The sequence below is a fragment of the uncultured Desulfobulbus sp. genome (assembly GCF_963662935.2).
In the GTDB taxonomy this organism is placed as follows: Bacteria; Desulfobacterota; Desulfobulbia; order Desulfobulbales; family Desulfobulbaceae; genus Desulfobulbus.
On record NZ_CAXXTL010000001.1, the window covers coordinates 922744 to 1036240 of the forward strand.

115 protein-coding genes and 1 pseudogene (2 of these 116 running past the window's edge) are annotated in these 113497 nt (G+C 52.8%); 53 read left to right on the forward strand and 63 right to left on the reverse strand.

The window, feature by feature from the left end:
- From ACHZCX_RS03960 to ACHZCX_RS03980, 5 genes are all read right to left on the reverse strand, one after another.
- On the reverse strand, window positions 1–716 hold the 5' portion of the coding sequence (locus tag ACHZCX_RS03960) for a tetratricopeptide repeat protein (RefSeq protein ID WP_319585927.1). Its footprint begins 616 nt before the window's first position; the window shows 716 of its 1332 coding nt (coding positions 1–716); it begins with the start codon at window positions 714–716; the stop codon falls past the left edge of the window.
- A gap of 272 nt (window positions 717–988) precedes the next feature.
- A complete protein-coding gene (locus tag ACHZCX_RS03965) occupies window positions 989–2869 on the reverse strand; it encodes a GNAT family N-acetyltransferase (protein WP_319585928.1) in 1881 nt (626 codons plus the stop codon).
- A 44-nt stretch (window positions 2870–2913) separates the two neighbouring features.
- Window positions 2914–5019, reverse strand: coding sequence for an acetate--CoA ligase family protein (locus ACHZCX_RS03970; RefSeq protein WP_319585929.1), 2106 nt, complete (start codon window positions 5017–5019; stop codon window positions 2914–2916).
- Window positions 5020–5030: 11 nt separating this feature from the next.
- On the reverse strand, window positions 5031–5687 hold the full coding sequence (locus tag ACHZCX_RS03975) for a CBS domain-containing protein (RefSeq protein ID WP_319585930.1): 657 nt from the start codon (window positions 5685–5687) through the stop codon (window positions 5031–5033).
- A 40-nt stretch (window positions 5688–5727) separates the two neighbouring features.
- Window positions 5728–6693, reverse strand: a complete 966-nt coding sequence (locus tag ACHZCX_RS03980) for a histone deacetylase (RefSeq protein ID WP_319585931.1) — start codon at window positions 6691–6693, stop codon at window positions 5728–5730.
- Window positions 6694–7041: 348 nt separating this feature from the next.
- On the opposite strand from ACHZCX_RS03980, the gene ACHZCX_RS03985 reads away from it, so the two are divergent.
- The 5 genes from ACHZCX_RS03985 (at window position 7042) to ACHZCX_RS04005 (ending at window position 14084) form a co-directional block, all read left to right on the forward strand.
- Window positions 7042–8838, forward strand: a complete 1797-nt coding sequence (locus tag ACHZCX_RS03985; protein WP_319585932.1) for an ATP-binding cassette domain-containing protein — start codon at window positions 7042–7044, stop codon at window positions 8836–8838.
- Window positions 8835–9959 carry an ABC transporter permease gene (locus ACHZCX_RS03990; protein ID WP_319585933.1) on the forward strand — a complete coding sequence of 375 codons (1125 nt, stop codon included), beginning with the start codon at window positions 8835–8837 and terminating at the stop codon, window positions 9957–9959. Before ACHZCX_RS03985 ends, ACHZCX_RS03990 begins: the two co-directional genes overlap by 4 nt.
- A gap of 9 nt (window positions 9960–9968) precedes the next feature.
- On the forward strand, window positions 9969–11075 hold the full coding sequence (locus tag ACHZCX_RS03995) for an ABC transporter permease (protein WP_319585934.1): 1107 nt from the start codon (window positions 9969–9971) through the stop codon (window positions 11073–11075).
- Window positions 11076–11138: 63 nt separating this feature from the next.
- On the forward strand, window positions 11139–12710 hold the full coding sequence (locus ACHZCX_RS04000; protein ID WP_319585935.1) for an ATP-binding protein: 1572 nt from the start codon (window positions 11139–11141) through the stop codon (window positions 12708–12710).
- Window positions 12711–12722: 12 nt separating this feature from the next.
- Window positions 12723–14084, forward strand: a complete 1362-nt coding sequence (locus tag ACHZCX_RS04005; protein WP_319585936.1) for a sigma-54 dependent transcriptional regulator — start codon at window positions 12723–12725, stop codon at window positions 14082–14084.
- A gap of 57 nt (window positions 14085–14141) precedes the next feature.
- Here the strand turns inward: ACHZCX_RS04005 and lon are convergent, their stop codons facing one another.
- Complete coding sequence (gene lon / locus ACHZCX_RS04010; protein ID WP_319585937.1) at window positions 14142–16190, reverse strand: endopeptidase La; 2049 nt, start codon at window positions 16188–16190, stop codon at window positions 14142–14144.
- A gap of 682 nt (window positions 16191–16872) precedes the next feature.
- On the opposite strand from lon, the gene ACHZCX_RS04015 reads away from it, so the two are divergent.
- The 4 genes from ACHZCX_RS04015 to ACHZCX_RS04030 all read left to right on the forward strand — a co-directional run bounded on the left by ACHZCX_RS04015 (window position 16873) and on the right by ACHZCX_RS04030 (window position 20042).
- Window positions 16873–17601, forward strand: a complete 729-nt coding sequence (locus ACHZCX_RS04015; RefSeq protein WP_319585938.1) for a hypothetical protein — start codon at window positions 16873–16875, stop codon at window positions 17599–17601.
- An 88-nt stretch (window positions 17602–17689) separates the two neighbouring features.
- Window positions 17690–18748 carry a sulfite exporter TauE/SafE family protein gene (locus ACHZCX_RS04020; protein WP_319585939.1) on the forward strand — a complete coding sequence of 353 codons (1059 nt, stop codon included), beginning with the start codon at window positions 17690–17692 and terminating at the stop codon, window positions 18746–18748.
- Window positions 18749–18772: 24 nt separating this feature from the next.
- Window positions 18773–19633, forward strand: coding sequence for a universal stress protein (locus tag ACHZCX_RS04025; protein WP_319585940.1), 861 nt, complete (start codon window positions 18773–18775; stop codon window positions 19631–19633).
- A gap of 112 nt (window positions 19634–19745) precedes the next feature.
- Complete coding sequence (locus tag ACHZCX_RS04030; protein WP_319585941.1) at window positions 19746–20042, forward strand: hypothetical protein; 297 nt, start codon at window positions 19746–19748, stop codon at window positions 20040–20042.
- Window positions 20043–20312: 270 nt separating this feature from the next.
- On the opposite strand, the gene ACHZCX_RS04035 is transcribed toward ACHZCX_RS04030, so the two are convergent.
- The 3 genes from ACHZCX_RS04035 to ACHZCX_RS04045 all read right to left on the reverse strand — a co-directional run bounded on the left by ACHZCX_RS04035 (window position 20313) and on the right by ACHZCX_RS04045 (window position 23116).
- A complete protein-coding gene (locus ACHZCX_RS04035) occupies window positions 20313–21551 on the reverse strand; it encodes a DEAD/DEAH box helicase (RefSeq protein ID WP_319585942.1) in 1239 nt (412 codons plus the stop codon).
- A gap of 237 nt (window positions 21552–21788) precedes the next feature.
- Entirely contained in the window at window positions 21789–22283 is a 495-nt protein-coding gene (locus tag ACHZCX_RS04040) for a dCMP deaminase family protein (RefSeq protein WP_319585943.1), read from the reverse strand.
- Window positions 22280–23116 carry an alpha/beta hydrolase gene (locus ACHZCX_RS04045; RefSeq protein ID WP_319585944.1) on the reverse strand — a complete coding sequence of 279 codons (837 nt, stop codon included), beginning with the start codon at window positions 23114–23116 and terminating at the stop codon, window positions 22280–22282. Before ACHZCX_RS04045 ends, ACHZCX_RS04040 begins: the two co-directional genes overlap by 4 nt.
- A 622-nt stretch (window positions 23117–23738) precedes the next feature.
- Here ACHZCX_RS04045 and ACHZCX_RS04050 point away from each other — a divergent pair.
- Window positions 23739–24908 (forward strand): hypothetical protein, encoded by a 1170-nt coding sequence (locus tag ACHZCX_RS04050; protein ID WP_319585945.1) that lies wholly within the window; start codon window positions 23739–23741, stop codon window positions 24906–24908.
- Window positions 24909–24989: 81 nt separating this feature from the next.
- On the opposite strand, the gene ACHZCX_RS04055 is transcribed toward ACHZCX_RS04050, so the two are convergent.
- Window positions 24990–25322, reverse strand: coding sequence for a hypothetical protein (locus tag ACHZCX_RS04055; protein WP_319585946.1), 333 nt, complete (start codon window positions 25320–25322; stop codon window positions 24990–24992).
- 420 nt (window positions 25323–25742) lie between these two features.
- Between ACHZCX_RS04055 and ACHZCX_RS04060 the strand changes: the two genes are divergently transcribed.
- A complete protein-coding gene (locus ACHZCX_RS04060; protein ID WP_319585947.1) occupies window positions 25743–26243 on the forward strand; it encodes a hypothetical protein in 501 nt (166 codons plus the stop codon).
- A gap of 115 nt (window positions 26244–26358) precedes the next feature.
- Window positions 26359–27237: a TIGR02285 family protein gene (locus tag ACHZCX_RS04065; protein WP_319585948.1), complete on the forward strand. Its 879-nt coding sequence runs from the start codon at window positions 26359–26361 to the stop codon at window positions 27235–27237.
- A 59-nt stretch (window positions 27238–27296) separates the two neighbouring features.
- Here the strand turns inward: ACHZCX_RS04065 and ppk1 are convergent, their stop codons facing one another.
- The 4 genes from ppk1 to coaD all read right to left on the reverse strand — a co-directional run bounded on the left by ppk1 (window position 27297) and on the right by coaD (window position 32985).
- The gene (gene ppk1 / locus ACHZCX_RS04070) at window positions 27297–29510 is read right to left on the reverse strand and encodes a polyphosphate kinase 1 (RefSeq protein WP_319585949.1); all 2214 of its coding nucleotides are present in this window, start codon (window positions 29508–29510) and stop codon (window positions 27297–27299) included.
- A 695-nt stretch (window positions 29511–30205) separates the two neighbouring features.
- Entirely contained in the window at window positions 30206–30988 is a 783-nt protein-coding gene (locus ACHZCX_RS04075; RefSeq protein ID WP_319585950.1) for a TerC family protein, read from the reverse strand.
- 93 nt (window positions 30989–31081) lie between these two features.
- The gene (locus tag ACHZCX_RS04080) at window positions 31082–32272 is read right to left on the reverse strand and encodes an AI-2E family transporter (protein WP_319585951.1); all 1191 of its coding nucleotides are present in this window, start codon (window positions 32270–32272) and stop codon (window positions 31082–31084) included.
- 179 nt (window positions 32273–32451) lie between these two features.
- Window positions 32452–32985, reverse strand: coding sequence for a pantetheine-phosphate adenylyltransferase (gene coaD / locus ACHZCX_RS04085; protein ID WP_319585952.1), 534 nt, complete (start codon window positions 32983–32985; stop codon window positions 32452–32454).
- Window positions 32986–33502: 517 nt separating this feature from the next.
- Between coaD and ACHZCX_RS04090 the strand changes: the two genes are divergently transcribed.
- A complete protein-coding gene (locus ACHZCX_RS04090; RefSeq protein WP_319585953.1) occupies window positions 33503–34435 on the forward strand; it encodes a sulfite exporter TauE/SafE family protein in 933 nt (310 codons plus the stop codon).
- 63 nt (window positions 34436–34498) lie between these two features.
- On the opposite strand, the gene ACHZCX_RS04095 is transcribed toward ACHZCX_RS04090, so the two are convergent.
- From ACHZCX_RS04095 to ACHZCX_RS04220, 26 genes are all read right to left on the reverse strand, one after another.
- The gene (locus tag ACHZCX_RS04095) at window positions 34499–35749 is read right to left on the reverse strand and encodes a hypothetical protein (RefSeq protein ID WP_319585954.1); all 1251 of its coding nucleotides are present in this window, start codon (window positions 35747–35749) and stop codon (window positions 34499–34501) included.
- 207 nt (window positions 35750–35956) lie between these two features.
- Window positions 35957–36619: a hypothetical protein gene (locus ACHZCX_RS04100; RefSeq protein WP_319585955.1), complete on the reverse strand. Its 663-nt coding sequence runs from the start codon at window positions 36617–36619 to the stop codon at window positions 35957–35959.
- Entirely contained in the window at window positions 36619–37722 is a 1104-nt protein-coding gene (locus tag ACHZCX_RS04105; protein WP_319585956.1) for a hypothetical protein, read from the reverse strand. Before ACHZCX_RS04105 ends, ACHZCX_RS04100 begins: the two co-directional genes overlap by 1 nt.
- Entirely contained in the window at window positions 37723–39699 is a 1977-nt protein-coding gene (locus tag ACHZCX_RS04110; RefSeq protein ID WP_319585957.1) for an MMPL family transporter, read from the reverse strand.
- A gap of 9 nt (window positions 39700–39708) precedes the next feature.
- Window positions 39709–41166 carry an aspartate aminotransferase family protein gene (locus ACHZCX_RS04115; protein ID WP_319585958.1) on the reverse strand — a complete coding sequence of 486 codons (1458 nt, stop codon included), beginning with the start codon at window positions 41164–41166 and terminating at the stop codon, window positions 39709–39711.
- 123 nt (window positions 41167–41289) lie between these two features.
- Window positions 41290–42735, reverse strand: a complete 1446-nt coding sequence (locus ACHZCX_RS04120; protein WP_319585959.1) for an SDR family oxidoreductase — start codon at window positions 42733–42735, stop codon at window positions 41290–41292.
- Window positions 42732–43940 (reverse strand): U32 family peptidase, encoded by a 1209-nt coding sequence (locus ACHZCX_RS04125; protein ID WP_319585960.1) that lies wholly within the window; start codon window positions 43938–43940, stop codon window positions 42732–42734. The genes ACHZCX_RS04120 and ACHZCX_RS04125 overlap by 4 nt, the downstream gene beginning before the upstream one ends.
- Window positions 43940–44965: a multiheme c-type cytochrome gene (locus ACHZCX_RS04130; RefSeq protein ID WP_319585961.1), complete on the reverse strand. Its 1026-nt coding sequence runs from the start codon at window positions 44963–44965 to the stop codon at window positions 43940–43942. Before ACHZCX_RS04130 ends, ACHZCX_RS04125 begins: the two co-directional genes overlap by 1 nt.
- 540 nt (window positions 44966–45505) lie before the next feature.
- A complete protein-coding gene (locus tag ACHZCX_RS04135) occupies window positions 45506–45811 on the reverse strand; it encodes a rhodanese-like domain-containing protein (RefSeq protein ID WP_319585962.1) in 306 nt (101 codons plus the stop codon).
- Between the two features lie 148 nt (window positions 45812–45959).
- Window positions 45960–47336: a chromate efflux transporter gene (gene chrA / locus ACHZCX_RS04140; protein WP_319585963.1), complete on the reverse strand. Its 1377-nt coding sequence runs from the start codon at window positions 47334–47336 to the stop codon at window positions 45960–45962.
- Between the two features lie 59 nt (window positions 47337–47395).
- Window positions 47396–47674, reverse strand: coding sequence for a hypothetical protein (locus tag ACHZCX_RS04145; protein WP_319585964.1), 279 nt, complete (start codon window positions 47672–47674; stop codon window positions 47396–47398).
- Between the two features lie 50 nt (window positions 47675–47724).
- Entirely contained in the window at window positions 47725–48966 is a 1242-nt protein-coding gene (locus ACHZCX_RS04150; RefSeq protein ID WP_319585965.1) for an MFS transporter, read from the reverse strand.
- Window positions 48963–49934, reverse strand: coding sequence for a chromate resistance protein ChrB domain-containing protein (locus ACHZCX_RS04155; RefSeq protein WP_319585966.1), 972 nt, complete (start codon window positions 49932–49934; stop codon window positions 48963–48965). Before ACHZCX_RS04155 ends, ACHZCX_RS04150 begins: the two co-directional genes overlap by 4 nt.
- Before the next feature lie 295 nt (window positions 49935–50229).
- Window positions 50230–51675, reverse strand: a complete 1446-nt coding sequence (locus tag ACHZCX_RS04160; RefSeq protein WP_319585967.1) for an NADH-quinone oxidoreductase subunit N — start codon at window positions 51673–51675, stop codon at window positions 50230–50232.
- 40 nt (window positions 51676–51715) lie between these two features.
- Window positions 51716–53221: an NADH-quinone oxidoreductase subunit M gene (locus tag ACHZCX_RS04165; RefSeq protein WP_319585968.1), complete on the reverse strand. Its 1506-nt coding sequence runs from the start codon at window positions 53219–53221 to the stop codon at window positions 51716–51718.
- 28 nt (window positions 53222–53249) lie between these two features.
- On the reverse strand, window positions 53250–55172 hold the full coding sequence (gene nuoL, locus ACHZCX_RS04170; RefSeq protein WP_319585969.1) for an NADH-quinone oxidoreductase subunit L: 1923 nt from the start codon (window positions 55170–55172) through the stop codon (window positions 53250–53252).
- Between the two features lie 5 nt (window positions 55173–55177).
- Window positions 55178–55480 carry an NADH-quinone oxidoreductase subunit NuoK gene (nuoK, locus tag ACHZCX_RS04175; RefSeq protein WP_319585970.1) on the reverse strand — a complete coding sequence of 101 codons (303 nt, stop codon included), beginning with the start codon at window positions 55478–55480 and terminating at the stop codon, window positions 55178–55180.
- Complete coding sequence (locus tag ACHZCX_RS04180; RefSeq protein WP_319585971.1) at window positions 55477–56046, reverse strand: NADH-quinone oxidoreductase subunit J; 570 nt, start codon at window positions 56044–56046, stop codon at window positions 55477–55479. Before ACHZCX_RS04180 ends, nuoK begins: the two co-directional genes overlap by 4 nt.
- A 13-nt stretch (window positions 56047–56059) precedes the next feature.
- A complete protein-coding gene (locus ACHZCX_RS04185) occupies window positions 56060–56698 on the reverse strand; it encodes an NADH-quinone oxidoreductase subunit I (RefSeq protein WP_319585972.1) in 639 nt (212 codons plus the stop codon).
- Window positions 56699–56723: 25 nt separating this feature from the next.
- Window positions 56724–57692, reverse strand: a complete 969-nt coding sequence (nuoH, locus tag ACHZCX_RS04190; protein WP_319585973.1) for an NADH-quinone oxidoreductase subunit NuoH — start codon at window positions 57690–57692, stop codon at window positions 56724–56726.
- Between the two features lie 41 nt (window positions 57693–57733).
- Entirely contained in the window at window positions 57734–58960 is a 1227-nt protein-coding gene (locus tag ACHZCX_RS04195) for an NADH-quinone oxidoreductase subunit D (protein ID WP_319585974.1), read from the reverse strand.
- On the reverse strand, window positions 58957–59544 hold the full coding sequence (locus ACHZCX_RS04200) for an NADH-quinone oxidoreductase subunit C (RefSeq protein WP_319585975.1): 588 nt from the start codon (window positions 59542–59544) through the stop codon (window positions 58957–58959). Before ACHZCX_RS04200 ends, ACHZCX_RS04195 begins: the two co-directional genes overlap by 4 nt.
- A complete protein-coding gene (locus tag ACHZCX_RS04205; protein WP_319586060.1) occupies window positions 59526–60023 on the reverse strand; it encodes an NADH-quinone oxidoreductase subunit B family protein in 498 nt (165 codons plus the stop codon). The genes ACHZCX_RS04200 and ACHZCX_RS04205 overlap by 19 nt, the downstream gene beginning before the upstream one ends.
- An 11-nt stretch (window positions 60024–60034) precedes the next feature.
- Window positions 60035–60403 carry an NADH-quinone oxidoreductase subunit A gene (locus ACHZCX_RS04210; RefSeq protein WP_319585976.1) on the reverse strand — a complete coding sequence of 123 codons (369 nt, stop codon included), beginning with the start codon at window positions 60401–60403 and terminating at the stop codon, window positions 60035–60037.
- Between the two features lie 14 nt (window positions 60404–60417).
- On the reverse strand, window positions 60418–60921 hold the full coding sequence (locus ACHZCX_RS04215; RefSeq protein WP_319585977.1) for a 4Fe-4S dicluster domain-containing protein: 504 nt from the start codon (window positions 60919–60921) through the stop codon (window positions 60418–60420).
- Between the two features lie 16 nt (window positions 60922–60937).
- The gene (locus tag ACHZCX_RS04220; protein ID WP_319585978.1) at window positions 60938–63022 is read right to left on the reverse strand and encodes a molybdopterin-dependent oxidoreductase; all 2085 of its coding nucleotides are present in this window, start codon (window positions 63020–63022) and stop codon (window positions 60938–60940) included.
- 499 nt (window positions 63023–63521) lie between these two features.
- Between ACHZCX_RS04220 and ACHZCX_RS04225 the strand changes: the two genes are divergently transcribed.
- The 4 genes from ACHZCX_RS04225 (at window position 63522) to ACHZCX_RS04240 (ending at window position 67556) form a co-directional block, all read left to right on the forward strand.
- Window positions 63522–64669, forward strand: a protein-coding gene (locus ACHZCX_RS04225; protein WP_319585211.1) for an IS3 family transposase whose coding sequence is annotated in 2 segments (ribosomal slippage) — window positions 63522–63780 and window positions 63780–64669 — 1149 coding nt in all. Because the reading frame shifts where the segments join, the coding sequence is not laid out codon by codon here.
- 598 nt (window positions 64670–65267) lie between these two features.
- Complete coding sequence (locus tag ACHZCX_RS04230; protein WP_319585979.1) at window positions 65268–65567, forward strand: hypothetical protein; 300 nt, start codon at window positions 65268–65270, stop codon at window positions 65565–65567.
- Window positions 65568–65819: 252 nt separating this feature from the next.
- Window positions 65820–66071 (forward strand): hypothetical protein, encoded by a 252-nt coding sequence (locus tag ACHZCX_RS04235; RefSeq protein WP_319585980.1) that lies wholly within the window; start codon window positions 65820–65822, stop codon window positions 66069–66071.
- A gap of 444 nt (window positions 66072–66515) precedes the next feature.
- Complete coding sequence (locus ACHZCX_RS04240; RefSeq protein WP_319585981.1) at window positions 66516–67556, forward strand: IS481 family transposase; 1041 nt, start codon at window positions 66516–66518, stop codon at window positions 67554–67556.
- 44 nt (window positions 67557–67600) lie between these two features.
- Here ACHZCX_RS04240 and ACHZCX_RS04245 read toward each other — a convergent pair whose 3' ends face one another.
- The 5 genes from ACHZCX_RS04245 to ACHZCX_RS04265 all read right to left on the reverse strand — a co-directional run bounded on the left by ACHZCX_RS04245 (window position 67601) and on the right by ACHZCX_RS04265 (window position 70429).
- Complete coding sequence (locus ACHZCX_RS04245; RefSeq protein WP_319585982.1) at window positions 67601–68362, reverse strand: hypothetical protein; 762 nt, start codon at window positions 68360–68362, stop codon at window positions 67601–67603.
- Window positions 68363–68727: 365 nt separating this feature from the next.
- Entirely contained in the window at window positions 68728–69189 is a 462-nt protein-coding gene (locus ACHZCX_RS04250; RefSeq protein ID WP_319585983.1) for a hemerythrin family protein, read from the reverse strand.
- Between the two features lie 208 nt (window positions 69190–69397).
- Window positions 69398–69823, reverse strand: a complete 426-nt coding sequence (locus tag ACHZCX_RS04255; RefSeq protein WP_319585984.1) for a DUF2784 domain-containing protein — start codon at window positions 69821–69823, stop codon at window positions 69398–69400.
- A gap of 128 nt (window positions 69824–69951) precedes the next feature.
- A complete protein-coding gene (locus ACHZCX_RS04260) occupies window positions 69952–70209 on the reverse strand; it encodes a type II toxin-antitoxin system RelE/ParE family toxin (RefSeq protein WP_319585985.1) in 258 nt (85 codons plus the stop codon).
- Window positions 70196–70429, reverse strand: a complete 234-nt coding sequence (locus ACHZCX_RS04265; protein ID WP_319585986.1) for a hypothetical protein — start codon at window positions 70427–70429, stop codon at window positions 70196–70198. The genes ACHZCX_RS04260 and ACHZCX_RS04265 overlap by 14 nt, the downstream gene beginning before the upstream one ends.
- Before the next feature lie 366 nt (window positions 70430–70795).
- On the opposite strand from ACHZCX_RS04265, the gene ACHZCX_RS04270 reads away from it, so the two are divergent.
- Complete coding sequence (locus ACHZCX_RS04270) at window positions 70796–71176, forward strand: hypothetical protein (RefSeq protein ID WP_319585987.1); 381 nt, start codon at window positions 70796–70798, stop codon at window positions 71174–71176.
- 435 nt (window positions 71177–71611) lie between these two features.
- Here ACHZCX_RS04270 and ACHZCX_RS04275 read toward each other — a convergent pair whose 3' ends face one another.
- The 5 genes from ACHZCX_RS04275 to ACHZCX_RS04295 form a co-directional block, all read right to left on the reverse strand.
- A complete protein-coding gene (locus ACHZCX_RS04275) occupies window positions 71612–72013 on the reverse strand; it encodes a hypothetical protein (RefSeq protein ID WP_319585988.1) in 402 nt (133 codons plus the stop codon).
- On the reverse strand, window positions 72010–72510 hold the full coding sequence (locus ACHZCX_RS04280) for a hypothetical protein (RefSeq protein ID WP_319585989.1): 501 nt from the start codon (window positions 72508–72510) through the stop codon (window positions 72010–72012). The genes ACHZCX_RS04275 and ACHZCX_RS04280 overlap by 4 nt, the downstream gene beginning before the upstream one ends.
- On the reverse strand, window positions 72446–72841 hold the full coding sequence (locus ACHZCX_RS04285; protein ID WP_319585990.1) for a hypothetical protein: 396 nt from the start codon (window positions 72839–72841) through the stop codon (window positions 72446–72448). Before ACHZCX_RS04285 ends, ACHZCX_RS04280 begins: the two co-directional genes overlap by 65 nt.
- 215 nt (window positions 72842–73056) lie before the next feature.
- Entirely contained in the window at window positions 73057–73719 is a 663-nt protein-coding gene (locus ACHZCX_RS04290; protein WP_319585991.1) for a hypothetical protein, read from the reverse strand.
- On the reverse strand, window positions 73712–74464 hold the full coding sequence (locus tag ACHZCX_RS04295) for a hypothetical protein (protein WP_319585992.1): 753 nt from the start codon (window positions 74462–74464) through the stop codon (window positions 73712–73714). Before ACHZCX_RS04295 ends, ACHZCX_RS04290 begins: the two co-directional genes overlap by 8 nt.
- 390 nt (window positions 74465–74854) lie before the next feature.
- Between ACHZCX_RS04295 and ACHZCX_RS04300 the strand changes: the two genes are divergently transcribed.
- Complete coding sequence (locus tag ACHZCX_RS04300; RefSeq protein ID WP_319585207.1) at window positions 74855–76084, forward strand: ISL3 family transposase; 1230 nt, start codon at window positions 74855–74857, stop codon at window positions 76082–76084.
- A 447-nt stretch (window positions 76085–76531) separates the two neighbouring features.
- Here the strand turns inward: ACHZCX_RS04300 and ACHZCX_RS04305 are convergent, their stop codons facing one another.
- Entirely contained in the window at window positions 76532–76963 is a 432-nt protein-coding gene (locus tag ACHZCX_RS04305; protein WP_319585993.1) for a helix-turn-helix domain-containing protein, read from the reverse strand.
- A 112-nt stretch (window positions 76964–77075) separates the two neighbouring features.
- Between ACHZCX_RS04305 and ACHZCX_RS04310 the strand changes: the two genes are divergently transcribed.
- The 18 genes from ACHZCX_RS04310 (at window position 77076) to ACHZCX_RS04395 (ending at window position 86538) form a co-directional block, all read left to right on the forward strand.
- Complete coding sequence (locus ACHZCX_RS04310) at window positions 77076–77246, forward strand: hypothetical protein (RefSeq protein ID WP_319585994.1); 171 nt, start codon at window positions 77076–77078, stop codon at window positions 77244–77246.
- A gap of 32 nt (window positions 77247–77278) precedes the next feature.
- The gene (locus tag ACHZCX_RS04315) at window positions 77279–77473 is read left to right on the forward strand and encodes a hypothetical protein (RefSeq protein WP_319585995.1); all 195 of its coding nucleotides are present in this window, start codon (window positions 77279–77281) and stop codon (window positions 77471–77473) included.
- Entirely contained in the window at window positions 77454–77645 is a 192-nt protein-coding gene (locus tag ACHZCX_RS04320; RefSeq protein WP_319585996.1) for a hypothetical protein, read from the forward strand. Before ACHZCX_RS04315 ends, ACHZCX_RS04320 begins: the two co-directional genes overlap by 20 nt.
- A gap of 53 nt (window positions 77646–77698) precedes the next feature.
- On the forward strand, window positions 77699–77998 hold the full coding sequence (locus ACHZCX_RS04325; RefSeq protein ID WP_319585997.1) for a hypothetical protein: 300 nt from the start codon (window positions 77699–77701) through the stop codon (window positions 77996–77998).
- A gap of 122 nt (window positions 77999–78120) precedes the next feature.
- Window positions 78121–78261, forward strand: a complete 141-nt coding sequence (locus tag ACHZCX_RS04330; RefSeq protein WP_319585998.1) for a hypothetical protein — start codon at window positions 78121–78123, stop codon at window positions 78259–78261.
- A 68-nt stretch (window positions 78262–78329) separates the two neighbouring features.
- Window positions 78330–78464, forward strand: coding sequence for a hypothetical protein (locus ACHZCX_RS04335; RefSeq protein ID WP_319585999.1), 135 nt, complete (start codon window positions 78330–78332; stop codon window positions 78462–78464).
- A 33-nt stretch (window positions 78465–78497) separates the two neighbouring features.
- The gene (locus ACHZCX_RS04340; protein WP_319586000.1) at window positions 78498–78641 is read left to right on the forward strand and encodes a hypothetical protein; all 144 of its coding nucleotides are present in this window, start codon (window positions 78498–78500) and stop codon (window positions 78639–78641) included.
- A gap of 47 nt (window positions 78642–78688) precedes the next feature.
- Window positions 78689–79123 (forward strand): hypothetical protein, encoded by a 435-nt coding sequence (locus ACHZCX_RS04345; RefSeq protein WP_319586001.1) that lies wholly within the window; start codon window positions 78689–78691, stop codon window positions 79121–79123.
- A gap of 117 nt (window positions 79124–79240) precedes the next feature.
- On the forward strand, window positions 79241–79372 hold the full coding sequence (locus ACHZCX_RS04350) for a hypothetical protein (protein ID WP_319586002.1): 132 nt from the start codon (window positions 79241–79243) through the stop codon (window positions 79370–79372).
- On the forward strand, window positions 79369–79509 hold the full coding sequence (locus tag ACHZCX_RS04355) for a hypothetical protein (RefSeq protein ID WP_319586003.1): 141 nt from the start codon (window positions 79369–79371) through the stop codon (window positions 79507–79509). Before ACHZCX_RS04350 ends, ACHZCX_RS04355 begins: the two co-directional genes overlap by 4 nt.
- A gap of 97 nt (window positions 79510–79606) precedes the next feature.
- Entirely contained in the window at window positions 79607–79960 is a 354-nt protein-coding gene (locus ACHZCX_RS04360; protein WP_319586004.1) for a hypothetical protein, read from the forward strand.
- Window positions 79957–81333 (forward strand): hypothetical protein, encoded by a 1377-nt coding sequence (locus ACHZCX_RS04365; RefSeq protein WP_319586005.1) that lies wholly within the window; start codon window positions 79957–79959, stop codon window positions 81331–81333. Before ACHZCX_RS04360 ends, ACHZCX_RS04365 begins: the two co-directional genes overlap by 4 nt.
- Before the next feature lie 2 nt (window positions 81334–81335).
- On the forward strand, window positions 81336–81671 hold the full coding sequence (locus ACHZCX_RS04370) for a hypothetical protein (RefSeq protein ID WP_319586006.1): 336 nt from the start codon (window positions 81336–81338) through the stop codon (window positions 81669–81671).
- Between the two features lie 2 nt (window positions 81672–81673).
- A complete protein-coding gene (locus ACHZCX_RS04375) occupies window positions 81674–82543 on the forward strand; it encodes a zonular occludens toxin domain-containing protein (RefSeq protein ID WP_319586007.1) in 870 nt (289 codons plus the stop codon).
- Window positions 82540–83160 carry a hypothetical protein gene (locus ACHZCX_RS04380; RefSeq protein WP_319586008.1) on the forward strand — a complete coding sequence of 207 codons (621 nt, stop codon included), beginning with the start codon at window positions 82540–82542 and terminating at the stop codon, window positions 83158–83160. The genes ACHZCX_RS04375 and ACHZCX_RS04380 overlap by 4 nt, the downstream gene beginning before the upstream one ends.
- A gap of 794 nt (window positions 83161–83954) precedes the next feature.
- Window positions 83955–85409 carry a hypothetical protein gene (locus ACHZCX_RS04385; RefSeq protein WP_319586009.1) on the forward strand — a complete coding sequence of 485 codons (1455 nt, stop codon included), beginning with the start codon at window positions 83955–83957 and terminating at the stop codon, window positions 85407–85409.
- A gap of 189 nt (window positions 85410–85598) precedes the next feature.
- Window positions 85599–85727 carry a hypothetical protein gene (locus tag ACHZCX_RS04390; RefSeq protein ID WP_319586010.1) on the forward strand — a complete coding sequence of 43 codons (129 nt, stop codon included), beginning with the start codon at window positions 85599–85601 and terminating at the stop codon, window positions 85725–85727.
- Between the two features lie 175 nt (window positions 85728–85902).
- Complete coding sequence (locus ACHZCX_RS04395) at window positions 85903–86538, forward strand: hypothetical protein (protein ID WP_319586011.1); 636 nt, start codon at window positions 85903–85905, stop codon at window positions 86536–86538.
- Here ACHZCX_RS04395 and ACHZCX_RS04400 read toward each other — a convergent pair.
- The 3 genes from ACHZCX_RS04400 to ACHZCX_RS04410 all read right to left on the reverse strand — a co-directional run bounded on the left by ACHZCX_RS04400 (window position 86483) and on the right by ACHZCX_RS04410 (window position 88392).
- Window positions 86483–87424, reverse strand: a complete 942-nt coding sequence (locus tag ACHZCX_RS04400; protein ID WP_319585587.1) for an IS3 family transposase — start codon at window positions 87422–87424, stop codon at window positions 86483–86485. The genes ACHZCX_RS04395 and ACHZCX_RS04400 overlap by 56 nt on opposite strands.
- A gap of 74 nt (window positions 87425–87498) precedes the next feature.
- On the reverse strand, window positions 87499–87825 hold the full coding sequence (locus tag ACHZCX_RS04405; protein ID WP_319585208.1) for a transposase: 327 nt from the start codon (window positions 87823–87825) through the stop codon (window positions 87499–87501).
- Between the two features lie 9 nt (window positions 87826–87834).
- Window positions 87835–88392, reverse strand: a complete 558-nt coding sequence (locus tag ACHZCX_RS04410) for a tetratricopeptide repeat protein (RefSeq protein ID WP_319586012.1) — start codon at window positions 88390–88392, stop codon at window positions 87835–87837.
- 169 nt (window positions 88393–88561) lie between these two features.
- Between ACHZCX_RS04410 and hrpB the strand changes: the two genes are divergently transcribed.
- Complete coding sequence (gene hrpB / locus ACHZCX_RS04415; RefSeq protein WP_319586013.1) at window positions 88562–91138, forward strand: ATP-dependent helicase HrpB; 2577 nt, start codon at window positions 88562–88564, stop codon at window positions 91136–91138.
- A 263-nt stretch (window positions 91139–91401) separates the two neighbouring features.
- On the opposite strand, the gene ACHZCX_RS04420 is transcribed toward hrpB, so the two are convergent.
- The 3 genes and pseudogenes from ACHZCX_RS04420 to tnpA form a co-directional block, all read right to left on the reverse strand.
- Window positions 91402–91593 (reverse strand): hypothetical protein, encoded by a 192-nt coding sequence (locus tag ACHZCX_RS04420; protein ID WP_319586014.1) that lies wholly within the window; start codon window positions 91591–91593, stop codon window positions 91402–91404.
- Between the two features lie 334 nt (window positions 91594–91927).
- A pseudogene (locus tag ACHZCX_RS04425) lies at window positions 91928–92140 on the reverse strand (ISKra4 family transposase); the annotation flags it as partial.
- A gap of 276 nt (window positions 92141–92416) precedes the next feature.
- Window positions 92417–92848: an IS200/IS605 family transposase gene (tnpA, locus tag ACHZCX_RS04430; RefSeq protein ID WP_319586016.1), complete on the reverse strand. Its 432-nt coding sequence runs from the start codon at window positions 92846–92848 to the stop codon at window positions 92417–92419.
- 166 nt (window positions 92849–93014) lie between these two features.
- Between tnpA and ACHZCX_RS04435 the strand changes: the two genes are divergently transcribed.
- Together ACHZCX_RS04435 and ACHZCX_RS04440 are read left to right on the forward strand one after the other, a co-directional pair.
- The gene (locus tag ACHZCX_RS04435) at window positions 93015–93209 is read left to right on the forward strand and encodes a hypothetical protein (protein WP_319586017.1); all 195 of its coding nucleotides are present in this window, start codon (window positions 93015–93017) and stop codon (window positions 93207–93209) included.
- Window positions 93210–93453: 244 nt separating this feature from the next.
- Complete coding sequence (locus ACHZCX_RS04440; RefSeq protein ID WP_319585207.1) at window positions 93454–94683, forward strand: ISL3 family transposase; 1230 nt, start codon at window positions 93454–93456, stop codon at window positions 94681–94683.
- 118 nt (window positions 94684–94801) lie between these two features.
- Here the strand turns inward: ACHZCX_RS04440 and ACHZCX_RS04445 are convergent, their stop codons facing one another.
- The 5 genes from ACHZCX_RS04445 to ACHZCX_RS04465 all read right to left on the reverse strand — a co-directional run bounded on the left by ACHZCX_RS04445 (window position 94802) and on the right by ACHZCX_RS04465 (window position 99927).
- Window positions 94802–96001, reverse strand: coding sequence for a DEAD/DEAH box helicase (locus ACHZCX_RS04445; protein ID WP_319586018.1), 1200 nt, complete (start codon window positions 95999–96001; stop codon window positions 94802–94804).
- Window positions 96002–96518: 517 nt separating this feature from the next.
- Window positions 96519–97666 (reverse strand): IS3 family transposase gene (locus tag ACHZCX_RS04450; RefSeq protein ID WP_319585211.1). Its coding sequence is split into 2 segments (ribosomal slippage): window positions 96519–97408 and window positions 97408–97666, totalling 1149 coding nucleotides; the frame shifts between segments, so codons are not numbered across the junction.
- A gap of 138 nt (window positions 97667–97804) precedes the next feature.
- Window positions 97805–98446 carry a YchE family NAAT transporter gene (locus ACHZCX_RS04455; RefSeq protein ID WP_319586019.1) on the reverse strand — a complete coding sequence of 214 codons (642 nt, stop codon included), beginning with the start codon at window positions 98444–98446 and terminating at the stop codon, window positions 97805–97807.
- A gap of 24 nt (window positions 98447–98470) precedes the next feature.
- A complete protein-coding gene (locus tag ACHZCX_RS04460) occupies window positions 98471–99562 on the reverse strand; it encodes a radical SAM protein (protein WP_319586020.1) in 1092 nt (363 codons plus the stop codon).
- A 14-nt stretch (window positions 99563–99576) separates the two neighbouring features.
- Complete coding sequence (locus ACHZCX_RS04465; protein WP_319586021.1) at window positions 99577–99927, reverse strand: metalloregulator ArsR/SmtB family transcription factor; 351 nt, start codon at window positions 99925–99927, stop codon at window positions 99577–99579.
- A gap of 115 nt (window positions 99928–100042) precedes the next feature.
- On the opposite strand from ACHZCX_RS04465, the gene ACHZCX_RS04470 reads away from it, so the two are divergent.
- The 13 genes from ACHZCX_RS04470 (at window position 100043) to ACHZCX_RS04530 (ending at window position 111698) form a co-directional block, all read left to right on the forward strand.
- Window positions 100043–100345, forward strand: coding sequence for a cytochrome c3 family protein (locus tag ACHZCX_RS04470; RefSeq protein ID WP_319586022.1), 303 nt, complete (start codon window positions 100043–100045; stop codon window positions 100343–100345).
- Window positions 100346–100366: 21 nt separating this feature from the next.
- On the forward strand, window positions 100367–101128 hold the full coding sequence (locus ACHZCX_RS04475) for a 4Fe-4S dicluster domain-containing protein (protein WP_319586023.1): 762 nt from the start codon (window positions 100367–100369) through the stop codon (window positions 101126–101128).
- On the forward strand, window positions 101118–104351 hold the full coding sequence (locus ACHZCX_RS04480) for a molybdopterin-dependent oxidoreductase (protein ID WP_319586024.1): 3234 nt from the start codon (window positions 101118–101120) through the stop codon (window positions 104349–104351). The genes ACHZCX_RS04475 and ACHZCX_RS04480 overlap by 11 nt, the downstream gene beginning before the upstream one ends.
- Before the next feature lie 247 nt (window positions 104352–104598).
- Window positions 104599–105687, forward strand: a complete 1089-nt coding sequence (gene arsB, locus ACHZCX_RS04485; RefSeq protein WP_394708762.1) for an ACR3 family arsenite efflux transporter — start codon at window positions 104599–104601, stop codon at window positions 105685–105687.
- A gap of 96 nt (window positions 105688–105783) precedes the next feature.
- Window positions 105784–106230 carry an arsenate reductase ArsC gene (locus tag ACHZCX_RS04490; protein ID WP_319586026.1) on the forward strand — a complete coding sequence of 149 codons (447 nt, stop codon included), beginning with the start codon at window positions 105784–105786 and terminating at the stop codon, window positions 106228–106230.
- Between the two features lie 221 nt (window positions 106231–106451).
- Window positions 106452–106901, forward strand: coding sequence for a hypothetical protein (locus ACHZCX_RS04495; RefSeq protein ID WP_319586027.1), 450 nt, complete (start codon window positions 106452–106454; stop codon window positions 106899–106901).
- Window positions 106898–107314: a putative zinc-binding protein gene (locus ACHZCX_RS04500; RefSeq protein ID WP_319586028.1), complete on the forward strand. Its 417-nt coding sequence runs from the start codon at window positions 106898–106900 to the stop codon at window positions 107312–107314. The genes ACHZCX_RS04495 and ACHZCX_RS04500 overlap by 4 nt, the downstream gene beginning before the upstream one ends.
- Window positions 107311–107721: a putative zinc-binding protein gene (locus ACHZCX_RS04505; protein WP_319586029.1), complete on the forward strand. Its 411-nt coding sequence runs from the start codon at window positions 107311–107313 to the stop codon at window positions 107719–107721. Before ACHZCX_RS04500 ends, ACHZCX_RS04505 begins: the two co-directional genes overlap by 4 nt.
- Window positions 107722–107757: 36 nt before the next feature.
- Entirely contained in the window at window positions 107758–108180 is a 423-nt protein-coding gene (locus ACHZCX_RS04510) for an OsmC family protein (RefSeq protein WP_319586030.1), read from the forward strand.
- 14 nt (window positions 108181–108194) lie between these two features.
- Window positions 108195–109604, forward strand: coding sequence for a dihydrolipoyl dehydrogenase (gene lpdA, locus ACHZCX_RS04515; protein ID WP_319586031.1), 1410 nt, complete (start codon window positions 108195–108197; stop codon window positions 109602–109604).
- Entirely contained in the window at window positions 109597–110475 is an 879-nt protein-coding gene (lipA, locus tag ACHZCX_RS04520) for a lipoyl synthase (protein WP_319586032.1), read from the forward strand. Before lpdA ends, lipA begins: the two co-directional genes overlap by 8 nt.
- Window positions 110472–111251: a lipoate--protein ligase family protein gene (locus ACHZCX_RS04525; RefSeq protein ID WP_319586033.1), complete on the forward strand. Its 780-nt coding sequence runs from the start codon at window positions 110472–110474 to the stop codon at window positions 111249–111251. Before lipA ends, ACHZCX_RS04525 begins: the two co-directional genes overlap by 4 nt.
- A 72-nt stretch (window positions 111252–111323) precedes the next feature.
- Window positions 111324–111698 carry a ZIP family metal transporter gene (locus tag ACHZCX_RS04530; protein ID WP_319586034.1) on the forward strand — a complete coding sequence of 125 codons (375 nt, stop codon included), beginning with the start codon at window positions 111324–111326 and terminating at the stop codon, window positions 111696–111698.
- 512 nt (window positions 111699–112210) lie between these two features.
- Here the strand turns inward: ACHZCX_RS04530 and arsA are convergent.
- A protein-coding gene (gene arsA / locus ACHZCX_RS04535; protein WP_319586035.1) for an arsenical pump-driving ATPase crosses the window boundary here: on the reverse strand, window positions 112211–113497 show its 3' portion. The gene runs 495 nt beyond the window's last position; only the last 1287 of its 1782 coding nucleotides appear in the window; the start codon falls outside the window, past its right edge; it ends in the stop codon at window positions 112211–112213.

Genomic DNA, 113497 nt, shown 5'->3' on the forward strand with positions numbered 1-113497 from the left:
AGGAATCTGTCTTTTGGGTCGGGACAATAGACCCTTAGAGTCCTGTCGTCTATTTTGCTGTATAGTTTGGCATACTCGTAGGAGAAGGGGAATTGGGGCAAATTTCTCTGATCAAGCACTCTCAGGACATCAAAGACAATTTCTTCCTTCTTGGGTCCGCTAAAGTCACCGGAAGCCGGATTTAGGTACAGACTTTTATTATGTCGCTTTCCAAGAACTTTGTAAGTTAGGTTAACTGTTGCGCCTTCGCTCGCGACGAGATAGCCTTCTCGTTTACGACTGCAGTCGATAGAAAGTCCTATTGCTTGTCCTGGTTCGATCAGGTCAACATAAGCCAAGAAGACCGAGTTGTCCTTTATTTCTGTTCTCAGAAGATTCTTGGGAACGTCACTTAAAAGTGTCTCAGAGGTGTTGACGTTAAGTTTACTTTGAAACTCCATCCTCACGTCCGTTATCCTTACGGCACCGTGATACTCATTGGAAAGGAACGCAAAATATTTGAAGTAGAAGTTATTGTCATCCACAGCGATTGGGGGGAAATCACTACATACGACTTTGAACTTGCCCTCATCGAAATGTCTCCAATGCTGGTAAAATTCCGTGTTGAAAAACCAAAAAGCTGCACTAACCAATAGAAGAGACGCCCATATATGGACCTTATATTTTCCATAGATATTCGGGAAAACTTCCTTTATAAAGTCTACGATTATTTTCATAGGGAGCAGCGCTCGACCCCGACAAGACGTTTAGGAAATAGTATTGTCTTCATGTTCTCGAGTAAGTGAACCTCCTTGTGTCATATTGCAGTTTTCAATGTGCCAATCTTTGGCCCAACTGCAAGTAGCCCGGATGCAGCACCACGCAATCCGGGGAAAAACTCACATTCCAGGATTGCGTTGCACTCCATCCGGGCTATGGTGGCCACGGTGAATGCCGCCAACGCGATCGCTCCATTGACCCGACCTTCTGGTGAGAATGTGCGGCTCCCTTAAAAATCCATCACAAAACTGTACACCCCTTCCTCCAGATGGCTCTTCACCTTGAGGTTGGAGTGGTTGAACACCGCCTGCATCCGCTCGTTCTCCCGCAGGACCTCGGCGGTGAAACCGGCGATGCCGTTGCGTTTGGCAATCTTGACCAGATGCTTGAAGACAAAGGTCCCCAATCCCTTGTTCTGCCAGCCATCGCGGACAACAAAAGCGACCTCGGCCAGATTGGTCTTTTCGTTGAGGTAGTAGGTGCCGACCACGACAATCTGTTCGCCATGCGCTTCGGGAATAGTGCCCACCACCGCCACATCGCGACGATGATCGATGTAGACGAAATCCTCGATCTGGCGGGGGGTAAACCGTTGCTGGTGGCTCATGAACCGGTAATAAATGGTCTCCTGGCTGAGGCTGTGAACCAGGTCGCGCATGTGCGGCTCATCCGTGGGCTTGATCGAGCGGAAATTGACCTCGATGCCGTCCTGCATGAGGAACGATGTTCGGATCGACTCTTCCACCGGCGCCAGGAAGCGGTTGGCAAACCGGGCCAGGCCGGGCCGCAGATATTTGGCGGCCACCGCATCGCGAAACAGTTGCTCCCGGAAATCCGGGTGGGCGATGGAGATCAGGGCCATGACCCGCTCTTGGATTGACTTACCGTGGAGGTAGGCGACGCCGTGTTCGGTGACCACATAATGGACGCTCGCCCGGTTAATGGTCACCCCGGAGCCCGGCTGCAAGGTGCAGACGATCCGCGACTCGGTTCCTTCCCGGTTCAGCGACGGCAGGGTGATAATCGCCCGGCCGGCTTCCGAATGCGCGGCACCACGATTAAAGTCGATCTGACCGCCGATACCGGAATAGAAGCGGCCACCCACCGAGTCCGAGCAGACCTGGCCGGTGAGATCGATCTCCAGCGCCATGTTGACGGCCACCATCCGCTTGTGCTTGCCGATGACGTTGGCGTCATTGATATATTCGGTCGGCCGGAAGCTGAACAGCGGGTTGTCGTTGATGTAGTCGTAGAGCTTCTTGGTGCCCATGCAGAAACTGGCGGTGATCTTGCCCCGGTCGATGGACTTCATCGCCCCGGTCACGGCCCCTGACTCGATCAGCGGAATGATGGAGTCGGAAATCATCTCGGTGTGAAAGCCGATGTCCCTGCGGTCATTGAGAAATTCCATCACCACCTGCGGGATGCGGCCGTAGCCGGGCACCCGCCCCAGTCCCAGTTCAATGGTCGACCCATTGGGGATCAAGGCCGCCACCGTTTGGGCAATCTTGCGGCTGATCTCGTTGGACGCATGCAGTTCCCGTTCGAGAATGGGCCGATCCACCGGCACCAGGAGATCGAGGTCATTGACATCGACCTGGGTGTCGCCATGGGTCCAGGGCATGTTGGGATTGACCTCGGCGATGACCAGCGAGGCGTTGTCGATGGCGCTGCGGGTAATATCAACCGATATGCCCAGGCTCACCCGGCCATGGATGTTGGGCGGGGTCACCTGAATCAGGGCAATATCGATGGGCAGGCTGCCGGAATCGAACAGCTTGGGCACGTCGGAGAGCAGGATGGGAGTGTAGTCGCCGAAACCCTCCTGGATGACGTCGCGGATATTGGAGCTGATAAAAAAGGAGTTGATCGCGAAGCTTTCCGACATTTTCTTGTCGGCATAGGGAGCCTCGCCCTTGGTGATCAACTGGATAATCTCGACGTTGGACACCGCGCGGGCCCGGGCGGTCATTGCCGCAATCAGTTCCTGCGGCGCGCCGCAGCCAGTGCCGATAAACACCCGATGCCCCGATTTGAGGTGGCTCAGCGCCTGGGCCGGGGTGGCGAGCATATCACTGTAGAGGTCCTGCCAATCCTTCTCGTATTCCATGAGCAATCCCTATTGATTCGGTGAACAAATGGCCGGCATGCGGCTTACCTTTCGTCAAGCAGCGGCGCAAAGGTCATACTGGCATCGACCACCACCGGCTCGTTGCCGACCTCGCCGACAATCAGCGGATTGATTTCCAGGTCGAGAATCTGGGGGAAATCGGTGGTCAGTTGGCTGATGCGCTGAAGGGCAACGGCGATGGCGTGGATGTCGACCTCCTTGAGGCCGCGCTTGCCTTGAAGGAGCTCGTAGGACCGGGTCGACTGGAGCATCTGGACGGCCTCGTTCTCGGTGATCGGCGCCAGATGGAAGGTCACGTCCTTCATTACTTCGACGAAGATACCGCCCAGACCAAACATCAGCATGGGACCGAACTGGGGATCGCGGGTCATACCGATGATCACCTCCAGCCCCTTTTCCGCCATTTTCTCCACGTAAATGCCGCCAATGATCGCATCGGGGGCATGCTTGTTGATGCGCAGCATCATCAGGTCAAAGGCGTCGGCCACTTCCTGGGCTGAACCGAGATTGAGGCGGACGCCACCGAGATCAGATTTATGGACAATACTGGGCGAAATGATTTTGAGGGCCACGGGAAAGCCAATGAACCGGGCACACTCCACCGCCTCCTCGGGGGAGGAGGTCAGCTTTCCTTCCAGAATATGAAAGCCATAGGCCTTGAGAATGTCCTTTGATTTGACTTCGCCCAGCCGCAATCGGTTGGTCCGCTGCCGCCGAGCTATGGTTCGTTCCACCCGGCGGCGATTGACCGGAAAACGGACCACATGGCGGGCGGGCCGGTTTTTCCACACCCCGTACTCATGCATGGCCTTGAGCGCACCCACAGCCCGTTCGGGCGAATCGTAGAACGGCAGACCGGCGGCGGCCAATTCCTTCCGTGAGGGCATGATGTCGCTGCCGCCGAGAAAGGAGGCCAGCACCGGGGTGGTGTCGTCGAGATGGCCGACAATGGCCCGGACCGTGGCCGCGGGCTCGGTCATATACTGGGGGGCCAGGACCACGAGGATGGCATCGATGGCATCGTCGGCCACGGCGATGTCGATGGCGGCGGCATAATGGCGCGGCTCGGCGTCAGCGGAGATGTCGATGGGGTTGTCGATGAAGGCGGCGGCAGGCAAGCGTTCACGCAGTTGCGCCGCCAGATGTTCGCTCAAGGGGGTAACGCTCATCCCCGCCTTTTCAACGGCGTCGGCGGCCATGGTGCCGGAACCGCCGGAATTGGTGACGATCAATACCCGATCGCCCTTGGGAGTGGGTTGCAGGGCGAGGGCGGAGGCATAGTCAAACAGGGCCTCGAAACTATCGGCCCGGCAGATTCCAGCCCGTTTGAAGGCAGCGCCGTAGGCGGTATCCTTGCCGGCCAAAACGCCGGTGTGGTTGGAAGCGGCCTTGGAGCCGGCACTGGTGGTCCCGGCCTTGAGAATGACCACCGGCTTCCTGCTGCTCGCCTCTTCCGCCGCTTTGACAAACTTGTCGCCGTCGCTGATATCCTCCAGATAGCCGACGATCACCTTGGTATCGTCGTCATGGGCCAAGGCAGAAAGGATATCAACCTCGGTGATGTCCGCCTTGTTGCCGATGGATACAGCCTTGGAAACCCCGAGTTCGCGTTCGTCGGCGATATCCATCATGGCAGTGCACAGCGCCCCGGACTGTGAAAAGATCGCCAGTTGACCCGCTTGCGGCAACCGTTTTGAAAAGGAGGCGTTGAGATGAATGGCGGTGTTGATCACGCCCAGGCAGTTGGGACCGAGCAGCCGGACCGCGCCCTTGCGGCAGATCTCGATCAACTCGTCTTCAATGGCCTTTCCCTGCGGGCCGGTCTCCTTGAATCCCGAAGCCACGACCACGATCGCCCCGGCCTTTTTCTGCACCGCTTCCCGGGCAGCAGCCGGCACCATCTCCGCCGGCACGGCGATCACCACCAGATCCACTGGATCTGAATAATCAGCCAATTTGGGGTAAACCTTGAGCCCAAAAAGCTCGCCGCCGGCCGAGTTGACTGGGATAATGGGCCCCTTGAAACCGCTCTGCACCAAGTTGCTGACCGTGAGGTGTCCAACCTTGCCCACGGTCTTGGAAGCCCCGATCACAGCAATTGATTTGGGCGAAAAAAGTCTGTCCAGCATATTGACCCCTTCTATCTGAATCCCTCGGGAACATGGATGGTGAAACCGGCGGCCTCGAGAGCCTTGTACACGGACCGGACATTATAGGTATTGATGCGCAAGAAAATCATGGGCTTGCTTTTGCTGCCGCCATCCGAGCGAACCAGCCGGGTAAACGACACCTGCTTCTCCTCCATCACCCGAACCAGCTTGCTCATGGCTTGGGGATCACCGTTGTCTTCGATCGACACGAGCACCGAGCCCATCTCGCCCAAGCCGAACAGGCCTCGGTAGGCATTCATCAGGTCGGCGGTGGTGAAGACGCCAACCACCTTTTCCTCTTCGTTGAGGACCGGAAGAGCACCGATCTTGCGGGATTGAAACAGCAGCAGGGCGTCGTCCAAGGTGGCGTTGGGGCTCAAAGACAGACAATCGCGGGTCATGAGAACGGAAACCGGGGTGCTGTTGACCTGATCCTCGACATGCTGCCGTTCTTTGCTCCGGGCCACGGATGAGGGGCGGGCAGAGCGGAGATCCCTATCGGAGAGAATGCCCTGCAGCCCTCCCTGCTCATCCACCACCAGCAGATGGCGAATGTTGAACTGCTGCAGGATATCGATCGCCTCGGCAACGGTCTTGTCCGGCGTGACCGTAATCGGCGAGGGTGTCATATGATAGCGAATAAACATGGTGATCCTCCAACGATCCTCTCTACACCTTTTGCTGATTTCAGGTGCCTGTCTCCACGAGCCCCATGAGATAGGCCTCGACGCAACTACCCAATTTTTGTAGATTGTAGCCGCCTTCGAGAATGGACACCACCCGCCCTTCGGTAAAGTCCCTGGCGATTTCCCGGACAAACACGCCCAACTGCCGGTAGAGATCAACGGTGAAGGCGAGCCCCGACATGTCGTCGTCCCGGTGGGCATCAAAACCGGCACCTATAATCAGCGCTTCCGGCTGAAATTCCTCAAGAAATTTTCTGATTTTCGGCAGAAGCCGCAGCACCTGTTCCTCGCCGGACCCGGGCGACAGCGGCAGATTGAGAATAGTGCCCTTCCCTGCCCCCCAGCCGCGATCCTCGGCCCAGCCCGTTCCCGGATAGCTGAAGCTGGGATGCTCGTGAATGGAAATATAGGCAGTCTCGGCCTCTTCCTCAAAAGCGGTCTGGATGCCGTTGCCGTGATGGGCGTCGAAATCAAAGACGCAGACCCGCTGCCGGTTGTACTGCCGCTGCCAGTAGCGGGCGGCAATGACGCAGTTGTTGAAAAAGCAGAAACCGTAGGGCTGATTGGGCTCGGCATGATGCCCCGGTGGACGGGTCTGGCAAAAAACCACCGAACCCGGTTCCTGTTCAACCACATCGACGCCGACCAGACCGGACCCGGCCGACAGAGTGGCGATCTCGTAGGAATCGTAGCCGACCTGATTATCAGGATGATCAATATAGGTCCGGCCGGAAAGGACTGCCTCTTCAAAACGGAACAGCCAGCCCTCGGTGTGAAAGGCGAGCAACTGAGAACGCAGGGCGGGCCGCGGGGACAGGTGACGGATTCGATTGGCCAGGATTCCCTCGGCGAGCCGATCGGTAATCGCCAGCATCCTCTCGGGTGCCTCCGGATGATCACTTCCGCCGGTATCGTGCTGGAGAAATGTCGAGGCGGTTATGATGGTAATGAGCGGCTCGTTTTCCATGGCGTGGTCTATGGATCAACAGCTGGTGAACAGGAGCATTGCGAGCTCCCCCCTCAAATCCCGCCAACCTTACCGTATTCTTCGACAAAAACGAAGCATATCTTTTCCGCCTGGTGCAATTCATGGTGCCCGCAGTGGTTGTTTTGTTTTGATCGCATCGCGGCTCCCCGTCACGAAGTTCGACCGCACCGAGATCCATTTTTCGTGGCAACAGCCGGGTGCGCTCATCTCGTAACAAGACATAGAAAAATCGATGCGTTGTGGTATGATAACCGCGGCATCAACCGTGAGAGGAAATTCCATGCATCCGAATGCAACTGCCCCTAACCGGGCAATCAAAGCTACCCCATGAGCCCTTCTTTTCCTGGACTCGCCGCAGGGCTTCCCCTCGATCCGGAGCCGCAGCCAGCAGCCCTGGTTCTGGAGCAGGTGCGCAAAACTTTCACGGCCGACACCAAGCAGATCATCGCCCTCGACGGGGTGAGCTGTGCCATCCGGCCTCGCATGGTCACCGGCCTGATCGGTCCGGACGGCGCCGGCAAAACCACCCTGATGCGGCTCTGCGCCGGCCTACTGACTCCTGACAGCGGCAATCTGCGGGCGCTCGACATCGACGTGGTCCGGATGCCGCTCGAAGTACAGGCCAACATTGGCTACATGCCGCAGCGCTTCGGACTGTATGAAGATCTTTCCGTCCAGGAAAACCTCGATTTGTACGCTGACCTGCAAGGAGTGGAACAAGCAGCGCGGCAGGAACGGTACCAACAACTACTGGCCATGGCCGGTCTCGAAGGATTTCGCAATCGCCTGGCCGGGCGTCTTTCCGGCGGCATGAAACAGAAGCTGGGGTTGGTCTGCACCCTGGTACGGCCGCCGCGTCTTCTCCTGCTCGACGAACCCACTGTGGGCGTTGATCCGGTGTCCCGGCGGGAGTTGTGGCAGATTGTCTACCACCTGGTGGAGGCCGAGGGCATGAGCGTGCTCCTCAGCACCGCCTACCTCGATGAAGCCGAACGGTGCGCCGAGGTGGTCCTCATCCATCACGGCCGCATCCTCGGCCACGACCATCCCGAATCCTTCAGCCGCCAGGTTGCCGGCCGCACCTGGCTGGTTCGTGCTCCCGCTGTCTCCAAACGGACCCTGCAACGGGAGTTGAGCCGCGCTCCGGCCGTGCTCGATGCCCTGATCCTCGGCGGGGCGATTCGGGTGGTCACCCGCGACCGGGAGGCGCCGCGACTCACGGGTCTGCTCAGGGAGGAGGAGGCCGACATCACGCCGGTTGCCCCCCGTTTTGAAGACTTTTTTGTGGCCACCCTGAAGGACGAGGCAGCAACGAACGGCAACAAACAAATCACCCTGCGGCAAACCAACAGTCAATTTGCCGGTCAGGATATGATCATCGCCGATAAGCTCGTCCGCCGGTTCGGTCACTTTTTCGCGGTCGATCATGTCAGCTTCCGGGTGCGGCACGGCGAGATATTCGGCCTGCTCGGAGCCAACGGTGCCGGAAAAACCACGACTTTTCGCATGCTCTGCGGCCTGCTGCCCATCTCCAGCGGCACCGGCACCGTGGCCGGCATGAACCTGCGCACCGCCGCCGCAGCGGCCAGGACAAAAATTGGTTATATGGCCCAGAGATTTTCGCTCTACGGCAACCTGACGGTCTTGCACAATCTCAAATTTTTCAGTAGCGCCTACGGCCTGCGCGGTCCACGGCGCAGCAGCCAGATCGACTGGGCCCTGCACACCTTTGACCTCGAGCAGTTTGCCGCCACTGAAAGCCAATCCCTGCCGCTCGGGTTCAAGCAGCGATTGGCCCTGGCTGTGGCCCTAATGCACGAACCCGAGGTTCTGTTCCTTGACGAACCGACTTCCGGGGTTGATCCCCTGGCCCGCCGGGAGTTCTGGACCCAGATCAACAGTCTCGCCGACCAAGGGGTCACCGTGCTGGTCACCACCCATTTCATGGAAGAAGCCGAGTATTGCGACCGGCTGGTGATCATGGCCGAAGGCCGGGTGCTGGCCGAAGGCACGCCAGAGGAGATGAAGAAACGCTACGGTACAGTGGCAGGACGGGAGGCCACCATGGAGGATGCCTTCGTCGGCCTGCTGGAGTCCAATCAACAGGAGCAGACAGTCGGATGAAACCGGGAAAACTGCTGCGCATCAAGGGAATGATCCGCAAGGAATGGCTGCAGGTCATCCGTGACCCCTCGAGCATTGCTATTGCTTTTTTCCTGCCCCTGCTGTTGCTGCTCATCTTCGGTTACGGCGTTTCCCTGGACGCCAAGAACATTCGCATCGCCCTGGTGATGGAGCAGGCCGATAGCCAGTCGCTGAGTTTTGCCGGTGGTTTTTACCAGTCGCCCTACTTCGCGCCCGTGGCCCTATCCTCCATCCAAGAGGCCGAGACTGCGCTGCGAGAGTCGAAGGTGGACGGCATCGTCTGGCTACGGCACACCTTTGGCCGCGATTACCTGCGCAAGGAGTCGCCGCCAATCGGCGTTCTGGTCAACGGCGTTGACGCCAACACCGCCCGGCTGATCGAAGGCTACGTCCAAGGCATCTGGTTTGGCTGGCTGGAGCAACAGGCGGAACGGGCGGGGAAAAAGTTGCAATCGCCGGTGCAGTTGGAGCAGCGCATCTGGTTCAATCCCCAGGTGCGCTCCACCGATTTTCTGGTACCGGGCATTCTGGCGGTGATCATGACCCTGATCGGCGCCTTGCTGACCGCCCTGGTGATTGCCAGAGAATGGGAGCGCGGCACCATGGAAGCCCTGCTGGTCACCCGCATTTCCGTACCGGAGATCCTGCTGGGCAAACTGATTCCCTATTTCATCCTCGGCATGGGCGGTCTTTTTCTGTCGCTCGTCATGGCCCATTTTCTCTTTCATGTACCGCTGCGCGGCTCGCTCTGGCTGCTGCTGGCGGTTTCGGCCCTGTTCCTGCTGGTGGCTCTGGGGATGGGATTTTTTATTTCCACCATCTTTAAATCGCAGTTCGTGGCGGCGCTAGTGGCCATGGTCAGCACCTTTCTACCGGCCTTTATCCTCTCGGGCTTCATCTTCGACCTTCGGAGCATGCCGCCGATCATCCAGGGCCTGACCCATCTGATCGCGGCTCGCTACTACGTGTCCATTCTCCAGACGCTGTTTCTGGTGGGCGACGTCTGGAGCGTGATCCTGCCCAACGCGGCGGCCCTGGTGGTCATGGGGCTGTTTTTTCACGGCCTGGTCTACCGCAAAACCCGGAAAAATCTCGAATAGGAACAGACGGTGGCCTCTCGCATCCTCGCCCTGATCATCAAGGAGTTCCTGGCCCTGTTCCGGGATAAAAAAAGCCGGCTGGCGGTGATTGTGCCGCCGATCCTGCAACTGCTGATCTTCGGCTATGCAGCCACCTTTGACTTGGAACATGCTGCGCTGGCGGTGTTCAACGAGGATACGGGGGCCTTTTCCCGCGAGCTAGTCGGCCGGTTCGAACGATCGACTGGATTTGAGATTGTCGGCTACCTCCGCTCCGAGGCCGAAATTGGCCCTTTGATCGACCGCCAGGCCGCCTTGCTGGCGCTCCGCATTGATGAGCAGTGTTCGGCCAATGTAACTAGGGGCGAGGGTTGCCCCGTGCAAGTGCTCATCGACGGCCGCAACTCCAACACGGCCATGCTGGCGCTCAACTCGGTACGCAGTATTGTCACGGATTTCAACGAGGAACGGGCCGAAATCGCGGGATCGAAACTCCCGGCCAGGCTCAACATGCGGGCCTGGTTCAATCCTAATCTGGAGAGCCGATGGTTCATTGTCCCCGGCATCATTGCCCTGCTGGCCATGATCGTCACCCTGATAGTGACCGCCCTTTCCGTGGCCCGCGAGCGGGAGGCCGGTACCTTTGACCAGTTGCTGGTGACACCCCTACGGCCCTGGGAGATCCTAATCGGTAAGGCCATGCCCGGATTAATCGTCGGCGTCGGCGAGGCCTCGCTGATTATTCTGGTGGCGGTCTACTGGTTCCGGGTGCCGCTGGTCGGGGAACTGGCCACGCTCTACCCGGCCCTGATTATCTACGTGCTGTCGATCATCGGCGTCGGCCTGATGATTTCCTCGTTCTCCACCACCCTGCAACAGGCCCTGCTGGGGGCGTTTCTTTTTATCGTCCCCGCAGTGACGCTCTCCGGCTTTTCAACACCGATCGCCAACATGCCGGACTTCATGCAGACCCTGACCTATCTCAATCCGATGCGGTATTTTCTTACCATCGTCCGACGGGTTTTCCTCGAAGGAGCGGGATTGGAATATTTCTGGCATGACCTTTGGCCAATGACGATCATTGCCGCCGTGACCCTTACCATGGCCACCTGGCTGTTCCGCCACCGGATGTACTGAGGAATGGTCCTGCTCGGAAAAAGGCAAAACCACGAAATAGAACCAAGAGAAAAGTGCAGCTAATTGATCAATCCAGAAGGATACCCTTTGCCAGGTACTCATTGGAAAATATCCGCTTTCTTGCAGAAAAAGATCAGAGAAAACTGGCTCTTCTATCTAAGAGAGAAAACTTTGCATCAATCCTCTAATTTTACCGAGAGAATCATGCTTAGATTTAAAAAAATTGGATTAAGCAAAAAAATATTAGTAGTTTTAACATTTTACATATTATGTGTTGTTATAATGTCGTACATATCCTACGATGATCTTGTAACAACAGAAAAAAAGATTGGAATACTAGAGTTATCTTACAGTATACACAACAACATACTCGAATCAAGAAGGCATGAAAAAAATTACTTTTTATATGGAAATGAAGATTCACTTTACGACAATATTACTATACTTGAAAAAGCAATTGAAATTGGAGAAAAAATATTAGAAAATGAAAAAAACTTATCAATAAATCCAAAATTAATTGAACTTGAAAATAATATTTTTATATATACCAAAAAAATCTATGAGCTATTGGACATTAAAAAAACAGAAATAGAAAAATATAGCAATATAACAGAAGATATAAGACAACAGGGGAAACTTATAACTGAAATCAGCGAAGACATTGTTAATATTGAAAAAAAACAGATTCATACGATGGCAAACACATTGATGGACCAGTTAATCTACTGGTCATCATTGGCGATATCTATCGGAATAGCTCTTTCAATGTTGATTGTTTATTACATTTTCAAACCGCTTTCAGTTATAAAAAAAGCAGCAGAGGCTATTTCAGAAGGAAAATTCAGAAAGATAGAGGTGATTAATACTCGGGATGAAATTCAACAAGTCATGGAAACGTTTAATATCATGGTCTCTGAATTAGAACTGAGACAAGACCAACTCATTCAATCTGAAAAGCTTTCATCACTCGGCACCCTCACGGCAGGAGTCGCCCATCAACTCAACAATCCCCTGAACAATATCTCCACCTCATGTCAGATCGCCATCGATGAATTTGATTCCGGAGACACACCCTTTCTTAAGCGTATGTTGAACAATATCTATCAAGAGACGCTTCGGGCGAGGGATGTTGTCAAAAACCTGCTTGAATTTTCAAGAACCCAGGAGTTCTCTCTGCGAGAAATCCAGCTCTCCGAGGTGGCCCAAAAAGCTGTCTTATTGGCCAGGAGCCAAGTGCCGCCCAATATTGACATATCAATCAACATCCCCAATGATCTCAAACTTCCCTTGGATGTACAGCGCATTCAGGAGGTTTTTATCAATCTGATCATCAATGCAGCCCAGGCCATAGAACGGCAGGGACGAATCACTCTGACCGCTGCAAAGGATTCTCCTGCTCAAGAGGTTGTCATTGAAATCAACGATACCGGCCAAGGCATCCCCGAAAAAAACCAGGCGAAAATATTTGATCCTTTTTTCACCACCAAGGAGGAGGGCCAGGGAACGGGCCTCGGCCTTTCGGTCGTCTACGGGATCATTCAACAACACCGGGGTAATATTACCGTGCAAAGCACCCCCGGCCGGGGTACATCATTTTTCATTCGCCTCCCCATTCCGGATGAGAAAGAAAATTGAAAGAGCAAGGGCATGAAAGATCGAAAAATTCTTATCGTCGACGATGAACCTATCGCCCGTGATAATCTAGCGCATATCATAACAAAAGACGGCTATTCAGCACGGGTGGCGGCAGATGGTCAACAGGCGATAGACATCCTCAAAAAAGAAGAAGTCGATCTTGTCTTGACCGACCTGTGCATGAAAGGAAAGGATGGCATGGCCGTTCTCGACGAGGCCAAAAACCTATGGCCCGCAGTCGAGGTGGTGGTCATCACCGGCCATGCGAGCGTGGATACCGCCGTCGAGGCCATGCGGAGAGGGGCCTACCATTACGTTGCCAAGCCCTTTAAAATCAATGAACTCCGGGTGATCGTTGAAAAGGCGCTGGAAAAAAACCTGCTGCGCAAGGAAATTCGTTCCCTGAGAGAACAAGTGGACACCCAGAAAGGGGCCCAGCGGATTGTCGGTCAAAGCAGTAAAATTCAAGCACTTCGAGAAACTATTCACCAGGTGTCGCAACTCGACTGCAATGTCTTGATCCAGGGCGAAACCGGTACGGGCAAGGAGTTAGTCGCCAGAACCATCCACGAGCTCAGCCCCCGCGGCAAAAAACGCTTTGTCGCCTTCAACTGCGGAGTCTTCACCGAAGAGCTGATCTCCAGCGAACTATTTGGCTACGAACGAGGAGCGTTTACCGGGGCAAACAAGATCAAAAAAGGTCTTCTGGAAATGGCGGAAGGCGGGACGGTTTTTTTCGATGAGGTGGGAGAACTGCCCCTTTCCATGCAGGTAAAACTCCTGCGCGTCCTCCAGGAACGGTCCTTGCTGCGCGTTGGCGGCACGGAAGAGATTGGCGTGGATTTCAGAGTATTAGCCGCGACCAACAAGGATCTCAAAAGAGAAACCGAGGCAGCCGCCTTCAGGTCGGATCTTTACTATCGACTGGATGTTTTGACGATTAAAATACCTTCCCTCTCCGAGCGCAAGGAAGACATCCCCCTCCTTGCCCATCATTTTCTTGCCAAACATGCCCGCCTGGGAAAAACAGTGCCTCGATTGTCGCCAGAAGCTGAACGCCGGCTCATGCTTTATGATTACCCCGGCAACATCAGAGAACTCGAGAATATCGCCCAACGCATATTAATCACCTGCGGCGAGGACATCATCGAACCTCAGCAGATTGCCGGAGTTTTCGGCGACACGGAGGGGATGTCCATTCGCGATCACCGCAAGGATTGGCCCTCCTTGGAAGAACATGAAAAACACTACATCCTCGAGGTGCTCGATGAAGTGGAAGGCAACAAATCGGCTGCCGTGAAAATTCTCGGGATAGACAGGGTTTCCCTCTGGCGCAAGATAAAACGGTACGGCTTGGAGCATCCGGATGCCTAAGGGGTATTCATTCGGCCGGACGTCCTTTCGTCCTCCCTTTCGCTCATTTCAAGCTCATTATTGCGCCAGAATAAAAGATTGCCGGGCAAACAACGACTCGATGATCTCACTTGCATGAGCGACCAAGCGCAATTCCACCCCCTCTGTTACGTCAAAATCCAAAGCCTCCACTTCTTCCTTATTGGCCAGCGGCAGGAGGACGAGCTGCACCCCCGCTCTTTTTGCGGCAAGGATTTTCTCCCTGATCCCACTCACCGGGAGAATACGGCCGGTCAAGGTCATTTCCCCGGTCATCGCCACATCCCTTCGCGCCGGCCTTCGGGTGAGAAGCGAGAGTAAGGCAGCAAAAATTGTGATGCCCGCTGAGGGTCCATCCTTGGGAATCGCCCCGGAAGGAAAATGAATGTGCACATCGGCGCTTCTGAAAAAATTTTCAGACACGCCGAATTCCTCGGTCTTGCTCCTGATAAAACTGAGCGCCGTCTGCGCCGATTCGCGCAGCACCTCGCCCAAAGAACCGGTGAGAAGCAGCGTTCCCGACCCGGGCATCAGGGCAGCTTCCACACTGATGATCTCGCCTCCTGTCTCAGCCCAGACCATCCCGGTGGCAATACCGATTTGCGGGTTGGCTTCAGCCGCTTCCCTGTGGAATTTGCGAGGCCCCAACATTTTGCTCACTGCCTGAGCGTCAATAACCACCTGCTCATCCTGAGCGCCACTGGACTTCAGACACATCATAGCAATTTTTCTGCATATATCGGCAAGTTGACGTTCCAAATTGCGTAACCCCGATTCCCGGGTGTAGTCACTGACAACCCGCGAGACCGCTTCAGAGGAAAAATGGACGTTCGATTTTGAAAGCCCGGCGACCTTGAGTTGCCGGGGTAGGATGAACTGTTGCGCAATTTTCAGCTTCTCCTTTTCCGTGTATCCTGAAAATTCGATACACTCCATGCGATCAAGCAGTGGCCCCGGAAGCTTTGTCAGGTCGTTGGCTGTCGCAATAAACATGATCCGAGAGAGATCAAACGGCAACTCCAGATAATGATCCGTAAAGTGGACATTTTGCTCGGGATCAAGCACCTCAAGCAGCGCCGATGCTGGGTCACCACGAAAATCTTGGCCAATTTTATCAATTTCATCGAACATGAAGACCGGATTATTGACTCCTGCTCGTTTCAACTCGTTAATAATGCGTCCGGGTAACGCACCGACATAGGTTCGCCGATGACCGCGCAACTCGGCTTCATCCCGCAGCCCGGCCAGAGAGATGCGGATGAATTGGCGCTGCAAAGCCTCGGCGATCGCCTTACCGACTGACGTTTTCCCCGTTCCCGGAGGACCGGTAAAACACAGAATCGGTCCTTTTCCCATTTGCACAAAGAGCTTTTTTTCCAAGACATCCTTGACGGTCTGGCGCAACTCGTCCAGATTAACCGGCTTGCCCAGATAGTGCGCAGCTCCCTTCTTCAAGGCATCCACCGCCGAACTGACCGTCGCAAATCCCGTGACCATGATCACGGGAATCTCCGGTGAGATCCGGTTGATGTGTTGAAGGAGTTCAATGCCGTCCATGCGCTCCATCTTGAGGTCGGTGATGACCAGATCGATATCTTCCTGCGCCATAATCTCCAGGGCCACAGCACCGTTTCCTGCGCAATAACAGGCGTAGCCCTCCTTCCTGAGCACATGCTCCATGTTGGCCCGGGCTATCTCCTCGTCGTCAACGATGAGGATGGTCTGCTTCGCTTTACTGCATAAGGTTTTTGCCGCCAGAAACTCAAGAATACGCTGCTTGACCTGGGACAGGCCATAATGACGGGTATCAAGAACGGATTGCGCCCGAGCCAGATCGAGCTTGCACTGTGAAGACTTATTCCAGGGGAGGGCCAGCACCAATTCGATGTAGTTAAAGCCCACCGAATATTCGGCGATGGCAGAATCGGTTTTTTCCAATTTTTTCAATTCCCCGGTCACAGCCTCCATGACCTGATGGGGGAGCTGCGCGTCTTCGACTTTAGAGCGGAGGGTGTCCAAGGCGGAGGGAGTCTCCTCTTGTTGCCGAGGGGTTTCTTCGCTCTGTTCAATTCTTTTCTTAAAAAACATAATGATATCCCTTTCACCCTTTCTTTGCCCTGAATGATGATTCCCGCGCGAAACAAGTTGGCCGGTTTTTCATTCGCGCATCACAACATAACTTTCTCAAAAAGCAAGATATTTGAAGGACAAGTCATTGCAAAAATAATACCTAGGCCAGAACATCCAGGAACAGTTCAACCCAATTATTCTCTGCAAGAGCCCAACCCGTCCCTCCTTTCGTTCTGATTCTCCCTTCCCCCTTCCGTCCCATAATCACAATTTTCTCCATATCGCTCTCACAAAGAGGTCGTGGTGGGTCCTCAAGGTGAATGTGCCGCATTCGATACACACAGCCATGTTACATGGCCTACTCATATTATTGCAAAATGCAACAGCAAGAAACAGGGAATTGCAAGCAGCCCAGCTCATCGCGTTGCATTACGCAACACAAGGTCTTCGAATCCCCAAACATCGATTTTTATAAATACAAACAAAATCAATATATTACAAACAATACTCTTTGGCACGCTTCTTGATTAACCCTGGGAAAGCAATAAACCCTAAACAGATGCAATCAAAATACACCATGCAAAACCTAACAGCTGCTTCGAAACAAAACGTAAAAGACGACAGCCCTATTGGCAACGACCCCTTGTCGGAAAGTCTAAAGGATCGGCCTTTTATCCTGGCCGTCACCCGAAACGGTCACATGTCTGAACACGTGATGGATTATGCCCTCAATGTAGCGCATCGACTGCAGTACGGCATCCTGGCAGTGCATGTTGACACCCTGCCATTGTTCAGGGATCGCGGCAAGCGAAGCAAGCTCTTTGCTGCAGCTATGCGGGAAAGCGCGACTCTTTTTGACCAAAAAGCCCGGAACACGGAGGTGGTCGTGGAGCACCTGGGAGAGCTGGGCAAAATCAGCAGCGTAGTCAACCGGCTCTGCCATTCAAAAAAACGGATAGAATTCGTCGTCATCGATAAAGACATTCGCCTGGAGGAGGTCGCCAGGCAATCACCGGTCCCCGTTTTCCCGGTTCTCGCTACCAAAACAGGTCTCTTCAACAAGGCCATTTTTCATAACCCCCCAAAAAAAGGAGTATTCGCCATGTCTACCTCAAGCAAAAAACGGCATTTTAAAAGTTGCGTGCTTTTTGGCGCTCTGACAACAGGATTGTATGCATCTGTCTTTGCCAATCAGGATGCCGTCATGACGTATTTCACCAAGGGCGGGTTGTTTGCGTTGCTGCCGGTGGCCACCGTCTTTGCCGTTTCCTATTTCCACGGCAATTTCACCAGCTCTTTCTGGTCGGCACTTGGCATTGAAGCCTCCCAAAAAAGCACCGCACCACGTGTCGCCCCGGAACAGAAGGTGACGGATGCGGTTGTCGCTCCACGACCGGACACCCGGCCACGCGTTCAGGTCAACGTTTGAGATCGAATGCAACACACCCGTGAATGGAGATTTCGTTGCGGCCAACGCAATGCTCACAATGCCAGACAACAAATAACAGGAGCAGACAATGCACGGACCTATCGCTGAAGTGATTCAGTTTATCGACCTTAATGCGTACACCATTACCTTTCTCTTCATTGTCGGTTTTATCGGCGGGCTTGTCAGCGGATTTATTGGTTCGGGCGGAGCCTTTGTGCTGACACCGGGCATGATGAGTCTCGGCGTTCCGGGAACCGTGGCTGTTGCCAGCAATATGTGCCATAAATTTCCCAAGGCCCTGGTCGGCGCCATCAAACGATACAAATACGGTCAGGTGGATATCAAATTGGGACTTATCATGGGGCTTTTTGCCGAAATTGGCGTCCAGGTCGGCATCATGCTGCAAAAGTACATCCTGGATAAATGGGGAGAGGCGGGCTCGAATCTGTACGTCAGTGTTGTTTTCGTCCTGGTTCTGGTCATTGTCGGATCATTTGTCATGCGTGATGCCATCAAGATGAAAAGTGCCAAAGGTGAGACCGAAGCAGGGCCTTCGCTGGCCAAACGATTGCAAAAGATCGAACTCTGGCCGATGATCACTCTCAAAACCGCCAATCTTCGCATCAGCATGTGGTTCCTGGTGCCCGTCGCCCTGGCTACCGGAATGCTGGCTGCCACCATCGCGGTGGGTGGCTTCATCGGAGTTCCGGGTCTCATGTATATCATCGGCGCCACCAGCATTGTGGCTTCCGCCACCGAGTTGGTCATTGCCTTTGTCATGGGGCTGGGCGGCACCTTGATATGGGCCTATTACGGCATGGTTGACATTCGCCTTGTCATGATCATCTTGGCAGGTTCGCTCTTTGGGGTCCAATTGGGGGCTATCGGCACAACCTATGTCAAGGATTACATGATCAAGTATGTCATGGCTACAATCATGCTGATCGTCGCGGTCAGTCGATTTTTCGCCCTTCCTAAATATCTTAACCAATTGCACCTGATTTCGCTTGCCGACGATCTGGTCGGACTCATGACCAAGATAAGCTTTGGCATTATGTGCTGTGCACTCCTGGTTGGCGCTTCAATCATCCTCACCAGCTTATTTAAGGCAAGAAGACTGGAAAAAACGGTTGCGGCCAACGGTTAAACATTCCCCTTGAGAGGTATACAGATGCCCAAGAGCACCTCACCCATCCTTGTTGCTGTCGATCCGAGCAGTGTCAGTCAGGCAGCCTTTCAACAGGCTCTCCGTTTAGCGCTTTTTTTGAAAGCTCAATTGATCGCCATTTCAGTGACGCCCCGATACGAAGGGAATATGCATCGTTGGAAAATCAGCAATGCCGACGAACAACTCAGTCAGCCCTTTAAACAATGTCTGGAAGATGTGAAGCAAGCAGCTTCTGCCAAGGGACAGACAGTACGAACCATCCATGCTATCGGGGATCCGGTGGATGAAATTGTGCGGGTGGCGGAAGATGAGAATGTTGGTTTGGTACTCATGGGCTACCCCAAGCGTTCGATGATAGAACGAGTCATTCTCGGGCGAACAACCGCAAAAGTGATTGGATGCAGCCCTTGCGATGTCCTGATGATTCCTGAAAACTCCGAAATCAATTTTTCAAGGATACTCGTGGGGATAGATGGTTCACGATACAGCATGGAGGCCGGACAGCGGGCTCTCGAACTGGCCCATGCCTTTGGCGGCGAAGTCCATGCGTTGACCGTGCTTGATATCCCTCTCGAACGCAGCATTCTTTACGGAGTGTTGAACGAGGCAGAGCGCAAAAGCTTCCCTCCCCTGCAGACTCTTGCCGGGCAAGGGGAAAGACTTGGAGTGCGGGTGGTTACGGAGATCCGTGAAGGGTCTCCGTATGCCACTCTCGTTCAATACAGTGAGGATAAAAAGATGGAACTGATCGTTCTCGGAACGTATGGCAGAACCGCTCTTGGCAACATTCTCTTGGGCAGCGTCGTCGAACGGGTCGCTTCGATCTCCACCCTTCCCACATTGGTGGTGAAAAGGCTTGGCTGATGCGGAGTACGAGCTGTAATCAATACGCCCAAAAGAGGCCGGATCAAGGTGTTGTTAAGAAGGAACTGGAAAGCATAAAATCGCTTTCCCCATAACAACAAGGAGGTACAAAATGGAACTGAATCTGTATTTCACAGGGGCAATAGTCGCGATCTGTGCGATTCATCTAGCAACAGTGGCCGTCAACTCTCTCACTGCTTTATTGAAAAACAAGAGGCTTGAAAATCGAGAGCCCCATGTGCAGTCCCAAAAAAGAGATGATTGGTACGTCTTTTTTCATTGTTCGGATTTGCTCGGCAAAGAATCTGAAAGCTGTTCGTCACCGCTTTCAAATCACAACCAGACTCCCCGAGCGCTTCCCCCTACACAAAAAGAGAGACAGCCATCAAGAATGCGGGCAAGGTTGTAACTGACACGCTCAGATAAAATGTCAGGCTGGATGAAGCGCTATCAACTCCAACACGTTTCGTGCCTTGTCATCAATTGCAAGGTGGCTCCCATGGAAAAAGAGCCTAGCCGACACCTTAGATACCCGTAAAGGCATCGGCACGGGCTATACCGGAGGATGTTCCATGCCTCAGCAGAGGCACGGAACCATGGTTGGGGGTGCTGACTAGAATAGAAGACAGATGAATGAGACGGTTGTGCTCAGCCGATTTCAGCCCCGCCCCTGTTGGACCTATCTCCGAGGAAACGGCCGGCTGCTCTTGCCGCTACTGGGAGGCCGGCCAGTTTGCAAGTTTTTATTCCGTTTGGGTTTCGCCGCTCGCTTGAAGTCGTTAACAAAGAGATCATCCTCAGCCCACTCGGTCGGGATCGGGTGGCCGATAAATTCCTCAATCGCCTCTAATGATAAGACGCCTTGCTCGTCGGCCAAGGAAATGGCCTTGCCCTCTGCGCCGGCACGGGCGGTACGGCCGATGCGGTGGACATAGTCCTCGCAATCTTCCGGCAGGTCATAATTGACCACATGGGAAACGCCCTCAATGTGCAGCCCTCGGGAAGCCACGTCGGTGGCAATCAAGATCGGCAACTTGCCCTCCTTGAAATCGCGCATGATGCGCTGCCGTTTTTCCTGGGCCACATCCCCAGAAATGAGTCGGCAAGGATAGTCGTTGGCTGCCATGCGTACTTCCAGATACTCGCCCTCGCGCTTGGTATTGACGAAAATCATGGTCCGCTCCATGCCTTCACGGCGTAACAGTCCGAGCAACAAGGGAAACTTTTCCTTGCTGGAGACGTGGAACAACACCTCCTCGATGTTGTCGGCGGTCATATGGTCACCGGTAACGCTGACCTTTTCCGGCATGTTCATGAACTCGTAGGCCAGTTCCATAACCCGCTGGTTGAGGGTGGCGGAAAACATCAGATTCTGGCGCTGACCAAAAGGCGGCAAACTGCGCAGAATATATCGGAGGTCACCTATGAAGCCCATGTCGAACATGCGGTCCGCCTCGTCGATGACCAGCATTTCGACCGCTTTGAGGCTGCAGACCTTCTGCTTGAGGTAGTCGATCAGCCGACCCGGCGTGCAAATGATAATATCGACGCCGTTGCGCAGCGCATCGCGCTGCTTGTTGTAATCCACGCCGCCGTAAACGGCTTGAATGGAAAAACCACAATGTTTTCCGAGCAGTTGCGCATCCTGTTCTATCTGGACGACCAATTCCCTGGTTGGCGCCAGGATCAGAGCACGGGGCTTTTTACCGGCCGCAGTGCTGTTTTTCAGCAGACGATCAAATAGGGTGACCAGAAAGGCGGCAGTCTTGCCGGTGCCGGTCTGGCCTCGCCCGGCTACATCCTTGCCGGCAAGAGTTAAGGGAAGTGTTCGTTCCTGGATGGGGGTGCATTCGGTGAATCCCGCTTCAGCAATACCCTGACCGAGGGTTTCCGGCAGGGCCAGCTCTTCAAATCGCATTCGTTTTCCTTGTCATAAGTTAAATAATTATTTGTTATTCTGCGTTTATTATATGCATCAAGACCGCTCCTGGCAATGCAAACCTTCCGCATCCTGTCCATACGGCAAAGCAATCATGATGGTTCACCACCCCCGTGCTCCCACCAGGCCACTGTACCAGGGGAAAGGGCTCGCAGATGGAGAAAAATGCGTAGAACTCGGACTGACTCTTCCGAAGAGACTCGCGCGGAGGTTCGGTCAATCGATCGTGTACCTGAGGACCACGGAATCCCGTGAGGGGAAAAATTGACGGTAGGCGGTCTTGGATTTTTCCAGCATGATCTTCGAGGCCTTGACCGAATCAGTTTCCTTGTATTTATCAGAGAGGTAGATGATTTCGCGAATGCCGGCCTGGATGATGACCTTGGTGCACTCGTTGCACGGGAAAAGGGCCACGTACAAACGACAGTCGCGCAGGTCAAAGGTGATCGAGTTCAAGACGGCATTGAGCTCGGCATGGCAGACATAAGGATACTTGGTGTCAAGATAGTTGCCTTCCCTCGCCCAAGGTAATTCGTCGTCTGAACAGCGCCAAGGAAAACCGTTGTAACCGACGCCGACAATCTTGTTTTGGTTGTTGGCCACACAGGCCCCCACCTGGGTGTTCGGATCCTTGGAGCGATGGCCGGAAAGGATGGCCACGGCCATGAAATATTCGTCCCAGGACAGATAATCGGTTCTCTTGCTGGTCATAAGGACTTGCCGGCCTCCTCCTGGGCGGCCTTGAATTGCCGCCGCCGTTCCCGCCAGTCCGGGGCAAGGCCGGCCGCTTTTTCGACAAATTTCTTAATGGCTTGAAAATAGAGCGGGCCGGCAATGGCAATGAGCGAATTGTGATCGGCACCCGGCACAATCTGAAATTCTTTGCTCTTGGCGCCGCTTTCCGCCTGCAGGGTTTCGGCCTGCCAGAGAGGAATCAACTGGTCATACTGGCCGTGGAGGATAAAAGTTGGCTTGGTGACCTGCGCTATCTTGCCGCTGTTGTTGAAAGTCTGTTCCTCGGTGATGCCCATCTTTTCCAGGTCCACGCCGAGCACCTTGGCCAGGGGCAAAGTCTTGGAGAATCCGGACTCGATGATCAGTCCGCTGATTGCCTCTCCGTGATTGAGCGCCACGTCGATGGCACTGGCGCTTCCCATGGAACGCCCCATGACAAAGAGTGCACCCGTGTACCCGTGGTCGCGGAGCCAGTCTTTCAGGGTGAGAAAAACAGTGTTGCTGTCCGGCAGCAAGGTACTGGTCAGGGGCATGCCGGTACTCCAGCCGTAACCGCGATATTCGGCCACCAGGAAATTGAGCCCTTCCCGGACATAACTGGGGCCAATCTCGTCGTAATCGGGAATAATCTCGCCGTTACCGTGGAAAAAAATCAGAGTGGGCGAGGCAGTGGCGTGACTGTGCAGTCGACAGCCAATGGTAACACCGGGCTGGACCTGAACGTCGATATCGATCGTGCCCTCGGGAGGAGTGTTTCTGGCCACTTGAATGGGGTGAAAAAGGAGCTGCGTGATTTCTGGTCGATCCATGAGAGTGAGTGCTGATAAGGGTTGCATTGAAATTGAGTGTTCCGCCGTAAAACCGTTGTTTGCCACCAAAGAGAGTACCAGGAAGAACCCCAGGAGCACTCTATTAGAGCGCACAAGTGGCTGTTTCCTCACGGCGCGGCCTTGTTTTGGCTGATGATGATTCTGCAGTGCTGAAAAAAAACGGCGAGCGTATACACGGAGGCAACGACAGATATAGGCGCTTTTTTAACAACGGGATCCTCGGGCTTTGTCCAGACGTCCTGCATGCACCGCCGTTCGCACTGATCAGCGGCACAGCCTGGACACGTTTCTTTATTGGACACCGCTCATTACTCTAACTTTTCTTTTTTGTCAAAATGTTGTTTTTCCGACGAAGAGAGGGAACCGGCCTCATGTTCCCGCAACAGCAAAACAACAGCATGCGCCCTGCTTTTCTGGCTCTTTTCGACCAATAAAAAGCATCATTTGCTTCGTTCGACATCCCACGCTCTGCAAGCAAACACAATTCAAACGGGGACAGCTTGCATTCCGCTAAAATAATTTCTAATGTAATAACAGGAAATCATAAAGATTACCCGGAGCTCGCCACTGAATGGCCGAGGTTCAACGGAGTAACTACCAGATGACGAACCGAATGCATCGACTCCCTTTCTTTATCACGATGCTGTTGCTGGGTGTCTCGAGCACGGCAGCGGTGGTGGCTGCGAGAACCACTGAGGGGCAGGCGCAGAGAGTCGTCACGGCAGAAATAAACAACTTGAAGCCAGGCAAGCGCGAGTTGGGTACTAACAAGCCTGATGCCTTTAAAAGGGATTCCAGACACTTCACTAAAAAAACAGCGCAACGGCCAAGCGAATTTGTCCATCTGGGACAGCTCATCCTGAACGATGCGTTTGCATTCAATGAATTCATCGATTTCGGCGCCAATGCTTTTGATCCGGCCATTGCCGACCGCATCCTTGCCACCAGGGAAACGAGATGGGCCTTTGGCCGAATCGATACCGGCAGGTATCAGCACGACCGGTTTCCGGAGAATGAGTCTTCCCAAAATACGATCAAAATCCAGCCCATGGACCTCGACTTCGGCACCTCCAATCCCTTTTTTGGTGATTTCTTCAGACCGCTGTTCCATGGCCGGTTTACTCTGACCGCCGAAGACATGGCGCCCTTCAGTGGGCTCGCCGGACTCGAAGCCCAACCACCCTTCAGAGAGGACGGGGCTACTCAAGACACGGGGGAGAGCAGTACTGATTTTACCGTTGGCACTTCCCGCAGCCCTTTGGCCTACAGATACGCAATAGATAAAAAGAAGATAAACAATTCAGGCGTTGCCTGGACTCCGGACCTTGGCGACACTAGAGGCTTTTCAAGACACCTAGAAGATCCGGGACGGGAAGATTCATCAGGCAAAGCGTCCAAGGCATCCTCTGGCCTGGGGGCAAGCTACAAGGCGTTCACGCTCACCGGCGGGTATGTCCGCGCCCTTGATAAACGCACCCCCGCTGAACTCGCCCTTGAAAGAAAAGAGAGTGATCCCACAGCCTGGAACAGTGAGATTGCCTACTCCACGGAACTGCTGCGCAAGGAGACAACCCTAGTTGTGGGCTATCAAAAAACGTCGGATGCCCTGCAATATTACCTGCCAGAGGAGCGCTACAAAACCAGGGCTTCCATGGCTCTTTCCGACTCCACCATCTTCAGCCTCGAATATTATCAGGACAAGGAATATGCCGCTAAAAATGGCGAGGATAGCGGATACGGCATCACCACCAGGATCGGCTTTGACTTTTGATCAGATGCTCACAGCGAAGCTTCCAACCGGAAACGTTGTTCATTGTCCTCAAAAAAAAATTCGCCCACACAAGGGGCCTAATCAGTCCGCTCGCACCGCCCAGGACAAGCCTGCTGTTCCTTTGGCAAGGAGTCGAACAAGCTCCTGCTGGATAACGGCCGATTCGGATCGATCCATCTCCTCTTCGCCGACGTAAGCCATGACTTCCAAATTCCAGGGAGTTCCTGCCTCCTTTTGAATGGCAATGTCGGCGTAGATCTCCACGCCGGGATATTTTTCTTCGAGATAGTTGACAATGATCTGCCCTTTCAGTTCCGCTAAATTATCAGCACTCCGATCGATGTCATACCCCTGTTCCTGAAACAGATTGCCGGCCATGATAAAATCCACCACAATAATTCGTGTAATCGCCATCTTCCCTCTCCTTATGCGTGCGCCATTGCTCTCTCAATACTCGGTCCTTCCAGAAAAGAATGCTGTATACCACAGAGAATAGGCTCGGCCAAGCGGGAAGGCACTCCCCATGGATTCCCTTTTTCCTCTATGCGGAAAGCTGGAGATGTTCTATATTATTTGCACAGTAAAAATAGGGCTATCACAGGATATAAATGAAAATTCTTATCCGAGATGGATAGGTCAAAGATATCGAACAAATTGCCGCATTGACCAGAACTGCTTTCTTGGAGAATCCTCAGAGCAGCTATACCGATCACCTGATACCCGGCTTTTTTTTAACGCCTGCTGACCTTGTCCAAAGAACATACCTATGGATGGCCCGCCCATCATGTTCCAAGCGTAAACAGTATGAAGTCTTTCTTAACCAGTGAGGATGCAATGAAATTTTTCTTAACGGCAACCACGATTTTCGCCGCTCTCTTTACCATGGCACTGAGCGAGGCCAAAGCCGGAGTATCCATCAGTGTGGGAGAACCCGGATTTTATGGCCGCATCGACATCGGCAATGATCCCCCACCACGCCTGATCTATGGAGAACCGGTTATTGTCCGGCGCGTGAAGACCTGGTATCCACCGATCTATCTCCGCGTACCTCCCGACCATATGAGAAATTGGTACCGACACTGCGATGCGTACGGTGCCTGTGGCCGGCCGGTCTATTTCGTCGAAGACGGCTGGTACCAAGATGTTTATGTGCCCCGGTATCGTGAGCATCATCGCCGCGTTTATGTCCCCGCTGGCCCACCGCCGGAGTATTACGAATACCGGAGATACAACCACAAACCACCCAAGAAGGTCTATATCCGAAAAGAGTATTATGAAGACGACCGCCGGTATAGAGACGATGATCACCGGGACCATGGAAACCGTCACCGATAATGCACCGGATGACCGGCAACAACTTGCCCCAGTTGGAACGCCTCAATAACATAGCGACGCGCCCCTGTCTTTATCCTGCAGCAACCTGACAAAAAAAATGAGCATGAAACGGCACATGGCCTCTCTGATCACCATCCTGTCGTTTCTGCTCGTTTCACTGTCCGCCCTCCCCGCTTCCGCCACCAAAGATTCCATCACCTGGATGGAAGTCAGCATGCCTCCATATTTCATTCAGGAAGGACCGGATAAAAACCAAGGATACGGTGACCTGGTATCGGCTATTCTGGAAGAACAACTACCCGAATACGAACACTTTGAAATGGTCACCAATGTGATCCGTCATTTTGACAAATTCAAACAGGGCGAAAAAGTCTGCTCCGTCGGGCTTTACAAAACACCGGAACGGGAGGAATTTATGCACTTTTCCATCCCCAGCTTCCTGACCTTGCCACCGGTGATGATTACCAGAAAGGATACCTTGTCCGATTTCGGATCTCGTTCGAGTATTAAGCTCGAGGATATCCTGCGTGACAAAAAAATCATCATCGGCCTGAGCAAGGATCGATCCTACGGAATCCAGATCGACCGTCTTCTCAAGCAATACAAAGACAGGGAAAATTTGATCGTCTATGCCGGCCAGGAGCTCTCAGCCAACTATTTCAAAATGCTGATGCTCAAACGTATCGACGGGCTGATAGGGCTACCGGACGAGGCCATGTATCATGCGGAAAAGCTGGGTATGCGGGACCAGTTGGCAACCCTGATCATCGAGGAAAACCAGCAAGGCTATGAAGGCTGGCTTTGTGCCGTGGGGTGCTCTAAAAACGAATGGGGCCGGGCGGTGATCGACAAAATCAACAAGATCCTTCTGGAACAGCGACCGACCGACCGTTACCGGGGCGCCTATGAGCGCTGGCTTGACGCCAACAGCCTCCAGAGGTATCGCACAATCTACCAGGAGGTCTTTCTCCAAACCACCTTCCCGAACAACTGATCCCGGAAAAAAAGCCAATGGGGCATGGCGGCGGGGCGGCCCATCCCCTTCCCTTTCCCCTACTTGTTCTTTCGTTTGGCGATCTTTTTCGAGTATTGCTTCTTGTAGAGCCGTCGAGCCTCGGCCAGTCGCTTTTCACTCTTTTCAATCAGGAGTTCCTGGGCCGAGCGTTTTTCCTCACGCGATTCCGGTTGCCGCTGGGTATAACTGCCATCGGCCTGCATAACCCAGGCACCGCGCCGATCCGCCAACTGCAAATTTAAAATTTCCCGCAATTGCCCCTGAAGCACCGGTGATTCCACGGGCGCAATGACCTCCACCCTGCGCTCTAAATTGCGCTTCATCAAGTCAGCCGAACCGATATAATACTGTTCCTGCCCGTTGTTTCTAAAATAATAGATCCGGGCATGCTCGAGAAAACGGCCCACCAGGGAGACGACCCCGATATTCTCGGAGAGCCCCGGTATGCCAGGTCGCAGCAGGCAACTGTCCCGAACAATGAGATCGACTTTAACCCCGGCTTGGGAGGCCTGATAAAGAGCCGCGATAATGTCCATATCGGTCAGGGCATTGGTTTTCATCTGGATATGTCCCGGACTGCCCTTGCCATGCTGTTCAATCTCCCGCTTGATGTTCTCCAACAGCGTTTTTTTCAAAATACGCGGCGAAGGGAGGAGTTTTTTATAGAGCCGCGCCGGTGCATATCCCAGGGTAAGAAAATTGAAAAACTCGGTCAGGTCGTTGCCGATGTCAGCGTCGCAGGTGAGCAGGCCAAGATCACTGTAGACCCGCGCCGTTCCGGAGTGGTAGTTGCCGGTGCCGATATGGGCATAGCGTTTGAGACCATTGTAATCACGCCGCACCACAAAAATAACCTTGGAATGGGTCTTGAGCCCGACAACGCCGTAGGTGACATGGATGCCCGCTTGCTCAAGGTAAGTCGCCCAGTGGATGTTGGCTGATTCGTCGAACCGGGCCATCAACTCCACCACCACCGCGACCTGCTTGCCGTTGCGGGCCGCATCGAGCAGATATTGAATAATTTGCGAGTTGGCCGAAGTCCGATACAGGGTCATTTTGATGACCAGAACCTTGGGATCGGTACTGGCCTCGCGAAGGAAGCGTTCCACCGAGGAGCTGAACGATTCGTAAGGATGCTGGAGCAGAAAAGGCCCCTCCTCCCGAATCAAATGAAAAATATTGGGGAAATCCCCGGAAAGCTTGTAGTGGTCGAGCGGCTGATGCGGCGCGAAATGCAGCTCAGGCCGGTCTATGGCCACAATCTCCATGAGATCTCGCTTGGCCATGATGCCGTCGACGGTGAACACATCCTTGCGTGAATCGATTCCCAACTCCGAGGCGAGCATACCGCGATGCTGCCTGGTCATAATGCTGTCGACCTCAAGCCGGACGATCTCGGCGAATTTTCGATCCTGAAGAGCGGTTTCGATCATCGACAAAAGATCAACCGCCTGATCCGGCCAATTCTCGGTAATGGCGTTGCGGGTCACCCGGAACAACTCGCAGCTTTCAATGATCATTCCCGGAAAAATGATTTCCAGGTTATTGGCGATTACATCCTCGAACAGCACATAGACATGCCTGCCCGGATCGACCCGGATAAAACGGGGAATACCGGTACCGGTAGTCGGCACCTTGATCCGGTTCAAATAGATGTGCTCGCCATCACTGTGACGGGTGGCCACCAGCAGGTTGAGCGAAAGGTTGGAAATAAAAGGAAAGGGATGAGCCGGATCCATACCCTGGGGGGTGAGTAGAGGGTAAATATTGTCGCGGAAATAGGTGGCCATTTTTTGCCGCTGCTGCTCGTCAAGCGCACCGTATTTGAGGATACGGATATCTTTTTTGGCCAGCTGGGCGAGTAATTCCCGTTCCATATCCTGCTGCTTTTCCAGGATATCACGAACCATCTCATAGCTCTCGTCAATCTGCTGCTGCGAGGTTCGCCCATCGATGGATAAAAGCTTCAAGCCGGCGCCGACCTGCTGCTTAAGGCCACCGATCCGTTTCATGAAAAACTCATCCAGATTGGAACCGATCACCGAGAGAAAGAAGACCCGCTCCAGCAGAGGGTTGCGCGCGTCCCTGCTCTCGTTGAAGACCCGCCGATTAAATTCGAGCCAACTCAGTTCCCGGTTCAGATACCATTCGGGAGAGGAAAGATCGAACACCTTATCGCCTTTCGGGGTTGGCTCATTCTTTGCGTCGCTCATCTTATTCTCTGTACCAGCCTTCATTTCCAAACCACCCATTGCCGCCCCTCCTGGATAGAAATTGCTTGCGTTTCCGGTTTGATACAGCATACCGCACTTCTAAACACAAAAGGTAGTGATTTTTTTTCATCCCAACCAAGCGCGCTTGTTTTCAGCAGTGTCCGGCCGGGGACTTGCACGAGATTTTCTCGTCTGCCGGCAGAGCGTTCTGGTCACTGGTGCCGGGGTTTATCATAAAAGAATTTTTGACCAATTTTCGGGGCGATATCGTTGATCAAAACAGTAAAAAAGAAAAAGGCAATTGCAAGCATGTGCTCAACACGGTTACTTGAAAGTCAGCAATGTTGATGGATTTTGGTACCTTTGGTGAAGTCATTGACCACAGGAATGGTGTCAATTTCCTCTCGGGGACATGGACGACGTTGCGGCTGCGGCGCCCAAACCGGTAAAAAAACGCTGCAAGCGGAGAATAGAAGGAGATGAAAAAGGGGCTGGGGGCGGGCCGAGGGTGGCATCCTCTATCGCAAAAAGGCTGGAGACTGGTTTTGGAATCGAACCAAACAGCTTTCCATTCACGGGTAGCTCAACGGGGTTGAAGCCCGCGGCCGGCGCCAGCCAGCTTAACCAGTCACATCGCCTTTATATATAACACTGATTGGATAAATCAATTGAAAAGTGGCGACTGTGAGCCGGCGCGATCCGGTGCGATCCTTCACCGATGGATTATTCTTCCGTTATTGCAGGCCGTGGCACTTAGGAGGTTTTTCATCCTGGTTGATTTCATCATAGATCTGGTGCAGATGCACCGGGGCGGTCTTTCGGCGTAGGCGGAGATTGAGCATCTCCACGGCAAAGGAAAAGGCCATGGCAAAATAGAGATACCCTTTGGGCATCTCGTGTCCGGTTCCCTCAGCCACCAGAGCAACGCCCACCAGGACCAGAAAAGCCAGAGCGAGCATTTTGACGGTCGGATGTTCCTCGACAAACTCGCCGATCGATTTGGCAGCCAACATCATCACGCCGATGGCAATAACGATGGCGGTTATCATCACCCAGAGATGATCGGCCAAGCCAACGGCGGTAATGACCGAATCCAGAGAAAAAATGATGTCGATGATGGCAATCTGGGCAATGACCAGCGGCAACTGCGAAGCCAGGTGCTTGGGAGCGTGAATTTCTTCGCCGCCCTCAAGGCTGCCATGAATTTCGTTCACCGCTTTGTAGATAAGAAACAATCCGCCGAAGAGCAAAACCAGGTCGCGACCGGAAAACGGATGCCCCATCACTTCAAAGAGCGGTGCCACCAGTTTGGCCAGCCAGGCCACTGACATGAGCAGGGCAATACGGGTGCCCATGGCAGCCAAAAGGCCGAATTGTCGTGCGAAATTGCGTTGACTTACGGGAACCTTACCCACCAGGAGGGTCAGGAAAACGATATTATCAATGCCCAATACAATTTCCAGTACCGTCAGTGTCAGGAGTGAACTCCAGATACTGATATCCCACAACCATTCCATAATATTTGTTTCTCTCTCTTGTCTTAAACGGTAGTTCGCAATCGACGGGGTGTGGTTCCCACACTAACAACAGGGGGATGGGCACGACCGTTGTTATTCGTTTTCTTGCGGAGCTTCGATCGAATTGATGTTTTCTTTCGTCTTGAAACGGATGGCATGGCCGAAGATGTAGGTGCAGATCGGTACGCCGAGAATGAGACCCCAGAAGTTAAACAGCTTACCGCCGATGGTGAGAATTATAAGGATGATAACCGAATTGATCCGCATATAGGACCCGTAAATCCGCGGATTAAGGATGTAGCCCTCAATCAAATGAATGATAACGATCAACAGGATGGCCAGAAACATGGTCTGTAATCCGGCGGTTTGCAGCGCAATCAAACAGATGGGGATGGAACTAATGAATACGCCTATCACCGGGAAAAAACTGCAGAAAAAGACGATCATCGAGAGGAAGGCCACATGCTCTCCCAGTCCGAGGAGACTGATGCCTAAGGCGGTCATGAATGAGTTGATGATGGCGATAATCAACTGGGCCTCAAGCGCTTTGCCGAGAACCAGGGAAAAATCTCGAATGTTGCCGGCCACGCTTCGGTAAATGAAACCGATTTTGGTCGCTTCCAATTCACGGACGCTGGCCCCCAAGTTTGCCAGATCCAACACGATCAAGAAGGAAAAAAGCAGGGAAAGAAGGAAGGTCGAGGTCACGGAGGCAATCTTGCCCCCAATATTGCCCAACGTGCCGAAGACATGGCTGACATTTTGCACCCCGCCGGCGGCTTCACCCAAGCGAAGAAACTGCTGGAGCATGGAGGTGGTGGGCGAGTGCCTCAACCCTTTTTTTTCCGATCCTTCCACCGAGTTCTGCCCATCCTTGGACACGATTTCCGGGAGCAATTCCCCCAACAGGGGGTACTTTTTCTCCAAGGTGAACAATTCCTGATCAACCCGATAGAGATAGGTGGTGAATTGGCTGACAAAGACCTCAGCCTGAACTTTTACCTTGGGAATGAGGAAGATGCCGGCTGCGGTCAGGATACTCAGTAAAAACAAGGCTACAAGCACCACTCGTGCTATCCTGTTTTTGATTCGTGATTTCAGGCGACTAACGCTTTGCGCCTGGATGTAGGAAAAAACAAAGGTGAGAAAAAGGAGGAGGAAAAAAGATCTCAGCAGATAAATGACACCAAGGAGCACTCCCCAAACCATGATGGTAGCGACATGGGGCAGAATCCGGTCCCAGGGCGGGGGCAGGGTATGAAAAACCGATTTGTTGGGGTTCATATAAACAGACGGACTGTCAGGCTAAATTCCAGTGATTGGAAACCGGGACGATGAAAACAATAATCGAAGATTGCAGTTGTTCCCGGGGAAAGGCTACGCGGAGTGGAGCAGCCCATCGCTTAAGCTAGTGGAAGGATGACAGGCGGCCCGCGCAATCTCTCTGCGGTGAGGGTAATTGATTATTCGATTTTTTCAAGGATTCTCCGCCGGGTATGCTGGAGATGTATCGGACCAAATTTGCTGAGCATCTTATGATAGACGGTATCCGGCACATACTCCCGGACCACCTGCTCCCAGTCGTCCGAGCCGACCAGCCCCTTGACCAGGCTGGAACTGACCTCCACCAGATTCCGGGGTGACATCATGAACAGGGTCTGAATAGTGTCGGTCATGTTACCGTTGACATAGCGCATACTGCGTTCGTAAGTGTAATCTTTCTCGTTGCGGATGCCGCGAAGGATATAATCAACTCCTATCGATTCGGCATATTTCACCAAAAATTTGTTTTCGAAGTGCACCACCTCTACATTTTTAAAGCGGGCGCACAGCTCCTCCAGCATTTGTATCCGTTCATCCATGGTGAAGGAGTACTCTTTTTGCGCATTCTGGCCGACTGCGACATAAAATTTACAGAACAGGCGAGCTCCCTGCGCGATCATCCACAGATGGCCGTTGGTCGGCGGATCGTAACTTCCTGCGTAGATTCCTTTCATAGAAAATCCTGCACATACGTTGTGGATGAAGTGTGCTTGCCGGGCTTGCGTCGGTGGTGGGCGACCAGCAGTCGAGCGTTTTCCGAATAACGGTACAATTTCCTGCTCTGCTCGCCTCACGATGCCGCCACGAGGTTGCGATTCAGCCTTCACGAGTGCCACACCGTTCCTCTGGCAACCGGTGTGTCCGCTGCTCCCGGAGAGCATATCTTAAAGAACGGAAATCAAGCCTATCCAGGACCGCTAAGCTATAGCAAAGAGGCCTGTTCCCCGTCAATATTATATTCATGCGACTTGATATTAGCAGACTGTTTAAGCCCTGTCGGCAGTGTCCCATTAAGTATCTGCGCCAAAAAGAAATGTTCGCCAAAAGATTGCATCAAGAGCATTGCCAGCATAAGGCGCGGCAACGCCAATCAACCGAACCGTTGACAATCGATCGATCACCGGTTACAGTAACACGAAAATAATTTGTATCGTGTTTATTAAAACGGACAACGTAACCAAGGAGGCTCCCATGCTTTTTCCCATTTCCGGCATAACCGTCGATCCCTGGATTCCGCCACTGGTCGCCTTTGTGATCTCCTTCTTCACCTCCATGGGCGGCATTTCCGGGGCCTTTCTTCTTCTGCCCTTTCAGATGTCTGTACTCGGCTACACCAACCCTTCGGTCAGCTCTACCAATCAATTATACAATATTGTCGCTATTCCTTCCGGGGTCTACCGGTATTGCAAGGAAGGACGGATGGTCTGGCCCCTGACCTGGGCTGTGGTGCTCGGCACCCTGCCGGGTGTGCTTATCGGCGCTTTCGTTCGGGTGACCGGCCTGCGTGATCCGCGAAATTTCAAGCTGTTTGCCGCTGCGGTCATTCTCTATATAGCCATCAAGATGATCAAGGATTTACTCAAACAGCAAGCCGCCGCCAAGAACAGCGCCCAGGGTGGGACGGCGGGCAAGAGTGGGCCGCTGGCCGCCACCTTCGGCAATCCGGCCGCCACGGTGACGCTTACCCAGTGCACGTTCAAGCGGATCGGCTTCACCTTCCAGGGTGAAACGTATGATGTCTCGGTGACGGGTATTTTTATCCTCTGCTTCATTGTCGGCATCATCGGAGGGATTTACGGCATCGGTGGTGGGGCGATCATCGCCCCCTTTCTCATCACGTTCTTCGGCCTGCCGGTGTACACCGTGGCCGGGGCTGCCCTGATGGGGACCTTCGTCACCTCGGTGGCCGGTGTGGCCTTTTATACCGCTATTGCCCCGCTCTTTCCGCAGGTATCAGTGTCACCGGACTGGCTGCTCGGCATCCTCTTTGGCCTGGGCGGCATGGCTGGAATGTACCTGGGGGCCCGCTGTCAGAAATTCGTGCCCGCCAAGGGGATCAAGTGGATGCTGGTTGTGATCATGCTCTTCACTTCAATCAAATATTTGACTGAGTTTTTTAAATAAAAAGAGCGCGTCCGAAGCTATTCCTCGGACGCGCTTGCTTTTTCAACTCTGGCACACTCCCCCTCAGGGTTCGGCGAACAACTTTTTGATCGTCGCCGGGATGGCCCCCTTGGGGGTCAGGGTGTGTGTATTGTCCACACTATACACCCCAAACCATTGTTCCGGATCGTCCGCATCCTGCCGCAAGGCCTTTTCCGGTCCCTTGGCGCTCTTCCACCACTCGTCCTGTAGTTCGAAAAAAACCAACCCGCTGTATTTCTCCTTGCCGCGCGCTGTGCGGATATCACGCCACACCGAGCTGAAAATTGCAGGCACATCCTCGATCTTGTGACCGCCAAAACCTGGATTTGTTGTTGGTTTTGGGGCAATAGGCGAGGTTGCCAGCCCCACCTGGGTCACCAGGATCGGTTGTTTCGACTCCTTGGCCAACTGCTCCAAATAGCCTTGATAGGTGGTACCGGTGACCGAACCGGGTGGTGAGGTGCGCACTCCGTTGGCGTAAGTGTAAACGTTGAGGCAGATCAGGTCGCCCATGTCCGGCACCAGAACGCTTTCCTGGCTGACCTCTATATCCGGGCGGTCGGCGATCGGGCCGATATGGGTCCAACTGGTGTGGCAGTAGAGATGACGGCGACCATAGCGGCTCAGCTCGTACTCCATGGCCCCGTCCACTAATTTGGCCATGGCCACCTCGGTGGGGGTTCGATTGGTCACACTCAGATGTTTCCCCTGGTAGTTGCGGACCTCCGGATGACGGGCATCGGTGGCGGTGACGCACTTGGCTTGCAACTCATCGCCGATGGAAAAGAGCACCAGCCGGTCCGGCCGACCGAATTTATAGGTGTGATCGATCACTTCCTTGATGTCGTCCAGGGTCTTGGCCTGGAATGCCGGAGCAAGGAAATCCTCCTCATAGGCCCAAACCCAGACATCCTGACTGTAGACCAGATCAGTCTTGTCCAAGGCGGTGAAAAAATTCGGCGGCATGAGCCGGGGAAAGACGTGGATATAGTTGGCGTTCATCTCCTTCATCAGGTTCAGATGGTTGTCGTAACGACCATCGTTACCAGGAGGCAAGCCGCGGACGGGAGTTTCGCCGGGAAGGAAGGGCGAATACCCCATGCCCCGAAAAAAAACAGGGCGTTCTGGTTTGCTCAGGTCAATCAGCGACGTGCCGCGGACAATAAAACGGTTGGGCTGAGGGGTGTCAGGACTGATCGACATGGTTTTTTCGGCACTGGCTAGGGGGGGGGCAACCAGCAAAGCCAAAGCAAGGATAAAAGCGCGGGCAACAAACAGTGGTCTGGGAATCATGACTCTAGAGAGGGGCTTGAATTATTGGAGAACCGAGACTCGGCGACGGTCACAATCGCCATGAAATCGATCGTCACCTTTGGTTATTGCCCGTACCATGCGGACACCACTCAGATAAAGCCAATGCTGCCGGTTTTAGCAACGATTTTATCAACAAGAGGGGACCACATGGTTGCGGCGTTGCCTGCTGGGTCTCGAAAAAGCAGTTCAGCAACCGATGGCACCAATAAAGTCTGCGATCTGTTCCGCAATTTCCCCCTCCCGTTTGAGAAAGAAATGATCGGCACCTTTAATGATGGTGTGGGTGATGTTTTCTTGCCGTGGCAAGAGGGCTGGCACTGCCAGCAGGCTGTCATTTTCCGCGGTGATCAGGCAGACAGGAATGGATAGGGATTGAAGCGCGGTGAAATCGCACGCAGCCAAGGGAGGGGCAATGGCGGTGTAGGACAGAGCTTGGGGAGTGATGGCGGTCAGGGCCATGAGGGTCCCGAAGGAGTAGCCAACCAGATGGAAACAGTGGAAATAGCCGGTGCTCCAGGCAAGGACCTTGCTCACTTCCTCCGCAATCATTGCGTAGTCGTTCCGCTGATCCAGCGCATTCCAGTATTCAAACAGGGGCAGATCGGGCCGAGGGCTGGTGCTTTTGCCCACAGCCGGATAGTTGAAAAGCAGCACCGGCATGAAGGCTGCCATTGTTTTCGCCACCGCCTGAACCACATTGTTTTCCAGGTTGCCAGCCAGCAGAGGATGGGGCGGACAGATGATGAGGCCGATGTCGGCCGCCTCTTCGCTACGGTAGAGAAGCTGGCCTTCCAGTTGACCACAGTGACCGGGAATGGTGACGTGCAGGCTGCAAAGATCGTCGCTCATCAGTAGACGCCCTGCCGATCAAGGGGCGTGGCAAATTGGAGGGGAGCAATGCGGGCAAGCCCCGTCTCGCCGTTGGCACAGGCGACGGCTACGGCTGTATCCCGTTCCGCCAGATTAAGGATGAGAAAGCTGGGATCCAGGCGGTGCAGGATGACCCGGCCGCGCTGGCCCGGAGCGACAGAGGTGATCAGATCCTGCGCGACCAGCTCATTTTCCGGGATCGGCGCCAGTTGCAGCCAGAGTGCCGGATCCTGCACTTGGAAGACATCGTCTTGCATCCTTTCAGGGATTTCGGCCATTCCTCTTTCCGCTTCCGCCTCATTTGCCTTGCCGCTCCTGATCTGCGGGAAGGTCACCCCGAACAGGCTATTGCCATAACCGGGAAGGATGACCGCATGGGGGAAGTGTCCCTGGAGGTCCAGGGCGGTTTGCGGCTCAAGGTTCATGCCGCCGGTATGGATGCCGAGAATCTGCTCTTTCTGGTCCGGACGCATGACCTCGGCCAGCGCCACCAGCAGTGGCGGGGTGGTAAACAGGGTACTTATCGCCTGCTGACTGATGATATTGGTTGCCTGAGCAAGGACATGATCCATGTAGAGCTTCAGCCCCATGCTGCCTTTGGCCTGGCGTTTGATCCAACGCACATCGCAGTCCACGGTAAAAGGCTCAAGGCTGCCCAGGGAGCGAGCCATGGCCCGGGCGGAACGATCAATGATATGGGGGCCGCCAGGTCCGACAAAAAGCCAACGCCCGCCCCAGGGAAAATTGTGTTCGGCCACTGCCTTGAGCCAGGGAGCAATAAAAGCATCATGAAACTCCTGGGGCGAAAAAACGCGGCGGCAGGGATCGCCGGTGGTGCCGCCGGTCTCGGAGAGGAGGAAGGTCGAGAGATCCCGGTGCAATACCTGAGGGATAAAATCGGTGATGGGCCGGGTGCGCAGGGCCTTGATATCCATTGGCCCCAGGCGGTGAAAATCCTGGCGGCTTCGGATTTCCTCCCTGACGTTAAAATCAAGTTGCTGCTGCCTTTCCAGCCAGAACGGGCTGCCCTGTTCCGGGTGAAAATGGAGGGCCAGGATATTAGTGATGTGCAGAGGATTCATTTATTTCTTCCACGAAAGGATGAGCAGGGGGAGAAGGACCATATCGCAGAGGATGGCCAGCCATAAGGCAACGCTGATCAGCAAACCGAAATCGCGCAGGGGGATAAAGGGCGAACCAAGAAAGCCGAGAAAGCCTGTTCCCGAAATCAAGGCAGCGGTCAGCATGGCAGGGCCGGCATAATGAATGGTGTTATGCAGGTGTTCCATTGCCGTTCCGGGTGTTCTGGTTTCTGCCTGCAGACGATGGAGGAAATGGATGGTGTCATCGACCACGATACCGAAAACGATACTGGCCACAGTGACTGTGGCCACGCTCAAGGGGATTCCCAGCCATCCCATGAGGGCCATTATAAAGAAAACCGGCATGAGGTTGGGGATAATGGCCAGGATGGCAAAATGGACGGAGCGCAAAGCCACCCCCATAACCAACGAAATGGGGAAAAAGGCGTTGGCAAAGCTGGTGAGCAATGAAGAAAAAAGTTGTTGCTGCCCTCGGCAATAGAGGGGGACGGAACCGGTGACATAAGGCTGTTCCTGAGGGCCAAGTCGTTGCTGGAGTACGAGCTCCAGATTCTCCGAGAGAGCCAATGTCGGTTCGGAGGCCAGGGTTTTGAGCAGGACAGTGGCACGCTCGGGCCGTTTCTCCATCTTGCTCAAGGAGAGCAACTTGGGGAAACGAGCACCATTTGCAGTTGAGTCGGAGATCACCGTGCCGTCAGCAAAGTAATACAACATCTGGGTAATGACCGGGTTGTCATGGGCAAAGTCGGTAAAGACAGCTTGCAGATCCCCATTGTTGATCGTGCTTCCGGAGAGGTCAACCTCAAAAGGGGTCAGTCCCAAGCCCGCGTTTTCTATCTGCTGATAGTTCTGGCGCACGACAGCGTTCTCTTTAAAAAAGTCGAGAATCAATGAGCCGGTATTTAGGCGGCTGATACCCACGGCGGCGAGCACGGAAAGGAGAAGAAAGATTCCGGTGAGCGCCAGGCGATGCCTGGCCATGAAGGTGACAAGGGTATCCGGAATGGTGATGGAGCGACAAGGGGCAGGCTCAAAAAACAGGGCCAGCAGAACCAGGGGATTGACCAGGGAGAGAGCGCTGGCCACGGTACCCCAGATCCCCAGTTGCTGAATAGGAAGATAACTGCTGAAAACCAAGGAGAAAAAACCGAGCATAATGGTCAGGCCTGATAGCAGGCTTGGCGCGGCCACCTCGCTGAAGATACTGATACTGTCAGGATGCTCTTCATCCGGTTGCTTGAGCACCAGATGGATAGCATGGGCAATACCCAAAATCATGGTGCATGGAGGCAAAGCCAGGAGGATCATGTTCAATTTGACTCCGGCCAAGGCCATGATGCCGGTAACCTGAAGGGCGGGGGTAAACCCGCACAGCAGCACCAGCAGGACATTGCGGCGATTGCGCACCAGAATGACAACGCCAAGGGTCAAAATTGCCAGAACCATGGGGAACAAGGTCTGGGTGGTCTTGGCTGAGAGGGTGTCGAGCATGGTGGTGAGATACCAGACTCCGCCCAGATGATAGGTTGCGTCCTGCTGCTGGAGCACATGCTCCACCTCGGTGAGCAAGGCGGCAAGATCTGCGGGACTGCTCTCTGCTTTGGGGAGAATAAAGAACAGCCCGGCCTCCGTGCCGGTCAAAGACTGGATAGAAAGCGTATGAAAAGAAGCGGCGCGGGTGTGTTCCTTGAGGGCATCGGCTGTCTCTTCCAGTTCTAACAGGCCCAATCCTGGAAGATAAGCTATCAGCGGGTCGATGATATGGTACTGGGCGACAAATTTTTGATATTGCAGCCAGTGGGGATCATCGGCAGATTGCCAGACGGACAGGGAGTTGTCCACCCGGCTGTGCAGGGTGAAAAAACCGCTCAGCAAGGTCAGGCCTGCAAAAACAATCAGGGTGAGTATTTTGTGCCCCCTGAGGGTGAGGGCAAAGTGTTTGAAGAAGGCGTGCATACTCTATTGTTACTTTTTCTTGAGAAAAGAGCTGGTCCATGGGGTGATAAATTTCAACCCGGCAGAGCCAATAGCATGATTGACCCGGTTTTTCACCAGTTCCTTGGGGCCTTGAGAGAGAAGGGTATCGAGGGAAGTGAGGAAATAATCAATTTCTGTTTCGGTGATAATTAGGGGGGGATAGACTCGCAACACCGAGCGGTTGTTGAGCATCAGGGTTCCCAGAATCCCGAACTGTTTGAGCAGCGCGGCAGCCACCATGCCGGGGAGATGCTCTTTGAGCACATTCTTCAACCCCGGAATCTTGGCAGGCAGATACTTAGCCTGGTCGACGATCTGTTCGTTGAACTCGATACCGACCATCAATCCCCGGCCCCGTACAGCACGAATCCAGTCCGGATATTTTTCTCGGATGGCTTCCAATCCGGCAAGGAGGCGTTCGCCCAAGGTTTTGGCCCGCTGACTGAGATCTTCTTGTTCATAGACCTCGAGGGCGGCCATGGCTGCGGCACAGCTGCTTGTTCTTCCGCCAAAGGTTGAGGTCTGCACCAAACAGTCATGGGGATTATCGTAGGCGGTTTCAAAGACCTTGGTTGTTGCAATGGTGGCGCCGATGGAGGCCAGTCCGCCACCTAAAGATTTGGCGATGACCAGGAGATCCGGAACCACCTCCTCATACTCACAGGCAAAAAAGGTGCCGGTGCGGCACATGCCGGTTTGGATCTCATCGAGAATGAGCAGGACCCCATAACGGGTGCAGAGTTCACGAACCTGTCGCAGATACCCGGCCGGCGGCACAATGACCCCGGCCTCGCCCTGAATGGGTTCGAGAATCACGGCGGCCACGGAATCTCCGCCTTCCGAGGGATTGTTTTTCAGCAAAATTTCAAGGGCCGCCGCATCGCCGTAAGGGACGGTTTTGCCGGGCAACAGCGGAAAAAATTCCCGTAGTCGCTGGCCACCGGTGACGGAGAGCGAGCCCAGAGTTTTGCCATGCAGCGAATTCTCGGCATAGATGAACTGCGGTCGTTTGCCTTTGAAGTAGCGAGCCGCTAGTTTCAGGGCCGCTTCCACGGCCTCGGTCCCTGAATTACAGAAGTAAAAACGGTCCAGAGTGCCGGGGGTGAGCAGGCTGAGATTATGGGCCAGACAGGCGGCATAGGGGGAAAGCAGCTCCTTGGAAAGATCCACCCGGTTTTCCCCCAGGACTTCAAGGATCGCCGCCTTAACCTTGGGATGGTTATGGCCAAGATTCAAAGCGCCGTAGGAGGAAACAAAATCAAGGAGTTCTCGCCCATTGCTGTCAATGATGGTGGCGCCCTGGGCCGACTGAGGCTGAATGGAGGTGTATTCCCCCATGTCAAGCAGGGCAACCAGGCCGGGATTGATATACTCTCTGAACAGGGCCACAGATTCCTTATAGGGTTTGGCGCTGACTTCGTCGACGGCAATCCAGTTTTTTCTCATGATTTATTCTCTTTTATGGGTATCTGTTGATTTTAAAGGAAGGCTGTTCAGGTGGAGAATCCTGAGCTGTTGGGAGTATTGGCATACCTTGCCTGACGCTCTCCCTGTAGATCACAACCTGAATTATGGAGAAGCGTTGTAAGGCCAGGTTCTGAAAAATTCCTCCAGGGCGGTGGCAGTGCGCAGGGCCTCCATGGTGTTGCCTTCCATGCTGATATTACCCTGGAAGAAACCCTGCTGGGGCGAAAGGCTACCCCGGATCACATTGAGAAAGGTTGCAGGCTGTACCTTATAGCCAAAAGCGCCTTGATGACCTGTGGTAATGTCGATCAAACGCCCCTTGTCTATTCTCAGGGTCCGGCTGGTGCAACAGGCAATCTCAAGCCAGAACTGGCAAGAGAGGGAGGCCAGACCTTTGATAAGCTGACGGCCGTAAAAAGTGGGGAGGAAGGTGTCAAAATATTCTTCAATACCCTGGCGGGAGGCGGAGGGCAGCAAAACTCTGGCGGCGTCCTCTTCCTTTTTGCTGGCCAGATAGATGCTAAAGGCGGTGAGCAACTCTTCTCCCGAGATGGTGGGTCGCCAAGCGCTCCCGAGGAGTGCCTCGAGATGGGTCCGGTCAAGCTGGATGTTCAGGTCAAGATAGTCATCATACATGGCGGTCTTGCGGGCCATGATCTTTTCAGCCGCTGTGGCCGGCCGCTGTTGGAAGGCATGGGCATCAACCAGACAGGCCGCTTCCCGGCCAAAGGCCGCGTTGAAGACCTCCTCCATCATTCTGTTGGGACAGGGGTGCGCACTGAGCAGATGAAAGGTCTGGCCATGGATATTTGGGCTGGCCGATATCCGCAGGAGGGCCTCGACCACGTTGTCGTCAAAAATAAAGGGCAGAGAACAGGTCACGTCGCCCCGTACCCTGACGGTTTCCTCGCCTTGCTTCTTGCGGCTGGCCGCAAGAAGGATACGAAAGACTCCATCGAGAAAGATAAAGGGGCCAAAGGTGTTCAGTGAGGCCTGCGAGGGCTGCCGCTCCAGGATGATGCTGGGCCGATAGATGGTGATTGCTGGATCGCCTGCTCCCCTCTGGCGCTGCATTTGCAAACGGAGGAATTGTTCACCCTGGAATTTGCTCTCTTCGTAGCCATTGCGAAAGTGTTGGCCACAATCAAGATCCTGCTCGTGAAAGATGCCGGCATGATCGCCACAGACAAAGGCGGTGGAGATGTGATGGAGATGGGCGCCCGCCTCCGCAGTGAGAGCGTAAATGTTTTTAACGCCGTTGATATTGACCGCTTCATAGTCAGCCACCGAGGCCCCCTTGAAATCGGTGCGGGCCGCCAGGTGAAAGATGCTCTCCACCGAGGTGCAGAGATCACGGTAGGTATCGGCATCCAGGCCAAGCTGGGGCTGCGAGACATCTCCTGACAGGTAGGTGCAGTTTGTGCTCAGGGGTTCATTGGCTTTTGGGGGCCGACGGCAGAGAGCAACAACCTGATTGCCCGCCGCACAGAGCGCCGCGACCAGGGGTCTGCCCACTACACCGGTGCCACCCGTGACTAAAATGCTCACTTCACCACCTGGCTGGCTGCCTGCTTCTGCCAGTTGAGAACTGCTTCCTCGGTTTCCTGGGCGGAAGGGATGTCCTCAACCAGGTGGCGGATGTTTCTGGTCATATTGGCAATATATTTCTCTTTCAAAGATTCATCGTTGAACTGCAGGGCTTTGCGGCTCCAGGCCAGGCAGTGGCCGCATTGCTGGCAGCCAAGCCGGCACTGAGGCATCTTGCGGGCAAAGAACTCAAGAAACCCCTCCAGCGCCTTATTGTCAAGGATGACATCCAGGGCCGGAAGGCGGGTGCCGTCGCCGTTGTCGCGAAAGGCCAGCCAGTGCGGCCATCCCAGCAGATCGAGCAGATTGCCGGAAAATTCCCTGGCCAGATAGCTGCGGCATAAGCGCAGGATTTCAGATCCTGGAAGTCCCCGGCCCGCTATCTTGAAATAGGAAATCCCAACCTCTTCCCAAAAATGCAGGTCTTCAGGGCGCACCCAGGGGCTCTTGAGGAATTCACCTTCCTTCCGGAGTTTCTGCAGAAAACACCAGTTGAGATAATACTGATTGTACGGGATACCGGCCCCGCCCCGCAAAAAGCTCTGCGAGCCCAAGGAGGCCACACAATTATGATTGTACTTGAAATGGCACTGGCTGATGCAGACGGGATTGACGATGATTTCCAGGGGCACCTGGCTCTCGGCACCGGCTGTGCGTAAAAATTGAAAATCCCGGTTGACCTCTACATCGAGCACCACTCTGGCCGCGCCGGCCTCGTGATACTGATTGATTCCAGCCACGGCCCCCACGTAGCCGATGGTGGAGGTCACCACCTCAAGCTGGGGGAAGGTGCTGCTGATAATTTCCACCAGGTAAGGAATGGCGACGGTGACCGAAGCAACTCCGGCATCCACGAGAAATTGGAGCAATGCGGCCAGCTCCGCGCGGCCTTCATGGGTGTACTCCAGGTTCGAGTAACTGGGGGCGTTGAACAGGTAATTGAAGGGAATGCCCTTTTCCCGGGCCTGGACGACATGGCGCTGAAACTGTTCGCGACTGACCGCCGGAAGGTACTTGGCGGGCCGGGCTGAATTGAAGACACCCTCCTGGAAGGAACCGTAGATTTCGGCAACCTGACCCCCGCTGTCTGCAAATTCGCGGTTGAGGTCGCCCAATTGGTCGATGAATTCAGGGGTGAAGGTGGTGGGGACGGTGAAATTGCGCATTAAAGTAAAGCCTCGGAAACGAAATCGATGTTTTTTGATACAAGAAGAATGGGCGGTCGTCCGGCATGGCTTTCGCTGTGGCGCTCCAGCTTCAAGCGCAGTGTACCGGACAGGACATCCGTGGATGCCAAGGGAATCACTATTTTTTTAGTTTCCCCGGCGGCGATCGGGTGCTGTTCATTGCTGACCTGGACTTTTTTATCTGTCGACAGCTCCTTGTCTTTTACAGAGGTCAACACGAGTTGGATCTCTTTTTCCCCATAGGTTCCGGTGGGCAAGTCATGGGGTAGGTTGTTGCGGAGAGTGACCTCAAGGGCCGGAGCGTTTGGCCCTGTTTTTATGGCTAGGGCTGTGATCGTAACCCCGCCTGGGAAGTTGACCATCTTTTCCAAGGTTATTTCATGGCTGCGGGTGGGGAGTTCGTCTTCGAAGGCGACCAGAATGTTGGAGAAAAAATTGGTTCCCTGGGTTGCGCGGCGCTGGACAACGGGCTGGTGGCATTCCTGACACGTTCGGGTTTCCTGTCGTGCTGCTGTCTTTTGCCACTGGGTGTGGGTCTCTGCATGGCAGGCCGCGCAGAGGGACTGGCTCGCATAAAAGGTACTATCTTCCTCGACCGGATGGGGGTTAAACAAGGCGGAACTTGCGTGGGGGCCATGCATCTTCCCCTCGGAGAGATGACAGCTGATGCAGGTGACGCCTTCTTGCTGGTGAAAGGAGCGGCTTTCTGTTTTTTCGGCACGGATCTCCAGGGGACTGTGGCATTTGAGGCATTCTTCTTCCGGTGGACTGCCAGCTGCCTCCTGAAAGGTTGTGCTGGTGAAGGCCTTTGCATGGGCTGTGCCTTGCCATTCTCGATACTGGTCGACATGACATGCACCGCATTGGCTGGCCTGCGGGCCTTCAAGCCCTTCGGATGAAATGCGAGTCAGGTTGCCAAAGGTGGCGCAACCGGCAAGCAAGAGTAAGCCAAGGAGGAGGCCAATTCCAGTGTTCCAGTTTGTGCTGTGGTTACAAGAAGGCATGCTGCAAAAATATTGTTAGAAGTGAGCAAGGGAAACCAGGCAGTCTGGTTCCAGTTCAAGGATGTCGCATATAGAGGCGGCACACTTCAGAGTGTGACCCCAAGGCGGGATGGACAGTATGGTCATCCATGATCTCCCCACACAAGGTGTCCATTGCTGTACGAAAAAATGGATGGCCCGAGTACATCACCAATGCGCTCACTGTATCACATAAAGATGAATATTTCATGAAGAAGACGGAAAAATAAAAAATGGAAGTGATCGCAACAATCTTGAATTACAATATTTTTTTGTTGAATAAAATAAAGTGATAATTATTCTTTTTTTGAAAGTTTATGTGGTGAAGCCAACGATAGTTGGATACCAATCGGTCCCAGAAGTGGGACGCCGATCAACAAGAGGCGCAAGTGCCCCCTTACAAGCTTATTGTGTTTCCTCCATCGCATTAAACATTGTGGTTGGGGTAGGCAAACAGGCGATTGCTCGCCCTACACCCTATCGAATAATCTGGAAAATTCTACCATCATCCCAGATTCATATTTAATTTTTCTTAGCGAATGCCTCCAACCCCCCTACCACGTATTGAGCTTTAAAACCGGCATCAGTCAGCCGTTGCTGCACCGATTGGCTGACCGAGCCGCCGCGAACACAGTAGACAATCACCTCACGTTGCTCCGGAAGGGTCTGTATCCATTGGTCCATATCAACAGGATTTTTCCATTGCGCCCCGCCAATCGTTTCGGGAGCTTTGTCAAAATCTTCTTTTCGCCTGACATCGAGCAGGGTGAAATCCTTGCCAGCAGCAAGCAGGTTGACCAACTCAACAGCGGTTAAACTTTTTTCCATAGTGATCCTCTCTACAGGATGATGGTTTCGTAAAAATTCTATTTCTGTCATCGACGAGCACCGCGATGATAAATCTCATAATAATTCCAGATTGTTATCGCTGCGATCGAAATGACAACACCGAGACTTCTTCCTTTTTGCGAGTTCATCATAAGATGAGTTTCCACAGAAATCCAATGCAGGAACAGACTGCAAGGACGGTGATCATCCCAATTTTCAAATACTTCATGGCCAGATAGGAAAGGCCGGCGAGCAGCAGGCCAAACCAGTCGGCGGTTGCCCAATGCGGCGCTGGGATGGTTGCGCCGAACAGATGGATTGCTCCGATCCGCGCAAAGAGGGCATTGATTCCGAACCAGAGGGAAAGGTTGAGCACCACGCCGACCACCGCCGCAGTGATGCCTGAAAGCGCCCCGTTCATCAATCTGTTGTTGCGCAGCTTCTCCACATAGGGCGCACCAAGAAAAATCCAGAGAAAACATGGGGCAAAGGTTACCCAGACGGTCAGCAGAGCGCCAAGAGTTCCAGCCACATAGGGATTAAGCACACCGGGATCGCGGTAGGCGGCGAGAAAACCGACGAACTGCACCACCTGAATAAGCGGGCCAGGTGTGGTTTCCGCCAGCGCCAGGCCGTCGAGCATCTCCCCAGGCTGCAGCCAGCCATAACCGGCCACCGCCTCCTGAGCCATGTAGGCCAGGACCGCATAAGCCCCGCCAAAGGTAACGGTGGCCATCTTGCTGAAAAATAGCGCAATTTGGGTAAAGACATGTTCCGGGCCAAGGATGAACAAGAGCAGCAGGACCGGTCCAAGCCAGATCAATCCCCAGGTGACCAGGACCTTGAGGCTGCGCCTCAAGGTGGGTGTAAAGCGACCCTCAGCGTCTTTGGCAAGCAGGATATCTATGATTCCATCTTCACTTCCGGTCTCAGCCACGGTCGAGCTGCCGCAAATCCATTGGGGACATGCCGCGCCTAAATACTGAGGACAGAAACTCATCCCCAAATAGCCAAGGAGTCCGGAAACTACAATGACCAAGGGAAAGGGCGCTTGATAGAAAAACATAGCAATGAAGGCGAGACCGGCCAGGCCCATCAGATACGGCGTTTTCAGGGCCTTGCCGGCGATACGAAAGACCGCCATGATTACAATGGCAAGAACCGCCGGTTTCAGCCCGTAAAAGAAGGCCTGGACCGCGGTAACCTGGTGAAAACCGGCATAGAGAACGGTCAGCGCCAGGATGGTCAGCATGCCGGGGATAACAAAGAGCAACCCGGCAGCCAGTCCTCCTTTGGTGCCGTGCAAAAGCCAACCAATGTAAGTGGCCAACTGCTGGGCTTCTGGCCCAGGCAAGAGGTGGCAGTAGTTGAGGGCATGGAGAAAGCGGTCATTGCCAATCCATTTGCGTTCTTCAACCAGCATCCGGTGCATCAGGGCAATCTGCCCTGCCGGTCCGCCGAAGCTCAATAGCCCGATGCGGGTCCAGACTTTGAGGGCCTCACGAAAGGACACATCGTGTTCCATACCGCCACCTCTTCCATGCTTGGGAATGGCTCGCGTCATGCAAGCCAGGGTTGGGGCGATTACGCGCCGAAATACTTGAGACAATCGGCGTGCAGCTTCTGATGTTCACCCAGGACCTTGTTGAAGCGGCAATGCATATCCTCAACCAGATGGAGGACGTATTCCTTAGCCGCCCCTTCACCGTAGAGTTCGGTGAACATCTTGGCGTTTTCCAGTACCTGGGCAAAATCGTGGCGCTCGTACTTGGTTTCCGGGTTGTCAATCCACTCGTGGACCTCGCGGTATTCCTTGCCGGTCCGGTTGAGGCTCGATTGGATATGCACATTCAATTCAGGCATGGCTGTTCTCCTTCTTATTGTTGGATTGAGAGGCTCAGTTTGGGTTGAGGTTACAGGTTATCCGGTGGCGGTTCTTCGCGGACAGTCATCAGAAACAGGGGGATTGAGGCAAGCAGCAGGACGGCGACAAGGGCAAAGGCCCGACCGTAGCCCATCGAGGCCACCAGCAGACCGGTGAGGATGGGACCCGAGGCATGACCAACATCGAAGATTGTCCCAAAGACACCCATGGCTGCCCCGTAATGCTGGGCCTTACAGTAATCGGCCACCATGGCCGCCGAGGACGAGGTGACAAAGGCCTCGCCAAGGCCGAAGACCATGCCGGCGAGCATCAGGGGGACAAAATCGGTCAGATGCGGGATAAAGGCAAAGGGCACGGCACAGAGCAGCATCCCGGCAACGATCAGCGGTCGCCGCCCCCAACGATCCGAGACCTTTCCCATCAAAGGTTTGCTGATCATGGTGACCACGATCTGCACACCCCAGATCAACCCGGCCTGGAAGACGTTGAGCCCGGCCACGGAAACAGCGTAGACCGGAAGAAAGGCCTCCAGTGCCCCCATGCTGATGTTCTGAATCCCTTCCATGGAAGAGGTCATGAGGACTCGCTTGTCAGCCACCACCTCCCGGATGCCGCGGACAAAAAGATGCAATCTCTCGGTTAATCCCTTGCCTGCCACCGGTTTATCGCCATGACGCAGGGTGCGGAGTCCCAATACCAGAGCAGCAACACCGGTTATGCCGCTCAAAAGAAAAACCATCCGAAATTCGCCCAAACCAGCTGACGCCTCACCGCCAAGCAGGAAAAGGACATATCCGCCAATCGGCGCGCCCAGCAAAGTGCCGGCAATACAGACCGAGGAGAACCAGCTGAGCAGCTCGCCCTTACGCTTGCCGGCCACGTCCGCCACCACGGCCATGGCTACCGGGCCGTAGATGGCAGTGGCCAGGCCGTGAAGAAAACGCACCACGACCAAAGCCGAATACTCGGTGATAAACAGGTAGGCAAAAGGCATCAGGCCGAAAACCACCAGCCCGGCGAGCATGGTGCGGCGGCGGCCGATGATATCGGAAAGAGCGCCGGAGGGCATCTTGAACAAAATTCCGGTGACGGTGGAGATACCCACAGCCAAGCCGATCCCTTCCGGTCCGGCCCCAAGGGCCAGGGCGAAGAGCGGCAGCACCGGATTTCTCGCCAGAGCGTAGGAAAAACGGGCCAAGAAGCCGATGGAGCAGAGCGTGCGGAACAGAGAGGTTGTGGTTGTGGTGGGATGCAAGGCGGTGGCGCTCATTGTGGTTCACCTTTGATTGATTTTTTAAAGCCCGCATGGAGGGCGTCAAAGAGTAGAAGCGCACGTTCCAGCAATTGATAGTCGTCTGTGGAAAGGGCAATCAGGCCGTCGAGCAACGTCTTCAGCAGGGCCGCATCATCGGAGAGGGCACCTTCCTGAACATCAATGCATTGCACCAACTCGCCGATCTTGAGCACCGAGGGATCGAGTAAGCCAAAACCGCGCGTCATGACTTCAAAGGTGATCAACTCGCCCTGATGGGTAAATTCGGCCCCGGTCATGTCAAAAGGGATTTCCCCTGCCATTGCAACCTCATCAGGCTGGAGAAAACGAAGGGTCGCCTGCGGATCAATGAAGCGGCGGATCAGCCAGGAGCAGGTCAACCGATCAATATAGGGCTGGGCTCGGGTCACCCAGGTGCGACCCAGGTAGTTGGAACGGTCGAACCTCGGTTGGGGATCGGCCGGCACCTCCGGGTTGCGGAGCTTTTCTCCGGCAGCGTCGAGGACGGCGAGGGTCTTGGCTGCCGCTCCCGAGGGAAAAAAATCCCTCTCCCGCAGGGATTCACACCGTTTGCGCAGCTTGCGCAAAGCCACTCCTTGCTCCTTGCGCCAATCCGGAGGCTGCTCCTGGGGAGCGGCGGCCATGATCTCCCGTGTCTCGGCCTGGATCTGGGTAAATTCCGGATCAATCTGCGCCTGGAAAAGGTGCTCGATCTGGCTATCCGCCATCCCCTCCACCCGACTGCATTGGATCGCCAGGGCCTCACCCCCCAGAGCTTGGACCTCGCCGATCAGCCAGGTGATGTTTTCCAAGCGATCGTCTCGGTTAGGCAAAATCTGCAGGCCGGTTTTCAACTGCACCGCACCGGTGGCCGAGATACGCCGCCAGATGCGCATCCGTGCTTTGGCGTTGACCGCAGGAATCGAATATGAAAAGAGAATCCATTTATCATTCATAGTGAACATAAAATATGTTACACTTGTAACGATGTCAAGATGGAAAAGGTGACGCGGGGGAGTACGAGGAATTGGAGGGTGACGGGTATGGGAAAACAGCAGGAAGGAAATATGGCGGAGGGCTTTTCTGCTTCAGGTTCTGAGGGACATTCGGAACGGCAGACTAACTTTTATCGCCGTTAGAACCCTTTCCAAGGGGCGAACCAGACACAGAGAGGTTCTGGCGTTGCCCCCTACCCTTTTTAACTCGCCACCTCCGGGAATCTGGCTCGAGCGAGGGAGGCCTTTTGAGGAGGAAGAGATTTTACATCCCGGCGAGAGCACCAACCGTCCAGTCAAGAAGAGCACCGGGGAAAAAACCGAGCCCAAGAACGCCCAGCAGACACACACCAAGGGCGGTCGCCATGCCACGGGTGATCGTCAGGCCAGCGGTTTGCTCCGAGTCATGCATGTACATGTAGCGGACAACTCGCAGATAGAAATAAGCCGAAATGGCGCTGAAGATCACGGCCAGAACCACGGTCAGGGTATAACCGGCGGCAAAGGCCGCTTTGAGCAGATAGAACTTGCCGATGAAGCCACCGGTGGGCGGAATACCGGTCAGGGAAAACATGAACACCAGCATCAGGGCAGCGGCCACCGGGTTGCGGCTCGCCAGTCCCTTGCAGTCGTCCAGGGACTCGTGAGGATTGTCGGGTGTAGCCAGCAGCATGAGGACAGCAAAGGCCCCCATGTTCATGAATAGGTAGATGACCAGATAGGTCATTGTAGCGGCCATGCCCTCCGTTGTCCCCGCCAGGAGGCCAAGCAGGGCATAACCGGCATGGGCGATGGCTGAATAAGCCAGCATCCGCTTGAGACTGTGCTGGCACAGGGCGGTGATGTTGCCCACGGCCATGGTCAGCAGGGCAATCACCGCCAGCACCGGCCCCCAATGATCGTAGAGTTGGGGCAGACCGAGGAACAGAACCCGGCCGAAAATCGCAAACCCTGCGGCCTTGGGGCCAACGGACATGAAAGCGGTTACAATGGTCGGCGCCCCCTCGTACACATCCGGGGTCCAGAGGTGAAAAGGCGCCGCCGCCACCTTGAAACAGAGACCTGCCAGCATCAAGCCCAGAGCGACCAGCAGGGCCGGATTGACGCTCATCGGCGAAGCGCCGATCAATTCCTCGATCCGGGCAATTTCGGTGGTGCCGGTCAGGCCGTAGAGGAGCGACATGCCAAATAACAGCAGGGCTGAAGCGAATCCGCCCATGAGGAAATACTTGATCGATGCCTCGCTGGTCCGGCTTTCCCGCTTGTGCAATCCCACCATGGCGTACACCGGCAGGGCCATCAGCTCCAGTCCCAGATACAGCACCATCAGGTCGCCAGCCGAGGCCATCAACAACATACCGACCAGGGAAAAGAGCATCAGGCTGTAATATTCACCCTGGCGCAGGCCGATGATGCGGCAAAAATACTCGCTCATCAAGACAGTCAGGATGACGCCTCCTAGGCAGATGGCCTTAAAGACCATGGCATAGCCGTCGGTGAGGAACATGCCGCCAAAAGAAGTGGTCGGACGCGACCCCAGGACCATGGCCAGTCCAGTCAGGCAGCCGACCACGGTCAGCCAGGGCAGCAGCTGCCGCTGGCGGGGCATGAACAGATCAAAACCGATCAGCAGCACACCGATGCCGATCAGCAGCAGTTCCGGAAGGACGGGTTCAACGGCGGTCCAGTTGACAGCCACGGTCTCGATCATGATCGTTCCTCTTTCAAGATCACGGAATAATATCCAGGGTTCACGGATGCAGGAGGGAGTTGACCACCGGCCCGGCCAGCCCCACGCCATGGACCTGATCAAGCAGATGCCCCACGGAAACGTGGAGAAAGCCGAGCAGGGCATTGGGGTAGAGACCGATCCAGAAAATGAGCAGAACCATGGGCACAAGCGTCAGAATTTCGCGTAGATTCAACTCAACCAGGCCATGCATCTTCTCCTTGACCTCGTTGAAAAAGATGCGCTGATAGAGCCAAAGCATGTACCAGGCTCCGAGAATCAGGCCGGAGGAGGCGATGACCGCCGTCCAGGGCTGCCGCTCAAAACTGCCCAGCAGGATGAGAAATTCGCCGATAAAGCCATTGGTGCCGGGCAGCCCCACGGCCGCCAGGGTAAAGAGGAGAAAGAAGCCGGCAAAGACCGGCATGGTCGAGGCCAAGCCGCCGTAAGCCACGATCTCCCGGGTGTGGGTGCGTTCATAAACCATGCCGATGGCGAGGAAGAGCGCGCCGGTGACCACGCCGTGATTGATCATCTGCAGGATGCCGCCCTCAAGCCCGTGCTGATTGAGTGCAAAAAGGCCCAGGGTGACAAAACCCATATGGCTGACCGAGCTGTAGGCGATCAACCGCTTGAGATCGGTCTGGGCCAGACAGATGATTGCCCCGTAGACAATGGCAATCACTGAAAGGATGAGCATGGGCAGCATCATCTGCTGGGTGGCATCGGGCAGGATCGGCAGGGAGAAACGGAGAAATCCGTAGGCTCCCATCTTGATCAGCACCCCGGCAAGGATGACTGAACCGGCGGCCGGAGCCTCGGTATGGGCGTCCGGCAGCCAGGTGTGCACCGGCCACATCGGCACTTTGACCGCAAAGGCGGCGAAAAAGGCCCAGAAAAGGATCAACTGCAGCTTGAGCGAATAGGGCTGCCCGGCCAGTTTGAGGATATCAAAGGTGTGGCCGCCGTTTTGATAGAGCAAGATGATGCCCACCAGCATCAGGAGGCTGCCGACCAGTGTATACAGGAAAAATTTGACGGTGGCGTAAATCCGGTTCGGTCCACCCCAGACACCGATGATCAAAAACATCGGGATCAGCATGGCCTCCCAGAAAATATAGAAGAGGAAAAAGTCAGTGGCGCAGAAGACGCCAATCATGGCCCCTTCCAGGATCAGCAGGGCGACAAAAAACTCCTGCACCTTGGTGGTGATGGCTTCCCAGGAGACAAGGATCGACAGCACAATGATCAGGGCGGTGAGCAGAAGAAAGAGCACACTGATGCCGTCGATGCCCAGGGCATAGTTGATATTGAGCGCCGTGATCCAGGGGTACACCTCCCGGAACTGCATCACATAGGTGCTTTTATCAAACAGCAGCACGATCGGCAGGCAGAGAAGAAACTCGACCAGGCTGATGATCAGGGCCATGATCTTGATGGTCGCGGTCTGCTGCCTGGGGACGATCAGCAGGGAAAGTCCGCCGAGGATCGGGAAAAAGATCAGGGTGCTGAGGAGAGGTATGGACATCGAGACGCTTCCTGAGTTGGGTTTCGAGTTAAATGCCGATCAAGAGAACGAGGAGAAGTGCCAATGCGCCCCCCCCCATCCAGGCGAGATAATGCGACACTTGCCCATCCTGTACCCGTCGCAGTTTCTCGGAAAAACCACCGATCGCTCGGGGAATGCCGTTGACGATCCCCTCGATGCAGGCCAGATCAACGATGGTCAGCAGCACCCGGCGGCTGAAGGCGAGTGTGGGCTTGATAATGACCGTGCTATACAGCTCATCGATGTAATATTTATTGAGCAGCAACCGATAGAAAAAGGCGAGACGTTCAGCCACAATGCCGGGCAGATGGGGCTTCATTCGGTACATAGAGTAGGCCAGGCCGATGCCGCAGACCCCGGCTAAAATCGAGCCGCCCATGAGCAGCCCCTCGGTCAATCCAGAAACATGGATATGGGGGTGTCCGAGTACCGGTGTAAGGAATTGGGCCCAGTGGTTGTCGCCGCCAAGAATGGTGGGCACGCCGAACCAGCCGGCACCTACGGCGCCGATTGCCAGGATAACCAGCGGCACGGTGACCACGGCCGGCGATTCATGGCAATGATCCCACTGATGCTCGGTGCCGCGGAATTCCCCATGGAAGATAAGGAAAAAGAGGCGGAAGGAATAGAAGGCGGTCATGAAGGCCACCAGGGTACCGATGGCCCAGGCGAATTTTCCGGCACCCAACTCGGTATTAAAGGCCATGAGTAGGATCTCGTCCTTGCTGAAAAAACCGGCCAGACCGGGTACGCCTGAGATCGACAGCGAGGCCAGGAGAAAGGTCCAGTAGGTGATTGGCATTTTGTGTTTGAGGCCGCCCATGGAACGGACATCCTGCTCGTGGTGCATGCCGAGGATCACCGAGCCGCAACCGAGAAAAAGCAGGGCCTTGAAAAAGGCGTGGGTAAACAGATGAAAGATACCGGCGGAATAGGCGCCAACGCCGCAACCGATGAACATGTAGGCCAACTGGCTGACCGTGGAATAGGCGACCACGCGCTTAATGTCGGTCTGGACCAGGGCGATGGTGGCGGCAAACAGGGCGGTGACCGCGCCCAGGACGGTGATCAGGTTGAGGGCAAAGTGGGACAGTTCAAAAATCGGATTGCAGCGGGCGACTAAAAAAACACCGGCGGTGACCATGGTGGCGGCATGGATCAGGGCGCTGACCGGGGTCGGGCCCTCCATGGCATCGGGCAGCCAGACATGGAGCGGAATCTGGGCCGACTTGCCGATGGCCCCGCAGAACAGCAGTAGGGCAATAACCGTGGCCAGACTCACTTGGCTGCCAAAGAAAGAAATCATCTGGCTGTCCAGGGAACCAACTCGGCTGAAGACTTCCTGATAATGGAGGCTGCCGAATTGGGTGAAAATCAGAAAGAGCCCGAGGATAAAACCAAAATCGCCGAAGCGGTTAACGATAAAAGCCTTCTTGCCGGCATCGGCGGCGGACCGCTTTTCGTAGTAAAACCCTATCAAAAGGTAGGACGAAAGCCCGACTGCTTCCCAACCGAAAAACAACTGGAGAAAATTGTTACCCAGCACCAGCATGAGCATGGAAAAGGTAAAGAGGCTCAGATACGCAAAAAAACGGTAGTAGCCCTCCTCGCCCTTCATGTAGCCCACCGAATAGATATGCACCAGCGAACTGACACTGGTGACCACGATCAGCATCACCGCAGTCAGCTGGTCAACAAGAAAGCCCACCGAGACGCTGAGGTTGCCGGACTCAATCCAGGTGTAGATGTCCTGGTTGATGATTTCGCCCGAACGGACCCGGAAAAAGGCGGCCAAGGCGCAAACAAAAGAGAGCAGGACCGTAACGATCGGCAGCCAATGCGCCCGTGTCCCCCAACGCTTGCCCAGAAGCAAAGTCAGGACAAAGGAGGCCAGCGGCAGCAGCGGGATGGCGAGCAAGGAAGCCGGCATAGCAGTTATCCTTTCAGTTGGTTGATGGTGTCGACGTGCACAGTACGCCTGCTCCGGTAGAGCGCAATGGCAATCCCCAGCCCGATGGCAGCCTCGGCAGCGGCCACAGTTATAATGAAGAAGGTGAAGGCCTGACCGCGTAAACTATCCATGAAGTGGCTCAGCGCCACCAGGTTGAGGTTAACGCCGTTCAGCATCAACTCGGTAGAGAGAAACATGATGATCACATTACGTCGGGTGAGAAAACCGCAGACTCCGATGCAGAACAGGATGGCGGCCAGGGTCATATACCAGGAAAGAGGAATCATAGGGTTACCTCCTTGGGGCCGGGTTGCTGGTCGCTCGTCGTCTCAGCCTCTTCAATCTTGCCCTCGTCCCGTCGCGCCAGTACCAGACCGCCGACCAGGGCCACCAGCAGGATGAGACCGGCGATCTCAAAAGGCAGCAGATAGGTGGAATACATCTCCTGCCCCATGGCCTTGGTGTGGGTCAGTTCGTTGATCGCGGCTGTCGACCAGGTGCCCTTTTCGCCGAGGGTAAAGGCGGGTGTGACATAGACCAGTGCCAAAGCCAGACCAACAGCGATAATCCTGCCCACCCAGGGGTTGGGGATAAAGGCGTCCAGATGCAGTTCCTCGCGCAAACTGACCAGGAAGAGCACAAAAAGGTAGAGCACCAGAATGGCCCCGGCATAGACAATGATCTGCACCGCCGCCAGGAACTCGGCGTTCAGCGTCAAGTAAAGTCCGGCCATGTGAAAAAAGAGCACCAGGACCATGAGCACGCAGTGGACCGGGTTACGCAGGCTGATGGCCAGGATGCCGCTGGCAATGATCATCAGGGCGCAGTAGCCAAAAAAGATCTGGAGAAACATCGACACCCCCTCTTTAGGATTGTTCCGGCGCGTGGTGCTGCCGCCATTTTCGTCCTACCACCTGCTGCTCGCCGCTCCACTCGGGCGAGACGAGCAACCGCTTCGGGGCGGGCAGATCGCGCTCTGCCAGGCCGCGCGGCCGCCAGAAGGGATTGACATATTCCTCGATTGGCCGGTCCATCCCGGAGGCAAACCGGTCCCAATTGGCCAGCAGTTGCTCCATGGTGAAATAGAGCGAAGGCCGATCGTAGGAGCCGTATTCATAGACTTCGGTGAGCACAATGGCGTTGACCGGGCAGACCTCTTCGCAGTAGCCGCAATAGACACAGCGCAGGGACTCTATCCGGTAGCAGTCGATCACCCGGCGACTGCCCGGCTCCTTGTCCTTGTGCGAGCGGATGCGGATGCAGCGCGAGGGACAGGCCATGGCGCAGCGCATACAACCGATGCACTTGCTTCTGCCGGTCTCGGGATCGCGCACCAGGGCGTGCTGGCCGCGAAACCCGACCTGGATCTGCGGTTTTTCATCGGGATACTGGCGGGTAATCGGCTTGGAAAAGAGCTTCTTGAGCGTCAAGGTCATGCCCTGAACAATCTCCGCCTGGAACAGGGTCGCCAAAAGGCCGCGTTTGGGTTTGTATTGAATCTGCATAGTTTTTGAGATCTCTCCCCTCTCCTTACCCGATCAGCGCCTTGAGGAAGGCGGTGAGAACGATATTTGCCAGCGCTAAGGGAATGAGCAGTTTCCAGCCCAGATCCATCAACTGATCATAGCGATAGCGCGGCAGCGTGGCCCGTATCCAGATGAAGAGGAACATAAACAGGTAGACCTTGAGCACGAACCAGAGCGGCGGGAAAAAAGGTACCGCAAAGGGGCCGTTCCAGCCGCCGAGAAAACAGACCGTGCCGATGGAGGCCATAACCATCATGCCGATATACTCGGACATGAAAAAGATGGCGTAGCGCATGCCGCTGTACTCGGTGGCATAGCCGGAAACTAGTTCGGTCTCCGCCTCGGGCAGATCAAAGGGCACCCGGTTGGTTTCGGCCAGCATACTGATGAAGAACACAAAAAAACCGATGCACTGCGGCAGGAGATACATGCCCAGAATCGAGTTGCCCTGGGCCTCGACGATCTCGCTTAAGTTAAGCGAACCCGACAGCAGCATTACCCCAACCAGACTGAGCCCCATGCTAATTTCGTAGCTGATGACCTGGGCCATGGAGCGCAGGCCGCCGAGGAAACTGTATTTCGAGTTCGAGGCCCAACCGGCAAGGACCACGCCGTAACTGGCCAGTGAACTCATGGCAAAGATGAACAGCAAACCGATATTGATGTCCGCCAGGACCCAACCCTTGGCAAAGGGCAGCACCGCCAGTGAGGTCATCATCGCCACCAGGCAGATGATTGGCGCGGCTAGGAAAGTCGGCCGGTCGGCATTGGCCGGGATGATGTCTTCCTTAAAAAAGGATTTGACGCCGTCGGCAATAGGCTGGAGCAAGCCGTGCCAGCCGACCCGCATCGGACCCAGGCGAACCTGCATATGGCCGATGATCTTGCGCTCAAAATAGGTTGCATAGGCCACATGGAGCATGACCACGGCAAAGAGGATGATGATCCACACGAGCATGAGAAGGATTTCCATACTGTTCCTCAGTAATCAAGCAGGCCGGTTCATGGGAAAAATTACCGGTCGGATTCGCCCAGAACCACGTCCAGGCTGCCGATATTGGCGATCAGATCGGCAATTAATTCGCCCTTGGCTATCGCTGCCAAGGCCCCAATATGAATAAATGAAGGTGAACGGATGTGCATCCGGTAGGGCCGGTTGTTGCCGTCGGAAATGAAATAAAAACCCAGCTCGCCCTTGGGGACCTCAGTGGCCACATAAATGTCACCGGTCAAATAAGGGGTGCGGTCGCGGATTAAGCGGATGAGACCGGTGCCGTAGGCGCTGCTGTCGGCCTCGATTCGGGCCGGAACCTTATTGGGCATGACCAGATCCGGGGCATTCGGGCCAATGATCGGGCCGGGAGGCAGTTGATCGATGCACTGCTGGATGATGCGCACCGACTGGTGCATCTCTTCCATGCGGCAGCGGTAGCGGGCGTAGATGTCGCCATCGCTGCCCAGCGGCACCTCGAACTCCACCTGATCGTAAGCATCATAGGGTTGGTGTTTGCGCAGGTCGTAGTCGACGCCCGAGCCGCGCAAACAGGCGCCGGTGAGGCCAAGGGCCAGGGCTTCTTCGCCGCTGAGCTTGCCGACGCCGACCGTCCGCTTCAGCCAGATACGGTTGGTGTCGATTAGGGTTTCATACTCTTCGACTTTCGAGGGAAAGATGTCGAGGAACCGCTGCAATTCATTCACGAAATACGAGGTGACATCCTGACGGATGCCACCGATCCTAGGGTAGGAGAAGGTCAGGCGGGCGCCGCACAGCTCCTCGAACAGATCAAGCAGGATCTCGCGTTCGCGGAAGCAATACAAAAAAACCGTCATGGCGCCGATGTCCAGGGCGTGGGTGGCCAGCCACAACAGGTGCGAGCAGAGGCGCGACATCTCGCAAACCATGGTCCGGATGTACTGGGCCCGCAGCGGCACCGAGATGCCGAGCAGTTTTTCCACCGCCAAACAGTAGCCGACGTTGTTGGCCATGGCCGCGATGTAATCGAGCCGGTCAGTAAGGATCAGGGCCTGGGCATAGGTGCGGTTTTCCGCCAGCTTTTCAAAACCGCGATGGAGATAGCCGACCTGAGGGGTACACTCGATGATAGTTTCGCCATCCAGTTCGAGATCGACCCTGAGCACACCGTGGGTGGCCGGATGCTGCGGCCCCATGCGCAGGGAATAGCGTTCGCCCTCGCCGTCGGCCACCGGAACTTCAAGGGTTTGCTTGATCGGCGAGGTCATGGCTCATCCTCCTCATTGGGTTCGATTTGGCCATGGGCGTGCCCTGCCGGATCAAAGCCGAACTGATCCAGTTCCTTGACCTTTTCCAGCAGTTCGGTCATACCGGCCCACTCTTCCTTACCTTTGAGCGGGTAATCCTTGCGCAGGGGATGCCCCACCCAGTCCTCGGGCAGGAGCACTCGCTGAAGATTGGGGTGGCCATTGAAGCGGATGCCCATCAGGTCAAAGGTTTCCCGCTCCAGCCAATCGGCCCCGACCCAGAGGCCGACCACCGAATCAATGGCCGGGTCCTTGTCGCCAATCTCAGCGCGGAGACGAATTTCATGACGATGGGAAATGGAGTAGAGGTTATACACCACCTCGAACCGCGACAAACCGGGGTCCTTGCGCCGGACATTATCCACTCCGCAGAGTGAGCGCAGATGGTTCATCCGCAGATCATCGGTGTCGCGCAGCCAGCGGAGGATATCGACAATCCGGCTGGACCGGATAACGACAGCGGTCTGGCCCTGGTTCGAATAGCTGTGTAAAATTTCGCCGGGAAATTCGGCCCGCAGCCGGTCGGCTATCGCCATTGACTCCATCGGAACTGCTCCTTGAGAATCTTTTCCTGCAATTTAAGAAAGCCTTCCATCAGGGCTTCGGGCCGGGGCGGACAGCCGGGAACATAGACATCCACCGGGATAATCAGATCGACTCCCTGGGTCACTGCGTAGGTTTCAAAGACGCCGCCACTGCAGGCACAACTGCCCATGGCCATGACATAGCGGGGTTCGGGCATTTGGTCGTAGACCCGGCGCAGCACCGGCGCCATCTTCTTGGTCAAGGTACCGGCCACGATCATGCAATCGGCCTGCCGGGGACTGGCGCGAAAAAGAATGCCGAACCGGTCAAGGTCGTTGGTCGAGGCACCGGCATCCATCATCTCGATGGCACAGCAGGCCAAACCAAAGGTCACCGGCCAGATCGAACCGGCCCGGCCCCAGTTGACCAGTTTATTGAGCGGCCCCAGGATAGCGTTGGCACCGGGGATATACCGCACCCCCTCTTCCAGTTTGACCATGGATGGATCGCTTATTTCTCCCATTGCAGGACCCCCTTTTTCCAGGCGTAGATGTAACCGACCAGAAGCAGTGCGATGAACAGCAGCATCTCTACCAAGGCAAAAAGGCCCAACCGGTCGTAACTGACGGCCCAAGGGTAGAGGTAGATGGCCTCAACGTCGAAGACTACAAAAAGGATGGCGATCAGGTAGAATTTAACTGAAAAGCGCATTCGCGGCGCTTCGGTCGGTTCATTGCCCGATTCGTAGGCGATCAGCTTCTCCGGGTAGGGCCGGCTCAATCGGAAAAACCGCCCCAGGAAAAGGGTTAGCACTCCGAAAAGAACACCGAAAATCAGGAGCAGCAGAATGCCGAGATATTCCCTGGGGATGGCGTCCATGATCCGTACTCCGCTCAGCGCCGATTCTGCAACAACTGCTCGGCATAGGTCTGCCGGGCTGTTTGCGAGGCCTCAGCCGGGGTGGTAAAACTCAGGCAGCCGGTGGTGCATTTGGTGACGCAGGCCGGCTCCAACCCCTCATCGATCCGGTCCTTGCACAGGTCGCACTTTTCCACCTTGCCGGTTTCCGGGTTCCACTGGGGTACGGTCCAGGGGCAGGCGGTGATGCAGGCCTTGCAGCCGACGCAGGATTTGGCCTCGACATAGACGATGCCGTCCTTGTCGCGACGGCGCATGGCCCCGGTGGGGCAGGCATCGACGCACCAGGCCTTTTCACAGTGGAAGCAGGAGAGATAGACAAAATCGATCCGCGGCAACGGGCTTTCGGTCGAGGTCACCTCGATCATCCGGCAGTAGAAGGCGCCAGGACCGCTGTTGTTCTTGTCCTTGCAGTGGACCTCGCAGGCCCGGCAGCCAATACAGTCGGCCACGTCCTGGGTAATGATATATTTGCTCATTTTAGCTCTCCTGCGCTTAAACCGGGGTAACGGTGACAAAACTTTCCGCGAGATTGAGGCCGCCTCCGGCCTTGTCCCACTCCTTGAGCTTGCCCTGCATGTACATCTGATCGGCAAGCCCCTTGCCAAAGGATCGTTTCTTGGCAGGTACGTCGGTGCCAAAACCATGGAGCATAAAGACCGCCTCGGGATGAATCAGGTCGGTGACATAGGCGGCAATCTTCCCCTGCTCTTCACCAGCGGTCACCAGCACCTGGTCACCGTCCTTGATGCCCAGCTTTTTGGCAGCTGCGGTGTTGATCCACAGTTTGTTGACATCAAGCAGTTCGCAGAGGATCGGATTGTTTTGATGCTGACCGTGGGCCTGATAGCCGTTCCGGCCAAACAGCAGGCGGAAACTGCCTTCCGGCGGTTGTTCCGGGGCCTCGTAAGGCGGTAAGGAAGGGATGCCCATGGCCTCCCATTTCTGGTTGATGATCTCGATTTTTCCCGATTCAGTGCCGAATTTGAGCTTGTCCCGATCATACCAGATGGCCTGGCTGCTCAGCTTGACAAACCCCTTGGCATCGAAATCGGTGACCGACAGGCCGGTGTCCTGCAACTGGTACTGCCAGATATCCTCAATGGAATTGAAAGGAAAGCAGTCCCCCTTGCCCATCCGTTTGGCCAGGTCGATGTAGATCTCCCAACCGGCCTTGGTGTTGTTTATGGGTTTAACACACTGCTGCCGCCGGCCGAATCCGGGTTTAAGCCCCTTTTCGGTGCGCAGGATATCATCGCGCTCGACAAAGGTATTTTCCGGCAGGATGACATCGGCAAACCAGGCGGTTTCACTGAAATTGACGTCGACGGCCACGATCAGGTCGAGCTTGTCGAGGATCCGCCGCTGCTCATTGGTGTCGGGCAGGGCGATGAAGGGGTTGTGACGGTGGACAAAATAGGCTTTGACCGGATAAGGGCTGCCGGAATCGATCGCCTCGTAGGCAGTCTGGAGCATACCCGCTCCCTTGTCCCACTGGGGATAACGGGTGCCGCAGCCGTCCGCCCGCTCCTCATTGACCGCAGGGACAAGGGCTGCCAGACTTTTCAACCCTGATTTGCCTGCATCCTTGGGTCCCTTGGGATAGAAAAGCCCGCCAGGTTGCTCGATATTGCCCAGGAGCGCATTGAGAATATGGATCATCCGAGAAGCATGAAAGGAATCGCGGTACCGGGCCAGCATCCAGCCGGGATGAATGATCACCTTGGGCCGGTCCTGATTGAGTTCCCGGCAAAAGGTCTCGATTTCGTCGGCACTGATTCCGGTTTCAGCCGCTGCCCACTCGGGGGTGTAGGGTCCGAGGAAGGTTTTGAATTCGGAGAGCCCGTTGATATATTTTTCAGCGAAATCAATGTCATAATAATTGTTGTAAACAAGGCAGTGGGCAATGCCCAACAGCAGGGCATAGTCGGTTCCCGGTTTGATTTGCCAGTAGCGACTGGCCTTACCAGCAGTCACCGAAGCGCGCGGGTCGACATAGGTGACACGAGCTCCGTTCTTGATGCCCTTGAGGAAGTTTTTCACTTCCTTAACCTTGAGGGACTCGGTGATGTTCCGGCCAAACAGGACGATGTGGCTGGCATTCTCGTAATCGTAGGAAAAATCCTTGCGGCCCAGGCCGTACACTGACTTGGATGCGTGATGCACGTTCCGGCCGCAGGTACAGTCGTGGTTGATGTAGTTGGGCGAACCCAGGGACTTGACAAAGGCCTGACGCAGGTCGGCAAAAGGGCCGCCGCGATCGGAAAACATGATGGATCGACCGCCATGCTCAGTGATGATGGTATTGAGGCGGGAGGTGATGTACTCATAGGCTTCTTCCCAGGAGGCTTCCCGCCACTGCCCTTCTCCCCTCAGTCCCATGCGAAGGAGCGGTGCCGTGGGGCGTTGCTTGTCCAGACGCTGAGCAAAGGCGGCGCCGCCTTTGGCGCAGAGACTGCGTCCCATGCCGCCATCATGGCTATTACCTTCAATCCAAATAGGCTTGCCGTCTTCCACCTGCACCGATATCGGACAGCGCACGGCGCACATCCCGCAGATGCTGTATTTGGTCTCTTTCATCGTTTCTTTCCTCAACTTGGATACCGCACCTCAGCCTGCCGAAATCCGCCCCGACAGCCCCCACCCACTTTAATAAATTCGAATGATATAATTCATACAAGTCCCGAAGGTCAATTGTAGCAGCCCTCAGCTCCTGATACCCTTTTCAGGGAAATTACCTTTTCCACCTTCTTTCTATTTAAACGGAGAAACGGAATATTGCACTGTTTCCACGCTCTCCAATCAACGATTGGATGCAAACCCGCCGCTATACGGAACAAAACTTTAAAAGTGATTGGTATATCTACAAAATTCGAAGTCAAAAAGAAAATCTATTTTGCATCAACAAATGATAAATCCAATTGATTATCAGGGGCAACTTTCAGGTATCAAATATGTTCCCAAGGCACAGAAAAATTCTGTGCCAGGTCAGCCCCGAGGTCCCCGAGTCTGAAGAGGTGCCGATTATTGAGACAGGTGTATAAGCAATGAACCAACCTATTTTGCAAGGAGAAGTTCAATGTCAAACCCACCTCATCGTCCACGTCACAGCGCAGAATTTAAGGCCACAGTAGCCCTGGCCGCACTGTCGGAGTCCAAGACTCTGGCTGAACTGGCTACTGAGTACCGGGTTCACCCGACCCAGATCACCCGCTGGAAGCAGGATCTGACCAAGAACGCTTCTGAGCTTTTTGGCAAGGGCAAGAAGAAAGAAGTCAACCATGAGGCCGAAGTGGCCGAGCTCCACCGTCAGATCGGCAAGCTCAAGGTTGAGAACGATTTTTTAGCCAATCTGCCCGGTCTGAACTTGGCCGGGCGCAGAAACAACAGGTGATCGCTATGGGACATCCTGAAGTTTCTGTTCAGCGTTGCTGCCAGCTTTTCGGACTGCCTCGTTCCAACTATTACCGCGGCCTTGGCTTCGGTCTACGTGTTGGTGATTTGGAACTGATGGCCCGGATAGACAAACTCTATATTGAGCACCCCTGGATGGGGAGCCGTTCCTTTGCTGATCACCTCACAACTCCCGAACTCGTGGTGGGAAGAGGTCGTGTCCGTCGCTTAATGCGGGTCATGGGCATCGAGTCTTTAGCTCCCAAGCCGGGCACCAGCAGGCGACAGCCGAAGCATCCGGTCTATCCCTATCTGCTCCGGGGAGTGACCATTGACAGGCCCGATCAGGTGTGGGCGACTGACATCACCTACATCCCTATGGCTCGGGGTTTCATGTACCTGATCGCGATCATGGATTGGGCCACCAGAAAGGTTCTCGCCTGGCGACTATCCAACACTCTGGACACCAGATTTTGCGTTGAGGCTTTGAAAGAGGCTCTCTTTAAATATGGCGCTCCTGAGATATTCAATACTGATCAGGGGTGCCAATTCACCAGCGAAGCGTTCACCTCAGTCCTCAAGGCCTGGAACGTCAAAATCAGCATGGACGGCAAAGGACGATTCAAGGACAATATCTTTATCGAGCGACTTTGGCGCACCCTGAAATACGAAAGGATCTACCTGAAGTCATACGAAACGGGAACTGAGCTTGTCAAGGATCTGACTTCCTGGTTCGGCTGGTATAATGAGAAAAGAAAACATTCGTCACTTGACAAGCAGACTCCAAATGAGGCTTATTCAAAACGAATCGAACAATTGAGCAAGGCAGCCTGAGGCCTGTAACTGTATAATAAAAGCAACATTGCTTATTTCACACCTCAGGATGTCTCACAAACCCCGACCACCTCAGTCATCGACCGGATGACCAAGGAGTCGTCAGGCTAAAATAGAAGGGTAGATATCTCAAAAACAATGCACCTCCCGTCGATATACTTGTCTTTATAAAAACCCTCCGGACAAAAAAAACGGGTAACTGAATTTCTCCAATTACCCGTTTATACTGGCGGAGCCGACGAGACTCGAACTCGCGACCTCCGGCGTGACAGGCCGGTTGATATGCAAAACTATAATGAAAATTCAAGCTATTGAATCACTGGGGACATTCAAAAAGACTCCTCACAATTAGAAAAAGCCCCCCTGTAAGCCCCCTTCCCTAGAGATTCGGATACCCTTAGATGGTACATTATTTTTCCAGGTGTCCGGGATCAATGCGGGATATTTCCAAAATTAAAACCTTCACCTATTCTCCGATAGCCATTCTCATTAAAATGATTAGTAATATAAAAAAGAGTTAACTTCCTTACGCTTGAAAAATCAATAGGTATGAAGGCGACATTCCATTTGTTCCGTGACTACTACAAGAGGTGTCTATATGGATACATTTACAAAGGACGGTCTAAATTATGAATATAATTGGTCTCAGTATGAAAAAAATGATCCAAAGATCTCAGGAATGCCGGATGATACTGAATTTAACAGAAAAGAGGGCCTTGAAGTCCTTTACATCGTAAATTTTCTAACAGATCACTTGGCCTATGGAGTCGATTGCTTTGGAAATAAAGTAGAACAAATGATGCGCGATCAACTACCCAAAGAAATCAAAAATCAGAAAGATACGATTCAATGGATCAAGGATAACTGGAAAAATTATGTGGTAAAATGTGGTGAATAATTTTCTGCCGGTGGTCAAGTGACAGACAAATTCAACTTCAGGGCAGCTTTTTGATACCTGGAATTGAAACCGCGTATCCCCTCCCCATTCAATTGTTTACATCCGGGATACCTTCAAAAGGTAATCCGGCCACTTTTTCTCCGTATAGTTGAAATTTTCGTTGAAATTATTTTGATCATTATGTACAAAATAATTGATAGCTGTCGGAGCGACAGCTCTGCTCTCAAGACAATTTCAAATGAGGAGGCGCCTATGAGAATCGTATTAATTTTGATTTCGTCGTTGCTGTTAAGTTTTAGCGCTTATGCCGCAGATGATGCATCCAACAAGGCTAATTTTGAAAAAGAATGTGCTGCCATGATTGCCCCCGATGGTGCATGTGGTAATGTTGTCGCTGGTGGAGGAGGAAGAAGAGGCTGCGTCAGCAAACCGGAAAATTTCGAGAAAGCAACCCCGGCTTGTAAGGCTGTTATTGAAGAATGGCGCGCGATGCAGAAAAAATAAATTTCTGAATTCTTAGGTTCGAAATTAATTTCGAGCAAAGAAATTAGGCTGAGAAGGGGGCGATTATTTCGCCCCTTTTTTTATGCAAAATCGGACAGCAAACAAGAATCAACATCCTGTGCCAGGGGGCATATTTTAAATATAAGGAGCAAGTTTCGAGGACTTGTCTAGTTTCAAACTACATCTTCGACACATTGATAACACGAGAAAGATTCCTATAGAATTTAGAATCCCTAAACATTTAGCTCATATCGTAGTCTTTTTTAAACTGCGATACTTTTAGTGGATCGACGAACCGCCCCTCAGGTGACTGTGGATGCGGTAATTGTCCTCGATTAAAATGAAATAGTTTCGACTTGACCTGACACCTCACTTGAAAAAATGAGGGTTACCAGTTTTGATAATGGTGCGAACCAACCATCAAAACAAATGGAGGCAACCCTCATGCTGCATGGTAACGAACGAATCGTAAAACACAAGATTGGATTGCTCAATCTGGCGGAAGAACTCTCTAATGTCTCGAGGGCCTGCAAGATCATGGGTCTTTCCCGAGATACCTTCTACCGTTACAAGGCGGCTGTTGGTAACGGTGGCATCGAAGCGCTGATCGATAAAAGCCGTCGCAAGCCCAACATCAAAAACCGTGTCGAGGAGATGACGGAAGCGGCTGTGATTGCCTATGCAGTCGAACAACCTGCTTATGGCCAGGTGCGGGCCAGCAATGAACTGCGCAAGCAGGGTATATTCATCTCTCCAAGCGGGGTGCGTTGTGTCTGGCTGCGTCATCAACTGGGGCGGTTCAAGGATCGCTTGCGAGCACTGGAGAGCAAGGTGGCGAAGGAGGGTTTGATCCTCACCGAGGCACAGGTGCAGGCGCTTGAGAAGAAAAAGGATGATGACCTTGCCTCTGGCGAAATTGAAACTGCACATCCCGGCTATCTGGGCTCCCAGGACACCTTTTATGTCGGCACGCTCAAAGGTGTGGGTCGAATTTACCAGCAGACCTTTGTCGATACCTATTCCAAGGTGGCGTTCGCCAAGCTCTATACCACCAAAACACCGATTACCGCCGCTGATCTGCTCAACGACAGGGTGCTGCCATTCTTTGAAGAACATCAGCTACCAATGTTGCGGATCATGACGGATCGGGGAACGGAATACTGCGGCAAGGTGGAGACGCACGATTATCAGCTCTATCTGGCCGTGAACGATATCGAGCACACAAAGACCAAGGCCCGGTCACCGCAAACCAACGGAATCTGCGAGCGGTTCCATAAAACCATCCTCAATGAATTCTACCAGGTGACTTTTCGCAAAAAACTCTATGCTACAATAGAGGAACTTCAAAAAGATCTCGATGAATGGCTGGGCCGCTACAACACCCAAAGAACCCATCAGGGGAAAATGTGCTGTGGGCGGACTCCACTGGAAACACTTGAGGATGGAATAAAATTTTGGCAGGATAAAAAATTGAATCAAATTTGACCTGACAGACACCAATAAAAAACTGGCAACTGTCAGATTAAGTCCTAACTACTACAATTAAAAGGATCTTCGGGTAATGTCCCGTTGGCACGGAAATATCCCAGCCCCCCCGACCCATCCGGGGCACCTGGGTGGGCCACATTACCGTCTCTGTTAATCCACTGGCGGTTTCTGGCCTCGGCTTCGGGTTTGAAATCCGGATTCCCGGTAGATCCATAGAAATATTTGTCGATATCGATCCACCCTTGTAACGAGTCAGCCGGAAAATTTTGATACTTCTTCCTTTTGATACTGTCGAATGACTTATCTCTGTCAATTGTTGGAAATTTCTTCCCATCTTTCAATGGTGTTGGTGTCACTAATACCTGGTTAGTTTGCCCTCCTTCTATTGTATACCATTGTCCCTCCTTGTAATCATTAGGGTCCAGAGCCTTCATGGCTTGCGTGCAGATACCCATATGTGTACCTTTCCAAATGCAAATATCTCCGCTATCTGGCATTCCCTCACCTGAAGCAACCCAGGCGTGTTCTTTACGATCCGCTACTAGTAGGCTTTTAATGACTGATGTATCGAAATTCACATACTTGTCTGGCAAATTAATTCCATGGCAATACTGAATAACGAACGCATTGCAGCAAGAAAGAAAACTAGGATTCCCTTCAAGATGCGCTTGCCAACTATCCATCAATCTTTTGTGAGTAAGGCCTGTTAGCGATACGAATTCCGGCATAAGAGATGTTATCTGTTCTTTACCAACTTTTGACAGTAGCCAAACCATTGCATCTATACGTTTTTGTGATGTCATAGCATTGCTCCAGAATAAAACTGATAAAAATGCTCCTCAAGGATTTTCCGGGAATAAACCACTTCTACAGTTTTATCATTGACAATTAACCATATGAAATAAAAAGCCGTGAACCCGCGTTCACACTGTGTCATTGGAGCTTCTCGTGTACAAGACACAAGCTAAAGCTATACTTTAGAATACCATTGGTGACCCATTGCATATACTGTCAGCGTTTCTCACCACTCAAGAAACAGAACCTTGTCCCTATCCCCCTCGTTTCTTAAAAGTGGGGCTCAGTTCCGTAAACTGTTCCTATATTTCCAAGTAGTTCAAGTCTCCTGGGGGGACCGCTACATTTACGGTACACCGCCGCGAAGGTCGGTTTAATTTTCTGTCGTTATCGATTTTTCTTTAGGTTGCTGCATGCAGTCTGCTGTTTCCATCTCCAGAAGATAATCAGCAAATTTTCTGTCAATATTTCTTGTGTGATCTTGGAACCATTCTCCAAGGAAGAGAATGACTGCGTCAGCCTCAGCATTTTCATCGACAAGGATTAGCATGTTTTCCTTGGTTGAAAGTTGTCCGATCAATTCAATATGCAAATTTCTATGATGTAAGAAGTCGGGATATTCATATTTTCGCATCATATTTTCTTCGCTTATAAAATGAAATTTTGCGTAGGCATTCAGCTCGTTGATCAAATCCATCCTAAATTGAACATCCTTCGCTTGAAGCAACTCGTTGGCTAGTCGGTTGATTAAGTTAAAAAAGAAGTGATGTTGCAAGTCAATGTCTTCGATTCCGAGTTCATAGCATTCCTTCCATTCTCCAAGATGTTTTGACACGCTACCCCCTTAATTAATAATCTTTAACAAGACATCCTGCTCCCAAGGCTCACCGGGGGAACTAGCTCGATATTACTGAAGTCACAACACACCTTTTGCGGTAGTCGTCAAAAATTCGTTTTAAAGGAGGACAAACTCCCACCAATTCCGCCACCAGAAAATCAGTCTTATTGGCGAAGTATACTGTCACCATCCCATGAATGAGGGGTTAGGTGTCGCTTTTCTTGCCATTGCCTAGCTTCGGCGGGAACCGCCACCAAGCCCAAGCCACAAGCAGCCCGAAGCATGTATAGGCCATGGAGAAAACCCAAACAGGTGCCTCGAAGTACAGAACTCGCTGGACCCAGTGCTCAATGAAGCTGCGTTTGTAACCGAATTGGCCCGCCTGCTCCCGCAACGAGGACTCAAGCTCAGTGAGCGCGCAGTACTGCCCCATCCAGGCCTGCAAGATCACGACGCCGATAGCTGCCAAGTGGGCGACCCGCCACCACGGGTTATTGACCCAAGACCAGCCAGCCCTGCTGCCAAGAAGAATCACCGGGAGACCCAGGACCACGAACAAGACGACTACGAAGTGGAGAAGTAAGATCGTGTCTGCGAGGGCTTGATATGGCAATGGCGTTTCCCATTTCATATACTGTCGCCGTTTCTCCCCGGCATCGGGATTCGAATCCGCGATTAAATGTATATCTTATTGTTATCTAAGAAAAAATAATAACTATGTGATACCGTTTCGATACGGTTCTTTCGCTCAGGATTCGCTTAGCGGTAAACATCTTTTCTGTGTCCGACTTTCACGATGTGGATAAGGAGTTCGTTGTCGTGGATCGAATAGACAATTCGATATTGTCCTTGCCGGACACGATACAGTTCTAATCCGGTAAGTTTTTGACTACCGGTAGGGCGCGGATCGTTTGCAAGCAACTCAATCTTTGACAGGATTTTCTTTAGGTCGGTTTTTGGAATGCTTTTTAATTCCTTGTAAACCGACTCCTTGAAAAGGATTTCAAATCCTGCCATCTTGTTGGAGCCTTTTTACCATTTCCGAAAAACTGATCATCGGTTCGTCAATCCGTTCTTCATAGGCGGCTATATCAGCCGCATCTTCTGCAAGCGCATCTCTAACAGCCTGGTTCACCAAGGCGGAAATCGATTTCGAAGTTTCTATTGATTTTAGCTTCAATGCCTTATGCAACATTGGGTCGAGATAAATTGTGGCTCTTTTTTGTGTGGATTCCATAGTGTCACCTCCAAAGTAACATTAACGCTATAACGTCATAACGTCAAGATCCAGTCGCCACACTTAGAGCGGGAGTTGAATCCGCGTCCACCTCTGAGCTTCTCGCGTACACGACACGAGTTAAAGCTATGCTTTAGAATACTATCGGTGACCCATTACAGATACTGTCCCCGTTTCTCACTCAGAGCGAGGGGCGGACAACGGATGGTTCCGGTTGGCAAAACCATGCACCGAATTATATTCAAAACCGGCGGCTTACGTCTCCGGCTTGAACAGCTCGCGATAGATGAATAGTACCAATAATACGAAAAAACCAAAGCCGCCCCAGATTAGTGGCCTCATATACGAGGGAGGACGAACCTCAATGTGGCAGGACGCCGGAGTGGACGAGGAAAACACCTGATTGAGCTGGGCTGCGGTCACGTGGGCATGTGCCACCGCATCGCCGTCTTCGAACTCGGCAGCAAACACCGATTGGTCGCCCGAGGTCAGATAGAGGAACACCCGAGGGCGACTGCGCCGATAGGTTTTGACCTGCACCGCTGCTGTGGCACTGGTTCCCAGCGGAACCCGCCAGGACTGGGGCCCCTGAGATGTGTCCCTCTGGAGTATACAGGTAATTTGCAGCGCTTTGTCACAGTTGATCGCGTAACCGTGTACTGGACCGAAGTGGATGAGCGCCACTCCGCCCACGACCATCGCGGCAAGCAGACTAACGACGGACCACTTGAGAAGCTGCAGGTGTAATGACGAAGACATAAGATTCCAGAGAAAGCGAAAGTCTCAGGGAGTGTCAGCGCAGACTAACGCAAAGTTCAGCGGGCGTAGCGAAGCTCCATTGGAACATTAAGTTAGGCTTTGTTGCTAATTTTACTGGGGTTCGCAAAGCCTACGCGCTGGCGGAGCCGACAAGACACGAACTCGCGACCTTCGGCGTAACAGGCCGGTTAACGGTGATACTTTGTTAGTTTTTTCAATATGTTGTTGTTTTTAAAACAACCAAAACAACCTTAAGGGAATGCGAAAAGCCCCCAACGAGGCCCCCGGAATCGGTGGAAGTTGAACGCGTTCACGCAGTGTTATTGGAGCTTCTCGCGAGCAAGACACGAACCAAAGAGCTATGTGTTTGAATACCATCGGTGACCCATTATATATACCGTCCCCGTTTCTCCCAATTGTTTATTAATAATTATTTTCTATTAGTATGTTTATATGGTGCAATTCCTTTTCTATATCTGCCAATCTTAGTTGAAGTTCTATTTCATTCATAAAAGAAACATTTCCATGGTCAATATATTGTGATGCTGATCGTATCAGCTTTTGTATTGAATTTTCAAAATTATGAAATTCATTATGAAAATATTTCTTTTGTTTTTTGAGCAAATTGTAATCTATCTTTTCCAGCTTTTCATTTTTATATTGCTTAATAAAAATACTAGATTTATCTTCAAAGCAAAGGTTATTGCATATTGAAATATATTCATTTCGCATTCTCAGCAACTCTATCTTGTACTCTTTGAGAAGAGATAGCATTCGCTGGATATCACTCTTTTGCTTGAAGTTATTATTTTCAAAATCATTCATCTTTTGTTCCAAGTTAATAGTGCAGTTGTTGTGGCAATTAATCTTTTCAGGGATATGGCTTTTTCATTGTTTCCGTATCCGGGACAATTACAACAAAGTGTTTCTCCGCGAGAAGTTGAGAATACCCCTATTGTAAGGCACCCAAATACATTTTCGAATCTGAAATTATATTGGTTTTTTTTAGATTTTATATCATCAATAACTTCTTTATAGATACCTGTGGTATAGTGCTTTTCAACATTACTACAATCAAAATTCCACAAATCTTGTTTTCCAATAAAATTTAATAACCATATTGGCTTATTATCAATTTTTATTGATTCTGATACTTTTTTAAATAATTCAATTTCTACATTTCTTCTTGTTATTAAATATTTTTTTAAAAATTCTTCTTTTGAATCTCCATCTAGATAATCAGATGTCAATCTATAATCAAACTCTCCAATTGAATTGGTACCCGTAAGAACAAACATATATAATACCATTATAATATCCATCTTCTATATCTCGACCAATTTTTTTCCACATTGAATCAAGTCTGTGATCTTGTCCAGGTACGATATCCAAATGAGTTTTTATTTTGATATCGCACATATTTAATATTTCCGAATCTAAACTTTCTGTATACACAGAATGTGTGTCTAGTATTGATTTACTTTTCCCATTGAGAATTACTCCTAGTGTAGTTTTTCCCACTCCTCCTGGTCCAATCACTAAAATCCTATTATTATTTTTAATTATTCTATTTATAATATTTCCTACAGCAGGCCATTGTTTTGCTCGTTCTAATAATTCAATTAATGATTTAATTTCACTAAATATAGGCATAATTCACCATTATATTTTTTTCACTGAAATGTTAATATCTCCCCATGTTTTCACAATCTTTTAAATGTACTACGCCACGCCCCTCCCGTTTTTCCAATCAAAAAAAGGACCATAAAGAGGCCGTCGCCGATGGAGTTCAACGATTGCCAGTAGAGCGATTCATGGAATAAATTTTTTGGAAGTGTTTAAAAAAAATTTGTGTTTGTTTATGATTTTTAATCATCTCCGAAATTAGCAACAGCTCCCAAAAGGGCTCTTTCGGTGACATAATAAGGTATAAATTTAGATAAATAATACTTGAAAGAAATGAAATTTGCGCACATTATCAACATAATCAATATTAATAAAACAATATACTCGATTATTATAAAATCATGAATTCCCCATAATAAACAAATAGCAAAAGAAAGTAGAATTTCAGAAATCATGTGAAAAGATTTAATCTTTTCACGATGCCCACTCAATTCAACAGATATATCCTTTGATATAAAAAAATTTAAACTATTATCTTCTGATTTAATTATATTAATTCTTTCGTATTTTTCTTTTACAATACTGTTGAAATCTAATTTTTTTGTGAAAATTTTAAATAAATATCCTTTTATTTTTAAATAAATATAGTTATTGATAAAAACGAATGCAATGCAAGCAAAAAAATCCATCACTGATATTTCTGAAAATAATCCAGAATCAAAATCAAAAATATAATTAATCTTTATTTTTGAAATTCCAACCAACAATCTATTATCATTTGTGTTTAAAGAATACGAGTAAGTTGAAAGTATGAACAATAAAAATATAAATATTTTATATATTGGAAATTTTGATGTTATATCATTAATATATTTTTCCTGTAATGTTTTTGTGATTTCATCCATTGTTAACCATATCTATAAAATAGATATCCCCAGCTTTTGGGTCGAAAGCGCCATATTCAATAAATGGGCACCCTATAAAATGCATTATTTCATCATCTTCGAAATATGGTATAGCTTTATTTAATTCATTTTTATTTATAAATTTAATATTAGAAGTATGATTTGTCGATGTATTTTTAATTTTACCGTTTAAATTGTTCTTATCTAGAGATATTACTTCTGCTGTATATATGACCGGATGACCTAATGATTTTTTTGATACCGCAGAGTGAAATCTTTTTGCTTCAAATTTATTAAAATTATAACGCTTGCTTGTCTCACCTGTTAAGAGCAACTCAAAGAAACTGTTTCCTGCGCTTTTTGATCGAATTATGGCCAAAATTTGATCAACCTCTCTCACTATTGCCCTGTCTCCATACGTTCTAATAACGTTTGCATCTGGCTCATCAAGCATATGTTCGAAATCAGAGGGTTGAAATTGCCCGGCTCTTACCTGCTCAATCCTCCTAACTAAAGAGTCTTCCAATCTTGTACTTTCAAATAGTCCTTCTTCTAAAGATTGCCCAACGGCTGTCGATATAGCTTCAGATACTCGATCAGTTATTGATTTTGTAAATGGATTGTTAGCTATAAACTCAAGGATATATCCGCCTTCCCTTGAGCTCTGTACAAGGAGCTCAACGTCTGGATAAAATATTTGAGGCATTTTTGCATATTTCCAGAGAGCTCCTCTTCTTTTTTCCAAACATGCTCGATCAAAGCAATTTTGCAAATGCGTTAGCGTTTTCCCTAGAGTTCTTAGAGAAATTTGATGATTGACTACAATATCGCCATCAAAATGAATCATCACGTAAGACATTTTATTTTTTTCTTCCTTCGCTTAATTTTAAAGAAGCTGATGGCGCTAACTGCCTTAGAATTGTTCAACTAACTTGGCAGTATCATAAATTATTATTAAATTTTTTCATAAAACTATCAAAATTAGAGCTATTTACTCCGGCTATCGTTTCCTTCTTGTTAGTTTTTAGGTTCCCCGCACGAAACGGTGCGTAAAACAGCTTAACAAATTTAAAAGCATGAGTTCTTTTAGGTAGATAAAGGCCGGCCAGCCAATAATCTATCTACAGAGGAACTCATGCTTGTTGAACAGATAATCAAACAGACGGTTGATTTGCAAGGTTTTCGAGTACATACGGTCACCAAAGACTCCGATGGAATAATCGCTGAAATTCGTCCTGATGCCCGCCACAGGGTGCGATGCGGGTCATGCGGACATCCTGCCGTCTACCGGGATCGGCGAGAGGTGCGATTCTTTCGCCACGTGCCTCTGTGGAATATACCTGTCTGGGTCAAATATGTACCTCGTCGGGTGTCTTGTTCTCGATGTGGAGGCGTCCGCACGGAGAAACTTCCCTGGGTGACGGGCAAGCAACGCTTTACTCTTGCCTACAGTTGCTACCTGGCCAAGTGGGCCGAGATGCTGCCCTGGTACTCTGTCGCCAAACTGTTCAGTTGTGCCTGGGGTACGGTTGCCACAGCAGTCAAAAGCGTAGTGAAATATGGCATGGAGCATCGCGATCTCAGCGGCATTACGCATATTGGTATTGATGAGATTTCGCGGAAAAAAGGTCATGTCTACCTCACCAATGTGTACGATCTCCGCTCAAAAACCTTGATCTGGAGCGGGGTTGAAAGAACCAAAGATACCTTGCGCAGCTTTTTCAACTACCTCGGGCCAGAGCGGACAAACAAACTCCAGGGCATCTGTTGCGATATGTGGAAGCCCTATGTCGAGGTGATCAAGGAATGTGCTCCGCAGGCAACTCTTGTTTTTGATAAATTTCATATCGTTCGCCACCTGATGGAAGCGGTTGATCAAGTCCGGCGAGATGAGATCCGAGAAAAAGGAAAGGAACACAAGGAGCTCATGAAGGACAGCCGGTATATCTGGCTTAAGAATCCTTGGAACCTTACGCCGAAGCAAAGGATCAGACTCAGCAGCCTTGAGCATATGAATCTGAAGATCAACAGGGCCTATCTCCTCAAAGAGCGCTTTCGAGATTTATGGTCCTATAAGACAAAAACCTGGGCCAGGAAGCACTTGAAGCAGTGGTTTTGGTGGGCAACGCATTCTCGCCTGGAACCCTTACGCGAGTTTGCCTGGATGGTCCGACGCCATGAAGAAAACATCCTGACCTGGTTCCACATGCCCATCAGCAACGGCACTGTCGAAGGGCTCAACAATAAAGCCAAAGTCGTCAGCCACAAGGCCTATGGGTTCAGAACAGCTGACCTCTTTATCTGCAACCTCTACCACTGTATGGGCAACTTACCGGCCATACCGCTCATGCACCGTTTCATGTGAGGAACCAGTTTTTAGTGTCCCTTTTGGTTAATCGTGTCCTTTAATTTCCAAGCGCCCCCTGAGGTTATATATTCAGAATCACTCGGGTGAATTGCGACAATTTGGCCCGAAAACTTCATTTATTGCATGACGAAATTAACCGCACAGGACACTAGTCTTCTTTCGAGATATTTTTTGTTTGCTGTTACCGCTTCCAGTTGAGCAGTTTTTATCTGTTCGTGCTTGATTGCCTCTTGCCTCTTGCCTCAAGAGGATTGTTGATCCAGCGAGAGCTGACGCGCACATTATGATAGTGGCCCATTTTTTCAAAAGATCAAAATTGTATTTCTATTTTATATTCTGGTAAGCTCTTTTTCCGTATTTCGGGCCATAGAAATTTCCCATAATACTTTACTTCCTCATCGTAATTATAGATGTAACTTACTATTTATTTGTTCTTATTTGCATCTATGCTACTTTGGATGATGGAAAATGCTCGCCACTATCCAACCCGGTTTCTTTTCTTATTTTCCATTCCTCATAATCGAAGAACGCCCTTATCATTTGCTGCTGAAATAAAACCCTAAAATCAGCACTCTTGTGCTTCTCTTCTTCGTTTAGCCATTCATTTACTTCGACAAGCAGAGGGTTGATTTCAGCCCCTTCGTTTATTCTTTTCGGTCCTTCTCCCGTCATAACCCATCTTGTTAATAATCCGAAGTTCTTCTCGATTTCATATGCCCAGTTTGCCGGGAAATTATCTTTTGCTTTTGCCGCGCTAATTGTCGATTGATCTTTTTTAATGATTTTAGCTAGTTGACGCAAGCTTCCAACGCTAGTTTCACTCTTTATTCTGTCGAAAATTGCATCAAAAACCGGGCTGATGGATTTATTCATCATTTTTTCCTTGACCGATGGGAATATTCAACATATAAAGATTCAAATGATGGAAAATTCAATCACCTGATTACACCATAAGATTATTCAACGCGAACCAAAACCAAGACACCCAATGACCCCAAACGACTGCCTAACCCTTTTCGGCCTCTTCATCGTCTTCCTTGGTCTTGGCCTGCTTATCTATGCCTGCCTGTTCAGGATTTACCTAGGGTTGCACTTGCAACTCTTTCCCAAGCTCAACGAACAATTCGAACGAATGCTCAAACGCATGGACTCAAAATGATCATCGCAATCACCGGCATACCAGGAAAAGGCATGAGCTACGAACCCCTAGCACCCACATCTCTGCACCTTCAAGAGACATCCAATTCCAAGGGCTACAACAACGTTGAACTGACAGCCGAACGACTCCTCGCCTCGCCAGAATACACCATGATTGAATCCAAATTCCGCGCCACTGACCGCAACCTCACCATCCGACTGCGCAACCATGAAAACAAGCGGCCCTGAACTCGGTGACATCTCCGACATGCTGTGCAGCACCTGCGGCAGGCCATTCGAAGTCACGATTACCCAAACACCGGAAGGCGAACACGAGACCTATCTCCAGTGCTGGACCTGCTTCTGCAGCATCAAACTGCAACGACATGAACCCCGGCGAGAAAGTGCCACAGTCCACTAAGGTATAAACGAACAACTCACCAAAATCCAAAGAAAAAGAAGGAGAAACAAACCATGTCACCAGAAAAAACAGCCGACAAAAATACCGCAAAACCAGGAACCCTCTGGCTCTCGGGCCGTATCAAGGAGTCACAACAGGTGGGCACCGATAAGGATAATTTCCCGATCATCGAAACCATCTTCACCACTCCGGCCCCGGACCCTCATTCCCATCCGATCAAATACTGCATCATGTCTAAGTCCAAACTCGGGATGCCGAACGAGGATCTGTCCATTGAAGTCGAGGTCCAGTGCCGCCCGTGGAAGGATAACAAAGGCCGCTGGCACTATCCCCATTACCTGTGGGCGGTCTGATGACCAGACGTGCCCAATGTTCGAACCCATGGAGAGCCGACCGGCTTCCGGCGTCTGCCGGTGCCGGGCGGAACTCCATGGAAGGCCATTGCCCCGCCGCTCATTGCGGAGCCTCCGGGCAGATGGATGAACCAAGCACCTCTTTTTCCCTGACGTATAGCGAAAGAGGGGAGCGCCTGTGCCGGTGCGTCGCTGCCGGAATAATCACCAGGGAGCAGGCCCAAGAGATCGGCAATTACCTGTTCCCCGTACTGAGCGACTGAATACAAAAAATGAGCGGGTTTTGGGGTGCTCGCTCTTGTTGTCAATCACCCCTTGGGAGGCACTGATAATGACTTGGACACCGATTATCAGTTCCACATTTTTTGATGGTGTAAGGGCAGATATGCTCGTCTCGGTAGGCGGTATTCTTGGCCTTGCGCTTATCATTTTCGGCCTTGCCATGCTGATGAGGGTCATCCGCTAAACAAGGTCAAACCGCAAGCATAAGGAGAAAACCATGCAAGCACTTTTCGACGCAGTCAACATCACCGGAGTTACCACCAACGTTTCCACCCTGCTGATCGGCTTTATCGGCATCGGCCTGCTCTTCCTCGGCTATGCCTATGTGAAGCGCACCATGCACGCTGGTAAAGGCGCCTGATCAACCCGGGGAGGGGTTTCCCCTCCCCATTTTCCTGGACTAAAACCATGCCGCAAGTCGATCCCATGTCCTATCTGATTGAAGCTGTCGGTCGCTTGACGGGCGGCTTGATCACGGATCTGCAGACCTTGTTTCTCGGCATGGTGGTCTGCTCGTTCATCCTCATGGCCTTGGATCTGCTCAAGGATGTCTTGCTTTCTCCGGTGGCTTCCTCTCAACGGGCTCGGGAAATCTACCACGATATCCGGTTCAAATCTCTGCCCGCCGCTCCGACTGTCTACAACAGCCCCGTATCCGAACGCCAGGATATCGAAATCTCACCTTTGCGCCAGTATGAGCTTGATCTGGCCTATCGCGGCGCGGACAGCCTGCCGGAAAGCGAAATCTCCATCTATGACCAGAAACAAAACACCTGGGAACGGGACGGGGTGGAACTGTCCGAGGATCGTTACCAGGAACTTGATAACGCCATGAGGCGCTGACATGACACTTAATCTTACCGCCTACGGTATGGGGCTTGGCCTGGTGCTGATCGGCTGGATCGCTGGCCTCGTGGTTAGCTACGTGTTTTCGCTTATTCGCGGCGTGGGGAACCTGGGATGACCGCCGCCGAACTCACCACCATCCTGGAGAATATCACCCTGCAGCTCGGGGATATCATGTCGTTTGGCCTGGGGGCGCTCTGCGCCATCGCCTTTGTGATTGCCGCGCATACGAGGTGGGACCAATGATCCAGCTGCCTGAAGGCTTTGATGCCGCTGCCCTGTTCTCCGAGTTGTTGCAACTGGCCGCACCCTTTGCCGGGATCGCCTTGCTGATTGCCTGCGGCTTCCTGATCAACCGAATGCTCAAGAAGGCACCACAATGAACCAGATTCCGTCTTTCCCCCTGATCCGGCGCTGGGCCTTACTGATCGCCTTTATCGGCCTCTGTTTCCTCATCGGCCTTTTGAAAAGGATACTGCTATGAAACTCCTGCTCTTCTACGCCCTCGGCGTCTACCTGATTTTTTTTATTACCGGCACTCACCTCAACAACGCTCACGGCGGCGGCCTGCCGGCGCAAACCAACGGCTTTCCTACCATCCGGAGCACAGAATACCCCAAGCATATTGAACCGGCCAAATCCTGCGGCGAATACCTGAGCGTTTGCGAGAAGTCCTGCAGCAACCGGGGCGACCTGTTCCGCTTCCTCTGCCTGGGTCAAGGGTTCAACCCCGAGTCGCAACGTTACCGCTGCCAGTGCGGCGATGATGCGTTTGGGCAACAGGTGGTGAAGGCAGCAGACCGCAACACCGAGAAGCGGGAGCCGGGGAAATGAAACGGTTCATCCTGCTCTTTATCATTTGTTCGCTTGTCATGCTTCCGGCTCGGTCCCATGCAGGTACTGCCCTCGCCATTGTTGGCGCTGCTGCTGTCGGTGCCTCTATGCTTGCCGCTTCTACCGGTCAATATTATGTCAAAACTGGTCAGATGCCGGAATATGTTTCCGCCACTGCTGGCGCGGTTGCTTCTGCCGCCGATAAACTTTTTCAGCCGTCATATCTAGCCGTTGGCCCTATGGCTCTTGTGACTGCTGCTTCTTTCCCTTCAATATCTTCCAGTTATCTTGGCAAAAATGCTTCTCTTGGGATTTCTGTTGGTGATCTGATTGATTATGTTCGTGGTAATCCAGGTGCTGCACCTGCTTTGCAAGACGCTGTCGAAGCTAATACTGGCCCTTCTATCTACCCATCAACTCAGTTTCATGTTGATGCTGTTATTGAATTGAGCAATCAGTCTTTCCGCCTTGCCACTACTTTTGTTGGTACTGGTTTTAAAGAATCCCTATCTGGAATGGCTGCTTTTACAGGGCACCCTGTTATTAACGGTTCAGACGGCTATTATTACGCATATACTTCAACGCAACTTTACCGCATTGGTCCTTGGTGGGCTGATAATCGCTTTTATGTTGACGTCTGTAACCTTGTAACAACTACAGCCGAGCCCACTATTTTACCTGAAGCTGGTGCGGTTGATTATGCCAATCTTAAAAATAACGTACTAGCCGCCCCGACTCCAGCTATTGCATCTGGTGTTCAAGCTGCTATTCGAGCCGCTTCTATAAACGACGTCACCACCGCTGAAGAGGCTCCACCTGTTGCCGTTTCCGCTACCACTACTCCGAAAATCACGCAGGCCGAAATTAACGACCTCTTAGCCCAGAACACCGCCGCCGTGGCTAACGCTGCCGCTGTTGCCGCTCAAGCTGTTGCTGCTGCTAATCCCACCGATGCAGCCGCCCAGATTGCTGCCCAACAAGCCGCCGTTACTGCTGCCCAAGCTGCCGCCGCCGCTGCCGATGCTGCTCAAAATCCAGCCGAAGAAACAGAAGTGCCACAAGCTGAAACGTTTCCCGCCGTAACTTCCGCCGCTTTTGAAGATGCTTACGATCCCGGCAACTTTGACATTCCGGAACGGTTCACCTCGTTCCTCAACACCGTTAAATCCTCGGGCCTCTTCTCGTTCTCTTCCAGCTTCTTCAACTCCCTGCCCGGTGGCGGTTCCCCGGTCTACGAAATCGAAGCCGGACAGTACGGCCACCATACCATCGACCTGAGTCAAACCCTTTCCACTGGCCTGGCTGTTCTTAAGACCATCCTTCTGGCCTGCTTCGGCTTCCTGTCGATCCGGGCCGTGATCATGAAGAGGTAGATATGAGCGGATTCGGCGTCATTATCGGTTGGCTGCGGACGTTCTGGGGATGGGTGGAAACCGGGTTTCTCTGGATTCTCGATGGCTTCATCCTTCTGCTCCAGTTCGTGGTCTTTACCATCTTCGACGGGCTGCTCTCGGTGGTTGAAACCGCCCTGGCCGCCGTTGATCTCTCTTCGATCCTGTTCAACTACGCGGCCACCTGGTCCCATCTGCCGACGCAACTCATTTGGCTGATCAATGCCGTGGGGCTGCCTCAATGCTTTGCCATTCTTGGCGCTGCCTACCTGATCCGGTTGGCTCTTAATCTCATCCCGAGTTGGGCAACCAGGGTGTAACCATGATTATCGGATTTGCCGGAACTCCCGGCTCAGGCAAGACTTACGAAGCGGTGAAGAAAATCACCGATAACCTGCAATGGGGCCGAGTGGTCTATACCAACATCGACGGCATGTCCGATCCGGAATGTCTGGAGATGATCAAGAGCTATTGCGGCCTTTCTGATCTGGCCTTGCGCAAGCAGCTGCATTTTCTCGAAGAAAACCAGCTGGCTGATTTCTGGATGCACGTGCAGCCGGGATCGTTGATTGTGCTCGATGAAGTCCAGAAAGTATTTGGTTCCAGGGAATGGGCGAGCGCCAAGAACAACGCCTTTGCGTCCTGGGCCTCGACCCACCGGCACAACGGCTTTGATGTGGTGCTGATCTCGCAGGCGGTGGAACGGATTGATTCCGCCGTTCGGGCGCTGTTGGAATGGACCTATGTGTTCCGCAAGGTCAACTTCTTCGGCAGTGCGATTCAACGGAAATACCTCTGTTCCTCCTACGGCGGGGGAGACACCAACGGTTCTCCGCTCAAGAAGTCGGTGCGGACCTATAACGCCAAGGTTTTCCTTTGTTATAAATCTTACGTCGCCAGTGATGTCAAGGAACTGGGGATCATGCAGCACGTCAACGTGCTCAAGCATCCGGTGTTCTTTGCTATCCCCATAGTCCTTTTCTTCACCCTGTACATGCTCTTTGCCAAGTCCAGCCTCGGCACCGGCGATCTGTTCGGCTCCAAGCAGGCCATGGCCGCCTATGAGCAGCGCAAGGGCAAGCAACCTTCAAATACCTCGAAAACCCCCGCTGCTGGCCGGCTCGATTCGATCATGCCCATGGATCGCGGCGGCCAGGTCGTTTTCACCAACCGGAAAAAGGAGACTCCATGAAAGCCTTCCCCTCGTTTCTCTTCTTTGCCTCCATGCTCCTGGCTGGAGCATTGGTCTTTGGTCTGTCCGGCTGCTCTTCCGAACCGTTAAAAGAGCTTCGACCAGCGGCCAGTCAACCGGCAAAAAACGAAGCGGCCAAGCCTGCGGAAAATCCAGCGCCTCCGGTGGTCAAGAAAGACGGGCCGGTTTCGGTTGATTTTGACAGGGTGCCGCTCTCCGATGTGGTGCTGTTTGTCACCAACCAGACCGGCAAGGGGTTCATTCTCAACGGTGCCGGAGAAAAGACCGTTTCCTGGATCGAATACAACATCCCCCGCGAGAAGCTGTTCGACTCCTTTTCCCATGCGCTGAGCTCTGCCGATCTGGTGCTGAGATCTACCACCGACGAAAAGACCGTCTTCACCATCGAACGGGCCGAAGATCTCAAGGTTCCCTTCAAGCTGGATTTCGCCACTTCCAACCGGGGCACCTTCTTCCTCCTCGGCTCCACCATCTATCCTCAAGACTCCTTTCCTCATCAGGTCAAATACGATGGCGGCCATTGGTACGCACTGATCCCGAAGACCGTGGCTGACCAACTCAATGCTACAGATGGGAAACCCGGTGGCAAGATCTGAGACACGGCCGCGACGCGGCGGCCGGAAAGCCGCGCTGCAGTTGCCTGTTGTTCTGCAAAGCAGGAAAAAACCTGGTTCTGGAAAACGAAAAAAGGGGGAAGCGTGCCCTCAAGCTCAGCGGCCCTTTTTTCGTCGTCTTACACGCAACCAAGATGAGCACTAGGGCTTCTTCCGTACCGACTCGCCGGTTCGCGGCGAAACGCGCTCTTGATCTGTTCGCCGCAGGCGGAAATCAGGGGCGGCGCGTGCCGGTCAGAAGATCCATCGTTGTTTAATAGTTTCACCTAAAACCTGGCTTGTGACGTTGGACATGATTTTCAGCAGAGCGCTACAGGGGTGCACGTGCCTTTTCATCCATCTTGCAAGTGTGTCTGGTTTCTGTCGGCTGGTCTGATCTTCACATGAGGGGGCACCGCGCCGCCCCTCTAAAAAAGAAAACCCCTTTGCTGTGCCAAGGGGGAGTAGGCACAACAAAGGGGAAAGGAGACTCAATATGGAAAGAAGTCTTGCTTCAATAATAGGTCGGACAAAAAGGCTCTGCAAGGCTATTTCAGAAAAAACCCTTTGCCGTGCGGTGAGTACCTTCGCGACAAAGGGTTTTACTCGATCAATGGGAGAGGCATCTCATTGACGAGCTGCCTAATTGTTAGACATTTTGCTTAGTCGGTCAAGTAATTAAATCGCATTATCATCCTGATAATTAACGACTTTTCTCGAATTCGCTTCTGCGAGAAGGGTTTCAGGTCAAAACAATATCAATCAGCTTTTCATGTTCCAATGGAGAAATACTGCTCATGACTTCCCGTCGCTCCAACAGCTTTCTGTCTCAAAAACTCCGCAGCATCATCCAGGGTACCACATTCGATTTACCCATGCCTCCAGCTGAGCCTGATCCATTGACCGGCATTCCCTTTGCTGATCACCGGTACAATCACCGGTACCCGCTTCTTCTGCACAAGGACGCCCGGCGCATTCAGGTCCGCACTACCGAGGACTTGGCCGCCTGCCTCGATCCACAAGCCCGATTAACAAGTGGTTCGCCAGTAGTACAGACTGCCCCCTACCGGGTTTCTAGAGGTCTGGATTTTTTGAAAGTGTCTTTTTGGATTGAATGGAATCCACAGATAGCCAGCTTCCTCGGCATTCTCGACTTCATGAAAAAGCAGGTCCAGGAGACGGAAAAGGATTGTATCCCGGTGTTCAAGGAAAATGGTTTTGACTGGAACCTCTACCGGACCGGCACGGCCAAGTATAGTTTTAGGCTCAGGTCCGGCGATATCACCCTGATGTTCAACAAGCGCAAGTCAGATGGACAAATCCCCAACTGCCGCCTGGAAATCGGCTCGCTCTCCTGTTGGTCGCCGGGGTTTTATTCTATCTATGAAAGGGTGAAATCCTTCCTCGCCGGGTACGGCGCCAAGGTGATCAAGGAACGGGTTTCCGAAGTCCACCTGGCCGCCGACTTCATCGGCACCGACATCAAGGCCGTAGATCTGTGCAACCAGGATAAATGGATCATCAAGGCGCAATCGTTCAACCCGCATGACAAGATACCCCTCTATCATGAAGACCAAGAACCGGAACCCGAGGATCTGGACTTCAATCCCCACTATACCCACCGCAAATTCACCGGCGTGGACATGGGCAAGGGCGACATGATGCTTCGGGTTTACGACAAGGTAACCGAACTCAAACGCTCAAGAGCAACCCACAAACAGCAAATCTTTTCCGAGATATGGGGCTTCAAGCAGTTCGATGAGCAGGCCGTCACCCGTGTTGAATACCAGGTCCGCCGCCCCAAGCTCCGAGAGTTCGCAATTTCCGAAGAAGAACGCATCGACACCGTGTCCGATCTGGTGAAGGCCCTCCGCTCTCTTTGGGGCTACCTCACCACCGAATGGACCCGCCATACCGAAAACCCGGTCAACCGGAACCACAACCAATCGAAATCGAAAGTCTCCGAGTTCTGGCAGAAGGTCCAGGCCGTGGTTTGGTCCGGCATGTTCGGCTACGTCCGAACGCATCCTGTCAAGCATCGGGATGTCGTTCAGCTTCGCCGCCAGGCCCGAGGCTGTTTGATGTCGGTCTGTGCCTCCCTCGAAGTCGAGCCCGACGATATCGATAAGATCGTCTATCTCTGCAAGGATCTCATCGAAGAAGATCTTCACCAACTCTTTGAGGATGAACAAGCCTTCAAGGAACGAATGATCACCAAGCGCAACGAGTTCAGGGCAACTTTAGCAGGATAGGCGCAAGAAAAAAAAAATCCCCTATCTGCGGCTGGAGCAGATAGGGGTGCAATCAGGAAAGAGCAACCCTCAAGGGAGGTGCCACATTGAAGGATACAATGACTTTAAAAATTTTCAAGCACAATTTTGACAGACCCTTCATTTAAGATCTTGAAAACCGGTATTTTTAAGACACCCCGGCGCGGATTGATGGGTGATAAACCCCTCGGCGCTCAATACATGCAGGACGTGAACGAACGCGCCCGGCGCTTGAAAGCGGCCTGCCGGGAGCAGGACCAGCCCACCGACAAACGGCAACAACGCTTGCCCGGCTTCTAACTTGACCAAATTCCTATGAATCCAATTATTGAGCAAGAACTTGGGAAATCAATGACGGTGGATGAAGTTTCGAAATATCTCGATTTGAACCCTGTGACTATTCGCAGATATTACCAATCATTGGGAGGGATTAAGGTTGGAAAATGTTACAGATTTTTTGAGAAGAGGCTGATTAATGCCGTACTACGACAAGAACCGCGGACAATGGATAGGCCAACTTCGCCGGGACGGCAGGAAATTCAAAAAACAGTTTCAAACCAAAGCCCAGGCGAAAAAATGGGAAATCGATTTTCAGGCATCAATCAACTTGGAACAACCCGAACAGATACCCACAATATCCTTGTTTGACTTTGCATCGAGATATCTTGATTATGCAAAAAGTAAATATGTCTCCAAAACCTACAAAGAAAAACAGAGCGCATTTAGATCTCTTTTTCGCACATTTTTACCTGAAAAGTCTGTTGCAGAATTGACTAAAGCTGAGGTCTGGGCACATTTCACCGCGCTTGCTGAAAATCGAAGCGGAAACGCTGTGAATAAAGATCGAAAAAATCTTGTTGCTGGCTGGCGCTGGGCTCAATCTTATATTGAATGTTTTCCCGGCGTGAATCCTTTCGCGGTTGAAAGATTCCCAGAAAAGCGACACCCTCGATACGTTCCTATAATTGAGAATTTTTGGAAGGTGTACCAGCAGGCAGAAAGCGTGCAGGATCGCACAATGCTTCTTTTGTTCCGCCTCAGTTGGAAATGGACATTCAAGCTGTTTGCATTAAGGGGTTATGGGGAGCCGTATTATCTCCCCTTGGGGTGATTGGCCCGTAGGCACGAAGTCGTTTTTTCTTTCTCAGTTCCCGGGCTTTTTCCAGTTTCCGGTCTCGCTCTTTGAATATTTCCTGGTCTCTGCCGTTCAATTTGTCCATCGGCGCGATATATCCGATGGCGCTGTGCAACCTGACGTTGTTGTAGTGATGGATAAACCCTTCAACCATTCTTCGGGCATCGTCAAGGGAAAGCGGGACACCGGGACGAATACATTCCCCCTTGATGGTTGCGTGGAACCGTTCCAATTTGCCGTTGGACTGCGGATAATATGGCGATGTCCGCACATGCGTCATTCCCGAGATACGGATGAATTCTTTGAAATCCTTGGCAATAAATTGTGGCCCGTTATCTGAAATGATCCTTGGCCGGGCTTCGGGAAAGTGCTCCTTGGCGCGTTGCAGGATGATCTCCACATCCATTTCCGTCATCTGTTCCCTGATCTCCCAGTGGACAATGAAACGACTGCATCCATCGAGAATGCTGCACAAATAATAAAATGTGCCGCAGATGTTGATATAAGAAATGTCCACATGCCAATGGTCATGGGGCCTGAGCGGTTGCACAAAGCCGGTGCCCTTGAGGCTTTTCTTCCGGTTCCATTTCTGCAGCAACCCTGCCTGGCCTAGAACTCGCCAGGTGCTGCTGGGGCTGACGGCAACGATGTCCTGATCCAGTAGCATAAACGTCAACCGCCGATACCCCTCAAGGGAATTGTTGACAGCAAAATTGACGATCGCTGCCCGTTCCCAAGGTTCAAGCCAGAAATCCCGGGGGATCAGCCCATTATGTTCGTTGGCCTTGCCGTACCGCTTGATCCATGCATAAAACTTGCTCCTGGAAACGGCCAGCCAAGCGATGATCTCTTGCAGGGCCACTTCAGCTTTCTTGCTCCAATGCTTGCTGAAATCAACAACGGTATCACGTGTATCATGAGGAACCCAGCTACCATTCAGAGCTCCCCAAGTTCTTTTTTTAACTGGATATGCTCCTCCAGTAACTCGGAAAGAACCTCGTGTTTCCGACGTAATTTATCTTCAAGCTGATGGATTCGTTGTTCTTGTACCTTCTTGGAGTCTTTGTTTTCTAGGGCAAAAGCAGCAGCTCCCTTTTCGAAAAACTGCTTTTGCCAACCGTAGAATGTATTCGGCTGCAGTTGGTATTCATCGCAGAGATCCGATACCGTTTCCCGGCCAACCAGGTGGCGCTTGAGGATGATTACCTTCTCTTCAGGGCTGTAGTTGTGACGTTTCTTTCGCATGGACTTTCCTCCGTTCATAATGGTTTATCATGAACAGCTCAAAAGTCCTATTCCCGTTGAACCAAGACACAACACCGCCTGATCAACCTCACCGGCACGATGGAACAGATAGGCCAGATTGTTGGCCGCCGCCAGATAGTCAGGGTCCATGGCCAGGACGCGCTGGTAGCAGGCGATGGCCTGTTCGTCGTCGTGCAGATCGCGGTAGCAGCCGCCGAGATTATAGTGGCAGTCGGTTTGGTCCGGATCGGTGGTCAAAATCCGCTGGTAGGTGGCAATGGCCGCAGCCTGGTCGCCGGTTTTTTTCTGGCAGAGGGCGAGGTTGAAGAGGGTATCAGCATCCTCGGGCCCGTTGCTTGCAGACAGGGTAAATTGCTGCAGAGCTTTGACAAAGTCGCCAAGGTCAAAATAAACCAGCCCGATATTGTAATGAAGAAGGGCTGATTCGGGTAGATAACCGAGCAGCACCAGATACTGCTCCCGGGCCTCTTCCAGGCGGCCCTCGGTTTGCGCGGCACAGGCGAGCGCAAAAGCGTGGCGCAGATCATCGGCAGATAAACTCTGATGGGTGGTGGGGTTTGCCATTCCGGTCCAGGGCGCAGGGGGTATTGAGGGGGCCGGACTGGAGAACAAACAACCTGCCGGAGGGATGGAGAGAGCATACTCCTTTTCCAGAAATACCTGTTAAAAAAATGACTGCCTCTGTTTTTGCCGCACCCAGCTGGTCCCTGGGCAATGGTCGTTCAGTCCATTGGTGATCGACCCCCTGGGTGGTCAACACCTTAATTCTCCTTATTTTATCGAACCCGTGCAGCTGCCGCAACTCCCCATCCAGACGATCATCCCCGCGCTCAACAAGGCGCTGGCCGCAGGTTCGGCGGTGCTGGCCGCTCCTCCCGGTTCGGGCAAGACCACCATTGTGCCTCTGGCGCTCCTAAACGAGTCCTGGCTGACCGGCAAAAAAATCCTCATCCTGGAACCCCGGCGCCTGGCGGCCAGGGCCGCCGCCGCCCGGATGGCATCGCTTCTGGGGGAAAACGTCGGCCAGACGGTGGGCTATCAGATTCGGTTCGACCGCCGAATTTCCTCGTCCACCCGCATCGAGGTGTTGACCGAGGGGATTTTGACCCGGCGGCTGCAAACCGATGCCAATCTGGCGGATGTTGGCCTGATCATCTTTGACGAGTTCCACGAACGCTCCATCCACGCCGACCTTGCCTTGGCCCTTTGCCTTGATCTCTGCCAACTCAAGGAGGATCTGCACCTGCTGGTGATGTCGGCCACTCTCGACGCCGCCCCCCTGGCCAAACTCCTGGGGAACGCGCCGATCATTAACGGCGAAGGCCGGCCTCACGAGGTCCGGATCGACTACCTGGAACGGGAGGCAAGGGGCCGGATCGGGGCGATCGCCGCACGGGGCATCGGCCGGATGCTTCAAAAACACCAGGGCGATATCCTTGCCTTTCTCCCCGGCGCAGGCGAAATTAGGGAAGTACACAATCTGCTGCGCGACGATCCCGCCTGCCGTGACCTGGTGATTGCGCCCCTGTTCGGGGATCTTGCGCAAAAAGAACAGGACCGGGCCATCCTCCCGGATCCGCAGGGGCGGCGACGCATCATCTTGGCTACCTCGATTGCCGAAACCAGCCTGACCATCGAAGGTGTCAGCTGCGTTGTTGACAGCGGCTGGTCGCGGCTGCCCTCTTTTGACCCCGGCAACGGACTGGGCAAGCTGACCACAGTCCAGGTTTCCAAGGCAGCAGCCAATCAACGGGCTGGTCGGGCCGGGCGGCTCGGGCCCGGATTTTGCCTGCGTCTCTGGACCCTGGGGGAACACCACAGCCTGCCCCCCTTCCATCCCCCTGAGATTTTCAACGTCGACCTGGCGGGACTCGCCCTAGAACTGGCCCTTTGGGGCATCACCGACCCCGTCGAACTACGCTGGCTCGACCCGCCTCGATCTGGTTCGTATCAGCAGGCGCGTGAACTCTTGCAGGCCTTGGATGCTCTCGATGCGACCGGGCGGATCACTGCCACCGGCAGGCAACTGGCCGTCCTGCCCTTGCACCCACGCCTCGGCCACATGCTGCTCAAGGCGCAAACCATGGGTCAGGCGGCCTTGGCCTGCGATCTCGCCGCGATCCTGTCCGAACGCGATCTGCTTCGTCGCAACGGTCCCACAACCACCGCCGACCTGGGCATACGGTTGCAACTGCTTGAACTGTGGCGGCATCAAGGCGATGCCCATCTCAGCCAGGAAGGCGGCGATCCCGTGCTCTGCCACCGGATTGATCAGGCCGCCCGCCAATGGCGAAAACTCCTCGGTTGCGGCGAAGAGACCCGAGATGTCGCCACCGTCGGTTCCCTGCTGGTTGCCGCCTATCCCGACCGCATTGCCCGCAGGCGACCCGGCCAGCGGGAACGCTACCAGCTGGCCTCGGGACGCGGGGCCAGCCTCGCACCGGCCGATCTGCTTTCAGCCAGCGAATATCTGGTCGTGCCCCATCTCGATGCCGGTCAGCGGGAAGGGCGCATTTTCCTGGCCGAATCCCTGGATATTGATGCACTGCGGCGCCATCATAACCATTTGCTGACCACGAGCGAGCATGTCTTTTGGGATGAGGGGTCCACCAAGGTGGTTGCGGTACGACGAATCTGTTTAGGGGAAATTGTGGTTGCGGAAAACACGCTGACCAAGGTTGATCCCGAAGCTGGCCGCGATGCTTTGCTGACCGGAATCCGGCGAATGGGGATCGCCTGTCTGCCGTGGAACCGTGAAGCGCGTCAGTTTCAGGCCCGCATTCATTGCCTGCGTACCTGGCAGCCGGCGGCGGACTGGCCGGATGTCCGGGATGAGACACTGGAAAAAGACCTGACCTGGCTGGAGCCCTATCTGGGCGGCATCACCAAGGCCGAGCAATTGAGCAGAATCAACCTGATCGAGATCTTCAACAGCAAGCTGAGCTGGGAGCAACAGCAACGAATGTCGCGGGAGGTGCCGGTTGCCTTGACCGTCCCCAGCGGTTCGAAAATCAAGCTTGAATATCGAATCGACGAACCGCCGCTGCTGGCGGTCCGCATCCAGGAGATGTTTGGCCTGGACGGGACGCCGACGATCTGTGGCGGCAAGGTAAAACTGCTGCTCCACCTCCTTTCACCGGCCCGACGCCCCATCCAGGTGACTTCCGACCTGGCGGGATTTTGGCTGCGCGGCTACCCGGAGGTTAAAAAGGAACTCAAGGGCCGGTACCCAAAACATTATTGGCCGGACAACCCCTTACTGGCCGAACCCACCAGGGGCGTGAAACATACCCCGCGCCCTGACAGATGAATCCCTGGAGCCTAACCTTTTGGACAGCAGGAGGACCAGCAAGGAACACTTTCGTTTTTCCTGACCGGGGTCCTTCCCATTCTCGAGGGGGTGCAACCGGTTGACCAGTTCACGCTGGAGTGGCTTTCTCAAAATTCTCCGGCTTGCCAAACACCCTTTTTCTTTCGCGACCACCTGCAAGTACATCTCCACAGGCCTCACTCATAGCTATCATAGCAGAGCATTTTTATGCTCGCGGATGAGCTTTTGTTCGTAAAAAACCGTCACCCAACCGTTTTTTGCGTGAGGGCGGGATCAAGCTCCAGGGACTGCAGCAGATAGTCCGAACTTAGCCACTGCCGGTAGCTTGCAAAACGCGGGTCGGTTTCGATCAGGTAGTGACTGGCCGGGTTGGATTGCACCACAAACAGGCTGCTGTTCGGGAGAGTGATGGTGATCCCGACGCTGCGCACCACTATGGCCGGCCATCCCAACTTCTGTGACAAAAGAGGGTGACAAAAGTTACAGATACTGTCCCCGGAATTCCCAGATACTGTCCCCGGAATCCCCCAACCTATGCGCCCACTGGGCTTACTTCGCACAGATGGGAGCGGCATTGGATTCAACTTTCTTTTTGTTGCCATTGTTGTCAACTTGTTCAATTGAGAGGTAGCAAAAAGTTTCCTTGCGCCCTTTCCAGTCACTTTCCTTGCTGGGGAGCATCCGACAGTTATGCACATCATTTTATCCTTTTGATCGTAACATCTCTATACTGCATCCGTTTTCGGTTAACGGCCACATGCATCTCAAAAACATCGTCGAATTTTCATTGTATTTGGCGCAGCGCAGTTTGAGAATGTTATTGGCGTTGTCAATCTTCCACCAGGCGTCCGAACGTTTCAGCCGCACATGGCAGATAAATTTATTGGCACTCTCAATAGCTCCGCTGCCCAGAGGATAACCGCCCCGACGCAAATTGCCGTAATCAATGCGCGCTTTGTTGCCCTTGAGATATCCGACGAGTTTGGTGCGTGCTTTTTGCACCTTAGCCTGCTCCACCCATTCTCTGGCTTGGGTATTTTGGCCGAATTGGATGTGGGCAAAGTCATGAAGGTGCTGGGCGCAATGGAAATAATCGAGCACCTGTCGGCAATCCGGGAAGGCTGACTGCACCGTATCCCAGATCCAGCCGGCTCCGTCCCCAGTCAGTGACCACCGGCAAAGCCGGTGGCTTGAAAGATTGTGAACCGCTCAAAGCGGTATATTCAACAGATTCTCTGACCACCATTCGGTGGTCGACTATCTGAATAGTTGCAGTTGCTCGACACGATGGTCTTCTTGTTCTTGCTCGCGGATATAAGCCCGCATAACCTCTTCATCGGCACCGACAGTTGAAACAAAATAGCCCCGTGCCCAAAAACTCATGCCGCTATAGTTCTTCCGTTGGCCAAGATAGGTCCGCGCTATATGGATCGCGCTTTTTCCTTTCATATAGCCAACCACCTGCGATACCGCATATTTCGGCGGTATCGAAATCAGCATGTGCACATGATCGGATTGCAAATGCCCTTCCAGCACCCGGCTCTCCTTCTGCCGGGCAAGGTCATGGAACACCTCTCCAAGATTCTTGCGGAGTTGACCGTAAAGCATTTTCCGACGGCATTTCGGTATCCACACTACATGGAACTTGCAATCCCATTTCGTGTGGCTTAAACATTGTACGTTGTTCATGAAGCCTCCTTTCTCGTGACTTTGAGCGGTCCACGTTGAGAGGAGGCTTCTTTATTATGCTGGAACCGTCAAACTTTTGTTGTCCCCCGGCAAAGCCGGGAGTTTACCTAACGGAAATTAAACAAAGGCGAACTTTGTCCAAGGGGATGAGCCCTTGCTCTTTGATATGCTGCAGGTAGGAGGCAAACTCGGCTTTGTCGCTGATCTGATGCCAACTGAAAATATGTACAATTTGTTTATTATCAAGAAGATGGCAGCGTCCGTGACCTCTTTCCAGCAGTTGGCAACTCCCTTTTCCTCGGTTCGAATGGGAGCCATGGCGCCGTCGGCGGCAAAGACAAAAATAGGTTTTCTGTATTGATTGGCCGAAATCTGCTCGACAATCGCCCTGGCCTCATCCGACGAAGGAATGATCTCGACCTGTTTCCACACGGGAAGCGACCTCGTCCGCGTGATTATGGACGGTGTCGGGTGAGATGCCGAATCGATAAATCTCGGGTTCCCCGCACGAAACGGTGCGTAAAACAGCTTAACAAATTTAAAAGCATGAGTTCTTTTAGGTAGATAAAGGCCGGCCAGCCAATAATCTATCTACAGAGGAACTCATGCTTGTTGAACAGATAATCAAACAGACGGTTGATTTGCAAGGTTTTCGAGTACATACGGTCACCAAAGACTCCGATGGAATAATCGCTGAAATTCGTCCTGATGCCCGCCACAGGGTGCGATGCGGGTCATGCGGACATCCTGCCGTCTACCGGGATCGGCGAGAGGTGCGATTCTTTCGCCACGTGCCTCTGTGGAATATACCTGTCTGGGTCAAATATGTACCTCGTCGGGTGTCTTGTTCTCGATGTGGAGGCGTCCGCACGGAGAAACTTCCCTGGGTGACGGGCAAGCAACGCTTTACTCTTGCCTACAGTTGCTACCTGGCCAAGTGGGCCGAGATGCTGCCCTGGTACTCTGTCGCCAAACTGTTCAGTTGTGCCTGGGGTACGGTTGCCACAGCAGTCAAAAGCGTAGTGAAATATGGCATGGAGCATCGCGATCTCAGCGGCATTACGCATATTGGTATTGATGAGATTTCGCGGAAAAAAGGTCATGTCTACCTCACCAATGTGTACGATCTCCGCTCAAAAACCTTGATCTGGAGCGGGGTTGAAAGAACCAAAGATACCTTGCGCAGCTTTTTCAACTACCTCGGGCCAGAGCGGACAAACAAACTCCAGGGCATCTGTTGCGATATGTGGAAGCCCTATGTCGAGGTGATCAAGGAATGTGCTCCGCAGGCAACTCTTGTTTTTGATAAATTTCATATCGTTCGCCACCTGATGGAAGCGGTTGATCAAGTCCGGCGAGATGAGATCCGAGAAAAAGGAAAGGAACACAAGGAGCTCATGAAGGACAGCCGGTATATCTGGCTTAAGAATCCTTGGAACCTTACGCCGAAGCAAAGGATCAGACTCAGCAGCCTTGAGCATATGAATCTGAAGATCAACAGGGCCTATCTCCTCAAAGAGCGCTTTCGAGATTTATGGTCCTATAAGACAAAAACCTGGGCCAGGAAGCACTTGAAGCAGTGGTTTTGGTGGGCAACGCATTCTCGCCTGGAACCCTTACGCGAGTTTGCCTGGATGGTCCGACGCCATGAAGAAAACATCCTGACCTGGTTCCACATGCCCATCAGCAACGGCACTGTCGAAGGGCTCAACAATAAAGCCAAAGTCGTCAGCCACAAGGCCTATGGGTTCAGAACAGCTGACCTCTTTATCTGCAACCTCTACCACTGTATGGGCAACTTACCGGCCATACCGCTCATGCACCGTTTCATGTGAGGAACCATACTCCCTGTTTCCATATGTGAGCCTGTGAGAAATATTGATTATGTTTCTAGTAAATCTGTGTTCGATAATACTCACCTGACGGTTTTTGACACTCGGCCAGAATTGGTGCTTACACCTGCTTCGCCTTTTTGGGTCGCTTCGGTCGCGCCTTCATCAACCGAGTTAACGGCACGTTTTGTTTTGGAATAAACCCAGCCACAACTTCCCGTACCAGCTGTTGATGGATAAGCGTTTCGATTGCTGAGAGCAGGTTGACCTCGTCGGCACTGACGAGAGAAATCGCCACCCCCTCCAGACCAGCCCGACCAGTGCGGCCGATACGATGAATATAGTCTTCCGCGACTTTCGGCAGATCAAGATTGATAACATGAGAAAGTTCGCTGATATCGATGCCGCGCGAGGCGATATCCGTGGCAACCAAGATACGGATGGTCTTTGCCTTAAAGGCGGCCAGAGCATGGGCACGGATGCCCTGGCTTTTATCGCCATGAATCGCCAAGGCTGAAATTCCGTTGTTAGCAAGTATTCGAACCAACCGGTCGGCATTGATTCGGGTGCGGATGAATACCAATACCTGCTGCCAGTCATTATGGCGCAGTAACTGACAAAGTAAATCCGGCTTTTTGCCTTTGTCCACCTCATAGATCCACTGTTTCACGCTGATGGCCGCGGAGTTTGGCGGGTCAACTTCTATATGAACCGGTCGCTTCAGCAGTTTTTCAGCAAGTGTACAGATGGCATTTGGAAACGTTGCAGAAAAGAGCAAGCCCTGCCGTCTTTTGGGCAAGAGGCCAAGGATCTTGCTAATATCGTCCATAAATCCCAAATCGAGCATCCGGTCTGCTTCATCGAGCACCAGCGTCTCCACCTGCAGGAACTTCACAGCGTTCTGCTGGAAAAGATCAAGCAAGCGCCCCGGCGTTGCCACCAAGATATCGACTCCGCTACGCAACCTCATCATCTGCGGATTGATCTTTACACCGCCGTAAACGACGCCCTTCTTAAGTGGCAGATATTTGCCGTAAGCGGCAATGGACTCGGCAACCTGCACCGCAAGCTCGCGGGTTGGTACCAGCACTAAGGCGCGGATGTGGTTAGGCTTTACTCTAGAGCCGTTGGCGAGACGTTGCAGCAGTGGCAAGGAAAAAGCGGCAGTTTTTCCCGTTCCCGTCTGGGCCACGGCAATGACATCCCTGCCAGAGCCAATTGCTGGAATCGCCTGCAGTTGTACCGGAGTAGGAGTGGTATACGACAACTCATCAAGAGCACGAAGGAGTGGCTCGGAAAGGTCGAGTAAAGAGAAGGACATGACAAATTAAAAAACAGGAGTAAAATTCTGCGGAACGGAACAGGGCTCTGCACATCCAGACAGAAAAATTTTTTTGCTGTGCCCGACTATACCAAGCCAGGCGGCAGACTCAATGTATATCGGAAAAGGTGCGGCAGCAGGCACAGCCGGACTACATCAAAAGGCTTACAATTGAGTCGCAACCAAAGAATACCCGAAGGGGTGGTGAAGATGTTCCTCAGAATTGCAACTTTCCATCCTATCCCTTCGATATCGTATATTATTTCATAACATTGTGTTAGGATAGTTATTTTCGCCTCTACTCGATTTACGGTAGGGGCGTGTTCCTCTGCCCCGAATAATGGTACCTCCTCTATGTTCCACTGGATCCGTGACCATCATCGCGCTGAGGTGCGAGAACGACCATTTCCCACCGCGTGGGAGGTCTTTCTGCGCGCGAACGTGAGGTGGTCGGGGTTTGTGAGACATCCTGAGGTGTGAAATAAGCAATGTTGCTTTTATTATACAGTTACAGGCCTCAGGCTGCCTTGCTCAATTGTTCGATTCGTTTTGAATAAGCCTCATTTGGAGTCTGCTTGTCAAGTGACGAATGTTTTCTTTTCTCATTATACCAGCCGAACCAGGAAGTCAGATCCTTGACAAGCTCAGTTCCCGTTTCGTATGACTTCAGGTAGATCCTTTCGTATTTCAGGGTGCGCCAAAGTCGCTCGATAAAGATATTGTCCTTGAATCGTCCTTTGCCGTCCATGCTGATTTTGACGTTCCAGGCCTTGAGGACTGAGGTGAACGCTTCGCTGGTGAATTGGCACCCCTGATCAGTATTGAATATCTCAGGAGCGCCATATTTAAAGAGAGCCTCTTTCAAAGCCTCAACGCAAAATCTGGTGTCCAGAGTGTTGGATAGTCGCCAGGCGAGAACCTTTCTGGTGGCCCAATCCATGATCGCGATCAGGTACATGAAACCCCGAGCCATAGGGATGTAGGTGATGTCAGTCGCCCACACCTGATCGGGCCTGTCAATGGTCACTCCCCGGAGCAGATAGGGATAGACCGGATGCTTCGGCTGTCGCCTGCTGGTGCCCGGCTTGGGAGCTAAAGACTCGATGCCCATGACCCGCATTAAGCGACGGACACGACCTCTTCCCACCACGAGTTCGGGAGTTGTGAGGTGATCAGCAAAGGAACGGCTCCCCATCCAGGGGTGCTCAATATAGAGTTTGTCTATCCGGGCCATCAGTTCCAAATCACCAACACGTAGACCGAAGCCAAGGCCGCGGTAATAGTTGGAACGAGGCAGTCCGAAAAGCTGGCAGCAACGCTGAACAGAAACTTCAGGATGTCCCATAGCGATCACCTGTTGTTTCTGCGCCCGGCCAAGTTCAGACCGGGCAGATTGGCTAAAAAATCGTTCTCAACCTTGAGCTTGCCGATCTGACGGTGGAGCTCGGCCACTTCGGCCTCATGGTTGACTTCTTTCTTCTTGCCCTTGCCAAAAAGCTCAGAAGCGTTCTTGGTCAGATCCTGCTTCCAGCGGGTGATCTGGGTCGGGTGAACCCGGTACTCAGTAGCCAGTTCAGCCAGAGTCTTGGACTCCGACAGTGCGGCCAGGGCTACTGTGGCCTTAAATTCTGCGCTGTGACGTGGACGATGAGGTGGGTTTGACATTGAACTTCTCCTTGCAAAATAGGTTGGTTCATTGCTTATACACCTGTCTCAATAATCGGCACCTCTTCACTTCGACCGGTGCAGGCAAACCATAGTCGCAGAATGGTTCAATCAATCTCTCTTTATCTCACATTTGGTTTAGCCGCCAAGAACAGGAAAAAGCTGCTTTAGACCATTAGCAATGAACTCCACCCCCATAGCGGCCATGATTAAGCCCATGAGCCGGGTCACAATGTTGATGCCTGTCTTGCCAAGCAATCGGGTAATAGTGGGGGCTAGTCGGAACAAAAATGCGGTCAGGCAGGCCAGAAGCACAATAACGCCGAACATATAAACATAGTGTGCAACAGATGTATAGCGCTGGGCGTAGAGAATAACGGTACTGATCGCTCCAGGGCCAGCCAGGAGAGGAGTGCCAAGGGGCACAACGGCCACGCTATCACGCTCGGCTGAGTCAAGCTCTTCTTCTTTCGTTTGTTTGACATTGCTCATTTTGGCATTCAGCATGGATATAGCCATGAGTAATATCAAGATACCACCACCAACCCGGAAAGAGCCCACAGATATCCCAAAAAATCGCAGGATGGCCTCCCCACTGAATAACACAACAAGGAGAATTATCCCCATGGAGATGGAAGCCATGGATCCATTTTTGTTGCGGATCACCTTATCCTGATTGGATGTAAGGTTAATGAAGATCGGGATGGTCCCAACTGGATTGACAATAGCCAGCAAGGCAACAAAGAATTTGAAGTATTCGCTAATACTCCCGGTGTCCATATGTGCGCCTGTGAGAATTTTTGATTATGCTTCTAGCAAATCTGTGTTCGATAATACTGAGATTTTTGTGCAAAGTTGACAGATAGCGGGAGGACGGCCGGATTGATGAGCTGAGCGAAAGGATGAATAGTGTTTTGAATGCCAGATTTTTGCAAAAGGCAGAGCTTCTACGTTGCCAAACAAGACGGGACGATAAGGCCGTTCAATCGGATTGGCACCCTGTGGAAGCTCGGTGATCGGCAAATTAACGAAGACACATGGTGAAACATTGCCCGTTACACCGACAAAGGCGGCGCGCTGAATGTTTTCAGTGCACAGCTGCGGTTTGGCGATTGCCAGAAGCGATTCGTTTTCAAAGTGCGGCTGATCTACATTCTGTTGTTTATGGAGCTCTGGGAACCGGAAGTGGATTGATAGGCCGGCAGCACGTCCAGTTGCCACTACATTCTCCAATTGCTGGCGTATGCCTTCCTTCTCTTGCTCTGTTTCAGGTAAAAGAGCCTCGATCGTTAACGATGGGCTGCCTACTGTATCCAAGGTGCTGATGACCACTTGGGAAATCCCCCGATCTCTGAGCAAATCTGGCAACCGGTGAATATTCCTTAAGCCGGATTTGAGCAACATGTAGGCGATATGAACGGTTGGCCGTTCGGTGCCGGTTCGTTGTTTTATCCGATCAATTGTTTCAATGACTGATAATACTTTGCTCAGGCGAGTCCCTCGACGAACTTGATCGTTCTCCGCTCCGACTCCTGCCAAAGAAAAACCGATTATATCGAAATGTTGCTCCACGAGCTGCTCGCACTGTTGTTCATTGAGCAGCATCCCATTGGTGGTGGTCCCTACTTGACAGCCGGCACTCTTGGCAAGGCGGGCAAAGTGAAAGAATTTGGGGTGCGTGAAAGGATCTCCCCAGCCCTGCAAATGCACCAGACGCGTTTTTCGGAAAACCGGGAGTAAACGGCGGAACAGCTCCTCATCCATGTGGTGATTGAGCCACTGGATCTTGTAAAGAGTACGGGGACAATAAAAACAGGCTGCCGTGCAGTGAGTACTGATCTCCACCTGGAGCCAATCCAGTTGAGGGGAAAAAGAGAACGGCCAATACCAAGCCATTACGATTCTCCCCCCTATCTGCACACAGCTGTGTCTTTGTTCCGCAGATACGTTTCGAGGCGTTGCTTGTCAGCGCGACAGACGGAACTCTCCGCAAGCTGGTTGATAATAAGAACCAACTGGGCTTGGAGAAATCCATCCATCTCTTTTTTTAGGGAATAGTACATCCAGATGCCTCCTCGACGGTCTTGCACCCAACCGGTGCGTTTCAGATAGGCAAGGTGACGGGAGACCGTGGATTGCGGCATGTCCAGCGCGTGCATGAGGTCACAAACACAGTGTTCGTTGCCTCCTCGAAGGAGAACGAGCAGGCGGAGCCTAGTTTCTTCGGCCAGCGATTTGTATATTTCAGTGGTTGTTTGCATGTGTTGAGAATACCGCAGCTAAAATAGACCGTCAATGTTTCTCACTACCACCTTGTAACAATCCGCCTATCCGGCTATATTTATCTGGTCGATTAACCTTTTCAAGGAGGTGACCATGAAGTTGGCTCTAGCTGCGGTACTTGTTTTGCTGTCCGGAAGCGTCGCCTTGGCTGTGGTCGGTGGCGGTGACATTATCTTAAACAACAAAGGAGGAGAAACGGTCTTTAGCCACGAAACCCATGTGGAGGGTGCCGGTCTTAAATGTCAGGGCTGCCACGCGAAGCTGTACACCAATGCCAAGCAGCATAAGGCGGCGACCATGAAGGCCATGGAACAGGGTAAATCCTGCGGCGCCTGCCATAACGGTAAGATCGCGTTCAGCGTCAAGGAAAACTGCGAGAGTTGCCATAAGAAATAAGCCCATCAGAGGAGGTAGGGAATGCAGAACGAAGATATTCTGGTTGTGATGCAGAAAGATCTCGAACGGGCATTGGCGAAGCCCGAGAAGAATCGCCGATGGGCCATGCTGATAGACCTGCGCAAATGCGTCGGCTGCCACGCCTGCACCGTCGGTTGCGTTTCCGAGAACAAGCTGCCGCCCAAGATGTACTACCGCCCGGTCCACGAGTATGAACAGGGCAAATATCCCAAGGTCTCCCGAACTTTCCTCCCCCGTCCTTGCATGCAGTGCGACAAGCCGCCCTGTGTGGCCGCTTGTCCGGTTAAAGGCAAGGAAGGCGCCACCTGGAAGGAGGCTGCCGGCCTTAATGCCGGAGTCGTCATGATCAATTACGAGCAATGCATTGGCTGCGGTGCCTGTGTTCCGGCTTGCCCCTATGATGCCCGGACCATGGATGAGGGCCATTTCCATGGCGAAGGTACTCCGGCCAACCAGAAATACGAGACCATGGCCAGCTATGAATACGGCAAACAGTGGCCACGCTCCGGCAAAAATCTGCCGGTGGGCACTGCCCGTAAATGCCATTTCTGCGTCCATCGGCTCGCTGCTGGGCAATTGCCCACCTGCATCACCACCTGCATCGGCAGGTCCGGCTACTTCGGTGATGAAAATGATCCCCAGAGCCTGATCGCCCAGGTGAAAAAGACTAACAAGATCCAGGTGCTCAAGCCGGGCAAGAAAACGGAGCCGCGAGTGTATTACGTTGCTACTGAAAAGCTGGAGGTGCTCTATGGTAAATAAAAAACAACCCATCGTTTCCCGCCGCGATTTCCTCAAAACATCGGCCTTGGCCGGTTGCGGCGCCATCGTGGCCACCCATTTTGATTTTGCCCGCGATCTCATTGCCCGGGTCGAGGCCGGCGAGTTGACCCAGGCCGAGGCCTACGAGCTGCTGAAAGCAGAAAACACCTTGTATTCCGTCTGCCTCAACTGCAACACCGGCTGCGGCATCAAGGTCAAAATCTTGGACGGCGTCGCGGTCAAGATTGACGGCAATCCGTATAACCCCTTCAATTTGCATCCCCATCTAGAGATGAAGGATGCTCCCACTAATGCCGTCATGGTCGACGCCGGTCTCTGCCCCAAGGGACAGGCCGGGCATCAAGGCGCCTATGATCCCTACCGGGTGACCAAGGTGCTGAAACGGGTCGGCAAGCGGGGAGAGAATAAATGGACCACCATCCCCTTTAATCAAGCCATTGAGGAGATTGTGGGCGGCGGCAAGCTGTTTGCGAATGTGCCTGGAGAGGAAGCCCGCCAGGTCACCGGCCTCAAGGAGTTGTACGCCCTGACTGACAGCAAGGCCTTCGAGGAGATGGGCAAGGATGCTGCTGCCCTGCGCAAGAAAAAACCGGAAGAGCGTCAGGCGACCATCGAGGAGTTCAAGGTCAAACATGCCGCCAACCTGGCTGCGCTGATCGATCCCGACCACCCCGACTTCGGACCGAAGAACAACCAGTTTGTCTACTTCTGGGGGCGAAAGAAGGCTGGCCGCTCTAATTTTGCGAGCGCCTTCACCGGCGCCTTCGGCACCGCCAACACCCACGGCCACACCACGGTTTGCCAGGGTTCGCTCTACTTTGCCTGCAAGGCGATGAGCGAACAGTACGTGGGCAACAATTTCAAGGACGGCCAGAAGTTCTACTGGCAAGCGGATCAGGAGAATAGCGACTACATCCTCTTTGTCGGCGCCAACCTCTTTGACGGCAACTACGGCCCCACCAACCGCGCCATGCGCATGACCCAGCGGATGGCGGATGGCAAACTGAAGATGACCGTGCTCGATCCCCGGTTTACCAAGCTGGCCTCCAAGGCCCAGCGCTGGGTGCCGGTGCTGCCGGGTACCGATGCCGCCTTTGCCATGGGCATGACCCGCTGGATCCTGGAAAACAAGAAGTATGATGCCAATTTTCTGGCCTGCTGCAACAAGGCTGCCGCCGCCGCGATCAAGGAACTGACCTGGAGCAACGGTCCTTGGCTGGTCAAGGTGGATAAGGACGGCAAGCCCGGCAAGTTCCTCCGCGCCCAGGAGATCGGTTTGAAAGCAGCGGAGAAGCGCACCGACAAAGACGGCAAGGAGTTCGATTTTGAATACCTGGTCGCCATCAAGGACGGCAAGCCGGTCGCCTTTGATCCCAACGATGAAAAAGAGGCGGTGACCGGCGAACTGTTCGTCGAGACCGTGCTCAAGGATGCCGAGGGCAAGGATGTGCCCGTCAAGAGTGGTCTGCAGGTGATGCTGGAAACAGCCAAGGAAAAAACCATTGCCGAATATGCCGCCCTCTGCGGCACCGACGCCGCCACCATCGAGGCGGTGGCCAAGGAGTTCACCAGCTATGGCAAGAAGGCCTGTGTTGATGTCCATCGCGGCCCGGCTCAGCACACCAACGGTTTTTATAACATCGCCTCTTTGATGAATCTCAACCTGTTGATCGGCAACTTCGACTGGAAGGGCGGGATGATCGCTGCCTCTGTTTTCAATATCGATGGCTCCGGCACCGATAACCAGCCGTTCAATTTCAAAAAGATCGGCCCCAAAGGTTTGAAGCCCTTCGGCACCTCGATCATCCGTCATGACATCAAGTACGAGGAGTCCACCCTGTTCAAGGGCAAGGAATCCTATCCGGCCAAACGCAACTGGTGGCCGATTTCCTCGGATGTCTACGAGGAGATTCTGCCCTCGATTGCCGATGGCTATCCCTACCAGGCCAAGGTGGTCTTTTCTTACATGGGAGCGCCCACATACTCCCTGCCAGCGGGGCATACCCAGATCAAAGCCCTGCTCGATTTGGAAAAGCTGCCGCTCTATATTGCCAGTGATATCGTTATCGGGCCGACCTCGATGTATGCAGACTACATCATTCCCGACCTCCACTATCTGGAACGCTGGGAATTTCAAGGATCCCACCCCAACATGCCGGTCCGCATCCAACCGGTGCGCCAGCCGGTGATCGCCTCGCCCAACGAGGTGGTGACGGTGTTCGGTAAGGAACAGCCGCTCTCCTACGAGACCTTCTGGCTCGCCCTGGCGGAAAAGCTCGGCTTCAAGGGATTTGGCACGAACGGCTTCGGCGAGGGCCAGGATTTCACCCGGCCGGATGATTTCTACATCCGCATGGTGGCCAACATCGCCTTGGACCGCAAGGAACCGGTGGCTGACGCGAGCCAGGAGGAGATCGATCTGTTCCTCAAGTCACGCCGTCATCTGCCCAAGAACGTCTTTGATGCCGAACGCTGGCAGAAGATCGCCGGAGCTGCCTGGCCCAAGGTGGTCACCGTGCTCAATCGGGGGGGGCGTTTTGACAGCCAGGGTGCCACCTACAAGGATGAGCAGGTGGCCAACAAGTACGGCAAGCAGATCAATCTTTACCAGGAGAAAACAGCCGGCTGCAAGGATGCATTTACCGGCAAATCCTACTACGGTCTGGCCCGTTATGTGCCGGTGGCCGACACCCTGGGCAACGAACCAACCAAGCTCAGTGAAGGTTTTCCGCTCCATCTCATTACCCAACGGGATATCCGCCATACCAAGGCGCGGACGATCACACATCCCTATCTCACCGACCTCATGCCGGAGAACGGCATCATTCTCCACACCAGCGATGCCAAGAAGCTGGGAGTCAAGACCGGAGATCAGGTGAAGGTGGTGTCGGCCACCAACCCCGAGGGCGTTTGGGATCTGGGCAACGGCAATAAAAAGCCGATGATCGGCAAGGTTCAGGTCACGGAAACCATCCGTCCTGGAGTGGTCACCTTTACCCTCGGTCATGGCCATTGGGATTCGGGGGCCGTGGATGTCACCATTGATGGTAAACTGGTCAAGGGGGATAAGAAGCGGGCGGGCGGCGTCCATGCCAATGCCGCCATGTGGATCGATCCCCACCTGAAGAACACCTGCATGATCGACAAAGTCGGTGGCAGCGTCTCGTTCTATGACACCAAGGTGAAGCTGGTCAAAGTGTAAGGTTCCACCCTTTCAACCACAGAAAAATGGGCTGCCTTCGGGCGGCCCGTTTTTTTTGCGTCAGTCCAAATATTCATCAGGCTGTAACCCGGATGGGTTTATTACCGTTTCGGGGTTGACGCATCCGCCCTGGCGGATTAACTCTATGACCATAGCTCACAACAAATGGGGACACCGTGTCGTCGATTGGATCGACCATTCGTCTCTTGATTTCTTCCTGAACAATCAATGCTTCGAAGGATTTGTCATGAGTCAGCATCCCAAACAACTTGGTTTTCTCGACCGGTTTCTCACCCTCTGGATTTTTCTCGCTATGTTCATCGGGGTCATGCTTGGGTACACTATTCCCGGTGTGCAGGGCGTAATCAATGCCTTCCAGGTGGGTACTACCAATATCCCCATTGCCATTGGACTGATTATGATGATGTATCCGCCCTTGGCCAAGGTCAAATACGAGCAGTTGGGGCAGGTGTTCCGCAACGGCAAGGTCCTGTTTCTTTCTCTGATGCAGAACTGGGTGATTGGGCCGATGCTGATGTTTCTACTGGCCATCACCTTTCTCTCCGGGCAGCAGCATTACATGGTTGGACTCATCCTCATTGGCCTGGCCCGCTGTATTGCCATGGTCATCGTCTGGAATGATCTGGCCGACGGTGACACCGAATACTGTGCGGGCCTGGTGGCCTTCAACTCGATCTTCCAGGTGCTGTTCTTCTCTCTCTACGCCTGGATCTTCATCACCGTCATCCCCGGCTGGTTCGGTCTAGCTGGGGCGGTGGTCGATGTCTCCATCGGGGATATTGCCCAGTCGGTATTCATCTACCTGGGGATCCCCTTTATCGCTGGCATACTGAGCCGATTGATCGGTATCAAAATGAAGGGCAAGGACTGGTATGAAACGGTGTTTATCCCCCGGATCAGCCCGCTGACCCTTATTTTCCTGCTCTTCACCATCCTGGTAATGTTCTCGCTCAAAGGTGAGTATATCGTCCAGTTGCCCCTGGATGTGATGCGCATTGCCCTGCCCCTGACCATTTATTTCCTGATGATGTTCGCGGTCTCCTTCTATCTCTCCATGCGTGCCGGGGCGACCTACGAACAGACCGTCACTTTGAGTTTCACCGCCGCCTCCAACAACTTTGAGTTGGCTATCGCCGTTGCCATCGCCGTGTTCGGCATCAACTCAGGTGAGGCCTTTGCCGCAGTCATCGGCCCTCTGGTCGAGGTGCCGGTACTAATAGCGCTAGTCAATGTAGCCCTGCGCCTGAAGAACAGGTATTTTCCCTTTGAACAACGGACCCTGAACGGAGTCTGCCATGTCCGAACCAAGCCATAAAGATGCGCCCTGCCGTTATGATGCGGTGATTAGGGCGCAAGTCAAAAGAAAGTTAGAGGGCGTTGATTGCAAAATATGATGAAAAAGGATGTTCCTATGAGCATATCGAATTCAGCAGAATCGAGAACCACCGTTCTTTTTCTCTGCACCGGCAATTCCTGCCGCAGTCAAATCGCTGAAGGCTGGGCGCGACACTTGCGAGCGGATGTCATCGAGCCGTATTCGGCCGGCATCGAGAAACACGGGCTGAACCATTACGCAGTCCGAGTTATGGCCGAGGCCGGGGTCGATATCTCAGGCCAGCACTCCAAACTGGTGGAAGAACTACCGGTCACGACCTTCGATTATGTCATCACTCTTTGCGGTCATGCTCATGAAACTTGTCCCTATTTTCCGGGACGAACGATCCACCAGGGCTTTCCCGATCCTCCCGAAATGGTGAAGGCAGCAACTTCAGAAGAGGAGATTCTTCATGCCTACCGCACGGTTCGCGATCAGATCCGACAATTTGTTGAATCTTTGCCCGATGCCCTTCCTCAATAAACTGTGATCGAGCGTCACTTTAACGTTCTTGATTAGTTATTCGCTAATGAGCGAGTATCGATTACACATTTCATTTGTATTCGACAAGACAGTTGATTCTTTATTCCGATAAGCCTGATTTCTGCCCATACGAAAGTTTTCCCCAAACCAACCGAGAAGTTCTACAGATTTCATCAAGTTGCAGATGACAACGTACTGAAGTCAAAAGGAGGATTAAAACGATGAGCGAATTTCTGGAAACAACACACGACAAATTTGTTTTCAAGGTAAAGACTGGGATTCTGTACAGCAAAGACGATTTTTGGGTTGAGGTACAAGGTGACCAAGCGGTCATCGGCGTTACAGATTTCCTGCAAAAAGTCAGAGGGGATGTGGCATTTCTCGAAACTGTCGCTGTGAATTCGGTCATCCAGCAAGGCGAAGAAGCAGGGAAGATAGAAACCATCAAAGCCACGTTTGGAATCATTTCACCGGTCTCCGGTACGATTGTGGAAATCAACCCGGAGATGGAGTCCAGCCCCTTCCTTATCAATCAAGAACCTTACGGTGCTGGATGGATCTACCGCATCCAGTTGACTGATTGGGCGGGTGATCAGGCATCTCTTCTGCAGCCCCAGCCCTATTTCGAATTGATGAAGGAAAAAATTATCCTGGAGACAGAGGGAAAATGAAAACACCGACCGGTAAAGTCGTGGTGCTCCCGTGCAGCGGGATCGGCAAGGTGTATGGTGCGCTGGCCCGTGAGATTGCCTATGAACTGGCGGAACGGGTTCGTCCTGACGTAGTTTTGCTTACCTGCCTTCCACTCGTTGTGGTTGGAGACGAACAGGCAAAGCAACTGGTAACGGAGAATCCGGTCATCACTATCGACGGCTGCCCGATGAACTGTGCACACAAGAGCGTCGAATTACAAGGGGTTGAAGTCGCACTATCACGTCAGGCTATCAGTTTTTACGTTGCCCACAAGGATCTCAAGCCTGATGGGGTTGCCGAGTTGGATGAAACGGGCCGAAAGCTAGCTGCTCTTGCTGCGGATGAATTGGCCTTGGCCGTGGATACTCTAGCAGGCAAGGAGGGCATATGATTGAGTTAGCCATGATCAAGGTAGGTATTGTTTCGTGCAGCGGCGAGGAAATTCCTGAGGGGACCATTTCGCGTCTGGCCTGCAGGAAAGTTCTAGATGAGCTCAGGCCGGGCAAAACGGTCACCATCTGCCTGCCGTTGTTTATTGCTGGAGGTCAAGAAGAGCGTAACTTTACCGCCAAGTTCCCCACTATCACCGTGGATGGCTGTGCAAAGCGTTGTGCTCAAAGGAGTACCGAAACCTTGTCCGGAACCCCTGCGAAATCTCTCGTTATTTCGGAAATTTTGGCGGCAAGGAAAATTGAGCCACCTGCTCACAGGCGGAATCTTACCCAGCATGAAAGAACAGTTGTCCAAGTGATATCGGAAGAGATCGCAGCAGCAGTAGATGAGGTGCTGGCAAGATAGACAGAGAGTTTCACATGCTACTGAGGGGAGTAACTAATGGCATTCTATACCAATAAAGTGGAATGGCGCGGTGACCATCGTGGCCATACGTGGTGTCAAAACGGTACGGAAATGGAATTTTCCGCTCCACCAGATCTTCATGGACTACCCGATGTCATGACACCGGAAGACGCGTTCGTGATAGCCGGTAATACCTGCTATCACATGATGGTCCTCTGGGCCATGGAACGATTCAAGGTTAATTTGATTTCCTATCAATGCGAAGCAATCGGCGAAGTGGAAGAATATATCGACAAGACCTCCTGGTTCAAGACGCTTACGCTCAATCCTGTTCTTGTGGTCAAGGGAGGCTCTGCCGAAGTGGTCAAGCGGGCTCTAGACCTGGCTTTGAAGTATTCGACCATCTGCCAATCGTTAAAGAGTGAGGTCATCATCAATCCGACCATTACTGTTCAGTAAGGAAGGGGGAAGCCATGCCAGATCCGTATGATATCGTTTTTCTCGGAGGAGGTCCGGCTGGCTATCAGGGTGCCATAAGGGCTGCCCAGCTCGGAGCGAAGGTTGCCGTTGTGGAACGGGAGTTTCTTGGAGGAGTTTGCCTTAACTGGGGGTGTATACCGACCAAAACTGTCCGGGCCTCTGCCGAAATGGGTCGGATGATGAGCCGTGCCAAGGAATTTGGCTTCAGCCCGGTAGAGGCGAAACCTGATATAGCTGCGATAATCGCCCGCAAGGAACGTGTAGTTAACAGCCTGCGCGGGAGTATCGCGCGACTGTTCCTAGCGCGTAAAGTTGTTCTCCTTGAGGGGGAAGGAGTAATGCTCTCCCCGCATTGCATCGAGGTCAGACTCAAAGACGGAACGCAGAAGATTGAGGCGAAAAAGATTGTCATTGCCACGGGATCCCGACCGACGCGGCTTGCACTGTTTCCCCAAAGCCCACGCATATTCACTCCTGATGAACTTCTGAAGAACCCTGTCCTGCCGGTTCACATGGTTGTAGTTGGCGGGGGGGCCGTAGGCGTGGAAATGGCTGCCATCTTCCGCGAATTGGGGTCCCAGATCACCATTATTGAAGCGCAAGAGAGGCTTCTTCCACAGGAGGATGGTGATATCGTCTCCACTCTCCAGAGTATATTGACCCGACGCAAGATAAAGGTGATGTGTGGTGTCGCAGTCAAAACGGTAATGGAGATCGATGGTGCCTATCAGGTTCTGCTTTCCAACGGGTCTGAACTGGTAGCTGACACGATTCTAGTGGCGGTGGGTCGCCAACGCAATACTGAAAAAATTGGACTGGAAAAATTAGGGGTCGAAATGGACCACGGTCGCATTGTGGTCAACGAATACCTGCAGACTTCAGTCCCTGATCTGTTTGCCGCCGGTGATGTGATCGGTGACTGGATGCTGGCTCACGTGGCTTTTGCCGAGGGAATTTGCGCTGCCGAAAATGCCTTGGGACAGGGTTTAGATCCGGGAACTCCCATGGATTACCGGGTAGTTCCTCGATGCGTGTTCAGTCTCCCCGAATATGCCGCTGTTGGGCTTTCGGAAGAACAGGCAGCGGCCAGCCATCCGGTTAAGGTTGCGAAGTTCCCTTTCAAGGCACTGGGTATGGCTCAGGCGATGGGTGAGCTGGAAGGGATGGTCAAAATTATATGCCACGCTCAAACCGACGAGATACTTGGTGCCCACATTTTGGGGGCCCATGCAGCAGAATGTGTTGCGGAGGTATCCCTTGCCATGAAGGCGGGGCTGCCGTCCCGCATGGTGATGAACACTATCCACACGCATCCGACCCTTACAGAAGCGGTGCAGGAGGTAGCTCAAGCGCTCCATGGCCAGGCGATCCATATGCCACCGGAGGCGCAATTCAATGAGTGAGGCGGTGCCGACATGGCTCATGGAAGAAGTGCGCGCAGCAAAAAAGGGAGCTGGGCATAATCACATCCAGCGGACGCGACAACAGTTAACTGACCTGAAGCTATCCACGGTCTGCGAGAGTGCTAGGTGCCCAAATCGCGGAGAATGCTTTTCGAACGGTACCGCAACTTTCCTAATTCTGGGAGATCGCTGCACCCGACGCTGTACCTTTTGCGCCGTCCAGCATGGCAATGTGCCAAATCCTCCTGACGATGATGAGCCGTTGCGGCTGGCCCGGGCTGTTTCCCAATTAGGAATCAATCACGTGGTGATCACCTCTGTAACCCGCGATGACCTGGCAGATGGTGGCGCGCTCCAGTATGTGCGAGTGATCGATTCGCTGCGCAGGAGCAGCCCCGATGTAACTATCGAGCTATTAGTTCCAGACTTCCATGGGAATGAATCGGCTTTGGGGAAAGTGCTGAAGGCTGGCCCTGACGTTCTTGCGCACAACGTAGAGACGGTGCCTCGATTGTATAATACGGTCCGGAGTGGCGCAAGTTATGTACGTTCTTTGAAACTGCTGCGAACTTCTAAGCGCCTAGCACCAGACATCATCACCAAATCGGGTCTTATGCTTGGCCTGGGCGAGCTTCCCGATGAGATAGACACCGTGCTGGCTGATCTGGCTGACGTCCAGTGTGACGTACTGACCATCGGTCAATATCTGGCTCCATCCCTTGGCCACGCACCTGTGGTTCGTTACATTTCCCGGGACGAGTTTGAACAGTGGAGAGGGAAAGCCCTTGAATTGGGTTTCAGACAGGCAGTGGCCGGCCCATTGGTACGAAGCTCTTACAATGCTTCACAGTTTTTCGGGCAACTGACGTGAACATCTGGCGCTTGCTGGATACAGGAGCCTTGCCGGCTCGGCTGAATATGGGAATTGATCTGGCTTTGCTTGAAATGCATGCCCGTGGGGTTTCCCCACCGACGCTTCGCTTCTATCAGTGGAATCCTCCAGCTGTCTCTCTTGGGTATTTTCAGCGCCGCCACTCCATAGATCTCGCAGCGTGTAGCCAGTTAGGATTGGATGTAGTCAAAAGACCTACTGGCGGCCGAGCAGTACTCCACGAGAATGACCTCACCTACAGCGTGATCGCTGGTGTGACGGAAGGCATCCCCGTCAAACTCAAAGATGCATATAAACTTCTTGGAGAGGGCCTCGTCCACGGATTTCGCCTGCTCGGCTTGGACACAGTTCGTGCAGCAGATCACCTCTCCGCACCAGAAACCGATATCTGTTTCATGCGGTACGCTGAGGGCGATATTCTTTACGAAGGCAAGAAATTTGTTGGAAGTGCTCTGACATTGAAAGGATCTTCAATGCTTCAGCACGGATCCCTGGTTCTTGAATCGCAACGGGAGAGATGGACCAGTCTTATGATTTTGCAGGGTCATTCGAATGAAGGGCTTAATCAACACCTTGAATCACGAACCACCTCACTGGGAGAAATATTGGGTAGAAGGATCAATCCGAATGAGGTGAAAACCGCGCTGACCGCCGGCCTAGCGATGTCTCTTAATGCTGAATTTCAGGCGGGAGACCTTACCTATGATGAGTTGGCGCTCGCTCAGGAAATTGCCAGTAACCAATCGGTTCGTTAGACATTCATTTGTGTTTTCGTCAGGCAGGCATTGTATCAACCTGCTAAATGATGCAGCCAATGGAATTTGCAAATGACCGTTATCGTGAACATAACCCTGGCGACACTGGCTGTAAGTCTCATCTCACTAGCAGGAGTCTGCCTGATTCGGGTAAGCGAAGCGACCTTGGAATGGCTCCTTGAGTATCTTGTGAGTTTCGCAGTTGGAGGACTTCTCGGCGGCGCCTTCCTGCATCTTTTTCCTGAGGCTGTTGAATCCGGCAACACTTATCTCTTCTCCTATTCACTCGCCGGGATCATTTTCTTCTTTCTGATGGAGAGGTTTCTTCGCTGGCGCCACTGCCACCTGGGGCGATGTGAAGCCCACTCATTCACATATATCAGCCTGATCGGCGATGGAAATCAGGCAAAATCACTGGGATTTCAAATCGTTCCGTGCGAAGGCTAGCTTTTTGTTATTTGGAAGCATAGCTTCAAGCAGGCCGGCACGGTTACTTGCAGTTTTGGCATTGCCCAGTTTTAACCGGACAATACAACAGACCCTATCATCAAGCGTGCCGACGATGCCATGTATACTGCAAAAAGGAAGGGGAAAAATTTAGCCGAAAGCAGCTGTGATTTTTAGCAAAAAAAGATTGTTTTTGATGGTTGTGCGTTCGCTGACTGGAGTTGTAGAATTGAAACCTGATGGCTTTGATTGAATGGTGATCCCTGCAACCTGTTGTTACCCCTTATGCGTTTCCCCTCTCAGCAAAGCTGGAGGTATGTCTGGAACCTACAAACCCAGTCCAAATCTTGTATTTTACCGGTCTGTTGTTGGAATCAATTGGAACTGGCTAAGGTCGCCCTACTCGAACTGCCCCTGAAGTTGGATCAAAGTCGTTTTGGCACCGCAAATGGTGGCCGGCGAAGTCCAGTCAATGGACTGAGCAATAGACGTTACCTGTCAAGGAGAGCCGGTTAGGAAGGGTTTGCCCCGTATCGCGCCAACGAGAGTAGCCGCTCAGGACCCACAGGCTCTTTGGCCATCCATGGGACGATTGCGAGCCGACGGGCATGGCGAGCTCGCACTACGTCGATCTGCTCGATCTCTGCGGAAACGCGCTGCGCCAGGCACGGATCTCTCGTTCCGGAGGCAGAAAGACTGCTGTTGATGACCCACGCGAACGGCTTTACCCCGGCGCGATTGAGGTCGGCTTGTAGCCGCGCCGCCTCCGAGACTGGGGTAGTCTCAGCAAGCGTCACCAGAAGTACCTTCGTATACTCTGGATCCCTCAGCTTCATCATCGGTGTAACAATACGTGCCGAGGTATTCGAGGCGGCCATGTTGCCGACCGCCTGCCGGTGGTATGCACCGGTGGCATCGAGAAGGAGCAGGGTGTGTCCGGTCGGCGCGGTGTCGAGAATGACAAATGTCGAGCGGGCTTGCATTACGAGACGAGAAAAGGCCGCGAAGACGGCGATCTCCTCGTAACAGGGCGAACGGAGGTCTTCGGCTAAGAGTGCTCGCTCGTCCTCATCCAGTCGTGCTCCACGAGTCTCCATCACTTGATCCACGTAGGCCTTAGTTTCGACAGCGGGGTCGATCCTGCTGACCGAGAGATTTTCCACTCTCCCTTCGAGGGTCGTAGCAAGATGAGCAGCTGGATCGGTTGTACTGAGATGGACTTTTTCACCACGAGATGCGAGTTCCACGGCAATGGCCGCCGCAATCGTGGTCTTGCCAACACCGCCCTTTCCCATAACCATCACTAACCCCTTACCATACTGCACAATCTCGTCTATGAGGCCAGAAAGCCGAGGATAACCAGTTTGCTGGACCGGAGATACGGAGGGATGTGTAAGTTCAGCCGCCTTGGTGTCGTCCAGTAGAGCCCGGAGCGCCGGCAGCCCGACCATATTGAACGGGCGAAGAGGAATGCGCATCTGGGTGAGGCCCTTTAAGCGATCGGGCATCTCCATAAGCGCAATCCGACCGCGCTGCTCGAGAGCGGTAGCAGTCCGGTCGGTCGGATCCACCGCTGTAAACATGGCGTTAATGACAAGCTGCTGGTTGTGGAGGCCAATCTCAGCAAGTTCCGTAGAAGAACGGGCAATTTCCCGCAGTGCTGCACGATCCGGCCTCGTTACAAGCACAATGATCGTTCGCTCCGGATCACTGAGGGCCGAAAATGCGGCAGAAAATCTTGCTTCCTCCATCTTTAACCCGGAATGTGGCCCAAGGCAGGATGCGCCCCGAGTAGTCGA

Bases quoted from the DNA above. Each gene is read 5' to 3' on its own strand.
- coaD (WP_319585952.1), bottom strand. From the start codon at position 32,985: ATGAAAGGAATCTACGCAGGAAGTTACGATCCGCCGACCAACGGCCAT.
- ACHZCX_RS04475 (WP_319586023.1), top strand. From the start codon at position 100,367: ATGCAGAACGAAGATATTCTGGTTGTGATGCAGAAAGATCTCGAACGG.
- ACHZCX_RS04305 (WP_319585993.1), bottom strand. From the start codon at position 76,963: ATGATGAATAAATCCATCAGCCCGGTTTTTGATGCAATTTTCGACAGA.
- ACHZCX_RS04235 (WP_319585980.1), top strand. From the start codon at position 65,820: ATGAGAATCGTATTAATTTTGATTTCGTCGTTGCTGTTAAGTTTTAGC.
- ACHZCX_RS04455 (WP_319586019.1), bottom strand. From the start codon at position 98,446: ATGGACACCGGGAGTATTAGCGAATACTTCAAATTCTTTGTTGCCTTG.
- nuoK (WP_319585970.1), bottom strand. From the start codon at position 55,480: ATGATTCCTCTTTCCTGGTATATGACCCTGGCCGCCATCCTGTTCTGC.
- ACHZCX_RS04125 (WP_319585960.1), bottom strand. From the start codon at position 43,940: ATGCGCAATTTCACCGTCCCCACCACCTTCACCCCTGAATTCATCGAC.
- ACHZCX_RS04370 (WP_319586006.1), top strand. From the start codon at position 81,336: ATGAGCGGATTCGGCGTCATTATCGGTTGGCTGCGGACGTTCTGGGGA.
- lpdA (WP_319586031.1), top strand. From the start codon at position 108,195: ATGCCAGATCCGTATGATATCGTTTTTCTCGGAGGAGGTCCGGCTGGC.
- ACHZCX_RS04100 (WP_319585955.1), bottom strand. From the start codon at position 36,619: ATGAGCGACGATCTTTGCAGCCTGCACGTCACCATTCCCGGTCACTGT.
- ACHZCX_RS04200 (WP_319585975.1), bottom strand. From the start codon at position 59,544: ATGGAGTCAATGGCGATAGCCGACCGGCTGCGGGCCGAATTTCCCGGC.
- ACHZCX_RS04155 (WP_319585966.1), bottom strand. From the start codon at position 49,934: ATGTTCACTATGAATGATAAATGGATTCTCTTTTCATATTCGATTCCT.
- ACHZCX_RS04030 (WP_319585941.1), top strand. From the start codon at position 19,746: ATGGAACTGAATCTGTATTTCACAGGGGCAATAGTCGCGATCTGTGCG.
- ACHZCX_RS04440 (WP_319585207.1), top strand. From the start codon at position 93,454: ATGCTTGTTGAACAGATAATCAAACAGACGGTTGATTTGCAAGGTTTT.
- ACHZCX_RS04025 (WP_319585940.1), top strand. From the start codon at position 18,773: ATGCCCAAGAGCACCTCACCCATCCTTGTTGCTGTCGATCCGAGCAGT.
- arsB (WP_394708762.1), top strand. From the start codon at position 104,599: ATGAGTCAGCATCCCAAACAACTTGGTTTTCTCGACCGGTTTCTCACC.
- ACHZCX_RS04350 (WP_319586002.1), top strand. From the start codon at position 79,241: ATGACCGCCGCCGAACTCACCACCATCCTGGAGAATATCACCCTGCAG.
- ACHZCX_RS04530 (WP_319586034.1), top strand. From the start codon at position 111,324: ATGACCGTTATCGTGAACATAACCCTGGCGACACTGGCTGTAAGTCTC.
- ACHZCX_RS04015 (WP_319585938.1), top strand. From the start codon at position 16,873: ATGTCTGAACACGTGATGGATTATGCCCTCAATGTAGCGCATCGACTG.
- ACHZCX_RS04160 (WP_319585967.1), bottom strand. From the start codon at position 51,675: ATGATCGAGACCGTGGCTGTCAACTGGACCGCCGTTGAACCCGTCCTT.
- ACHZCX_RS04105 (WP_319585956.1), bottom strand. From the start codon at position 37,722: ATGAATCCTCTGCACATCACTAATATCCTGGCCCTCCATTTTCACCCG.
- ACHZCX_RS04230 (WP_319585979.1), top strand. From the start codon at position 65,268: ATGGATACATTTACAAAGGACGGTCTAAATTATGAATATAATTGGTCT.
- nuoL (WP_319585969.1), bottom strand. From the start codon at position 55,172: ATGCCGGCTTCCTTGCTCGCCATCCCGCTGCTGCCGCTGGCCTCCTTT.
- ACHZCX_RS04315 (WP_319585995.1), top strand. From the start codon at position 77,279: ATGAGCTACGAACCCCTAGCACCCACATCTCTGCACCTTCAAGAGACA.
- ACHZCX_RS04090 (WP_319585953.1), top strand. From the start codon at position 33,503: ATGCTTTTTCCCATTTCCGGCATAACCGTCGATCCCTGGATTCCGCCA.
- ACHZCX_RS04260 (WP_319585985.1), bottom strand. From the start codon at position 70,209: ATGGCAGGATTTGAAATCCTTTTCAAGGAGTCGGTTTACAAGGAATTA.
- ACHZCX_RS04480 (WP_319586024.1), top strand. From the start codon at position 101,118: ATGGTAAATAAAAAACAACCCATCGTTTCCCGCCGCGATTTCCTCAAA.
- ACHZCX_RS04145 (WP_319585964.1), bottom strand. From the start codon at position 47,674: ATGCCTGAATTGAATGTGCATATCCAATCGAGCCTCAACCGGACCGGC.
- ACHZCX_RS03970 (WP_319585929.1), bottom strand. From the start codon at position 5,019: ATGCTGGACAGACTTTTTTCGCCCAAATCAATTGCTGTGATCGGGGCT.
- ACHZCX_RS04195 (WP_319585974.1), bottom strand. From the start codon at position 58,960: ATGACCTCGCCGATCAAGCAAACCCTTGAAGTTCCGGTGGCCGACGGC.
- chrA (WP_319585963.1), bottom strand. From the start codon at position 47,336: ATGGAACACGATGTGTCCTTTCGTGAGGCCCTCAAAGTCTGGACCCGC.
- ACHZCX_RS03975 (WP_319585930.1), bottom strand. From the start codon at position 5,687: ATGTTTATTCGCTATCATATGACACCCTCGCCGATTACGGTCACGCCG.
- ACHZCX_RS04110 (WP_319585957.1), bottom strand. From the start codon at position 39,699: ATGCACGCCTTCTTCAAACACTTTGCCCTCACCCTCAGGGGGCACAAA.
- ACHZCX_RS04130 (WP_319585961.1), bottom strand. From the start codon at position 44,965: ATGCCTTCTTGTAACCACAGCACAAACTGGAACACTGGAATTGGCCTC.
- nuoH (WP_319585973.1), bottom strand. From the start codon at position 57,692: ATGGAAATCCTTCTCATGCTCGTGTGGATCATCATCCTCTTTGCCGTG.
- ACHZCX_RS04285 (WP_319585990.1), bottom strand. From the start codon at position 72,841: ATGCCTATATTTAGTGAAATTAAATCATTAATTGAATTATTAGAACGA.
- ACHZCX_RS04325 (WP_319585997.1), top strand. From the start codon at position 77,699: ATGTCACCAGAAAAAACAGCCGACAAAAATACCGCAAAACCAGGAACC.
- ACHZCX_RS04080 (WP_319585951.1), bottom strand. From the start codon at position 32,272: ATGAACCCCAACAAATCGGTTTTTCATACCCTGCCCCCGCCCTGGGAC.
- ACHZCX_RS04255 (WP_319585984.1), bottom strand. From the start codon at position 69,823: ATGAAATGGGAAACGCCATTGCCATATCAAGCCCTCGCAGACACGATC.
- ACHZCX_RS04375 (WP_319586007.1), top strand. From the start codon at position 81,674: ATGATTATCGGATTTGCCGGAACTCCCGGCTCAGGCAAGACTTACGAA.
- ACHZCX_RS04365 (WP_319586005.1), top strand. From the start codon at position 79,957: ATGAAACGGTTCATCCTGCTCTTTATCATTTGTTCGCTTGTCATGCTT.
- ACHZCX_RS04410 (WP_319586012.1), bottom strand. From the start codon at position 88,392: ATGGCAAACCCCACCACCCATCAGAGTTTATCTGCCGATGATCTGCGC.
- ACHZCX_RS04395 (WP_319586011.1), top strand. From the start codon at position 85,903: ATGCCGTACTACGACAAGAACCGCGGACAATGGATAGGCCAACTTCGC.
- ACHZCX_RS04135 (WP_319585962.1), bottom strand. From the start codon at position 45,811: ATGGAAAAAAGTTTAACCGCTGTTGAGTTGGTCAACCTGCTTGCTGCT.
- ACHZCX_RS04165 (WP_319585968.1), bottom strand. From the start codon at position 53,221: ATGTCCATACCTCTCCTCAGCACCCTGATCTTTTTCCCGATCCTCGGC.
- ACHZCX_RS04265 (WP_319585986.1), bottom strand. From the start codon at position 70,429: ATGGAATCCACACAAAAAAGAGCCACAATTTATCTCGACCCAATGTTG.
- ACHZCX_RS04220 (WP_319585978.1), bottom strand. From the start codon at position 63,022: ATGAAAGAGACCAAATACAGCATCTGCGGGATGTGCGCCGTGCGCTGT.
- lipA (WP_319586032.1), top strand. From the start codon at position 109,597: ATGAGTGAGGCGGTGCCGACATGGCTCATGGAAGAAGTGCGCGCAGCA.
- ACHZCX_RS04020 (WP_319585939.1), top strand. From the start codon at position 17,690: ATGCACGGACCTATCGCTGAAGTGATTCAGTTTATCGACCTTAATGCG.
- ACHZCX_RS04210 (WP_319585976.1), bottom strand. From the start codon at position 60,403: ATGGACGCCATCCCCAGGGAATATCTCGGCATTCTGCTGCTCCTGATT.
- ACHZCX_RS04045 (WP_319585944.1), bottom strand. From the start codon at position 23,116: ATGGATCGACCAGAAATCACGCAGCTCCTTTTTCACCCCATTCAAGTG.
- ACHZCX_RS04005 (WP_319585936.1), top strand. From the start codon at position 12,723: ATGAAAGATCGAAAAATTCTTATCGTCGACGATGAACCTATCGCCCGT.
- ACHZCX_RS04465 (WP_319586021.1), bottom strand. From the start codon at position 99,927: ATGCAAACAACCACTGAAATATACAAATCGCTGGCCGAAGAAACTAGG.
- ACHZCX_RS04385 (WP_319586009.1), top strand. From the start codon at position 83,955: ATGACTTCCCGTCGCTCCAACAGCTTTCTGTCTCAAAAACTCCGCAGC.
- ACHZCX_RS04445 (WP_319586018.1), bottom strand. From the start codon at position 96,001: ATGTCCTTCTCTTTACTCGACCTTTCCGAGCCACTCCTTCGTGCTCTT.
- ACHZCX_RS04340 (WP_319586000.1), top strand. From the start codon at position 78,498: ATGCAAGCACTTTTCGACGCAGTCAACATCACCGGAGTTACCACCAAC.
- lon (WP_319585937.1), bottom strand. From the start codon at position 16,190: ATGTTTTTTAAGAAAAGAATTGAACAGAGCGAAGAAACCCCTCGGCAA.
- ACHZCX_RS04055 (WP_319585946.1), bottom strand. From the start codon at position 25,322: ATGGCGATTACACGAATTATTGTGGTGGATTTTATCATGGCCGGCAAT.
- ACHZCX_RS04290 (WP_319585991.1), bottom strand. From the start codon at position 73,719: ATGGATGAAATCACAAAAACATTACAGGAAAAATATATTAATGATATA.
- ACHZCX_RS04060 (WP_319585947.1), top strand. From the start codon at position 25,743: ATGAAATTTTTCTTAACGGCAACCACGATTTTCGCCGCTCTCTTTACC.
- ACHZCX_RS04495 (WP_319586027.1), top strand. From the start codon at position 106,452: ATGAGCGAATTTCTGGAAACAACACACGACAAATTTGTTTTCAAGGTA.
- ACHZCX_RS04345 (WP_319586001.1), top strand. From the start codon at position 78,689: ATGCCGCAAGTCGATCCCATGTCCTATCTGATTGAAGCTGTCGGTCGC.
- ACHZCX_RS04180 (WP_319585971.1), bottom strand. From the start codon at position 56,046: ATGTTTCTCCAGATCTTTTTTGGCTACTGCGCCCTGATGATCATTGCC.
- ACHZCX_RS04330 (WP_319585998.1), top strand. From the start codon at position 78,121: ATGGATGAACCAAGCACCTCTTTTTCCCTGACGTATAGCGAAAGAGGG.
- ACHZCX_RS04470 (WP_319586022.1), top strand. From the start codon at position 100,043: ATGAAGTTGGCTCTAGCTGCGGTACTTGTTTTGCTGTCCGGAAGCGTC.
- ACHZCX_RS04245 (WP_319585982.1), bottom strand. From the start codon at position 68,362: ATGACATCACAAAAACGTATAGATGCAATGGTTTGGCTACTGTCAAAA.
- ACHZCX_RS04380 (WP_319586008.1), top strand. From the start codon at position 82,540: ATGAAAGCCTTCCCCTCGTTTCTCTTCTTTGCCTCCATGCTCCTGGCT.
- ACHZCX_RS04335 (WP_319585999.1), top strand. From the start codon at position 78,330: ATGACTTGGACACCGATTATCAGTTCCACATTTTTTGATGGTGTAAGG.
- ACHZCX_RS04280 (WP_319585989.1), bottom strand. From the start codon at position 72,510: ATGGATATTATAATGGTATTATATATGTTTGTTCTTACGGGTACCAAT.
- ACHZCX_RS03990 (WP_319585933.1), top strand. From the start codon at position 8,835: ATGAAACCGGGAAAACTGCTGCGCATCAAGGGAATGATCCGCAAGGAA.
- ppk1 (WP_319585949.1), bottom strand. From the start codon at position 29,510: ATGGGTGGTTTGGAAATGAAGGCTGGTACAGAGAATAAGATGAGCGAC.
- ACHZCX_RS04065 (WP_319585948.1), top strand. From the start codon at position 26,359: ATGGCCTCTCTGATCACCATCCTGTCGTTTCTGCTCGTTTCACTGTCC.
- ACHZCX_RS04205 (WP_319586060.1), bottom strand. From the start codon at position 60,023: ATGGTCAAACTGGAAGAGGGGGTGCGGTATATCCCCGGTGCCAACGCT.
- ACHZCX_RS04490 (WP_319586026.1), top strand. From the start codon at position 105,784: ATGAGCATATCGAATTCAGCAGAATCGAGAACCACCGTTCTTTTTCTC.
- tnpA (WP_319586016.1), bottom strand. From the start codon at position 92,848: ATGAACAACGTACAATGTTTAAGCCACACGAAATGGGATTGCAAGTTC.
- ACHZCX_RS04185 (WP_319585972.1), bottom strand. From the start codon at position 56,698: ATGCAGATTCAATACAAACCCAAACGCGGCCTTTTGGCGACCCTGTTC.
- ACHZCX_RS04275 (WP_319585988.1), bottom strand. From the start codon at position 72,013: ATGAATGATTTTGAAAATAATAACTTCAAGCAAAAGAGTGATATCCAG.
- ACHZCX_RS04390 (WP_319586010.1), top strand. From the start codon at position 85,599: ATGGGTGATAAACCCCTCGGCGCTCAATACATGCAGGACGTGAACGAA.
- ACHZCX_RS04035 (WP_319585942.1), bottom strand. From the start codon at position 21,551: ATGCGATTTGAAGAGCTGGCCCTGCCGGAAACCCTCGGTCAGGGTATT.
- ACHZCX_RS04500 (WP_319586028.1), top strand. From the start codon at position 106,898: ATGAAAACACCGACCGGTAAAGTCGTGGTGCTCCCGTGCAGCGGGATC.
- ACHZCX_RS04310 (WP_319585994.1), top strand. From the start codon at position 77,076: ATGACCCCAAACGACTGCCTAACCCTTTTCGGCCTCTTCATCGTCTTC.
- ACHZCX_RS04460 (WP_319586020.1), bottom strand. From the start codon at position 99,562: ATGGCTTGGTATTGGCCGTTCTCTTTTTCCCCTCAACTGGATTGGCTC.
- ACHZCX_RS04215 (WP_319585977.1), bottom strand. From the start codon at position 60,921: ATGAGCAAATATATCATTACCCAGGACGTGGCCGACTGTATTGGCTGC.
- ACHZCX_RS04435 (WP_319586017.1), top strand. From the start codon at position 93,015: ATGCTGCAGGTAGGAGGCAAACTCGGCTTTGTCGCTGATCTGATGCCA.
- ACHZCX_RS04355 (WP_319586003.1), top strand. From the start codon at position 79,369: ATGATCCAGCTGCCTGAAGGCTTTGATGCCGCTGCCCTGTTCTCCGAG.
- ACHZCX_RS04320 (WP_319585996.1), top strand. From the start codon at position 77,454: ATGAAAACAAGCGGCCCTGAACTCGGTGACATCTCCGACATGCTGTGC.
- ACHZCX_RS04405 (WP_319585208.1), bottom strand. From the start codon at position 87,825: ATGAACGGAGGAAAGTCCATGCGAAAGAAACGTCACAACTACAGCCCT.
- ACHZCX_RS03980 (WP_319585931.1), bottom strand. From the start codon at position 6,693: ATGGAAAACGAGCCGCTCATTACCATCATAACCGCCTCGACATTTCTC.
- ACHZCX_RS04360 (WP_319586004.1), top strand. From the start codon at position 79,607: ATGAAACTCCTGCTCTTCTACGCCCTCGGCGTCTACCTGATTTTTTTT.
- ACHZCX_RS04150 (WP_319585965.1), bottom strand. From the start codon at position 48,966: ATGAGCGCCACCGCCTTGCATCCCACCACAACCACAACCTCTCTGTTC.
- ACHZCX_RS04040 (WP_319585943.1), bottom strand. From the start codon at position 22,283: ATGACCAGCAAGAGAACCGATTATCTGTCCTGGGACGAATATTTCATG.
- ACHZCX_RS04115 (WP_319585958.1), bottom strand. From the start codon at position 41,166: ATGAGAAAAAACTGGATTGCCGTCGACGAAGTCAGCGCCAAACCCTAT.
- ACHZCX_RS04075 (WP_319585950.1), bottom strand. From the start codon at position 30,988: ATGGAATGGTTGTGGGATATCAGTATCTGGAGTTCACTCCTGACACTG.
- ACHZCX_RS04095 (WP_319585954.1), bottom strand. From the start codon at position 35,749: ATGATTCCCAGACCACTGTTTGTTGCCCGCGCTTTTATCCTTGCTTTG.
- ACHZCX_RS04300 (WP_319585207.1), top strand. From the start codon at position 74,855: ATGCTTGTTGAACAGATAATCAAACAGACGGTTGATTTGCAAGGTTTT.
- ACHZCX_RS04240 (WP_319585981.1), top strand. From the start codon at position 66,516: ATGCTGCATGGTAACGAACGAATCGTAAAACACAAGATTGGATTGCTC.
- ACHZCX_RS04510 (WP_319586030.1), top strand. From the start codon at position 107,758: ATGGCATTCTATACCAATAAAGTGGAATGGCGCGGTGACCATCGTGGC.
- ACHZCX_RS03965 (WP_319585928.1), bottom strand. From the start codon at position 2,869: ATGGAATACGAGAAGGATTGGCAGGACCTCTACAGTGATATGCTCGCC.
- ACHZCX_RS04505 (WP_319586029.1), top strand. From the start codon at position 107,311: ATGATTGAGTTAGCCATGATCAAGGTAGGTATTGTTTCGTGCAGCGGC.
- ACHZCX_RS04050 (WP_319585945.1), top strand. From the start codon at position 23,739: ATGACGAACCGAATGCATCGACTCCCTTTCTTTATCACGATGCTGTTG.
- ACHZCX_RS03985 (WP_319585932.1), top strand. From the start codon at position 7,042: ATGAGCCCTTCTTTTCCTGGACTCGCCGCAGGGCTTCCCCTCGATCCG.